This window comes from Thalassotalea atypica, assembly GCF_030295975.1.
GTDB lineage: Bacteria > Pseudomonadota > Gammaproteobacteria > Enterobacterales > Alteromonadaceae > Thalassotalea_F > Thalassotalea_F atypica.
Genome location: NZ_AP027364.1, coordinates 3114259 through 3229601, shown reverse-complemented (window position 1 = coordinate 3229601; position 115343 = coordinate 3114259). Strand labels below are relative to the sequence as shown.

Below are 115343 nucleotides of genomic sequence, written 5' to 3'. Positions count from 1 at the left end.
TAACTCAGTTGATAACGACTTTTGTAAACAAGTCTCTCGTGATACTAATGGCGATGTGCTTCACGTTCGTCCAGGCAGTGTAAATGCTGATGAGTCACGCCGTCGAGGCTTAGATATTGAGGCCGATTATGCCATTGATAACTTTACCTTTAAACTTGTCGCTACTCGCATGTACGAGTCTTCATTAACACAGTTTGACTTTGTTGATGCCGTATCTGTAACTGACAATGATGTTGGTGAATTAGGTATTCCAGAGTGGAAAAGTAATTTCACCACAACATATTCACAAGGTGATTTCAGTGCAAGCTGGGTATTTAAATTCAGAGAAACGGGGCGTCTAAATGGTGATGTATCGAAAGAGTTTCGTGACTCAGATACGCCAGGCAACTCAATCATGCATGATATTCGTGTTAGTTATGACTTGACCGAAAATGCCAACCTTTATGCCGGTATCAATAATGTTACCGATCATACAGGTCTAGATCACTGGACCACAAGTTATGGAACCAGAAATGGCTGGGGCATTTTAGGCCGTAGCTATTACGCGGGCTTCATTTATAACTTTTAAGTAAGTTTAATTGTCAGTGCCAAAGGGAAGGTAATGAATAATTACCTTCCCTTATTTATGAGTGAAAGATTATTGTGTAAGCGTTTTTCGATATTCACCTGGAGTCATTTGAGTGAGTTTATTGAACCAACGGTAAAAGGAACGCGGCTCCTTAAATCCTAATGCATCACTGACATGGTTAAGGGGCAATACCTGATTGGCCAAATATTGCTTCACTACTTTCAGCCGTGTTTCATCTAATATTGATTGAAAATTTAACCCTTGTGCGGCCAATCGCCGTTGCAAAGTTTTTGTACTTATTCCTAAACTATTGGCGATATCCTGTTGATGAAACTGGCCCATTTTTAATGACTGCTCAATCATTGCACTGAGTTGTTCCGGAAAACTTGTCTCACGGTTTAAATTCAAAATAAGACTTTGTGCGTGGTCTTCTAAAGTAGACAGTAGCTGTTGATCGCCTTTGTTTAGCGGTAAAGATAACAGGGTTTTATCAAAGATAATGGCATTTTCGTCTTGGCCGTATTCGATAGGACAATTAAATAGTGCTTGGTACTCGTTTTGCTGGCTTAAGCTAGGTCGTTTCCGCATTAACCGTAAAGCGCTGGGATTACTGTCTTGACTGACTAAATAGCGAGCAAAAGTTAACCACGAGGCCAAACAGTTGTCTATCATGTGACGCTTTACTTGTGGTTCAGTAAATTGACAATGCCAGCTGATTTTAACCTGCTCTCCGAGTGTTTCAAATGAGGTTGTGCCCATATCGCCAACTAGTTTTTCAAATGGCTGTATCTTGGTGATGGCTTGCCCCAAACTTTCACAATTCATCGAAATATAGCCCAACACACTATACGACCCAGGTTGCACGTATTTTGCCGTGTGTAAGCCAAAAAGCTCATCATTTGATTGAGAAATAAGAGCTGAAATTAGTTGTTGAAATTGAAGCCCTGTAACATGATTGTTATTGTCAAGCAGAAGGGTTTCATCGAGCTTGATTTCATCAAGGATCTTCTTAATGTCTATGCCTTGCTCGGTGGCAAGTTGCAAATATTGACTGACTGCGGGGACGGATGCCTGACCAAGTTGTTCATCGATTTGTACGGCGTGTTGCGCTAGTAGTTTATCTGCCATATGTCTATTTATTACTCCATTACGTATTGAGCCAAGCAGTCCATAATTGTCTCAAAATGTCACATTGACTGTCTTTTTAGGACATTTCGCCTAGCTGAGCTCCGTTTTATCATAACTGATATTGAAATCATAGCTGGGGTATAAAATGAGACGTTGGAATGGTTGGGGTGATGAAAGTAAAACCATGGAATTGCCGCATTCTGCAGGACAATTTTTATCACAGACTATTGGTACGGGCCAATGCTTGCAGGATGCTTCTTTAACAGACGTTATAAGTCAGGTGCCATCGTCACGATTGCCTGAACATCCATTGGTTTCAACGGATCCTCAAACTCGAGTACGGCACGCCAAAGGACAATCATTACCCGACTATTTAGCCATGCGTAGTGGCGAAATCTCCTGTTTCCCTGATGGCGTGTGTTTTCCAGAAAACCGTCAAGACGTTGAAGATATTCTTGCTTATGCCAAAACACATAACGTTGAACTCATTCCCTATGGTGGAGGCACAAGTGTGGCGGGTCATATAAACCCTAACATGTCCTCCAGAGCGGTATTAACGGTAGACATGAGTCACATGAATCAATTGCTTCATCTTGACGAAAATAGCCAAATAGCAACGTTTGGGGCGGGCACACCCGGTACAATGGTTGAAGCACAATTGCTTGCACGTGGCTACACTTTGGGACATTTTCCACAATCCTTCGAGTTATCCACTATTGGTGGTTGGGTGGCAAGTCGTTCAAGTGGTCAGCAATCATTACGCTATGGGCGTATTGAGCAATTATTTGCCGGGGGAAACCTTGAAACCTTCGATGGTTCACTAACCGTTCCCACGTTTCCTGCCTCTTCGGCGGGTCCTGATCTACGTGAAATACTTTTAGGATCTGAAGGACGCTTTGGCATTCTAACCGATGTTAAAGTACGGGTTAGTCGCGTAGCTGAAAAAGAGCAGTTTGGCGTGATCTTTTTTCCAAGTTGGCAACTAGCAAGTCAGTTTTGTAAAGAGGTTGTACAGCACCGTATTGCGTTATCCATGTTAAGAGTAAGTAACCGTGTTGAAACCCAAACTCAGCTGAAACTTGCTGGACATGAAACGTCAATCAAATGGTTAGAGCGCTATTTGTCTCTGCGAGGCTGTAAGGACAATAAATGTATGTTGACCTTTGGCTTAACTGGCAGTCATAGCCAAATTTCTGCGACTAAACGCCAGTTAAAAAGTGTGGTTAAACAATACAAAGGTGTGAATACGGGGACGTTATTAGGCAAAAAGTGGCAAGCTAATCGCTTTCGCTCGCCTTATCTTCGTGATGCGTTATGGCAGCTTGGCTATGTTGTGGACACTTTTGAAACCGCGACAGATTGGGGAAATGTTGACGAGCTTATGGCCAAAGTTGAAGATGAAATTCGCCATGGCCTGACCGATAAAAATGAGCAAATCCATGTTTTTACTCATCTTTCTCATGTGTACGCGCAAGGTTGTAGCCTATATACAACTTATATTTATCGAAATGGTTCTTCATACGAGGAAACGTTAGCACGCTGGAAGAAGTTAAAGCACCTTGCCAGTGAAACCATTATTAATAATGCGGGTACTATTAGCCATCAACATGGCGTGGGTAAAGATCATGCGCCATACCTTAGTGTTGAAAAAGGAGTATTGGGCATGAAGTTGCTTGCTAACCTTTCCGAACATTTCGATGAGCAACAGCAATTGAATCCAGGTACTTTGCTTGAGTAAGCCAGCAGAAAAACTGAGGTTTTTATGATACATCCTTCTCACAATGACGATCAGTCGATACATGTTAATGGCAAACAAACTCTCTGTCATAGCAGTGAGGCTCGGATGAGTCAGGTAAAGAACCTACAGCTGTCCCGAGAGCAACGAATTGTCAACATGAGTAAAACGCCAATGTGGGACTTGGTTGTGGTCGGTGGAGGAATTACTGGTGCTGGGATTTTAAAACTAGCCTCACAAGCGGGCTTAAAAGTGCTATTACTTGAGCAAAAAGACTATGCGTGGGGCAGTTCGAGTCGTTCGTCAAAAATGGTTCACGGTGGTTTGCGCTATATGGCTCAAGGGCAAATTGGCTTGACGAAAGAATCTGTCATAGAAAGACAGCGCTTATTGGCACAGGGCTATCCGTTAGTGACAAAGCAAAGCTTTGTGATGAGCCATTATCAGCACGCTTTCCCTGGCGTTTGGGTGTTTAATCGTTTGTTGTCGTGTTATGACTTTATTGCGGGAGTAAAACAGCATAAGTTTTGGCCTCAAATACCTTATCTAGCGCTTGCCCCCAATGTTGATGAAAAAAAGCTCCTTGGTGGCACTCAATTTTATGACGCAATAACTGACGATGCTCGCTTAGTGCAAAGATTGATTCAAGAATCGTTATGCTTAGGTGGCGATGCCTTAAATTACGCCAAGGTTGTTGATGTCGCTGCGCATGAGACCCATCAAGTACTCAAGATGGAGTTAGCAGAACAAGTCTTGGCAATTAAGACCAAAGTTGTTGTTAATGCCTGTGGGGCATGGTCAAAGCTGGGTCAAGATAGTGTGAAAAAAGCGAGCAATCGTCGAACACGAAATGACAAGACTATGCACTTGCGTCCGTTGCGAGGCAGTCATTTACTAATACCGAGTTGGCGATTACCTGTTGGAAGTGTTTTTAGTATTCGTCATGCACAAGATAAACGGCCAGTGCAAGTTTATCCATGGCAAAACGTCACCCTGGTAGGGACAACCGATGTTGAGCATTCACAAGATATGGAGAAGGAAGCTCACATTACTCAAGATGAGTTTGACTATTTACTAGCTGCAATAGCACAGCAATTCCCGAATGCCAAAATTACCCCCAACGATGTGATTTCAACGTTCTCTGGTGTTAGACCTGTGATCACTTCTGGTGAATCAACGGCTCCCTCAAAAGAAAAACGTGAACATTTTATTGAGCAAAAAGCCGGCGTTATTTGGATTGCTGGTGGTAAATTGACGACTTTTAGATTGATTGCTAAGCAGGTGCTGACATTGGTATGTCAGCACCTAACATCAGAGCAGAAACATGCAGTAGGATATCATCAAAAAGAAAAAGCAGATTACCTTAATGCGCTCGAGTTAGCCTGTAAGTTACCTGTTTTGTCTGCATCTTCGGGGCTATTTGGCAGGGATTTAGGCGAATCGACTTATCTGCAAATTAGCGCTTGTTATGGCGAGCTAAGTGAGCTGTTTGTCGAACAAAGTGATCCTCAACATTGCTTTCCAATAAGGTACAGCAGGCATTTATGGGCAGAATTAATCTGGGCTGTAAAATTCGAGCAAGTACAGCACTTGGATGATCTCTTACTACGTAGAACTCGCATCGGCAATGTACTGCCAATGGGAGCTCAAGAATTACTCCCTAAAATTAAGCAATTATGTGCTCCATATTTGTCGTGGAGCGAAGAACGCTGGCAACAAGAAGTCGATCGATATTGCGCTATTTGGCATCTCGCCTATAGCTTGCCAAACCATCAAGATAAACCAAAGAAATTAAAAATATGACAGCGGTTAATTCCTCAATGTGCAATGAATCCAGTAATGCTGAGCCGTCAGCTATTGCCGACGATTTAATTTTAACTATTGATAATGGTACCCAAAGTGTGAGGGCACTATTGTTCAATTTACGAGGGGAGCTTGTAGCTATAAGCCGAATAGAGCTTGAAGCCTATTTCTCAGAGAACCCAGGTTGGGCCGAGCAGCATGCGGAATATTTCTGGACAATGCTAACAAAGTGTTGTCAGCAGCTTTGGCAACAAGAAGAGGTGATTGCAAACGCTTATCAGCAAAGAGTCAGAGCGGTTACCGTAACGACTCAGCGTGGTACAGTGATCAATTTAGATAAGCAGGGGCAACCCTTGCGTCCAGCGATTTTATGGCTAGATCAACGCTTATGTCAGCATAACAAAGCGATGCCCTGGTATTGGCGATTGGCATTTTCCGCTATTGGGCAAACCAAAGTTGTGGACTATTTTCGTCGAAAATCACAGGCTAATTGGTTGCAGCAAAATGAGCCCGCAATATGGAATAAGACCGAAAAATTTCTCTTACTTTCCGGATTCCTAACACATAAGTTGACCGGAGAATATAAAGATTCGATTGGTAGTATTGTTGGTTACCTTCCCTTCGATTACAAAAAGCAAAGCTGGGCGAGTCGGTGGGATTGGAAGTGGCATGCATTGCCAATTAAACGTTCAATGTTGCCTAATTTGGTTAAACCGGGTGAGGTACTTGGCGTAATCACTGAGCTGGCGGCAAAAGCGACAGGAATAAAAGAGGGGACTAAGGTATTAGCGTCCGCTTCAGACAAAGCATGTGAAGTGCTCGGCTCTGGTTGTATTAGTGCAGATACCGCCAGCTTAAGTTACGGTACCACCGCAACCATTAACACTAATAATACTCGTTATGTTGAGCCACAAGCGTTTATTCCACCATACCCTTCTGCAATTCCAGATAATTTTAATAGTGAAGTGATGATCTATCGCGGTTTTTGGATGGTCAATTGGTTCAAACAAGAATTTGGACAAAATGAAATTGAAAAAGCACAAGAGTTAGGGGTTAGTGCTGAAAGCTTATTTGACCAATTGGTGGCGCAGGTTCCGCCCGGATCTATGGGACTGATGTTACAGCCCTATTGGTCACCTGGATTAAAAAATCTAGAAGCTAAAGGAGCCATTATCGGCTTTGGCGATGTTCATACGCGTGCTCATCTTTATCGTTCGATTCTTGAAGGGCTAGCCTATGCATTACGCGAGGGCAAAGAAACACTGGAGAAGCGCCAGAAGCAAAAAATAACACGGCTGATTGTTTCTGGGGGCGGCTCACAATCTGATGCCGCGCTACAATTGACGGCGGATATCTTTAATTTACCCGCTCATCGTACGCATACCTTTGAAACTTCTGGGTTAGGTGCCGCTATCAATGCCGCAGTCGGGATGGGGTATTTTGAGAGTTATCAAAATGCCGTAAATGCCATGACCCGAATTGAGCAGTCATTTATACCCAATCCAAATCATGTTCGCTTATATGACAAATTATATCAGCAGGTGTATCGAAAAATGTACCGACAGCTAAAGCCGATTTATCAAGACATAAAGAAAATTACAGGATACCCCGAATAGCAACAGTTGCGTATTCACAATAGATTGAATTACCCGGTTTGGCGGAATGTTGAACCGAATAAAATAATAATTAAATAGTGTGTAGGAAGGAGCGAAATATGAGTTATACCCGTCGTAAATTTATAAAAACCCTCGCTGTAAGTGCTGGCGTTGTAGCAACGTCAAGTATTTTAGGGTGTGGAAGTTCTAGCAATAAAAGTGAGGTGATTGATTCAACATCGCCTGCACCTAGTCTATTGGACGGCAGCCAGTTCTTTCCACAGTCAGTAGTCTCGGGTGATCCTAAAGCAGATTCGGTTATATTATGGACGCGAGTGGATGATCAAAGTGGCGCAGATACGCCCTTGATGTTACAGGTCGCAACGGATGAAGATTTTACTAATCTAGTTGTTGAAAGCTCGTTTGATGCGCTAGCTGTGTCAGATCATTGCCTTAAAATTCGCGTAACGGAGCTAAACGCAGGACAACATTATTATTACCGATTTATTTATCAAAGTGGCGGCAATAATTATACGAGTCGAATTGGCCGAACAAAAACTGCTGCGGCTGCTGATAGTGATACAAAAGTGAAGTTTGCCTATGTCTCGTGTCAAGATTATATCGGGCGTTACTTTAATAATTATCTGTCCTTGCTTGATAACGATGATTTAGACTTTGTCGTGCATTTAGGAGACTATATTTACGAAACCACTGGGGATGCGACCTTTCAATCGGTAGGTGGAGCTCGAAGCATTGAATTTAGCGATCAAGAAGGTGTGCTGACTTTAGGCGTTGGTGAAAACCAAACTCAAGCAGCGAACAGTCTAGACAACTATCGCCAACTCTATAAAACTTACCGAGGCGACGAGTTATTGCAACGTGTCCATGAACGCTTTCCGATGATTGCTATTTGGGATGATCATGAGTTTTCTGACGATAGCTGGGCCGATACTGCAACCTATCTTGATGGCGCAGGTGATGAGCAGCAAACTCAACGTAAGAAAAATTCAGAGATGGCATATTTCGAATACATGCCGATTGATCATCAGCTGCCCCACACAACAGTCGATTTGCCTGCGGGCTCTATCACCATAAATGACGAGCACCTATTTCCCAATACACGTATTTATCGCGACTTTCAGTTTGGCAAGCACCTTCATCTAGCCATGACAGATTTTCGCACCAACCGCCCGGATCATATTTTGCCTGAAGATGCATTCCCCGCTACCGTGGCGATAGACCAGCCTACATTGACAGGTTTTCTATTGGCCACTGGCCTAATGCAGGAGCAAGCCGATGGAATTGTTGCCCAAATGTCACCTTATGTGAACATTGATGATGCAGCCTACTCATCTTATAAAACGGCATTTATGGAGGTATTTACTGGCCTATATATGCAAGAGCTAATGGCTCGTAAAACCTTAAGCCAAAGCGAGGCTCTTGCACAAGCACAGCAACGTGCCGTGACGGTAATTCAGGGTAATTTGGCGACAAGTTACTTAAACCAAGTACTAGCCAGTGCTAAAGCAAGTTTAGCATCTGATCATCCTATACAATTGTTGCCTGCCTTGCCTGAGGAAAATGTTGCTCAAGGCTTAGCATTTTATACCATGGGGAAAACGACATTATTTAATTACATAGGCAGTCGATATTTTGTTATTAAAGATACCTATGACATTTATGCGGGCTATCGTGAATACGTCGCTAACTTACAGGGAACTAGTGCACAAAAAGCCTTTGACGATATGCAAACAGCTTGGCTAGCACACACCTTTTCGACATCAAACAGTACATGGAAAATGCTGGGAAGTTCAGTGTCTTTTTCACCATTGATATTTGATTTGTCATCGAGCCGTGTTCATAGTGGCCTGAACACACTGGAAGGGGTGCTGGATTCAACAGCTATTCCACATGCGTTAAAGCAACGCTTTTATTTGGAAGCGGATCAGTGGGATGGCTTTCCACAGTTTAAGTCAAACTTTGTTGACAGTGTAATGAGCCAATTTGGGGTCATTAGTTTAGGTGGTGATGTACACAGTAGTTACGTGACTGAGCATAAAGCGAATGACGCAACCGGGAAAAAATCGTTTAACTTTACCACTTCGTCTGTTTCATCTGGTACTTTTGGCTCATTCCTCCAAGGGGGCATGAACCAAATATTTGCTCAGTTAGGCGATATGCCTGATGTACTAACTGACTTCCCTTATTTTTTCGACTTGCTAGTACAAACGGCAACCAAACGTGATGATATCAGCGATAATATGGTGTTCTCACGAATGTGGGAGCATGGTGTCGCAATCGTTGAAGTCGATGCTGACCAAGTGTTAGTAAACTTCCATAACATCGGCAGTGAGTTTCATCAATTGGATACCGTTACACGCAGTTATTATGATAATGCTGAAGAATTCTTGTCACAGGTACGTTTGTATCAATTTAAAGTCGCAGATGGTGTTTTAACACCACTTCAATAGCATAACTTTAAACAGGATATCTCTGTTCAAAAAGTGGCAGCTGTGTAGTCGGGATTAGGTGAGGTGGTAGGTCAACGACCTCGCTCTAATTTTGTATTATTACTTCTCGGCCTGTGATTGGAGAGTTTCTTAGTAGAAATGCGATGGGATTTTACTCGTAATCACTTTAGAACAATTCGTTAATAAAAAATGATATCTGACCTCCAAAAGTTCAGTTGAGGAGGCCAAGATATCAGCTAGGTATTATACCCCTGCCAATGACTTAGGATCTGCAGCGAGTATCTGCTCACATTCTCTTGCATGCACTTCATCTTCTTTCGCATCTATGCGGTGATCAGAGGCAAACCAATAATAGAGTATTGGCAATACAACTAAGGTAAAGAAAGTGCCAATTAACATGCCTGCAACAAGAATAATACCAATACTGTTGCGCGCTTCTGCGCCCGCTCCTGTCACTAAGACCAAAGGGAAATGGCCAAGTACAGTTGCGCCTGTTGTCATCAAAATAGGACGTAATCGTGTTGACGCTGCTGATTTAACCGCTTCAATTTTACTGGCACCTTGAAGTTGCACATGATTGGCAAATTCAACAATTAGTATCCCGTTCTTAGTGATCAGTCCTATAAGCGTGATCAAACCTATTTGCGAGTAAATATTAACGGAAGTGAAGCCGAGAAACGCAATACTCAACGCGCCAGATAGCGCAAGAGGAGCACAGCCTAGTAGCACCACTAACGGATCTCTGAAACTGTTAAATTGAATGGTCAACACGAAATAAACAATCACCAAAGAAATCAGCAATACATTGACCATAGTATTACCGTCTTTCCTCAACTGTCGTGATTCTCCCGCATAATCAAGAGAGTATGATTTTGGCAGTATGTTAGCGGCAATATCTTCTATCGCTGCAAGTGATTGTTCTTTCGTGACATGAGGCAAAATACCGCCGTAAATCCTAAATGATTTTTGCTGGTTAAATGAGCCCAGCAAACGTGGCCCTGTAATGGACTTAATTTCGGCAAAGCTTGATACGCGAATCAACTCACCCGTAGGCGTGCTGATTTGCATATTTAAAACGTTTTCTGGGTTGTATTTTTCAGCGTCATCAACAACCGGAATCACGCGATAAGCCTTACCATTGTCATCAAATAGATTGACGAAATTATTCGACATCAACACGCTCAATTGGTTATTGACGTCAGCCAGAGTTAAACCTAGATCTGCGACTAATGTGCGATCAATAATGAGCTCACTTTGTGGCAAGTCTATCTTCAAATCGGTATCGACAAACATGAAATTACCTGACTGATACGCCTGAGCAATAATTTGCTCGGCATATCCGCGCATGTTCTCATAACTGTCGTTAGTACGTACGACCATTTCAACATCAAATTGCCCAGCAGTAGGGAGCGCCGCCGATAAAATAGGTAATAGGTTTAATTCACTGATGCCACCAAGCTTCCCGTACAGTTCGGGTAAGCTTTCATGAACGCTTTTGTCACGCTCTGAAAAGCTCTTAAGTTCAACGCCACCAAAACCTGCATTGGTGTTAACTATTTGCCAAACAAACTTAGCACCATCAGTGGTCATCAATGTGTCCACTACTTGGTTCATGTTGTTTGAGGTATAAGCCAAAGAGGCCTCAGGCGGCGCCTCAACTACTACGTTGATAGCATTTTGGTCTTCTACAGGGGCTAATTCTTTTTGAGATAGCATGTAAAAGGGCACCACCAATAAACTAAATACAATGGCGATTAAAATCACTTGGTTTTTCCAGTCGAAAATGGTCTCGAGCGATTTTAGATATAACTGTTGTAAGGTATCGAAGCCCTGATTAATTTTTTTGGTCAGCTTACCTTCATGGCCACCTTCAGGTGATACAAAGGCACTCATGACTGGAGATAATGTCACGGCAACTACGCCAGAAATCAGCACCGCAACCGCTAGGGTAAAAGCGAACTCTCTAAACAAATAGCCAGTTAAGCCTGATAAAAAACCGATCGGAGCATATACAGCGGCTAGTGTTAAGGTCATCGCGATGACCGGCACCAACAACTGCCTTGAACTGATCAATGCTGCTTTGAATCGACTTTTTCCTTCGCGCATATGTCTGGCAACGTTTTCAACTACAACGATGGCGTCATCGACCACTAATCCGACGGATAGTACCACAGCCAAAATGGTTAATAGGTTTAATGAAAAGCCCATTAACTTCATTACCGCAATTGCGCCTAAAATCGAAATAGGGATAGTGATCAACGGCACAAGTGCGGTTCTAAATGAGCCCATCATCGCAAGGACCACAATACCAACAAGCAACACTGTTTCAATCAAGGTGGTAAAGATTTCTTTTATTGCATCACGCATGTATAACGTGCCATCGTACCCGATACCAATTTCAATACCGTTAGGCATTGCGGCGTTTACAGTATCAAGCTTTTTATATAATTCATCACCAATGGCTATTTCATTCGCGCCAGGTAAAGCCCAAACCGCTAAGAAAATGGTTTGTTCATGGTCTAAACGAGCATTTGCTGAGCCTTCTTCTTCGCCGCGCTCAATCGTTGCCACATCGGACAATAACACTTGGGCTCCGTCTAGGTTTGCGACAATTAACTGCTCAAAATCTTCAACATTTTTTAATGTAGTGTTTGCCATTAAATCGACCCGTTGGCGGTTATTTTCACTATAACCTAGCGTGGCGATGGTATTGTTCTGTTGTAGCGCATTGAATACTTGGTCTGCACTGATGTTGTAAACCGCTAGTTTGTCTGAATCTATCCATACACGCATGGCAGGATTTCGCCCACCTTCTATCGTTACCTGCTGAACGCCATCAATGTCGCTTAACACTGGGACGATGTTTCGGGTTAAATAGTCAGTAACTTCACTGCGAGGTAAGTCATCGGAAAACAAGTTGAGGTAAAAAATAGCGTATGCGCCATCGGCTCGTTTAACAGAAACCGATGGATCTTCCGCGCCCTCAGGGAGCTCAAACTTTATTTGACTCAAACGTGTGGTCAGCTCTGCTAGTGCAGAGGTAGTGTCATGATTAAGTTTTAACCAAGCTGTCACTTTACTGCTACCCGATGTGGTAGTGGAGTCTACGTAGTCGACACCAGGAACGGTTGATGCAACACGTTCGATAGGCTCAGTAACAAACCCTTTTACAACTTCCGCTGACGCGCCAGTGTAGGTTGTACTAATTTCAAGAGAAGCACTTTCTATTTGCGGGAATTGCTGTACAGAAATTTTATTCGCGGAGTAAAGGCCCGCTAATACAATTAGTATTGAGAGCACTACGGCTAATACCGGCCGCTCTACAAAAATATCCATGACAGATGCTTTCTTTTCATGCAAGGCACTCATTACTTCGCTTCCTCGCTAAGCAATTGGCTGCCAAGGCTATTTTTTGCCAAAGCCTTTGGATACACTAATATTCCTTCCCTAAGTTTAAAGGAGCCGTCGGTGGCGATTAGCATATTTGGCTGCAGCCCTGAATGAATCACCTGTAAATCACCGGTGCGCACACCTAATTCGACAGGGACTTTTTTTGCGCGATATTGCTGATCATCATCTTGCACTAACTCATAAACAAATGCGCCAAAATGGTTTCGATTGACTGCGGCTTTGGGCAGTAATACTGTTTGCTCTGTTTTGTTAAACACTCTTACTTGGACAATTTCATTGTGGTTTAACCATGACTGCCCGTCAGGTAATTCAGCGCGGAAGCTCAAATGACGTGACTGCGCTTTAATTTGACTGTTAATGGCAATAATCGTGGCACTCTTGAATTGTTGTTGCCCGTTAGTAATTGAGCGAACGGCTACCTTGTCACCAATGGATAAACGCTGTTTAGTTTGCGCCAACTGAAAGTCAATCCAGATTTCTGGCCCGTTACCAATCAGGGTGGAAATGGTGGTGTTTGCAGGCAAAAATTGACCCACTTGATAAGTTTCAAGGCTCACTTGTCCATCAAACGAGGCAAAGATTTGTTTCTTATTAATGGTAGATTCAAGGCTAGCTATTTCGGCACGTGCGATACTTAAGTCTGCTTCAGCAGCATCGTAATCTTGTTGACTGACTTTTTTCTCAGCCACCAATACACCCATGCGTTCAAAATTTATTTTAGCTAGCTTTTGTTTTGCTCTAGCGGCTACCAATTGTGCTTGTTCATCGAGGATGTTAAGTGACAATAAGTGTTGTCCCTTTTTAACTTGGTCACCTCCTTTGAAATTGACCGTATCAATGGTGCCGGCCAATTCATTTTGGATCTCAATGGCTTGTATTGATATGGCTTGGCCTGTCACTTGAAATGACGACTGATGCTCAGACACTTCGGTGGTTATCGTATTAACTGAAGCTGAAGGCTCAGGAAAAGCTGCGGCCATATCCATAGCGGCTTGAATTTGTTGGAATTTGAAAAATCCCAATCCAGAAATGGTTAAGGCTATAAAAAGTATAGCGATAATCCAGCGATGTATTTTCATATTTTCTCTCCGGTAATCTTGTTTAACAATGGCGTTTTGTGAATGCTGTTTATCTCAGTCCGCACTCAACCAGCATCGCGGCGGCTTTTTCTACCCCTGCGTGGTCAATAGGTGTTTGCCATTGATATGAATTGAGTAAGCGCATTAAGCTGTTGACTATGTGTGAGTCAGTTGCAACAGGCTCTTTTAATGAATCAGTACCTTCTGATATTTGCCTGATCTGTGTGACGCGATCAACATGGTGATAGCCTACAGTTAACGCCCAACAGCCTAAATTGATCTCTTCAATTGTTTGCTCTGCATTGTCATTTAGCGTTAACTCGCCTGAAACCGCAGCGTTGTTCATGCAGTCAAAAAACACTTGCTCACATCGTTCATTGGCGGCAAGCATTCGTTCGGTCCATAAAGGTGAAGCCTTGTTGATCACCAGTTCATTTGCAGCAAAAGACTCTAAATGAGAAGAAAAACTATATGGCTCAATTTTCTTAGGGTTAAGTAAGGTAATCGCCATTATTTTTTCAGGTGTAGTTAAATCTAACGCCAATACTTGCTCAAAAATATTGCTGTAATGGCTATACACACGATGAGCTAGGGCAAAAATAATATCTTCTTTGCATTGCACCAGCTTATAAATTGACCCCATAGAAAGCTCTGCTTCTTTGGCGATGGCAGACATCGTGAAATCAAGTAGTGATGTCTGTTCAACGCATTTGATCGCGGCATTCAAAATAATCTCTTCTTGCTCTCTCGGACTGAATTTAGGTGCTGGTGCCATAGTTTATTACTCATTTATCTGCTTTAACGGTTAGGATAACGCCATTCGAATGGTATTCGAATGGCGTTATTGTAGTCGGTTCTTCTTATTTGTCAATGCTAAATCTAAATGGATAGACTAAATAATGAGCACTTTGATGTACGAGTATAGGATACAACGTTGAATTTCTTGTTTATGCTAATGGACGCCAATAATCGAAATCTATTGACTGCCACCTTTACCTCATTTTCTATGTTAGTGATCGTTAACGTTTTGGTATTAACCCTCACCATCACAAACTATTATGAACATAGATATTTTTGATTTAGGCTTGTTCGCTGATGGCAAAAATCAATCGAACTGTGAACATGGTAAACCACGTCTTGTTATAACTTGAAAAGTTAGAAGGGAGACTTAAACGACGTTTTTAGAGACTCAATGAAGACTTTACAGGTCAACCTTGGCGTTGACAGACCGTATTTTTACCTTGATGCTTAAATACATACCAGTTTTACACTCTTCGTGCTGCTTGCTTTGTGTCTTCTATTGTATGCAGATGAGAAAACAAATTAACTAAACAGAATACTGAGAATAGTTTAATGAAAAAATATAGGGTAAATACATGCTGAAGTACAACAAGCACATCAATTTATTGTATCTGTTCATCGCCTTTATAGTGTTATTTTCGATTGAGGGTTTCGCTCACGGTGTTGATGACAGTACACGTAATTTTTTAAATAATAATACCGGTTTACAAATTATCCCGTTTATCTATATCGGTGCGAAACACATGGTCACCGGTTATGATCATCTGCTATTTTTAGTGGGGGTCCTGTTCTTCTTGCATCGCAGCCGAGATGTACTGTTGTACGTCAGTATGTTCACCATCGGTCACAGTTTGACCTTGATGACCGGCGTTTTGGCCAACATTCAAGTTAATGCTTATTTAATTGACGCGATCATCGGACTGTCAGTGGTTTATAAAGGTTTTGATAACCTAGGTGGTTTTAAACACTTCTTTGGTAAACAACCTTGCCCTAAAAAAGCGGTACTTATTTTTGGATTGTTTCATGGTTTCGGTCTTGCGACCAAAATTCAAGAATTTCAGTTACCATCAGAAGGACTAGCGGCCAACTTATTATCATTTAACCTTGGCGTTGAATTAGGGCAATTTCTTGCGCTGATGTTCATTTTATTGGCGATTAATTACTGGCGTCAATTCGACAGCTTTCAAAAATTCGCGACTACAACCAATACCGCATTGATGAGTGCTGGTTTTATGTTGGTCGGCATGCAACTCACTGGATATTTTATTAATTAAAATTATGAGAACACTATTTATGGAATCCAACAGACAAAATCGTTCACTGGTCAAAGCTACGCTTATCTCTTTAATCGTTGCCGCCATAGTGCTCGTGCTATTTATTTTACCGGCTGAGTACAACATTGATCCAACTGGCGTCGGCCAGTCACTAGGCTTGACCGTTTTTAATGAGGTAAGCGAAGACACTTCAGTTGTTACAAATGGAAAAGGTAACAGTGAAGAAGATGCTGTTGTAATAACTGTCCCCGCAGGTCGAGGTGTTGAGTATAAATTGGCGATGGAACAATTTAAGAAAGTAACTTATGAGTGGGTTACTGATGGAAGCGATTTATACGTGGATCTACACGGTGAACCTAAGGGCGACACCACTGGCTACTTTGAGTCTTATACCATAGCGACAGTACATGAAATGAACGGCAGTTTTACCGCGCCATATACTGGCTCACATGGCTGGTATTGGAAAAACAAATCAGACCAAGACGTTAAAATTACGTTAAGTTTTAGTGGTGACTATGTAATTGAAGGGTTGAAATAAAAAAAGTTGTCGCTGAATGTAGAATAGAAAAGCGAGTAATGTGTATACATTACTCGCTTTTTTTGTCTCTTATACCAAGTGAATTAAATCGTGTTTGGATTATGTTGCTCAAACACTTGCTGCCAAAACTGACTTGATATTTTATTAATGACATTAGATTCTGCGTTAATCAGCATGGCAAAACCAATACCCAGCTCAGGGGAGTAACCAATATCCGCGCGAAACCCTGATACCCAACCTGAATGATAAATGATTGGGTTATCGTCAAACTGATAAATGCGCCAACCGTAGCCATAATGCGCATCGGTCAGGTGATGCTTCCAATATTTTCGACGCAAGTCTTTTTGAGTTTTTATGCGTGGCGTGGTGACTTCACTGAGTAGCGCAGGCGACAGTACGTCAGGATTATGGCCTAAATTGGCAATTAGCCATTTTGCCATATCATTAATACTAGCATTCACCCCAGCAGCTGGCGCTACTTTATAAAAATCAGGCTCAACTTTTACCGTTTGCCAAATATATTTTCTGATCTCTTTGCCATTTCTATCTTTTTTACCGGTTTTCTTTCTTTGCATCAGAATATGTGGCTTTGCAGTGTTTTTCTGCTGTTTAAACACGTCGATACCGACCGACGCATTGTGCATGTCCAATGGTGAAAACACTTTTTCTTGCAGCAACATCGCATAGTTTTTGCTCTGGCTAGCCTCAATGGCGGGCTCTAATAGTCCATAGGCAATGTTTTGATAGCCGTAACACTTGGCGGGCTCACATATAGGGGTAATACGATCAAAGCGGCCAAGGATCTTTTTCATGTTCCAATTTTCATGAAGCAAATTATCGTAGGCGTTTGGCATTAAACCAGTGGAGTGACTGAGCAAGTGCTTGAGCTGAATTTTCTCTGCCGCTCCTTTCTTCGCTAGGCTAAAATGTGGCACATATTTAGTGATCGGATCCGATAAGTTAAGCAAACGATCTTGGGCGAGCATGGTTGTTATCGTCGCGGCAAATGGTTTAGACACCGACGCCAAGCGAAACACAGTGTTTGAATTTACTTTTCGTGACTTGGCTTTATCGATATGACCAAAGGTTTTCAATGAAACTATCGCATCATTCTTAACAATAGCAAAAGCTGCCCCAGGAATGCTGTGTTTGTTCAATTCATGCTTTACCGTGCTAGCAAACTCCCGCTCTAACTTCTTGAGATTAGTCGCATGGGCAATTGAAAATACACATAAGGCTAGATAGGTAATACAGAACAAATTTAATCGAGACGTTATCACGGCGGTTATTAAAGCTCTATTTAAAAAAGTGGATCATTTTAGCGATACCAATGGTAAATATAAAGCAGAACCATTAAGGAATAATATCCGTTGAAAATAGTTAACAGGCAAATATATGCATCATAAATAGGCTGATAGTTAATTTAACGCTCTCGAATGATTCGTCATAATTAACAGTAAAGTTTATGAAAGGTTAGAGTTTTATGCTTTTATCATCTACATTTTCTTGAAGAGTAATTCTTAATTGAGCACTCAACCCAAACTTAAAACTGAGTGAAAAGGAATGATATTATTGTGCTTGTAAATGTTTTTTACTCAGTTATTCAAGTTATTGTTCAAACTTTATGTTTAGCTTTAGTTTTAGCCTTTTCTTTTCCCTCAAGTGCTTCGGCAGCGAAATTTGTATTGGACGAAGAGGAAGCTGAGTATATCAAAACCCATGGTTCGGTAACTCTATGTAGGATAAATGTATCTGAAGGCATAGATAGAGCGGTCAAAGTAGCAGATATAATCACTCGAGATACTGGACTCAATCTCAAATTAACCCGACGGCTGTCTTGGGATGAAGCCTTGCAATGGCTGTACGATGAAAAATGTGATTTGCTGACTAATATTTCTCCGTCTGCAGAGCGCATGAAAAAGCTCAACTTTACACCGCCTTATGCTCATTTTAAACAATCAATAGTTACTACAATTTTAACGGAAACTGTTGGTGATATGTCTGCTCACCTAATGGAAAGTTTCGCCATACTTAAAAATGACTATTTAATTACGATGCTAAGAAATGAATACCCTAACATCAAGTTAATCGAAGTTGACTATCCCATTGATGGGGTCCGACTGGTTGAACAAGGCCTAGCATATGGTTACATAGGCTCTCAATATATTCAGCAATACATGTTAGAAAATCATAGCTTAAACAACCTCATGGTTAACAACAGTTTAGGGATGAGGTTTGATGATATCCATGCAATTGCGACGAGAAAAGAAGATAAAATATTAAACCAAATATTGTCAAAAGCAGTCGACTTTTCCGATCGAAATGAAATTGACAATGTTATATACCTCGCGAAAAACCCTGAATCAAAAAAGGCTTTTTTGACTGCCGAAGAAAAATTAATGTTCGACTCCAGGACAATCATTATTTGTTATTCCGATAGTGCGGTGAATTGGAATACCGTATTTATGAATTTTGCAGGTGAATTTAATGTAAAAGTGGAAAACAGCAAATTGATGAGTTTGGACGAAGCATTTGAAGGGTTAATTGAAGGCCTTTGTGACGTACTTCCGCAAGCGACAGAAACGAAAGAGAGAAGGGAGACCATGAGTTTCACCCCTTCTTTTCATCAAGAAGAAAGGGTCATTGTGACTATTGATCAAAGATTTATTACAAACATTGAGGATCATTTAGATGAGGTCTTTGTGATTCGTAAAGGTGACTTATTGCAAAGTCAATTAATGTTGGAATACCCGGAAATACAGCTAAAGTTCTCCGATAAAATTATTGATGGGCTAAAGTCAGTGCAGGCTGAAGAGGTGTTTGGTTATGTTGGTAACATTACAGACGTCGGCAATACTATCAATCGATATTCACTAAAAAATGTAAAAATTGCAGGAACCCTACCCGATAGATTCAATGACAACTGGGCAATTGCTACAAGAGTAGATGACTTATTATTGAATAGCGCATTAACTAAGTATCTAGAAACGGCGGATAAAAGAGAGCTTAGAAAGTTATTTACTAATAAATTTTATGTCAAATCTGAAAGTGGCTTTGATTATAGATTGTTCTGGCAATTAACAATTGTTTCCTTAGTCATTATAATTGCGGTAATCGTCTGGAATCGTCGTTTAGCTAAATTAAACCTTCAACTTGAAGCTGCTAAAAAAATGAGGGAAGAAGCACAAAATACCATTATTGTTCAAGAAAAAATGGCTGGCTTAGGTACCCTCACCGCCGGTGTCGCTCATGAAATCAATAATCCAACCAATTTTACCCATGTTGCTGTATTTATGATGCAAGAAGAAATCATCATTATTAAGGCTTTTTTAATTGAGCTAGCGGGGGGAGAAAATGCTGATCCAAATGTGATTGAAGCTGTTAACGCTAAATTTGAGAAGTTGATTGAACTGACCGAAACAGCCAAAGAAGGCACGCAAAGGATTAAAACTATTGTTAGTGATTTACGGACTTTTTCGCGCTCTGGCGATACTGAAAAACAAAAAGTAGTGATTACCGACTTGATTACATCAACCGTGCACTTAGTTAAAACGCAATATCATGACATTAATATAAATGTACAAAATCAATCAACACAGCCTCCTATTGTTCAAGGCTTTGCTGCAAAAATTGGCCAAGTCTTTATGAATACGATTGTTAATGCTTGTCAGGCAATAGAGCAAAAGCGAGCTTACGTATCTACATTAGCAGGTGAAGTAACGATAATCATTTTGAGCAAAAATAATATGGTTGAAATAAGCATTAGTGATAATGGTTGCGGTATGAGTGAATCCACACAGGTTAAAATATTTGATCCGTTTTTTACCACTAAAGAAGTTGGCTTTGGTACTGGTTTAGGCATGGCTATTACTTTCGGTATTATTCAAGAACATGACGGCGATATTGATATTGAATCAACTGTTGAAGATGGTACTACAGTAAAAATTTCGTTGCCGACTATACTATAACTCTAAAATAAGCCGTTTGCAGTCTAATGGAATACAAAGTCAGTATTAAGGAGAAGGTTGTGAGTGCGTTTAATATTAATAACTTACCGCAGAATGAGCCCAACAAAATTGAAAAGCCATTGGTGATGTTAGTTGATGATGAAATTGAAAACATAAATGTACTACGTCAGTTATTAGAGTCACATTTCAAAATTATTACTGGTTTAAACGGTCGAGAAGCGTTAAATCTCATCGACAATATGGTTGATCCAAAACAAATTCAATTGATCATTACAGATCAAAGAATGCCCGAGCTCACGGGCGTAGAGTTTCTTGAAAGAGTCGTCGAAAAAATGCCGGATACCATTCGGATATTGCTCACTGGCTATTCAGACACTCAGGTGATTATTGATTCAATCAACAAAGTCAACTTATATAAATTCATTACAAAACCCTTCGACCCTGTAGAACTGACCATGACGGTACAAAGAGGTATTGAAGCATTTCAAATGCGTAAAGAGCTAGCGGAATACACAGAAAACCTTGAGCAACTTGTTGTCGAACGTACAGAAGAGCTAAAGCAAAAAAATTTAGAACTAACACAAGCTCTTGAAAATTTAGAATTGTTTAGCCTTACAGACCAATTGACCAGCGCTTATAATCGCCACTTTCTCAATAAATTTATGCCGGGTGAACTGGCAAAAGCCAAACGTGAGATAAAAGATAATCAACCGAGTGATATCGGTATGTTGCTTATCGATATTGATCACTTTAAATATATTAATGATACATACGGTCATGACGCAGGTGATAAGGTGCTAATGCAGTTTACTCACATGCTCAATGACACTTGTAGGCAATCAGATTGGATAGTGAGGTGGGGCGGCGAAGAGTTCGTGATTATTACTCGCGGTTTAAGCATTGATAATCTTCAGGATCTTGCAGAGCGTATACGCCAGAAAACCCAAGCGTATGAATTTGATTTAGGATGTCAGCGATCGGTTTGTCGAACCTGTTCAATAGGCATAACGTCCTTTCCGTTCATTAAAGGAGATGTAGAAAGCCTTACGTGGCAACAAACGCTTAAATTAGCTGATCTAGCACTGTATGCCGCCAAAAATAGTGCAAGGAACACTTGGGTGATGTTATATGCCGATAAAATATCTGCTCAAGAAAATTTTTATGAACATGCAATACTCAACCTGCAATCCTCTATTGAACGAGGCGTTATCGGTTTTAATTCTCAGCTACGTAAAGAGCAAGTGGTATTTTAAAGCCTTTGAGTTATCACCTGTTTCTTTGCTGAATAGCTCACCTTTATATTGCTAAATCTTCCAGTGATTATATCAATTTCACTAATGTTGTAATTTTTTCGTGAGTTATCGCGTCTAATTAATAAGGTTTAATATATAGCGTCGAATGGCTTGGGCACATTGAGCGAAATTGATGAGGGAAGTTTGTTGAAGTATTCATTTGTATTGTTAGGTGTATTAACCACTAGCTTTGGCGTTAGCGGTAAAAATATCACGGTATCTATATTAGATGTTGAGCAAAAAAAACTACCTAATATGGTGGTTTATGCAACACCTATTGAATTAGATAAGCCCTTACCTGTTAACCCTAAGAAGTTGATAGTTGGCCAGAAAGACAAAAAATTTACTCCTTATGTTGCTGTCATTCAACTAGGACTAACCGTAGACTTTGAAAATAATGATGACATTACGCATCATATCTATTCAGTTTCAGGTGGTAACCATTTTGAATTCAAGATTAAATCTGGGGAAACAATAACGTCTAAGCAATTCAATCACGCCGAAGAAGTGGCGATGGGCTGTAATATTCATGATTGGATGAGTGGATTTGTTTTAGTTGTTGATACGCCGTATTACACTCAAACGAATGATAAGGGCGAAGCACATTTGGATCTGAAAACACCGGGAAAGTATCAAATATCAATTTGGCATCCACAACTAGATAAAAAAATGGAACAAGAAATTAATGTGTCATTTAACGACAATGAAAAACAGCACTGGAATATACAGCTACCAAGCGTTTTGCAAGATATACCCACTCAAGAAAACCAAGATGATTTTGACTTTTTAGACGAATACTAAATCATTATGAGATTTTTACGAGTTCGCAGCTTACAAAGTAAGATTCTGATCTTATTTGTGTTTCTATTGTTTGCCGTTCAGCTAGTGTCATTTTTTACGACATTTAAAGCTAATCAGCAGCTTGAAGCGGTGCAATTGAACAATACATTGGTACACGCCAAGGACGTTTTTAAAACTCAGTTTGAAAACCGTCGTTATTATCTATCTGCATTCGCTGAAACAGCAGCAAAAGACTATGGCCTTAAGTCCGTTTTACAAGAAGACACTAAGAGTTTTTTGGTCGCGCTAAATAACCATCGCAGCAGGATCAATGCTGATATCGCCCTTGCCATCAATCCTGACGGCATTATGTTTGCCCAATTAGTAACCTATCAAGCAAATAAGAACAGTAAGAAGAAAAAAGTCAAAGTAGGTGATGGGCAGGGGCAGCCTTTTCCTATTGACCAACAGTACATGAATAAACGAGATAATGAATTACTGCGTTTAAACGGGCTGCTTTATCAGCTCAGTTTCGCTCCGATTAAAAGTGGAGCACGAACCATAGGCTGGGTTGGTTTTGGGTATATGATTGATAATCAATTATCAGAAGAATTTGCCAACTTAACTGATGTAAATATTGGCTTTGTATTAGACGACAATTCGACCATTGAAGTTGTAGCAAACTCTTCGCTACCCAGTGGCATTTTATTTACTTCAAAATTTGCTCAGCAATTAATGATTGAAACCAGTGAGCAATACGTCACAACATCAATGCCGTTAGGACGAACTAATGAGCAAGAATTGCTCGTGATAATGTTCACTTCAAAGGCGGATTTATTAAAAAACATTAATGTTAATTGGCAGCAGTTTTTTGTGTTAATGCTGCTTACCTTGGCATTGTCTGTCTTGGGAGCGTTTGGCATTGCGAAAGGCATCACTCGGCCAATCAAGTTATTGATCAAACAAATTCACGCGTTTTCTCACGGTAACTATGGCGGCTATGCTGAAGTGAAGGGTAGTAAGGAGGTTGTCCAATTGGCGGATGAGTTTAATCATATGGCACAAGCTATTGTTTCTCGTGAAAAAACCATTAGCTTTCAGGCGTTTCATGATGGCTTAACTAAATTACCCAATAAAAATGCCTTGTTAAAAGAGCTTGAACTACGCACTGAACAAGCACAAGAATTCATGTTATTGCAATTGTCATTAATTGGCGCTGACGAAATCAACGACACTTTAGGTTATAAAATTGGCGATGAAATTCTGGTCGAAGTTGCACAGCGGGTGCAAATGGTCACATTGACGACAAAAAGTTATTACCTTGGTGGTGAAAGTTTTGTGTTATTGCTTGAATTTCAAGATCATAAATCGGCTGTGGAACAGCTAATACATGAAATCATGCTAGATTGTCACTTTGGTAATGTCAGTCTTCATTTACGTTATGCAATTGGTATTGCCGATTCAAAACAAAGCACCAATGGTGACATGGCGGAATTGCTGCAAAAAAGCAGCGTTGCTTTACAACAAGCGGTCAAAAATAAGTTGCAATATCAGTATTATGACAGCTCTTTTGATAAAGATGCGTTAGAACGCTTACATTTAACCAATAGCCTTAAAACTGCCATTGAAGAAAATCAACTGGTGTTATATTACCAGCCCAAACTGGCCTTAGATAATATGCGAGTAACGCATGTTGAGGCATTGGTACGCTGGGAACATCCAGAGAAAGGCCTAATTCCGCCGGACTCATTTATCAGTATTGCTGAGAAAACGGGGCAAATGGATGCGTTAACACGCTGGGTAACCAGAGAAGCGTTCAAGCAGTATTTATTATGGCAGCGCAAAGGCACGGCTCTACAAATAGCGATCAATATTTCAGCAGAAAACTTGTTGGATAAACAATACAGTGATTTTGTCATTGATTTGAAGCAGCAAAACAACATTCCAGATGACGTTATCACATTGGAAGTCACCGAAGATGCTGTCGTTGCAGATCCGATCACTGCGACAGAGCTTCTTATTTACCTGAAAGAGCACGGTTTTAAGCTATCTATCGATGATTATGGGACTGGCTATTCGTCTTTGGCTCAGTTGAAACAACTGCCGGTGCAAGAGTTAAAAGTCGATCGCTCATTCTTACAGCACTTGGCGACAGATCCTAGCGATCAAATTATTGTTAAGTCCAGTATCGAGCTAGCTCATAATTTAGGGCTTACGGTTGTTGCCGAAGGCATTGAAGATGAAGCAACCTTGCAATGGTTAAAAAGCAATGGCTGTGAACTTGCACAAGGGTATTATATAAGCCGCCCACAACCGGCACACGCGCTTGAATTGTGGATTGAAGATTCCCCCTATGAGGTTGAAACGGTTGATCGATAAATGAGAGCAATAGTGGGGATGTTAGTGTTTTTTTTGCTGCAACAGGCAATGGCAGGAGAACACTCTATTAAAGGATTGGTTGACATACGTGCACATGTCGTAGACAGCAATGCGAACGTTGATAGCTATCTCACCGGTGACTACGGTAAATTTCGCTTTAATGATGAGGCAGGCATAGCGTTGGGACAATTGGGACTGCAATACCATGGCAGTTTTGACCACAACCTTTCGGTCAAAGTGGTTGCCAACGCATTTGCTGATGAAGTCAGCACCGAGTTTGGCCTCACAGAAGCCTTCATTCAATACAAAAGCTTGCCATCGGCATCTGGTTGGCGCTTTAAAGGTAAACTTGGTATTTTCTACCCGTTAATTAGCCTAGAAAACAATGCTACCGCATGGTCTACAGTAAATACCATCACCAGCAGCACATTAAACAACTGGGTAGGGGAAGAATTTAGACACGCTGGCGTAGCCTTTTCATTTGAAAAGCTGGGCAAGTTTGTTAACTCTCCGCATAACTTATTACTTGATGTTTCGCTTTTTCAAAATAATGACACTGCTGGCGCTATGTTGACATGGCATGGTTGGGCTTTGGGTAGCAGACAAACATTGCTGCAAGAAAAACTCACGGTACAAAAATTTCCTGCCAGATACGATCTTTTATCAGCACAAGCGGCACACTCCGATCCTTTTGTAGAACTTGACGATCGTTGGGGCGGGCATATTGTCGGTCAATGGCAAGTTCAGAATAAATTCAAATTAAACCTTGGTTATTACAACAATAACGCCGAAAAAGGCTTAGTAAAACAAGGACAATACACGTGGACGACCGACTTTATCCATGGGGGACTGAAATACAAACTGGCAAAAGGTACTGAATTAATTGCTCAGTTCATGACCGGTAATACCTTGATGACCTCGCCACTCAATGAAAAAGTTGTCTATAACGATTTCGACAACGCGTTTGTATTACTGCGAAAACAATTTGCTCGTCATCAAATATCAACGAGAATAGAAGTATTTAGCGTTGATGATTTAGATGATACGGTGGGTGATAATAATAATGAAGACGGCCATGCCTTTACATTAAGTTATCGTTATCAACTCAATAGACAACAGTACTTGTTGGCTGAATACAATTGGCTCAGCAGTGAGCGTAAGTCTCGAGCCTATCAAAACCAAGCAGAAGGCTTAATCGAAGAGCAATATCAAATTGCCTATCGCTACTACTTTTAGTCATAACGGCAGTATTAATCGTCACAACTGAATCTTTTATATAGAAAGCAAGATGTTGTAATGCTATTTTTATGTAACAAACAATAATAAAAATATTTGGCATTATGGACAAATACCAAGACAAATACTCCTCGTTGATTCAAGAAAGTGAGTTTGAGTGGATTAAAACTCGCCGTGAAATGGCCAAACGGCCCGATGTAAACAACACTGATACCATAGGTATTGCTCTATCAGGTGGCGGTATTCGCTCTGCTACGTTCAATCTAGGCGTACTACAAGCGTTAGAAAATGCGCAAAAACTTAAGAATATTGACTATATGTCTACTGCCTCTGGCGGTGGGTATATTGGTAGTGCGTTAACTTGGTTCAAAAGTAAATGTCCAGACAAATTCCCATTTGGTACTAAACGTGCTGATCATAATCGATTCGGCGGCCAAGTAGTATCTTGGATACGTTCTCACAGTAGCTTTTTAACCCCCGGAAATGGCATTAATTTGATTTCATTGTTGTCAGCCATCGTCACGGGCACATTCATTAATCTGATGATCGTTGTGCCTGTTTTCATGTTGTTCCTTTATTCATTATGTCAGACGTGGCTGATCCCTGAATTAGGAGGACCTGAGCGTGTAAATGGCTTTGAATTGTTGCTTCATGCTGGCAATGTGTTTTTGGGGCTTACTATTTTCACTATGATACTAACCGCCCTAAGTACCAGTATTGCGACAGAAAGACGAGGGCGCTTAACGGAGCGGTTACGCAAGTGCGTCACGGCGCTGGTGACGCTATTTATGGGTTGTTACGCCATAGGGTTGATTCCTTTTTTTCATCAACAACTTAGCATGCTCACTAAATGGCTAGTGCACGCAAGTTTTAGCTTATCAGCCGTTGGTATGGCGATTTCGGTGATCAGTGCCTACAAAACTAAAAACCAAAACAGTGTCATCGCCCCTTTGATGGTAAGTCTTGGGTTAGTATTGACTTGTTTGGGCTTTATACTCGTGGCGTTTCATCAAGTGATGAATTGGCAACAGATCCCCGACTATTTCTACGTGTTTATTTTGCTGTCAGCATTATTGGCTATTGGCTGTAATATCAATCTAGTGTCAATGCACGGTTTCTATCGAAACCGTTTACGCGATGCTTTTATGCCTTATCAACTACCTCAAGACAGTGGTCATGTACCTTCTGAAATTTCCACGTGGCATGCATCGCAAATGTGCTATTTGAAAGATTTACCGATAACAGATGCGCCATTTCATATCATCAATTGTAATGTTGAGTTGACCGGTTCAACCCAATCAAAGTATCGAAACCGTACAGGTGATTGTTTTAGCTTTACGCCTTTATATTCTGGGGCAACCGCAACAGGGTATAGAGGAACCGACGTTTATTTAGATGGCAAAGTCGACCTTGCCAGCGTTTGCGCGATATCAGGTGCTGCCGTTGCCACCAATACTGCCGCAACACGCTCTAAGCCTGTGAATTTTTTAATGGCGATACTTAATTTGAGGTTGGGGTGTTGGCTAAAAAATCCAAAAGCTCTTCATCAAAGCCGATTCATTCGACCATTGTGGTATAGCGCGATGTTTAAAGACATGTTTGGCAGTCACTTGGATGAAAATGAAACTTTCATTCACTTATCGGATGGTGGTCATTTTGAAAACCTCGGCGTATACGAGTTAGTTAGACGAAAAACAAAATTGATTTTTGCTTTTGATTCTGGAGCAGATCCTGACTATCAATTTCAAGATTTAGGAAAACTTACAGAGCTAATCCGCGTTGATTTTGGGGCAAAATTGATTATTGATGTTAACGATATTCCCCCTAATCAACAGGGAGAGTCTAAAGCGTCGTGGGCGATTGGTGAAATTAAATATGCGGATGAGAATAAATCTTCAGCAATATTTGTATACGTTAAATCGAGTATTAGCGACAGTGGTAAATTAAGTGAGGACATTAATAGTTATAAGCGTCAGCACCCGCAGTTTCCACATCAAAGCACCGCGAATCAATTTTTTAATGAAGCACAATTTGAAGCCTACCGTGAACTTGGTTTTCAAATCACGCATCGAATGATCAAACATGATCCTAAAATTGCAGCCATGCTGTAAATGAAATAATAAGAACGAAAAGGAATAGTATGTCTAGTTTTCAGCGCTCAAATTTTGAATTTATTACCAAAGAACTTGGTTACCCAGAAGGGCCGGTTTATTTAAGTGATGGCAGTATTTTACTGGTAGAGATTAAAAATGAGCAACTCACTAAAGTTCATCCTGATGGCACTAAAGAAGTGATCGCTAAAGTCTCTGGTGGCCCCAATGGATTAGCCATTGGTCCTGATGGCCATGCCTATATTTGTAATTGTGGAGGCTTTGATTGGCATCCAATTCCAGCTGGAAAGCAAACCTTATGGATAGGTGGCGACCAACCTGAAAACTACAAGGGCGGCAGTATTGATCGAGTAAACCTCGAAACTGGCAAAGTGGAAACACTGTATACAGAAGCAGATACCGTGCGTCGATTAGACATGGCTACTATGCAATGGCAAGAAAGCAAGGTTTCACCTGCTGTGCCGTTAAAAGGGCCTGATGATTTAGTGTTTGATGAGACAGGTGGCATGTGGTTTACCGACTGGGGTAAAAGTCGTCCAACCGAGCGTGATATTACTGGTATTTACTATGCGAAACCTGATGGCAGCTCAATCAAGCAAATGGTTTTTCCGTTAAACGCCCCTAACGGTATCGCATTATCGCCAGACGGCAAAAGATTGTACACGGTTGAAACCTACACCAGACGCGTCCTGTATTGGGAGTTGTCTGCCCCTGGAGTGATAGAGCCTAACCCCAAAAGTATTGATGGTACCTATTTGTTGATTGGATTTGCTGGCCAAGAAATTTTTGATTCTATGGCGGTTGATGTAGAAGGAAACCTCTACCTAATGAGCATGTTGCCGGAAGGAAATAATCCATTTTCTAATGGTGGTATTCAAATTGTTTCGCCTGAGGGCAAGTTGCTAGAGAGTATCAGCATTAATATGCCCAACTTTTTCGACCCATTACCTTCAAATATTTGCTTTGGTGGCCCTGATAATAAAACCGCTTTTATTACACTAGGGGCAAGTGGCGCGCTGATAAAAGCGCAAATGAATGTGGCAGGTTTGCCGCTGATTTATAACGCCTAACGCTGGATACACTCATGATCAAAAACATACTCGCATGGCTTTACAAAGTGTTCATTGGTTATCCGCTAAAAGCGATCAAATATATATTCACTGGTCGCTTTATTATCGACTTTTATCATTGGCTTAAACACTTAACCGTTGTGGAGTTGGTTAAAAAAGTAATCTTGGGTGTGATTGGATTATTCGTTCTCGGCGCATTTTTGTTATTTGCTGTAGTGCATTATCCCGCCACACAAATACCAGCGTACGAGCCTATTGCTGAGCACGTGTATTTAGATCAAGGGTGGGGTGTTGATGGCGACTCACCTCAGAGACAGCTGTATTATTACACTGGTCAAGGAACGAGCTTAAAGGAGCTAGAATACGATTGGTTTGTTCATTTAGAAATGCCATGGGGACGGGATAAATTCTCTGATCCACAGCACTTAAAAGCCTATGGTTTTATTGTTCAAGAACAGCCGTCCGCTGCAAACCCTGATTTACTCCCGATAGGTTTTGCTAAACACTTCAGTGAACGTTTAAACACCGAGCTTCTCGATATAACCTGTGCGGCGTGTCACAACGGCCAACTAAACATCACCAAAGACAATAAGCGTATTGGTATTCAAATTGATGGTGGACAAGCCATGCACGCTTTTACAACCATGAAAGTTGGCCATTTCGTTCCGACCATGCTTGCTGCAATGGCAAGTACCTATATCAACCCGTTCAAATTTACCCGCTTTGCTAAAAAGGTATTGGGCGAGCATTACAATAGTGAGACCAAATCAGCGTTAAAACAACGTTTTGGTCAAGTATTATGGCGCTTTGTCAAACAAGGTTATAACGACTCAAGTAAACACCTATATCCACTGGAAGAAGGCTTTGGCCGTACCGACGCACTAGCCAGAATTGGCAATACTGTGTTTGGTGATAACCTTGATGATAAAAATTACCATGTCGCTACAGGGCCTGTGAGTTATCCGCCAGTGTGGAATATTTGGAAATTTGACTGGGTACAGTACGGCGCGTCCGTTAAACAACCAATGGCACGTAATATGGGCGAGGCATTAGGTGTAGGCGCTCACATCGATTTTACCGATGCTTATGGCCAGCCTTTAGGCAAAGGGCAGCGATTTAGCTCGTCAGTGTTACCTGAAAACATTCATAACATTGAAACAACGCTACAAACACTAACGCCGCCACAATGGCATGAGCCATTAATGGGAAAAGTTGACCAAGGCAAAGCCGCACAAGGTGAAGCTCTGTTTAAACAGCACTGTATTGGTTGTCATGGGCCGTTTGATGCGAATGAATGGACCAAAAAAATTGATACACCGCTAAAAGATGTTAATCAGCCATTATGGATAGTGAAAACGCTGCCAATTACCGATATTGGTACAGATCCTAATACCGCGTTTAATTTTGTCACCAACCGTTTTGACTTAACAAAAACCGGACTTAGCAACCACGATATCGTTGAAACTGTACGTCCATTATGGGTGAAGCAATTATCACGTGTTGTTGAAACCACGCTTGATGCTAACAATTTGGTTGAGTTCTTAGCGCAAGCACATCCTAAAGTCAGTGAACTTTCGTTAACAACCAACTGGGTCGCTGAACATCCAGCAGAATTTAACAAGGTATGGTCGCTATTCACATCCTGGACTTATGGCAGTTACCAAAGTAACCAATTACCGACGGTAATTGATATGTACGCTGAAGGCGATAGTGCAGTAGAAAACGACATTAATACTGCACTTGTGATTAAACAGCTATCAGGTATTGATGCAACAATTGGAAATTTAAGCGTAGATGCGTTAACCGTAGGTGAGGCGCTTAACATTACCGGTATTATTATTCGCGAAAAGTATTATCGCGATAATCATTTCTCAGCGGAGAAACAAGCCTGTCTGGATGGCTTTGGTGCGCTTGATTTACCACAGCAGCCACTCGCCTATAAAGCGAGACCACTGGAAGGCATGTGGGCCACTCCTCCATTTTTACATAATGGCTCTGTGCCAAATATCTATCAGTTATTGTCGCCTGTAGTAGAACGTTCAACAGGTTTTTATGTAGGGGAGCGCAATTATGATACTGAGCATTTAGGCTATGAGCTGATCACTGATAAAGACAAAAAGTATGCGGGCACTTGGTTTGATACCCAACTCTCTGGCAACTTTAATATTGGTCATGAGTTCAGGGCAGGATATGTGCCGTGGAAAAAGGGTAATGAACCGCAATTTGGCGTTATTGGTCCAGAGTTATCTCATGAGCAACGTATGCAATTAATCGAATATTTAAAAATTCATCAAGACGCGCCAAACGAGCCTATGGCTACGCCGAGTCAGTGTGATAATTTATAACAAAGGAATTAAAAGCTCATGAACAAGAAGCTTATAGCGGCAGCCGTTGCTGTTGCTCTGCCGCTGACACTTTATAGCGTATTTAGCGGCGCCAACAAACCATATCAAAATGGCATTTATCAACCGGCAAAAGAGCAAACCTATATTGCCGATATTATCAGCTCAGCCGTGGCCATGGTCACCCACAGTCAAGCGGCAACTAAGCCATCGCCTTACCGACGAGATGTTCATGCTAAAGCCCACGGCTGTGTGCAAGCAACATTCTCTGTGCCAGAACTTGCTGATGACAGATTAAAGCACGGTGTATTTAGCCAATCTCACGATTACAAAGCGTGGATCCGCTTTTCTAGCGGCGATACTATGCCACAGCCTGATAGTGTTCACGATGCCAGAGGCATGGCAATTAAAGTGATGGGCGTCGACGGTAAGAAGCTGATCAAATCGGAAGAAAACGCCAAAACGCAAGACTTTGTCATGATCAACAACGATGTATTCTTTATCCCAACGGTAGAAGAATATGCTCAGTTTATGCAATATCAGGCACAGGGCAGTAAATTTGGCTACTTTTTTAATGACTTCAATTGGAATGTATTCACGTGGCATTTTAGGGATCTTTATTTAGGTGCTAAAACCCTAAAAAAAGCCCCAAACAGTTTGTTGAAAGAACAATACCACAGTCTTTCGGCCTACCGACTAGGCCCAGACCATTTCATGAAATATAGCGCAAAAGCTTGTGATAACAACATCGTGATGCCAGTTGATAGAGGCCTGCCAAATTTTTTACGTACAGAGCTTGAGGAAAATTTAGCGGGCAACAAAGCTTGTTTTGATTTCTTAGTGCAATTGCAAAATCCAAATAAAAATATGCCGATTGAAGACACCACCGTGCGCTGGGAAACGAAAGACTCGCCGTTCATCAAAGTGGCAAGGGTCACCATTGAACCGCAAGCGTTTAATAGCGAAGTACAGAATCAATTTTGTGAAAACTTGTCGTTTACGCCTTGGCATGCAACGAAAGAGATTGAGCCTGTTGGTGGTATCAATCGACTGCGTAAAGCCGTATACAACGAAATTTCACGATTCCGTCATGGCAAAAATGGCGCGCTGCGCAAAGAACCTACTAGTTGGTGCTTGGAAGAAAACCAAGAATTATGCACAGCTGACTAATACAGTCTCGTAATTAAAAAGAAAGAGCAATAAGGTGAATAAACCCTAACTCGGACTGTCAGACTTGGTTGAAAGGATTCAATTAAATCTGACAGTCGTATAAATGCCAATTGCTAAAGCCCATGTTTAGTGCACAGATATCTCTCTCTTGGCCATGTTATAAGTGAACTTGCCCCTTAAAAATAATAACAACCGATCGTTTTGAGTGAAAATTGTACGCTTGTAGTATAAAAAACAACATGTTATAACTACGAAGGTTGACGTATTTTGTGCGCTAACAAGGATAGTTCGATGAAATTTAGCGCTGTACTAATTATCGTTTCGTTTTTCTTAAGCGCAATACTCAAATTTTGAAGGAGTAATTAATGGCTTTCTATCAGATGAATATGTCGATCAAAAATAAACTGGCCTTAATGATCGTTATAGCATTAGCGGTCGTTCTATCCTTTACTCATTTTGATGAAAAATTGGATTCTCTTCCATTTAGATTAGACCATGCACAGCATAATAAATATGAGTTATCACAATCCACTGATGAGAAAATTGATAGGGTGAATAAAGACGTTCCTAAAATAACGTTTTCAAGTATTGGCAAAAGTTCTCCATGTGACTCTGCAGCAAATGTGTTACCTGTCAGACTAACTATATCAAGAGACAATAAAATAAAATCTTTTGGTAGCTATATTACTGAAGATTACTTATTTAAGACTTTAGAAAAACGTTCATATGATTGTGAGAGTGTTAAATTGTATTTCACATTAGAAGAGGGGGTTACTAGTGATTATTCCAATCAATTAATTGCCAAGCTAGATAAATTAAAAATCACACAAGTATACAGCCCAACGATTATTTATGCTCCACCTCTTCCACTTATCCTCTAATTCATACTGCTTTTTATAAAGCTAACTGGCTGATTTTTATAGTGTCTTAAGAAAAATTTCGTATTTTACGTGAATCTCTAAAATGTACAGAACGTGCCATTTTCCGATTGATTTAATAAAGTTGAGACAAACCTGTAGAAGCTCTGTCTCTCGCCCATAGCCATCTATCAGATGAAACCTAAACCTAATCGCTAAAATCTTAAGATCAGGTAAGAGCTACCACAAGTAAGGTTGATCTAATTACCTTTTTTGTTTACAGCAACGTTATATCGCGTTTAATGAGTCTTGTTCAAACAACAGTACTTGATTGCGGCCATTGTTTTTTGCTTGATAAAGCGCGTAATCGGCTTGATTTATTAACGCTGGAAAGTCATTCGCATTAGGTTCAAAAGCTGTTACACCAAAACTTGCGGTACAGTGAATTTCGGCTTGAGAGGGGAGTTCAATACGCGCTTTTTCTATCACACCTCTCAGTTGCTCAGCAATATCTTTAGCTTTAAATAGGGATGTTTCTGGCAGCAATACAACAAACTCTTCACCACCATAACGTGCAACTACATCACTTGCTCTTGTGTTTGATTGTAACGCTTGTGACACCGCTTTTAGCACTTCATCACCAACTAAGTGTCCGTATTTATCGTTCACTTGTTTAAATAAATCGACATCGAGCAACAACACACTAAATTGCTTCTCGTAGCGCTTAGCGTGCTCAAAAAATTCTTCACCTAAGGTCATCAACGTGCGGCGATTGCTTAACCCTGTTAGGGGATCAATAGTTGCCAGTTTATTCAGTTCAAGCTGATGGCGCGAAATCGACCTACTAAACAATGACATAACAAAGTAAATTTCAAGAATAATAACCGTGATCGCCGAGATAAAAATGCTTTGCTCAACCTGAGGTGATAATTGTATTAACGGCTCTTGATTAACAAAAACATGGCAGTAAAAAAATAGCGCGGTGCCAGAGATGATCACAAACAACTTTTCAACTTGGTCTTCATCATCAAACAGTAAAAAGATCCCGCAAGGTAATAATAAATAATAAAAGTGAAACGATGCAGATGCCGTGAAAACATAGGTTGTTAGGATAAAAACATGAATCATCAACACCACAAACAACCACAATTTAGCGAATACATATTGCTTAAAGTAGGTAAATACAATGGATGAAGCGTACGCTATAACAAAGCCAAAATTCATCGCGGCGAGCATAGGTTGCTCAAGTGACACTAAGAAAAAAGCTGCATACATTGTCGCGACGAGACAAGTTATTAGCGTCACGATATTAGCGATTCTTACTTTCGATGCTTTGGGATCAACAAGTGAGCCAGCGCCAATGTTGTATAGACTTGATAATTCCATGTCCATTAATCCAGTCAGTTATTTTTGTTTTTGTGGCGATATTATAACCTGTTACAGTATTGTTTCTCTAAGTTTTTATTGAAGAGCTAAAAGAAAAAAGTATCACTTGTCCAACCTCAATCATATCCAATCTGTTGATAGCTGGAATAGGTGGTGGTTGACACTTCATCAATCTCAGTAAAAAACGCAAAGCTACCTTTCATTTGCATATTAATTTGTTGTGGTAACACCACTTCATTGAGTTTGATGAAATTAAAAATCAATGCAAAATCTGAAATAGAAGCGCTAAACAAAGGAGAAAATTTCGCGTTATTCACTATGGTAATTTCTTCAATAAAATTGTTTTGTTTATTAAATGACAGCGTACCATCTAACTTTCCTTCAGCGTCATCTCCTAAGTCCTCCATAAGAACATTGAAGCCGACTAGAGTATAGCTGTCGTTATTATTTAGCAGATGAAGACTGTCTTGCTTGATTAGTGATTTAAAATCAATGCTGTAGCTATTACCCTTTGCTTTCTTTGCTGCTTGTTCTTGTTTCTGTTTGGCAAACTTTTTTAATTGTTTATCAGTAGGCGTTTTGTCGTTAATACGAATCAGCGACCATTGTTTAGCCGCTTCTTGGTTTGGGGTGTAACGTTCAATACTGCTAGTAATGTCGCCTTCTTCGTTTTCGTAATGAGATATTTCTACCGCCCATTCTTTACGCGGAGCATCAGCAAGGTCGGTAATAGCTTGAATAATTTGCTGGCGTAACACGGCTGACATTTGAGTTTGCGGTGCAATGGTTGAGGCAGAGTTTTGTGCCGCCTGCGCGTGGTTAATCAGCCCAAAATTAATTAAAACGATACCGGCTAAAAGCCAGCCATACTTTTGATTCATCACAGTTCCTTTCTCTAATCTAATAAGAAAAGGAAGTGTAGTGGTTATGATGTGAAATCGATGTGAAATTGGCCATGTATTAAGACGAATATTTTTTGAATTAAGGATGCACTAGATAAGTTTGAAACAGTTGGCTCACAGTACTCATTAAATGAGCAAGTGAGCCTAAGGGAAAGTGAAATGTTTAACTGCTTAGTTAAGCAGCTTTGCTCTCTGTGGTTTTGCTTTCAGCAAGCTTGTTTTCTGTAGTACTATCGACTTGTCGAATCAAATAGTCAAAAGCCCCTAAACTTGCTGTAGCACCTGCGCCCATGGCGATGATAATTTGCTTATAGGCTGAATCGGTCACATCGCCTGCTGCAAATACACCTGACATCGACGTTTCACCTTGACGATTAGTGATAATTTCACCGCGCTCCGTTAACTCAATATCACCTTGTAACCATTCGCTATTTGGCATTAAGCCAATTTGAACGAAGATACCTGCTAATTCGACTTGCTCTGATTCACCTGTCACTCGGTCAGTGTAAGTTAAGCCTGTGACTTTCTTGCCATCGCCTAATACTTCAGTGGTGAGCGCATTTTTGATAATCGTAATATTGCCCATTGAGTTTGCTTTATCTTGCAATACTTGATCAGCACGTAATTTGCTATCAAACTCCAACACCGTCACGTGTTCAACAATGCCGGCTAAATCAATCGCCGCTTCAATGCCTGAGTTACCACCGCCAATAACAGCAACACGTTTACCTTTAAACAATGGCCCATCACAATGTGGGCAGTAAGCAACGCCTGCGCCGCTGTATTGCTCTTCACCGGGTACGTTCATTTTTCTCCAACGTGCGCCGGTGGCTAGAATGACGCTTTTGCTTGATAAGGTCGCGCCGTTATCTAAGGTGATCGCGACATTGCCTTCTTTAGCCACTTTTACTGCTTTAGCACCTGTCATCACATCAACATTGTAATCTTTTACGTGTTCTTCAAGGCTAGCCACTAATTTTGGCCCTTCGGTTTTCTTCACTGAAATGAAGTTTTCAATACCGACGGTTTCAAGTACTTGGCCGCCAAATCGGTCGGCAACGATACCTGTTTTTATGCCTTTACGGGCGGCGTATATTGCAGCCGATGCACCTGCTGGGCCACCGCCAACAATCAGTACGTCAAACTCTTCTTTTTCGTTTAACTTTTCAGCTTGTTTAGCTTCGGCGTTAACGTCTACTTTTTTCAATATGTCAGTCAGTGAGACACGTCCTTGTGAAAAGCTCTGACCATTTAAGAATACGCTAGGCACCGCCATGATATTGCGCGACTTAACTTCTGCTTCAAATAAGCCACCGTCAATCATAGTATGAGTAACATCGGGATTTATCGCGGCAATCATGTTCAACGCTTGAACCACGTCAGGGCAGTTTTGACAACTTAGTGAAATGTAGGTTTCAAATTCAAACTTGCCTTTTAATGACTTAATTTGCTCTATTTCATCGGTGCTGATTTTTATCGGATGTCCACCACTGTGCAGCAAAGCCAGTACCAATGAAGTAAATTCATGACCAAGGGGAATACCCGCAAATTTAAGCGCTGTACCTTTGTCGTTGGTTACCGTCATTTGAGGCGCACGTGCGCCAGCGCTGTTTGAAATTTCCATCGAAATTAATGGCGATAACGCTTCAATTTGCTTGGCTAATTGGTGTAATTCTTCAGATTTTTTGCTGTCGTTTAAATCTAAAATAAGTGTTACGCGTGATTTAAGGTTAGCCAAGTAGCTTTTTAGTTGTGTCTGTAATTGTTCGTTTAACATTATAAACTCCGTAGGCCACACGCTAATAACATCAACTTGTAGCAAAAAAATAAAATAGCTTGGCGCAAACGCGAGAAAAAATGATATGTACGCCAAGCCAAAGGAAACTATTGTATCTGTCTAAATAATGGGTATTGCAGCTAAGCGCCAATGTTTTAGAGGGAAGCCCTTAGCTGCAATGTGTTTAATCGTTGCTATTGGTAACGATTAAATTTTACCTACTAGGTCTAAAGAAGGTGCTAGCGTTTCTTCACCTGGTGTCCAAGCTGCAGGACATACTTCACCGTCATGCTCTGCTACGTATTGAGCTGCTTGAATTTTACGTACTAATTCTTTAGCAGAGCGACCAATACCTAAGTCATGTACTTCAGCGACTTTGATCTCACCTTCAGGGTTGATTACAAAGGTACCGCGAAGTGCTAAACCGTCTTCTTCAATCATCACACCGAAGTTGCGAGAAATACGGCCTGTTGGGTCACCAATCATTGGGTATTGAATTTTGTTAATTGTGTCTGAACTGTCGTGCCATGCTTTATGCGTAAAGTGTGTGTCAGTTGATACTGAGTACACTTCAACGCCCATTGCTTGTAATTGCTCGTAGTGGTCAGCCATATCGCCTAGCTCAGTAGGACAAACGAACGTGAAGTCAGCAGGGTAGAAAAACACAACCGACCATTTGCCTAAAAGGTCTTGCTCGCTTACGTCAACGAAATCACCGTTGTGAAAAGCCGTTGCGTTAAATGGTAGTAATGTTGTGTTGATAATTGATTGATGCATGTATGTCTCCAAATATTTTTAAAATGTGTTTTGTTGTCTACGGAAGCTATATTAAGAGAATGCCTCTGATTGTTAAAATTGAATGAATAGATTGTCATGATTGATAAAAGCGATTAAGCGGTGAGCATAACTTGATGTATCGCAACTGTTGCAGTTGTGTGACAGTTAACTGCTTGAATTGTTGTTATTTTCTGATAGTTTAGAGCGTAACCAGTAGACGGAGCTTACTGTGGCGTCTACATAATTAGCTGGTAAGTATACTCAATCTACTATGGAGTAGTATTAGAAAATGGAATTGAATGTATTACTTGTATCACTGCTTCCTATGGATGAAGAGTTGTTTATAGAGAAAGGGCAGGTTAGGGATATAACATTATTTGAAAAAGCACTTGATAGAGCGAAAGAGAGAGATGATGAATACTCGATCAAAGTTTATATAAACGATCATTTAAACGGTTATATGGCTGGAGTTATCTCTAAAAAATCTAGCGTAAAACTTCATGATCGAAACTTTGAAATACATAATGAAGAAGATTTTCCTCCCGTAGTTTGGCTTTGGGATAGAAGTGAACAAGTAATACTTGTAGAAAACAAGACCTCTGTATTTAGCAGCGCTAATGTTGCAGCCAAAACCTTTTCAAATATATCTAACAACATAATTTTAGCGGAACATGGTTTTCGTGCTCATATTCACCCCAAAACAGTTGATAGTGCTTTTTGGGAAACGTTTGAATCTTTCGAGTACGTTAGTGAAGTTAAATTTAACCTTGCAGCACCAAACCTATTTGGTAGTACCAAAAAAGAAATAGGCGACTTTCTTCATGAAGTGGTTGATGAAACAAACGCATCAGAATTTTCTCCTGTATTCAAAAACCCTGACGGAAACCTAAACCTCAAACCATCGAGTTGGCTTAATGCTATGGTTGATTGGGTGAAGGATGGAGCTGGCACTTGGAACATTCGAGGTAAAAGAACACATAAAGATAAATATAAAACTATCGGTAGTAAAACTCGTGCAAAATTACTTGTTATCGATGGTAATATTACTGAACTAGAGCTAGAGAATTATAAGCCGCAAGACATTGCTGAAATAGTTGAAATGATTAGACATCGGTATACATTCAAAAAATGAAATTATTAATCTATTTAGCTGCATTAGCCTTAATTTCTATCCTTTTCTCAAGCGTGGAACAAAGTTCATATCGTATACTTGAACGCACTTTACCTCCTGTTTTGGGAGCTTGCTTAGGTGGCGTACTTGCTTGTACATCAATTGTTGTAAGCGTTTTATCTGCATCCTCAAGAGACACCAAACAGAAAGCAAAAACGAGTGAAAAATTCTCAAGGTTTATTAATAGTCTCGAAAGAGACGTGAAAATACTTGTGGTTTGCTTGTGCCTTATTGTCGCTTTGCCATATTTAAGGACATTAGAATATCCAATAACGTTAAGCTTATTTGAATTATCACCTGAATATTTAAAACAAAAGTTATTTTCAACTTCAGAAATCTTTGTAGCGAGCATCGCATTTTTAGTTATTTATGAATTGGTTACGGTTTTAATAGCAATACTTAAGAACATGATGGTAATTCATGAGACGGATACTTAATAAATTGCTCAAAAGGGTGCAAAAATGCTTGGCTTGCACTCCTTCGTCGCTAATTTTAGCCAAGCATTTATGCGTCCAAAAGTAAGGCGTTGACTTTCTAAGGAGATTAGGTGCCAAGTCCAAAAGTATTCGTATCATCAACCTGTTATGACCTGTCTATGGCCAGAGAGCAATTAAGGTCTTTTCTATTACGACTGGGTTATGATCCTATTCTAAGTGAATACTCTGACGTCCTATACGACCCTAGGGCTCATACACATTCAAGTTGCATTCAAGAAGTCCCAAACGCTGATATGGTGGTACTCCTTATCGGTCCTCGATTTGGTGGTAAAGTTATTCCTGAAGCCTTGAATAATGTTGATATGGAAAGTTTAATTAGTTCTAGTTTCGATGTGACTGTACTGCAAGAGCCAGAAAAACTGTCTATCACGCAACTTGAAGTCTTAAAGGCAATAGATTCCGGTGTACCTGTTTTTGCATTTGTCGAAGGAAAGGTCATGCATGACCATTTCGTCTATCAAAAAAATAAAGAGCTCGTAAATCAAATAAAATTTCCGTCTTTAGATAAACCTGAGTCTGCAAAATATATTTTTGAATTTATTAACTTTTTAACCCATAGAAATAGGGGTAATAGCGTTATAACTTTTAACAAAGTTGAAGATATTGAAAACCACCTTAAAAAGCAGTGGGGCTCATTGTTCCAGAAACTTTTAAGAGAAGAAAGAGATCAAAGTGTAGAGTCTAGAAAGATATTTACTATTACAGAACAAATTGAAGACCTTAAAGCTGCAATGATATCTACTATTGGTAGTTCTCAAAATCGTGATGTTGCTCGTGGAGTAATAAGGTATCGTCGTTTAGCTGACTTTTTAGCAGGTCTAAACCTCCCTGATTTTAGTGTTGTCACTAATGACGGCTGTTCTTTTGAATATTTGTTAGAGCTAGCTGAAATCGTTGAAATAGTCGATTTACCAAATAGGAATACATTTGGTAGAACAGCACTAATTAAATCGGATAGAACATATTATGAGTTGAGATTTAGACAAGACTTTATCAATAAAATATCTATTGATTGGCAAAGTTATGTAACACTGACTCCTGACGTAAGGCAGGTAATTTTTGATGCGATATCTGACATGGGAAATATGGGGCCAGGAATGTTACGTTATCGAGACCAAAGTTTTGATGACGAATTTCAAGATTACTTTGAAAAAGAAAATAATGTTCTCGTAGGCTTAGAAGCCTTCATGACAAAAGAGGTAGATGAAAGCGAAAGTTAACAAACTGCCCAAACGGGCAATCTTGTTACCCTGTTTTAGCGAATGCCTTATCAAAAAAACAGGCACTTTCCCTCAAAAGTGCCTGCTCATCTCAGACCTATTATTTCAAACTATCTAAAAACGATAATCTAAACCAATGCGGTAACCTTGGCCGTCACCTGGGTATTGGTAAACTAGCTGATAGTCTTCATCCGTTACGTTGGTGATTTTAGCGTGCAGGTTAAGGGCAGCGCTGACTTCGTAGTTTGCATTTAAGTTGATTAGCGTAAAGCTGTCTAAGTCAATGCCACTGCTGTCTAATCGGCTGCCTTGATAGTTCACGTTTACTGACACATCAAACGCTTGTGCTTGGTAACCCAGGCTATAGTTGGCGCTAAAGTAAGGGCGAGAGAACAGCTGTGTGTCTGTGGTCTCGTTCTTAGCGTCAATATGGCTAAGGCTGGCTTGGTGGTAGATGTTTTCATAACTAATCTTACCGGTAGCGTCTAACCCTTTAATTTTCGCTTCAGCGACGTTGGTAGGTTGCCATGCGCTGAACGGATCGGTGGCATCTAGAGGGGCCCACTCAATTAAGTCGTCAATTTCGGTTTGATACGCACTAATTTCAAACTCAACATTGTTTTCATGGTAACGCGCTAACAATTCAGTGTTGCGTGAGGTTTCTGAAACAAGATCTGGATTACCTGCGCTACCAAACGCTTCAGGCCAGTATAAGTCGTTAAAGCTTGGCGCTTTAAACGCTGTGCCGTGTGATAAGGCCACTAACCAATGTGGTGTTAATTGATAACCGACACTTAATTGAAAGGTGGTTTCGCTGTCAGTATCGCCAACACTGTCATAACGTACGGCTTGTTCAAACTTCCATTGGTTGTGCTCTTGGCGAGCAGTAGCAAAGAATGCTGACGCTTCACGTTTTGTATCAGAGTATAGTGTCGCGCTGGTAATTTCTTCGTCGTACCATTCAATACCTACGGTGAGCTCTTGCGTGTCTGAAACTTGTGTTTGCGCGATACCTGTTACTTGGTTGCGTTTGGTTTCAAATAAGCTGTTTACTGCGCCTTCGAATAAGTCGCTGTTGTTGTCTTCGTTATTATCAACCGATTGGGCGTAGCTTAGTTGAACGTTTGTGCTTTCGGTATTCCAGTGGCCACGTAAAAGGAAGTGATAGTTGTCGTGGTCAAACTCATCACCGCCAAAAGAGGCGTCGATTTCAGAGTTACCTTTATCCAGTTGCGCGTTTACTTCAAGAGTAAATAAGTCACTGAATTGGCTTGAACCAACGAGTGATACTGATTGGCGGTCGTAACCGTCTTCGTCAGGTTGGTCGATGGCGAATATGTTTGCTGGATCAGGCTCAATAACGTCGTAACCGTCCGTGCTTTCGGTAAAGGCGCTTAACGTGTAGTTGTGTTTTTCGTTGCCAAAACCAATGGCGCCGTAGCCTTGCCAGTATCCGTCGTGACCGATTGATGCGCCTACTTGGCCTTCACCATTACCGAGTTGACGAGTAAAAATTTGAATTACGCCGCCTAATGCGTCAGAGCCCCAAAGGGCTGCTCGCGGTCCTTTAACCACTTCAATACGCTCAACAAGCGCAACAGGAATAGTGGCAAACTCTTTACTGCCTAAGGTGGCAGATCCCACTCTTACACCGTTGAGTAATACCAATACGTGGTCGCTGTTAGTACCACGCACAAACAGCGAGGTTTGATGACCTGCGCCACCTTGTGTACTTGAGGTAATGCCGGCGATACGTGTTAATAACTCTGCAATTGAGTCAGGTTGTAATTGCTCAATCTGGGCTCGGTCAATAATGTCAACTGACGCGAGTGCGTCAAATTTGTCTTGTGCTGAGCGAGAAGCGGTAACAATGATGTTTTCAGTTTCGTTTGTTTGAGCGAAACTGGCGGTAGAACTTAATGCGCTTGTGATGAATAAAGCGACGATTGATTTTTTCATATTTTCCTCATTCAAGCACCCACCGTGCTTAATGTTGAACTTAGCTAATGGCCGGTCTCCGGACTTATTACGCTGATACCGATTAAGGTATTGGGTAAACGCAAATTACCGTTGCGGGGGCAGTGTAGGAATTAAACCTACTTCCCAGTTTCACGCTGCTTTTTTGAATTAAAAACAGGCACCATCAGTTTTAAGGTTAATCGGATGTGTAGTAGAACGATCTTACTTGATCGAGACTGGCACACAAACGGGCGACTTCATCCAAGCTGCGCATTGTCATACGATGCAAAGCGTCGGCATTAGGATGAATAAATAGGTTATTTTCAACGGCCTCTAAGTTTTTATACATCGACCAGTTAAAGAATTCTCGTTGGCTTTTGTTCGGCGCTTTTGGCTGAACAATGGCGTGAATGTTTTTGCCAATTAATGCTTCAGTGCTCACTTGTGGATAATCCAGCGGCGCGTTAGCAAAAGGGTTGTTGGCATTGCATATGTTGAGGTGATGTTGTGGCCACGCATTTTTGGCAATGGTGGTTAGCGGCTGATGCCACACTTCATAAAAAACATTCACGGATTGTTTGTTACTGTATTGGCGTTCCAAGGCTTCGAGTTTTGTTAGCAACACTTTGGATAACAGTTTTCCTTGGCGTGCGTGTCCGGTGATTTTGCCAAAGGTTTCTATTTCTTGGGCGAGCTCTCTGAATGTGTCTGGCTGAGAATAAATCACCTTAAAGCCAAGCTTTTTGAGTTTGGCTAAGTCTTGGCTTGGGTTGCCACTTTGCCAAGCAATAATTAAATCAGGCTGCATGGCGACGATTTTTTCTAGCTTCAAATTCATCGCATTACCGACGCGCTCAATATCAAGAGCCTGAGCTGGGTAGTCGGCAAAATCTGTGGTGCCAATAATTTGCTCGCCCGCACCCAGTTCAAACAATAACTCGACAATATGTGGTGACAGGGCAATTATTTTTGGTGGCTCGGTCAGCTTAGTGTCAATTAATGGATAGCTAAAAAATGCTGCACTTTGTGCGGTAAATAATAGCCCTATGAGTAATAGCAGTGTGTTAAGCATTTTTAGCATTACCAGTCCAGCCCTTGTTGTGCTTTTATGCCGGAATCAAAGGCATGTTTGATTGATTGCACTTCACTGACGGTATCAGCTAGCTCGATCAGCGAACGATGACAAGCACGCCCCGTGATCACTACATGTTGGTGGGCTGGGCGCTTGTTGATGGTGTTAATAATTTCGTCTAAATCGAGGTACTTAAATGAAACCATGTAGGTGAGTTCATCGAGTAATACCATGTCGATGCTGGGATCGGCTAAGCGTTTTTTAGCTTGCTCCCAGACGAGGGTGGCGGCTGCAATATCAGCAGTTTTATCTTGAGTGTCCCATGTAAAACCCGTCGCCATCACGTCAAAAGTTACGCCGTGAGGTTCAAGCAGGTTTTTCTCGCCGCTGGCCCATGTGCCTTTAATAAACTGGACAACGGCGGCTTTTAATCCATGACCGACGGTTCTGGCGACGGTGCCAAAACCTGAGGTTGTTTTACCTTTGCCGTTGCCGGTGATCACTACAACAAGACCTTTTTCTTCTTGTGCTTGCTCGATTCTAGCGTCAACTTTGTCTTTGAGTTTTTGCATCCGCTGTTGATGCTTATCTGAATTTTTATCACTCATCTTATTATTTCAACTCGTTATTTATGTACATAGCTATTTGATTCTTTTGCTCATGATCAGAATAAAAAATACACTGCCCAATGCCGAAGTGATAATGCCAATAGGAATTTCAACTTCGTTCATTGCTGATCGCGCAATAACATCAACCCAGACTAAAAATATGCCGCCCACTAAGGTGCTACCAACTAGCAAGGGCACTAAGGTGACACCTATAATCTTTCTGACTATGTGCGGCACCATCAAACCAACAAAACCAATACCGCCGCAATAGGCCACAATGGTGGCAGTAATTGCTGCACATAAACCAAACATCAGCAGTCGAATATTATTGGTATTAACGCCTAGGCTTTGCGCGCTGCTTTCACCCAGCAGTAGCGCATCAATTTGACGGTGCAGCGCTAACATAATGGTTATACATAGCGAAACTACGATAAAAATTAGGTAAAAGTCTGGCATGGACACGTTGGCTAAACTGCCCATCAGCCAAAACATAATGCGGTTTGTGGCAAAGGGCTCTGACATATACAGTAAAAATTGGGTGGCAGCGGAAAACATAAATGAAATGGCGATACCCGTCAGCAATACTTGGTCGATTCGTTTAAGTGATTTAGCGACTAAAACCACGATGATGATCGAAATTAGCGCCCCGATAAATGCGCCTAAGGGCAGGGCGATACTGATGTAGTTAGCAAGTAAAACATGGGCGATTGTTGCGCCCAATCCCGCACCTGCAACAATACCGAAAATATAAGGATCGGCGAGGTTATTTCGTGTGGTATTTTGCAGCATAGCACCGGCGCAAGAAAGCCCAGCGCCTGCGACAAATCCCACTAGCAGCCTTGGTACTCGTAGTTCCCAAATAACAACTTGGTTTACGGTGTTCTCGCATTGTCCTATCAGACAACTTGTGATTTCGCCCAGCGATAATGGGACTGAGCCGAAGGTTAGTGAGGCAACTAATGACAGTGCGCTTAAAATTAGCAGTAAAGGCAGTGCAACGGTTAGCTTAGTCATGCTTAACCTTCAATATAGGTTGGACAGATGCTTGTTGTTTGTCTTGATGGATTGAGCTAACGCGACTTTGAGTATTATTGTCGGGGTAGAAACTTATTTGCGGCACTTGGTGTATTGGGTGTGTCGTTTTAATGCAGCTTAGACCAAACACGTCGGATAGCATTTGCTCATTGAGCACTTCGTCAATATTACCGTCACAGCGTATTTGACCATGTTCGAGCAGAATTAAACGCTGACAATACTGTGCGGCAAGGTTTAAATCATGCACTGTCATTAATACTGTGATCCCAAGTGATTTTACTAAAGACAAAATTTGGTGTTGATAGTAAACATCTAGATGATTGGTTGGCTCGTCAAGCACCAGTACTTTGGATTTTTGCACTAACGCACGCGCAATTAATGCCCGTTGCTGTTCGCCACCCGATAATTGGTTGAACAGGTGCTCACTTGCGTGGGTTAAACCTACTTTAGATAGTGCTTGTTCAATATTGGCGTAATCCTCAGGAGTGTCGCGTTCAAATAGGTTTTTATGAGGCATTAGTCCCATTCTTACTACATCAAAAACTGACAGGTCGAATATGCTGCTGGGTTGCTGTGAAACTAAGGCGAAATAATGCGCTAATTGCTTGAGTGAAAGCGTTTTTGTCGACTGGCCTTCAAGGGTAATCTGCCCTGTGTAGGCGTCAATTTGCCTTAAAATACAGTGCAATAAACTGGTTTTTCCTGCGCCATTTGGGCCAATAATGCCGACGACTTCGCCTTCTTCAACATCAAACGAGATGTTGCGCAGAATTTTAACGCTTTCTGATTGCCAACTGAGTTGTGTAACCGACAGTAATACCGACACTCGACCATCCAATAATAAGTTTTAAAGGCGGCAAGTAAGAAGTAACAAACCAACAGGGCCTATTACTGCTCACGTGTATTCCCGCACGTAAACGACTAATCACAGCTATGGTAGGTAATCTGACTCTTGGCAAATTTATCGGCCAATTACAGTTGCGGGTACAGTTGTGGATTTTCACCACATTCCCTATTAGCGTTGAATTTAAATTCATTCTTGCGCCATAACGTGAGAGCGCTCAGTCTAACGGTAATTGTAGTTTAATACAAGTAGATGTTTAGATGGCTAAATGAGGTTATTGATAATAAAAAAGGGAGCAATAGCTCCCTTCATTAAGTTTTAACTTCGATTACCAGATTTTTACGCGTTTTTCCGGAGCAACGTACATGGCATCGCCTTCTTTTACGTCGAATGCTTTGTAGAACTCATCCACATGGGCAAGGATACCGATAACGCGGTATTCACCCGGAGAGTGTGGGTCAGTTGCTACGCGGTTACGTAAGGTTTTTTCGTTCATCTTTAAACGCCAAATTTGAGCATAACCCATGAAGAAACGTTGATCGCCCGTTAACCCGTCAATCACGGGTGCTTCTTCGCCGTTTAGAGAAGCTTTATACGCCTTGTAGGCAATAGTAACACCGGATAAATCGCCTATGTTTTCACCTAAGGTTAGCTCGCCGTTGACGTTAAGATCGTCAAATGGTTTAAAGGCGTTGTATTGCTCAACCAGTTGGTTAGTACGAGATTTAAATTCTGCTAAATCTTTGTCTGTCCACCAGTTTCTTAAGTTACCTTCGGCGTCATATTTACTGCCTTGGTCGTCAAAGCCGTGGCCCATTTCATGGCCGATTACCGCGCCGATACCGCCGTAGTTCACTGCGTCATCTGCTTCCATATTGAAAAATGGAGGTTGCAAAATAGCTGCTGGGAAAACAATTTCGTTAACGGTTGGATTGTAGTAAGCGTTTACGGTTTGAGGTGTCATGCCCCATTCCCATTTACGAATTGGACCACCTAGTTTTTCCACTTCTTTTTTGTGTGACAGCTTGCCAGAGTTGATGATGTTACCGACAACGTCGTCACCTTTGATGGTTAATGCCGAGTAATCTTCCCATTTGTCTGGGTAGCCAATTTTCGGTGTGAATGCTGCTAGTTTGACGTGGGCTGCGGTTTTAGTGTCGTCAGACATCCAAGCTAAGTCAGTGATTGACTTGCCGTATGCGCTACGTAAATTTTCAACCAATGTGCTCATGCGCGCTTTGGCTTCAGGCTTGAAGTGACGGCCAACATAGACCTTACCAATAACTTCACCTAAATTGTTGTTAACAACTGAGACGCCACGTTTCCATTGTGGACGTTGTTCTTTTCGACCATTAAGTTCTTTTGAGAAAAATTCAAAGTTTTCGTTGTCTAGATCAGTAGAAAGGTAATTTGAGAAGCTGCTTAAAGTGTGGAATTTTAAGTAGGTTTTCCAGTCGTCCATTGACGTCTCTGCGATAATTTTACCTAAGCCTTGCACGTAATCAGGTTGGTTAACGATCAAATCGTCTTGACCTGCAATGTTACCTGCGGTTAAGTAAGCATTCCAATCAATGTCAGACGTTAACTCGTTTAGCTTTGATTTTTCGAACTTGTTGTAACGCTTTTCGCTGTCGCGAGTTTCAACTCGTGTCCAGTGGCTGTCTGCAAGTTTGGTCTCTAAATCCATAATAGTTTTAGCTGCTTCACTGCCGTTTTCAAAGCCAGCAAGATTAAACATTTTTTCAATGTGGGCTAAGTAGCCAGCACGTAACTTAACGAAGCGTTCTTCTTCATTGAAGTAGTAATCTTTGTCAGGTAAACCTAAACCGCTTTGCCAAACATGCGTGGCGTAGCGGCTAGAGTCTTTTGCGTCAACGCTAATGTACATATACAGCGGGCTGCTAACACCGATACGTTGGTGCTCGCCAAAAAATGCCATCAATGCTGATTTAGAGTCAAGCGCGTCAACTTTTGATAATATCGGCTGGATAGGTGCGATACCTTTAGCATCACGCTGTTCTTGATCCATAAATGAGCGGAATAAGTCAGCCACTTTTTGCTCGTCACTGCCGGCGACTAAGTTAGGTGTTGCGGCTAGTTCTTCGATGATGGCTTTAACGTTTTCGTCTGCTTCATCTCTTAACCCGTAAAAAGAACCTATCGCTGTTTTATCGTCAGGGATTGCGTTGGCTTTTATCCAGCCACCATTGATATGACGGTAAAAGTTATCTTGTGCACGAACAGAGGTGTCCATGTTGGCCTTGCTGATACCAGAGGCTAGTACTGTTTTTTGTGCTTTGACTTCAGTAATTTGTTCGCTTTTTGAGCTTTCTGTGCCATTGCAACCAGAAAGAAGCAAAAGAGAAGAACATACTGCGCTTGTTAAAATTGTTTTCATTGTTGTTTCTCAATTTTCTTAGAATTAGTTGGGCCATCTTTTAGGCCTAATGTAGCATCGTAGTTTTTAAGCACTTAAATTACCAGTGAGTTGTTAATTAAATGTTAACGGTTACGATGGGTATTATGTATCAAAATATATACGCTGATTAGCACTTTATGGCTAAACTTTTGATTGCATGAATAAATTCACTGCACACTCGCACATTTCTTCTATGCTGCTGGCGTCTGCGTAGATGCCATCAATGATCAATCTGGCCATGCCATGCATGGTGCTCCATGTTACTTGGGCTAGTCGGAGGGTGGCTTCACCTTGCGGTAAAATACCTTTTTCCTGCCAAGCTTTGGTCATGTCAACTTGGTATTGAAAGCAGGGGTAAGCAATGTCACGTAATGCTTGATTTGCTTGGTTATGTTTCCAAAGGGTATTACCAAACATTAGGTCATAAATAGCAGGGTTTTGTGAAGCAAACTCGATATAGCTAAACACGAATTTTCGGTATCTTTCATGCACAGTTAACGAGGTATCATTAAAGATCTCTTCTTCAATGGTGTGCCATTTGGCAAACCCTTGAGCGGCGACAGCACATAGTAGGTCGTGCTTGTCTTTGAAATGATGGTAAGTAGCGGTACGAGAGACGCCTACCTGCTCAGCAAGCTTTCTAAGTGACAGGGCTTCAACGCCTCCTTCGTTAATCATGCTTGTAGCTGCATTAAGTAATGAAGGACGTAAGTCGCCGTGGTGGTACTTGGATTTTGTTTTCGACATAGAATCTTTTTTGTTAAAGCGTTTTTCGTGACCTGACTGCCACATTAGCAAATATTAAGCCGGCAACCAAAGACATAAATATCAAAAATGTTTGTGAGCCAATATCAGTGGTGTTGAGTATTGACTGGCCTGATACGGCGGTGTTTAAGCCTATATACACTTTACTGCCGGGCACAAGCACGACAAGCCCAAGTAACATCACAATACTTGAGGGTAAGTTCATGACACGGGCGAAGATATTACTGTAAATACCTAAAGCAAAAGCACCGGCAAAGGCGCCTAAAGCAAATCCTAAGTAGGGGCTAGCAAGCAAGGTTGTTCCGTAAGCGACATAACCGGCGATGATGCCCCATGGCGCATCTTTTACACGAACTTTGAATAAGATCACAAGGCTAATTGATAATGTGGTAACAGCTGCCCATGATGTCCACTTCGGCGGTGGTGTGGCTGAGATTAAATCTGCTGTTCCCCAAAATAAATCACCTAAAGCCATGCCCAGTACGGCGCCAAAATAGAGTTTAAATAACACCATTAGTGCATCCATAATGCGCGCTGTTCCTGAAACTAAATGGCGTGCGGCTAGCTCAGATAAGCCAAGTGTTAAAGCAAGACCAGGAATAAAGGCAATGATAGCTGAGAGGATCACGAGCGGCATATTGATCTGAGAGTCAATGTTGGTGATCAGTGAAGCCAACATGGCGACAACTAATGCTGACATGGGCTCTAGCATTTCGGTGACGCGTTTAGAACGTTCTGACCAAAAGATAAAAATACAGACGACAAAACCCAGCAAGGTTGCCCAGAATACATCATTCCAACTGGTATGCATTAACATGGCAAATGCGCCGCTTGAAGCGCCAAATGCAAAGAAAGAAAGCACCTTTCCGTATGGCTCAGACTTATTACTGATATCTTCTAAGCGCTGCGTTGCCTCTTCAAGGCTGCGTTGACCCGAGCTTAGCTCGTCCACCAATTCATCAGTTCGTGCAAGTGAGCCTAAGTCTAAATCGCCTGGTTTTACACGAACAATGTAATTGTGTTCGTTGAATTCTTCGTCAATCAATATAAACGTCAACGAGATAGGGGTGATGATAAAAGAGGCCTTCATGCCTAAAAACAGCGCAACGCTCTGTAAATGTGCTTCAGAGCGAAAAGAGTTTGTTCCAAATTGGTGTAACGCCTTACCTAAGCTAATAATAAAACGTCTTTTTTGTTTAAACTCTTCACTTTGCATCATTTAGCAACAGTTCCTTTCGGGCAAATACTTGAGGTTAAGTAAAACTTACTGATATCTTAGGATATGTTAATAGAATAGTAGAGATTTTAAAGCTAAATATATCAAAACTAGTTAGAGTGAAGATATATTGAGCGACTAGGTGAATATAATGGCATTATTGGTTATTTTAGCGTGTGTGTTTGGTGGCGTGGCGCTTATGGTTATTCTAGGCGAACGTTTTGGTAAACCCCTTGATGCCAAAGAGCAAGGGAAGTACAGCAAAATTATCATGGTATTAGTGTTTGTTTTACTGATTGTTGGTATTTTTAAAGGCATGGGTTGAGGCAGAAACTGCAAAGTGGTTGGTATTGAACACTTGGCCTAATGCGTTGTACTCCTGCTGGTAAATGCTTACGTCACCTTGATTATTCATTAATAAAACACAAGTAGAGCGTGTTCCATATTCAGGTGAAACGATGAAGATAGAACTGAGTCGTTGTTCCCAATCTAATGGTACGCCAGTATTAGGCAACAAATGACCCGGCGCTTGGGTAGTGTTTTGCATCAATGACATTAAATAATCAACGTTTAGCGCTTTTTCCTGAGTAACATATTGCTTTAACTTATTTTGTCCCGCGGCCATTTTCGGCCAAATATCATCAAGTGCACCATTACAAATGCTGTGAAAACCATCATGTAATTGCGTTTCTTTCTTTTTAACGCTATCGAAGCAATACAGCGCAGTAGATTCCGGGCAAAGTTGACCATAGATTAAGTTAAATCCTTGGTAATCATTTGCGTGCATACTCAAATAAGCCAGTAATTGAGCAGGTTTTTGACGCAGTGCTTTGGTTACTAGCTCTCCTCGTGAGCTGAAATTGTCGGTGTCGGTTTGTGCTTTACCTAGTCGGTAGTTGGTTAATGCACTAAATGAAATTCGTTCAGCAGCATCCACCATAGGTGAAGCATTAATGCCAAGCCAAGTTCCGCCAGCTTGTAAATCCTTTCCTGCGATGATGTGTTCATCATCGGTTTTACTTTTCCATAAATGCATGGTTTTGGTAGGACGTTGATGAAATTCATCTCGATTGGCGCAAATGATCACCGGGTAGTTTGGGTGTTGATTAATCGCTGTAAATAAAATGCACACGTATTGCTATACCCACCGTTAAAAATTATTGCTATAACTTAGCCGATTCAAGACTTTATATAAATGGCTGAGTCGGCTAAAGTTGCCCTATAAATTACTTTTATCCTTTGATGAGTATTGTGATGTTTGAAATTCCAATCCCTGATTTAAAAAACAAAGTGTCAGACATTGAGTGGCAAACCCGTGTTGATTTAGCTGCTTGTTATCGTTTGGTGCAAATGCATGGCTGGGATGATCTTATCTACACCCATATTTCAGCACGTATTCCAGATACAGACGAATTTCTTATTAATGCCTTTGGATTGGCCTTTGATGAAGTTACTGCTTCAAATTTGGTTAAGATAGACCTTGAGGGCAATATTTTAGATCAAGATTGTCCATTTGAAATTAACCCAGCAGGCTTCACCATCCATAGCGCTGTACATGAGGTTAGGCATGATGCAATGTGTGTTTTGCACCTTCATAACAATGACACGATAGCGATAGCGACATTGGAAGAGGGATTACAGCCGTTAAGTCAGTATTCAGCTTTTGCCTTGGCGTCAATGAGTTATCATGAATATGAAGGCTTGGCGGTTAATGCACAAGAGAAAGCAAGACTGCAACAAGACTTAGGCCATGCTAATTTTATGCTGTTAAGAAACCATGGCGGTATGACGCTAGGTGCAACTATTGGTGATGCTTTTATGCATATGTATGATCTTGTTCGCGCGTGTCAGGTGCAATTACAAATTCAAGCCACCGGCAAGCCACCCGTATTCATTGACCAAAGCATTGTTGATGGCATTAAAGCGCAAGCCAATATAGTACATACAGGGTTAACAGGCGGGCAAAAATCTTGGCCAGCGATGTTACGCCGTGTGTACAAATCAGACCCGACGTTTGCTTCATAGCAAATCAATAACCAAGTATTATTAATGATCCTAGCTATAGGCTTAGGGTTAAAACAAAAGAGTTAACTGCCATGAAAGTTACCCACGTAGAAATTTTTGATATTCACTGCCCAGAACGCCCACCTTGGAATCCGGTTTTTATTCGTATTCATACTGACGAAGGTATTACTGGCGTTGGTGAAGCGGGCCTTGCGTATGACTGGGGTCATAGTGCGGCAGCAGCGATGATAAAAGAAATCGCAGAAGCGATATTAATAGGTTTTAATCCATTTCAAACTGAATTGTTATGGTCGCGGATGTTGCGTGAAAGTTTTTGGGGTTTAGGCGGCGGGCCTGTGCTGTATTCAGCAATGAGCGCTATTGATACTGCACTTTGGGATATTAAGGGCAAGGCGCTAGGCGTTCCTGTTTATCAACTGCTCGGCGGAAAAGTGAATGGCAAGCTTCGTACTTATGCCAGTCAATTACAGTTCGATTGGGATAAAGAATGTAAAAAGCTACTAGAACCACAAGAATATGCAGAAGCTGCGCTTAAAGCGGTAGCCGAAGGATATGACGCTGTGAAGGTGGATCCTATTGTTTATGATAAAGATGGTACATCTTCTTTTGATCGCACGAAATTATTTACCAAGCCACAAATGCGTTTATTTGGTGATCGCCTGCGCGCGATAAGAAGTGCTGTGGGTGAAGATGTGGATATAATTTTTGAGTCTCACTCATTAATGGGCGCGGCCTCCGCTATACAAATGGGCGAAGTGATCGAAGAAGTGGGTTGTATGATGTATGAAGAGCCGGTGAATTATTTAAATTCAGCAGTGCATAAGAAAGTCTCTGATCGTGTAAACGTTCCTATTGCTGGCGGAGAACGTTTGTACCATCGTTGGGATGTACGTCCTTATTTTGAGGCGCAAAGCATTGATGTACTGCAACCTGATGTCGGATTATGTGGTGGCTTTACTGAAGCCAAGAAAGTCTGTGATTACGCCGATGTTTATGATATTCGCATTCAGGCGCACGTGTGTGGTGGGCCAGTAGCGACCGCTGCGTCACTGCATTTGGAAACAGCGATCCCTAATTTCTTAATTCACGAACATCATACCTATGCGATTAAGTCGTGGAATAGGGAGTTGTGTATTCAAGATCCGCAGCCGGTTGATGGTTTCTTTGAAGTCTCAGAATTACCTGGCATTGGTATTGAACTTAATGATGATGTTGTAAAACATTCACCTCATGTCACTGTTAAGTAGGTAGGCAATGACCCTTATTAATGAAAACGAATACGGCGCGGTATCACTTGTAACGGTAACTGGCGAAGTAGGCGCATTAGATATAACGCATAAAGCTTGTAAAGCCCAAGTCAGTCTCTATGGGGGCCAAGTGTTGAGCTGGCAACCTACGGGACATGAAGATGTATTTTGGCTAAGTAAAGACTCCGCTTTTGGCAACGGTACGGCCATACGAGGAGGTATTCCCCTATGCTGGCCTTGGTTTGGAGGTTATCAAAACGGCGGTAACCATGGGTTTGCTCGTACGCAAACTTGGCTATTAGACAAGGTGAATATTATTGCTACGGGTATTGAAATTACGTTGAGTTGGCAAGGTAAAGATATACATGATTTATGGCCTAATGAAGCCAGGTTGACGCAAAAACTATTTTTTGGTGATGTATTCAAACAAGAACTTATCATGGAGAATTTATCTAACCAAGAGGCACAATATACTGGGGCATTGCATAGTTATTTTACTGTTAGCAACCCCTCCAAAGTGAAAATTGAATGTCTTAACGATGTACTTTTTGACTGTAAGTTATCAGGTGATAAAAAGATCAGCGATCAAAAAGCCAATATGGTTGGCCCAATGGATAGAATCTATTACAGCAGTAATGACATGGATATTGTTGATGAGGGTTTACAGCGAAAAATCACGGTTTCTTCTACCAACTGTGATCAATGGGTGTTATGGAATCCTGGTGCCGACACTGCGAGTAAGATGAAAGATCTTCACCTACATAGTGAAAATGAATTTGTTTGTTTAGAACCCGCAAATACTGATTGGCAATGTTTTCCTGCCGGAAGACAGGTTTCAATGGCTCAGAAAATTAGCGTAAGCCATTTATAGACATTTATAGCCGTTTAGACGCGTACGCTTATATTCTCGTGTGCGCTTTTATTTAAAAATTACGGCTCTATTTCTACCTGCAGATTTTGCTTGATAAAGTGCTTTGTCGGCTTTAGTAATTAACTGCTCCAATGACTCTCTTTGGATGTCACCGTCAGTGAGACCGAAACTGACCGTCGTATTAACGAACATATTAGGCAACTCTGCTTCAATACGCATTTGCTCAATTGAGCTTCTTAGACGTTCAATGACTTCATTGGCTCTTTCGGCTTTAATATCGGGCAACAACATAATAAATTCTTCGCCACCCCAGCGTCCTACAATGTCAATATTACGCATATTTTGGTGAATATGTTCTGCAATTGCTTTGATGACGTTGTCACCAGTTAAGTGGCCGTACTGGTCATTGATGTTTTTAAAGTTGTCAATGTCTGCTATGACCAAAGCGACGTCTTGGTGTTCTGACTGCAATTGCTCATAATGCCAATGGATAAACCCACGTGTTGGCAGATTAGTTAAAAAGTCTGTTTCTGTGTCTTTCGCCAAGTCTTTTCTAAATGTGTTTAAAGTAAATTTACATAGAAGAACCAGCGTAATAGCAACAGAAAATACAATTAAAAATTTTTGAATAAATATTTTCCAATACTCACTTTGTGAGCTTGCTGGCGGCATGATGATATAGACTTGCCAGTCGATTTCTGGAATAGGTAAAACAGAAACGATTAAATTCATCTCTGGCAAGATAACATCGTTAGTATCGGTTTTTTGTTCAGTATAGGTTTTATACCACTGAAGACTATTGACGTTAATTTGTTCGTCTTTGCGATGATGCTCTTCGGTTTTCATCAGGTGGTTTGATGTTAAGGTTATAACGCCTTCTTTATCAACAAAAACCAGCTCAATACCAAAGCGCTGCTGAAACTCTCGAAAGGCATTAGCAAAATAATCTAAATCCACGGCAACGCCAGCAAAACCAAGAAACTCTTTTTCTTCATTGAATATCTTAATATCAAAATACAAATGTGGGTTTTCAGCATTGCCAAAATCAATAAATTGATTGGCAGGTAAGGCTTTTAATCTTGGATACCATTCCGCTTTTTCTGCATCTAAACTGAATGTCTTTTTCTTGGAGTCCATTGAAATATTGTGCTTTTCAAAAGCAACAAATGAGAGCATCTCATAGTGGTGTGATAGGTGGTCCAAATAACCATGTATATAATCGATATCGATGGTGTCACCATCAGCAACATCAAGCAAGAATTTGTCACGAGCCATAAAAGACGCAACAGTAAGCGGTCTGATTATTTCATTGGTGATCAAACTATAGAGCGGCACCGAGGCTTGCTGCTGCACGCGCACATGACTATGAACGATTTGATTAAAGGAGTAGTACGATGTTAACGCGGTAATTACAATAGTCATTATAAATAAAACGCTAATATATCGATTAAACTTTTTTATAAGTTTCAATTTAAACCTGCATAGCTAGTACATTAATTATAATTACATCACCTTAACGTCTGGGTAATGATTTAATTAAGAGTATACGCTGGCGCTTGATTTGTATATTTAGATAATCAGATTTTTTGTAATCAACATCTGCGTGAAAGGAATTTTTAAATAAAAGCCACGCGGTAAGGTTTGAAATGGTTTACCATTTTTGTCAAATGCGGCGGTTTTTACTTTGCTGTTTGCAGCTTTAGGCCGTAATTGTAGCACTTGTCCGTGCTTACCATGTATTTTTTCCACTTCACCTAGCACAATCATGTCAGTGAGTTCTTGCCAATCGTCCGCCAAAAGTCGTTCTTCTTCTATAGATGGAGACCATAAAAACGGTGTGCAAATAGTACGATCTTTCACCGGAATATGGCGCTCGGCAATAACGGGCACCCAAAGCACGCGTGAGAGTTTGTGTTTAACGTGAGAGTTTTCCCAACGCGCACCGATCAATCCCGTCAAAGGGGCGACAGAAACAAAAGTTGTTTCTAGCGGCTTGCCTTGTTTGTTGATAGGCAGAGTTTTAAGTTCAATGCCTAATCCAGGGAAATCGGGAATAGGTTTCGAGCCGGCGCTTGCCCCTAAAACGAGTTCTAATAGCAACCCAGTCCAGCCTTTATCTCGAAGCAAGTTTTGAGGAACTTCAATATTTTGTTGTTGTGCGATTTCACCTAATGTTAAGCCTGAAAGAGCATGCGCACGTGCAGTGAGTTCTGCTTCTGATTGTGGAATGTTTATAGAAGTCAATTGTATGAGTAATGGTCTGTTTTAATCGCCATTGTAACTTAATCTTTGATATTTGAAAAAATAATCGAAGGATCTGTTTGCTAGGGCGCTAAGATTATGGAAGAATCAAAGTATATAAAAATTAATTTGTCAGGAGTTCCTGTGATAGATGCCGAAGGCTATCGAGCCAATGTCGGCATAGTAATAATCAATGACAGGGGACAAGTATTTTGGGCAAGACGTTTTGGGCAACATTCATGGCAATATCCGCAAGGCGGTATTGATGATGGTGAGTCGGCAGAAGAAACACTTTATCGCGAGTTGTACGAAGAAGTGGGCTTGAAACCGGAACATGTAAAAATAGTTGCAACAACAAAACATTGGCTAAGGTACAAATTACCGAAGAGATTTATACGACACGACAGCAAACCGGTTTGTATCGGGCAAAAACAAAAATGGTTCTTACTTAAATTGACAGCGCCAGAGTCTGCGGTTGATTTATTGCATTCATCTCATCCTGAATTTGATGATTGGCGTTGGGTAAGTTACTGGTACCCGGTTCGACAGGTTGTTTCATTTAAGCGTGATGTTTATCGTAAAGTGATGAAAGAGTTTGCCTCAGTGGCAATGCCATTTCATCGTCCGGATCGAAGACGACGTAGAAACTGATTATTATTATGTATGGAAATTGCTGACCTGATCTAGTCATTATTGGGTCTAGCGATATCTTTTAATTTTGTTTTCCTTTTAGGAGTCATTTTCTAGGGTCATTGAAACCTTCATTGGCCATCTCAAGGAGCTTAAACCGAATTTTATCGGTCTTATTCATTAAGGATTTTCATGTTAACCACATTGCGCCGTATTGTTTTAGAGTTCAGCCAAGAACCTGAATTAGATGTCGCTTTGGTACGCATGGTCTCACAGGTGAAAAAGGCGATGGATACGGATTGTTGCTCTGTTTACTTGTCTGATTACCATAAACAGCATTTTTTACTCGTTGCTTCCGACGGCTTATCGAAAGAGTCGTTAGGCCAAACAACACTCAATTTTAATGAAGGCTTGATTGGGTTAGTGGGACAAAGAGAAGAGCCCATTAACATCGCAAATGCGAAAGCACATCCCCACTATAAACATACGCCTGAAGTTAAAGAAGATGATCTTTATGCCTTCCTTGGTACGCCGATCATTCATCAACGTAAAGTCATCGGCATTTTATCTATTCAGCAAAAGCAAGCTCGCAACTTTAGTGAGAATGAAGAAGCGTTTTTAGTGACATTGTCCGCACAAATTGCAGTAACAGTGGCAAGCGCCAGTGGCATTCAATATTTTTCCAATGACAATGTATCTTCCAAACAACTTAAAGGCATCGCAGGATCTCCTGGCGTCGCTCTGGCACAAATGGTGGTTATTCAGCCTAAGGCCGACTTGCTTAATTTACGCTTACAAAAAGTGTACGCGAGCCGAGAGCAAAATATTCGTTATCAAGACGCGGTATTGAAAACACGAGCTGACTTTAACTCGATGAGTCAAAAGTTAAGTGCGGTGGTGTCTGATGACAGCTTGGATATTTTTGAAGTCTATAAACAGCTTCTTGATAGCGCCAATATTGGTAACGAAGTTGAAGAGAAAATAAAAGCCGGTTGGAGCGCGGAAAGTGCGTTGAAATTGGTGATTGATCATTACGCTGTCCAGTTTGAAGCATTAGAAGAGCAATATTTACGTGAGCGGGCGAGTGATATTCGTGATTTAGGTAACCGGATCTTGTTCAATTTGCAGGAGCAAAGTCAGCGTGATGAGCAATTACCGGAAGAGTTTATTTTAGTTGCGAATGATGTCACGGCGTCAATGTTAGCGGAATATCAACACCATGGTTTGCAAGCGATTGTCTCCTTGTCAGGTTCAAATAACTCTCACGCCGCTATTCTAGCAAGAGCTATGTGTGTGCCCGCGATCATGGGCGTAGAATCTTTGCCGTTGAGCCAGTTGAATTTTCAAGATGCGATTGTTGATGGTTACAGTGGTGATTTATTTATTACACCTAGTGAGTCGTTGAAACGTGAATATCGCCATTTAATTCAAGAAGAAACCGCTTTGACCAATATGGTTAAAAAGGTTGCCGATTTGCCTAGTGTGACCAAAGACGGGAGAGCCATTGAATTATTATTAAATGCCGGTTTAAGCGCTGGAGTTGAACATACTCAATCTTCAGGTGCTGTAGGTATTGGCTTATATCGTACGGAAATTCCGTTCATGAACCGCAGTTGTTTTCCATCTGAACATGAGCAAACTCTTTGGTATCAAGAAGTGTTGGCAACGTTTCCATCTCATGCAGTGACGATGCGAACACTTGATATTGGCGGCGATAAAGCACTGCCATATTTCCCTATTGCGGAAGAAAACCCATTTCTAGGCTGGCGTGGGATCAGAGTTACCTTAGATCACCCAGAGATATTTTTGCTGCAAGTGAGGGCAATGATGCGGGCAAATCAACATTATAATAATTTGGAAATCATGTTGCCCATGATTTCAAATATTACTGAAGTTGACGACGCCATAAGGTTAATTAACCAAGCCTATTACGAACTCAACGACGAGTTGTTTGAAAACAGCGATAAAAGATTACCTCGCCCTCGAATAGGCATCATGATTGAAGTGCCAGCAGTTATTTATCAGCTAAAAGAGTTAGCTCATCGGGTAGACTTCTTTTCTGTTGGTAGTAATGATTTAACTCAGTATTTACTTGCAGTTGATCGTAACAACTCAAGAGTATCAGCACTGTATAATTTCTATCATCCGTCAGTACTGCGCGCGCTAAATTTTATTGCACAAGAATCTCAAAAATACTTAGTCCCATTAAGTTTATGTGGTGAAATGGCGAGTGAACCTGCGGGAGCTTTGCTATTATTAGCAATGGGCTATGATAAATTAAGTATGAATGCGCAAAACGTAGCTCGGGTAAAATGGGTCATTCGTCATGTAGAGTTGCAGCGAGCGAAAATAATTTTGTCCCATGCGCTTACTCTCAGCACTGCTAAGCAAGTGCATAATTATTTAAACGAACAGCTAGAACAACTTGACTTAGGCGGATTTGTTCGTGCTGGGATGTAGTTTTGGTAGATAAAATAATATGTTGTTAGGCTTCTTTATCGCTTGTTTGGTATTAGGTGCTCTCGTTGGTTTTCTAGCGGGCTTGCTTGGTATTGGAGGTGGCTTAATTATTGTACCAGCATTGGTCTATTTACTGCCACAAGTAGGGGTACCTGTCGACATCCTCATGCCTGTTGCACTTGGTACGTCTTTAGCGACAATCGTCGTAACTTCTGCTTCTGCAGTCAGAGCTCATCATAAAAATCGTAATATTCCGTGGTCAATTACCCGTCAAATTATGGCTGTGATTGCGTTGGGAGCGTTGATAGGGGCGTTTATTGCGGATAAGTTATCTAGTGATACGCTGACCTTTATTTTTGCTACAGCGGTCATCCTGTTAGCAAGTTACATGTTGGCGTCCATTCGAAAACCTAAGATAAGAGAAATGCCATCAATTGGCGTCTTGCAGTCAATAGCCTTATTTACAGGCATCATGGCAAGTTTGATGGGGATAGCTGGTGGTGCCATTCTTGTACCTGCGTTAAGCTATTTTGGGATGCAATTAAGACAAACTATAGGCGTGGCAACGGCTTGTGGTTTAGTTGTCGCACTGTTTGGCTCGATAGGTTATGTGATAACTGGGCTTGATCAAGTATTACTGCCTAATTGGAGTCTTGGTTATATCTATTTGCCCGCATTAGCTGGCATCAGTTTAACGTCTTCATTATTTGCCCGTGTGGGGGTAAAGATGGCGGCTAATGTGCCTGTTAGAACATTGAAAAAAGGCTTTGCAGTTTTTTTAATTTTGGTAGCGATTAAAATGTTGTGGTCGTAGCTATTTGACACTCAATTAGGCATAATTTACCTCTTAATTCACTCTTCTATTATATAAGAATAATTATCACTTCTTGGAATGTTAATGACTGAATCATTTATTCAATTTCCTCAGATCGACCCTATCATTTTTAGTGTCGGCCCTGTGGCAGTTCGCTGGTATGGCTTGATGTACCTTATTGGTTTTGTTGCAGCGCTCTATATCGCAAACAGAGCTGCTGATAAAAGCAAAGGTATTTGGACAAGGGAGCAAGTAAGCGATCTTTTGTTTTATGGATTTTTAGGCGTTATTTTAGGTGGAAGAGTCGGCTATGTATTATTTTATCAATTCGATTATTTTATTGCCGACCCGTTATATTTATTAAAGATATGGCAAGGTGGAATGTCATTCCATGGTGGCCTATTAGGGGTTATTGCCGCCGTTTATCTTTTTGCGCGAAAGACTGATAAAGCGTTTTTAAGTGTAGGCGACTTTGTTGCGCCGCTTGTACCTATTGGTTTAGGGATGGGACGTATTGGTAACTTTATCAATGCTGAATTATGGGGGCGTCAAACTGATGTTCCGTGGGGTGTTGTATTTCCCAATGACCCATTGTTAGTGCCTAGGCATCCTTCTCAATTATACGAATTTATGCTTGAAGGCGTTGTACTTTTCGCCATTTTATTCATATTGATGCGCAAACCAAGAACACTTGGCTTGGCCTCTGGTGTGTTCTTGATTGGTTATGGTGTGTTTAGAACTATAGTCGAGCTTTTCCGAGAACCAGATGCACATTTAGGTTTTATTTTTGCCAACATTTCAATGGGACAGATTCTAAGTCTACCCATGGTGATTGTCGGCATTGTTATTATTATTTGGGGCGCAAACATTCAAGCCAAAGCTGCAATAAAGGGAAATTCTAAATGAAGCAATATTTAGCACTATGCCAGCGCATTGTTGATGAAGGTGTTTGGATAGAAAATAACAGAACAGGTAAGCGCTGCTTAACTGTGGTTGACGCTGACTTAACGTATGATGTAGCTAATAATGAATTCCCGATGATCACCACTAGAAAGAGTTATTGGAAATCTGCAATTGCCGAAATAATTGGTTATTTACGTGGCTATGACAATGCAGCTGATTTTAGAGCCTTAGGGACTAAAACTTGGGATGCTAATGCTAATGAAAATGATTGGTGGCTTAATAACGAACATCGTAAAGGCCAAGATGATATGGGCAGAGTTTATGGTGTTCAAGGGAGAAGTTGGCAAAAGCCTGACGGTGGTCATGTTGATCAATTTAGAAAGTTAATCGACAACTTGTCTAATGGAATTGATGATCGTGGTGAAATATTGTCATTTTACAATCCTGGTGAGTTTCACATGGGGTGTTTGAGGCCTTGTATGCATACTCACAACTTTTCGTTGTTAGGTGATACGTTACACTTAACCAGCTATCAACGATCGTGCGATGTGCCGCTGGGTTTGAATTTCAATCAAATTCAAGTTTTTGTATTGCTCGCATTGGTGGCTCAGATCACTGGCCATAAACCCGGTAAGGCGTATCATAAAATAGTTAATGCACACATTTACGAAGATCAGCTTGAGCTGATGAAAAACGTTCAGTTGAAACGTGAGCCATACGCATCGCCTAAACTACTTATTAATCCGAAAATAAAGTCACTTGAAGATTTAGAAACTTGGGTCACTATGGACGACTTTTCAATTGAAGGGTATGAACATCACGAAGCAATCAAATACCCGTTTTCTGTATAAAACGGGTGACGTGATTTTCCTCAAAGTAATCGAAATTCTTTGAGCAATTTAACCGTAAAGTAATTCAAACTTCTTGAGTAAACTCTGCTCATCTTCGGGGTGAGCAGGATCTGGGATAATGCAATTAATCGGGCATACTTTAACGCACGTTGGTTCGTCATAATGCCCTAAACACTCGGTACATTTATCGGGATCTATTTCGTAAATTTCTTCACCAAAATAAATCGCCTTATTCGGACACTCTGGCTCACACATGTCACAGTTGATGCAATCATGTTCAATCAACAATGCCATTATTTAGCTCTGATTTTGGGCGAATGGATGTCTTGTATTTTCGTCGGCGTTTAGTTTTCTCATTAACACGCCGTAAGCCAAGTCTTTACTTGTTTCTAATGAAATAGCGACTTTATGACCTGATCCTTTAGCGTCTTTGATTAATTCGCCTTTTGAGGACTCCATATAGGTCAAGACAAAAGATTGATTGCCAGATGGAGTCATTAGTTCTAGCTCATCACCAACCATGAATTTATTTTTCACATCGATTTCAATCAAGCCATTTTCTTCATTACGGCCCAATACTTCACCAACAAATTGCTGGCTGTCACTTTTTGAATAACCGTAATCGTAGTTTTGAAGATCGCCCTGTTTGTGACGTTGTAAAAAACCAGCTGTATAACCACGGTGAGCAAGATGCTCTAATTCATGATTTAGTGCTGGATTAAATGGTTTGTTTGCCATAGCGTCTAATATGGCTTCATTGTATACGCGGGCAGTGCGAGCACAGTAGTAAAATGATTTTGTACGACCCTCGATCTTCAGCGAGTGGATACCCATTTTTACAAGTCGGTCAACTTGCTCAACCGCACGTAAATCTTTTGAGTTCATGATATAAGTGCCGTGCTCATCTTCAAATGCCGGCATGTATTCATCAGGTTTATGCTCTTCTTGCAATAAAACCACATCATCGAAGCTATTACCCTCTTGTGGGTTAAATTCTTCAACCGATTTTACTGGAATGACATCACCAGATTCATTTTCGGTGGCAGAGTGAACATTGTAGTTCCAGCGGCAAGCGTTGGTACATGTGCCTTGATTAGGATCTCGCTTGTTCATATAGCCGGAAAGTAAACAACGGCCAGAATAAGCCATGCATAAAGCGCCATGAACAAAGACTTCGATTTCAATGTCTGGGCATTGTTGTCTAATTTCTTCTATTTCATCTAATGACAATTCACGAGATAAAATGACACGTTCAATACCTTGTTGCTCCCAGAATTTAACCGTTGCCCAATTAACCGCATTTGCTTGTACAGAGAGATGCAGAGGCATGTCTGGAAAGGCGTCTTTTGCCATCATGATTAAGCCTGGATCTGACATAATCATCGCGTCTGGTTTCATGTCAATAATAGGCTTTAAGTCACGAATAAAGGTTTTCAGTTTGCTGTTATGCGGTGCAATATTATTAACGACGTAGAACTTCTTACCGAGCTCATGCGCTTCATTTATGCCTTGATGTAAGTTGTCATGACTAAACTCATTGTTGCGTACTCGTAGAGAGTATCTGGGTTGGCCAGCGTAAACTGCATCAGCACCATATGCGAACGCATAACGCATGTTCTTAAGGCTACCAGCAGGAGAGAGCAACTCAGGTTTAATCATAAATTATTACTACTTACTAAAAATTCAAAAAGGGGGTCATTTTAGTGTTTTATTTGAACAGTACAATCAATAGTGCAAAGTAATTAACTTGTACTTGATTTGCATCAAAATTGACGGTAAAGCTCGGGCTAATAAGATATGAGTTGAGTGTTGATGTTGACTTGTGACTTGGTTGTATATCAAAACATAAGCCGCTTATACCGGCGTATGTTTGTTTGCTATCACATTAATTTTCTATGGTATTTCTGGTTTTGTGCTACGTTTATAAGTAGAAGTACCAAATATTAATAATAAGGGTTCTATATGTCAGCTGAGAATGCGCTGTACACCATTTTGGTAGAAAAAATTAAACAAGAAGCTTTAGTCTTACCCACCTTGCCAGAGATTGCATTAAAAGTGCGGGATGCTGCTGATGACCCTGAGATTAATCTTAATGCTATGAGTGATATTATAAACCAAGATCCAGCACTATCTTTGGGAATGTTGAAAGTAGCAAATAGTGCAATATTAGGTCGCTCCGTGAAAGTAGAGACCTTAGGTCAAGCGGTGACTCGAATCGGTTTAAGGCAAATAAAGAGCATTGCAACAGCCATGGCTGTAGAACAAGTATTTATTTCGGAAAATGATGTTATTTCGATGTATTTGAAAAAGTCTTGGCAAAAAACGGTAGACGTTTCTTCAGTTGCAATAGCTTTAATGACTTGCTATTTACAAAAAAATAAACACTCTCCGTTAGCATTAGATACGTTAACATTGGCTGCCTTGGTCCACAATATCGGTATTTTGCCTATATTAACAGAGGCAGAGCAACACCCAGATGTGTTTGCCAATCCTTCCTTTCTTCAACAAGCAATCATTAAGTTAGCAAATCAAATAGGCGCTGAAGTGACAATTGCTTGGGGGCTTTCCAACGAATTTACTGAAATAGTAAGGCAGTGGAGTGATTTAACGGTATTGCCAAGCGAGGCACATTACTTGGATTTCATTCGAGCTGGTGCTATTTATCACGGAGTCTTCAAAAATCCTGCAACGCAAGAAGCCTTGTTAAGAAGTTTTGTTTCTAAAGGGGTGATTGAAAGTGAAAGTTTTATGGATTCAGATGAATTCAAGAGCATTTATGAGAGTGCAAGAACGATGTTTAGTTAATTAGCTCTTATTAACTAATCTAAATAACGTAGTCCTGAAGTAAATCGACACTTACTTCAGGACAAACAACGATACTAAAAATTAATTTTCGTAAGGTGTATTAAAATTCTCTGACAGCTCAAAATCACCTTCGGCTGACACCAATAAGTTATCTTTAAATCGAACAACAAAATCCTTACGTGCATTAAATTTTTCATTACGTCCCGACTTAAACTGATACACATAGTGCCATATGTTGTTTTCAAAAGAGTCGATAACGACAGGGCTACCTAGTACATACTTTACTTGCTCCTTGGTCATCCCTACTTGCAATTTTTCAATATCTTTTTGTTCAAGATAGTTGCCTTGGGGTATGTCGATGCGATAAACCCAGCTTGAACACGCTGAAACACTTAACGCTAAAGCGAGTATTAAACTTCTATGTAACATTTAAAATTAATCTTCCTACAACATGTGAACAGGGATAATAACCAAGCCGAGCGTGAGATACAAAAAAAAGTGCAATTTAATTTATATCTAATTATTAGTGCCTCAGCTTGCCAATAATTCTTGCGCATTAGCTAAGCTGTTTTCAGTGATTTTATCGCCAGCAAGCAGACGTGCAATTTCTTTGATGCGCGCGCCTTCACTTAGTTCCGTAACACTTGTTTCGGTGTGTTCGCCATCGGTTAACTTAGCAACAAACATTTGTTGATGACCTTTACACGCTACTTGAGGCAGGTGGGTGACACAAATAACTTGAGTGTTTTTTGCTAGCATTTGTAGTTTTGCACCCACCATTGAGGCAGTTGGTCCGCTAATGCCTACATCGACTTCATCAAATATCAAAGTTGGAGAAACTATTTTATCGGCCAATATTACTTGCATGGCAAGGCTAATCCTAGACAATTCACCGCCTGAAGCCACTTTATGCATTGCTTCGAGTGCTTGGCCAGGATTGATACTCACGTTAAAACATACGGTGTCTGCGCCGTTGAGTGAGAGTGTTTTTGCTGAATCTTCTTCGACAGCAACATCGAATTGGCCATGAGGCATATTTAGTTCTTGCATACTGAGGGTGATTCTTTTGCTGATATCGCTTGCGGCATTTCGTCTCGATTGAGTTAACAATTTACATGCGTCATTATATGATGCTTTGCTTTGTTCAATATTCTCCGTTAGCAATGATAAGCGTGATTCATCGCCGGAAATACCTTCTAATTCTTTGCAAAGCCTCATATGAAAATCAACAAGATGTTCAGGCGCCACTTGATGCTTCTTCGCAAGTTGCACCGCTATGGAGTAGCGTTCTTCGAGATGAGCAAATGCTTCAGGATCAAGTTCTAACTTTTCGTGATAGTGCCTTAAATCGAGACTGGCTTCTTCAAGCTGAATAAGTGATTCATTTAATAAAGTAGCAATGTTGTTTAATTCTGGATCGAATTCTGCCAGTGAATTAATGCTCTCATGGCTCCGCTGTAATTGGTCTACCAAATTAAATTGATCGTTTTCTGACAGAGTTTGCACAGTAGAAAGCGTTTCAGACAAAATGTGTTGGGCATGGCTTTGTCGTTTGTATTCTGTTTCTATTGATTCAAATTCATCGGGTTGCAATGAAAACTCGTTAAGCTCGTTTACTTGGTACTGAAGTAACTGTTTTTTTGCTTCTCGTTGTTGTTTGCTTTTTTCTAAGGTCTCGAGTTCTGACACTTGTATACGCCATTGATGAAAATAATGTTTAACATCTTCTAATAACTGTGGGTGATTAGCGTAGGCATCTAATATTTTACGCTGTTCGTTAGCCTTAACGATTAACTGGTGATCATGTTGGCCATGTATGTTAATGAGTAACTGGCCTATTTCTTTGAGCTGAGCTAAAGGTACTTGAGAACCATTAATATAGGCTTTTGAACGGCCTTCAGAAGAAATGACTCGTCGTAAAATACATTCATCCTCAGCATCTAATTCGTGAGCTTTTAGCCATGTGGAGGCGAGTTGATTGTTGGTGACATCAAATGTTGCTGCTAAGTTGGCTTTGCTAGTATTTGGTCTAACCACGTTAGTGGTTGCACGATCACCAAGGCATAAGCCCAACGCGTCTATCGCTATTGATTTTCCTGCCCCAGTTTCCCCGGTAATAGTTGTCATGCCTTGCTGCCAATCGATATCTAGCGCACGCACAATAGCAAAGTTCTGAATGGTTAACTGTAGAAGCATAAGATCACTCACTGCAAAATAATTACTGTATAGATTAACAGTAATTATTTTGTTCGCAAGTGGTTTTTTTATACAACGTTGGGCATTACGTTCTAGTAAAGCTTGTTGCCCCAGCTAAGTTTTGAACGCAAAACGTTGAAATAATCATGGTCTAACGGATGTATTAGTCTTAACGTGGTAGGGCTTTTCTTGATAATAACTTCATCACCGGGCATTACAGCTAAAATTACATGGCCATCACAACTGACTTGTAAATTTTCGTAGTTCTCATTGGCGAGAATAAGTTTAATTTCACTGTCACCGTCGACCACGATAGGGCGAGACGTTAGTGTATGTGGGAACATTGGTACTAAAGACAAGGCATTTAGGTTGGGGGTCAATATAGGACCACCTGCCGACATTGAATATGCGGTTGAGCCAGTTGGTGTAGATACTATTAAACCGTCAGAGCGCTGACTAAACATGAATGAACCATCAATATATACTTCGAACTCAATCATGTTAGCGACTTTACCCGCATGCAATACGGCTTCATTAACGGCACTGTTTGAACTTTTGAGTTTACCATGACGGTAGACTTCTGCTTCGATGATAAATCGCTGCTCAGATCTTGATTTACCATCGAGAATTTCTTCAAGTGGAGGAATAACTTCATTGGGTGACAAATCAGTCAAAAAGCCTAAATTGCCTCTATTAACGCCTATAACTCCAATGTTATAGCCTGATAGCACTCGTGCTGCGCCAAGCATATAACCGTCACCGCCAACAACGATTGCAAGATCGGCTTTTACACCAATATCTGTTAGTGCTTCAATCTCAATAGCGTCAATGTCGATAAATTTAGCGACTGAGCGTTCCACAAGAACTTTATGGCCGCGTTCAATTAAATAGTTATGTACCGCCGTTATGGTCGCTGTAGCGCCTACGTGGTTTGGTTTACCGATTAACCCGATCGTTTTATAGAGTTGAGTCATAGAGCTGAAAATTCATTACCTATCATCAATATATCGGCAGTTTCCCTCTATTTGTTAGAGATGTAAAGATGACTTTTTCTTAATTCTTATCAATTCATGCTTGAAACCCGAAAGGGAATCCCCATAATTACCCCAATTAGGATTTATCTTGGAGTTTTAGATGACAACTGAGTCTAACGAAAATAAGTCTGCAGAAGAGATTGCAGCAGAAGAAATTATTGCACAAGCTGAAGAGCAAGTTGAAGAGCAGCATGAACATGCACATGAAGCGATCAGCGAAGATCAAGAAAAAATCAATGAGCTAGAACTAGCGTTGGCAGCAGCACAATCGACAGTCGCAGATCAAAAAGACTCCGTTATTCGTGCGAAAGCAGAAGTTGATAACATTCGTCGACGCAGTGCCCAAGACGTTGAAAAAGCGCGTAAATTCGCTTTGGAAAAATTTGCAGGTGAAATGTTAACAACCGTTGATAACCTTGAACGTGCTTTGCAAAATATTGATAAAGAAGATGAAAAAAATAAAGGTATTATTGAAGGAATAGAGCTTACCTACCAAGGTTTGCTGGCTTCTTTAGAAAAATTCGCGATTAAAGCAGTTGATCCTCAAGATCAACCTTTCAATCCTGAGTTACATCAGGCGATGTCAATGCAAGAAGTAGACGGTGTCGCACCGAATACAGTTATTGCAGTTATGCAAAAAGGTTATGAGTTAAATGGCCGTTTAATTCGTCCTGCGATGGTGATGGTTTCAAAGGCAGCACCAGCAGTTGATACTTCTGCATAAAGCAACTCCCGAAATTGAAATTAAAAGCCAGACATCGTTCTGGCTTTTTTAATGTTACTTCGTCTAAGTAAAATAGCCATTGGTATAAATACAAAGGGACAAACAAATACCAAAATTAGAGCGCGCATAAAATTAGGCATATATGGCTAATTCCAAGTAAGACCTTATTATAACCATGTCGACTTACTATTCGCTCGTCGTTTTTTCGATTGCATTGTGGACTTCGGTTTAGCTCTTGTGCAATGACGAGAAACCTAGTTGAACTCATCATAATATGTCTTTGTGAATGGATAATGTGTAATTATCGCTAGTTTTGGTGAAAATTTTGCAAATATGTGATTTTTTTTGTGCTGATCTATTGAAAACGTTTTTTACTGACCCCACTAATCATTTCAACTAAGAAAATTGTATTTTAAAGAATTCGGAGATCCTAAGATGGGCAAAATTATTGGTATTGACCTAGGAACAACTAACTCATGTGTAGCTGTACTAGATGGTGATAGCGTTCGTGTTATCGAAAACGCCGAGGGTGATCGTACAACCCCTTCAATCATTGCATACACTGAAGAAGGTGAAACGTTAGTTGGTCAACCTGCTAAGCGTCAGTCTGTAACAAACCCTACTAACACTTTATTCGCGATTAAGCGCTTAATTGGTCGTCGTTTTGAAGACAAAGAAGTGCAACGTGATATTAGCATTATGCCATTTGGTATTAAAAAAGCTGATAACGGCGATGCATGGGTAGAAGCTAAAGGCGAGAAAATGGCGCCACCACAAGTTTCTGCTGAAGTATTAGCAAAAATGAAAAAAACCGCTGAAGACTTCTTAGGTGAAGAAGTAACAGAAGCTGTTATTACCGTTCCTGCTTACTTTAACGATTCACAACGTCAAGCAACTAAAGATGCTGGTCGTATCGCTGGTCTTGATGTTAAACGTATTATCAATGAGCCTACTGCTGCTGCATTAGCATATGGTATGGACAAAGCTCAAGGCGACAAAGTTGTTGCTGTATATGACTTAGGTGGTGGTACATTCGATATTTCAATTATTGAAATTGACGAAATGGATGGCGAGCACACATTTGAAGTATTAGCGACTAACGGTGACACTCACTTAGGTGGTGAAGATTTCGATAACCGCTTAATCAACTACCTCGTAGATGAATTTAAGAAAGACTCAGGCATGGACTTAACAAAAGATCCATTGGCTATGCAGCGTCTTAAAGAAGCAGCAGAAAAAGCAAAATGTGAGCTTTCTTCAGCGCAACAAACAGATGTTAACTTACCTTACATCACCGCTGATGCATCAGGTCCTAAGCACATGAACATTAAAGTGACGCGTGCGAAGTTAGAGTCTCTAGTTGAAGATATGGTTAAAGCAACATTAGAGCCATTAAAAACAGCATTAGCAGATGCTGGCTTATCTACAAGTGACGTGAATGACGTCATCTTAGTAGGTGGTCAAACTCGTATGCCATTAGTGCAAAAAACTGTAACTGACTTCTTCGGTAAAGAGCCACGTAAAGACGTTAACCCTGATGAAGCTGTAGCTTCTGGCGCAGCGGTACAAGCAGGTGTTCTTTCTGGCGATGTTACTGACGTATTACTTCTTGATGTAACGCCATTATCTCTAGGTATCGAGACAATGGGCGGTGTGATGACGAAAGTTATCGACAAAAACACGACGATTCCGACGAAGCAATCACAAACGTTCTCTACTGCAGAAGATAACCAAGCGGCAGTGACTGTTCATGTAATCCAAGGTGAGCGTAAACAAGCGTCTGCTAACAAATCTTTAGGTCAATTCAACCTAGAAGGTATTGATGCTGCTCCTCGTGGTACACCACAAATCGAAGTAACTTTTGATATCGATGCTGATGGTATTTTACATGTGTCGGCAAAAGACAAGAACACTGGCAAAGAGCAGAAGATAACAATCAAAGCTTCTTCAGGCTTATCTGATGATGAAGTAGAGCAAATGGTACGTGATGCTGAAGCAAATGCTGACGCAGATGCTAAGTTCGAAGAATTAGTAACAGCACGTAACCAAGCTGACGGCATGGTTCACGCTACTCGCACTCAAATTACTGAAGCAGGTGATGACTTACCTGCTGAAGATAAAGAGAAAATCGAAGCGGCATTAACTGAGCTTGAAACAGCGATTAAAGGTGATAGCAAAGAAGAAATCGATGCTAAATCACAAGCGGTTATCGAAGCGTCTTCTAAGTTAATGGAAATTGCTCAAGCGAAAGCACAAGCTCAAGGCGCTCCAGAAGGCGCAGCTCCTGAAGCTGACGCAGCTCCAGCTGGCGGCGATGACGTAGTTGACGCTGAGTTCGAAGAAGTTAAAGACGATAAGTAATTTACTGGTTTGTTTGAGTGCTTTCACTCGATGTCGTTGTTGAAAGTGCTCACATACATTTGTATGCTGCGCGCTTTCGCCTAGACCTCAAACGAAATCATCTCCAACAAACGACGTAAATGTCGTTGAGTAAATCATTAAAGCGTCGTTAATCGGCGCTTTGTTATAAGTAAAATATCAGTATTAATTTGTTTGGTTGCTCGTTTATTTATAGAGCGAATAAACACATTGGTATCAATAGTTCTAAAGTTGAAGTAAGAAATATATGTCTAAACGCGATTATTATGAAGTGCTTGGTGTATCGAAAGATGCAGGTGAGCGAGAAGTTAAAAAAGCCTACAAGCGCTTAGCAATGAAGTATCACCCGGATCGTACTCAAGGTGATAAAGCTAAAGAAGAGCAGTTTAAAGAAATCAAAGAAGCGTATGAGATCTTAAATGATGATCAAAAACGTGCGGCTTATGATCAATACGGACATGCAGCATTTGAACAAGGCGGCATGGGCGGTGGCGGTTTTGGCGGTGGTCAAGATTTCGGCGATGCGTTTGGTGATATATTTGGCGATATCTTTGGTGGTGGTCGCGGTGGACGTGGTGGCCAATCAAGAGCACGTCGTGGCTCAGATTTACGCTACAACTTAGAGTTAAGCTTAGAAGATGCGGTTAAAGGTAAAACCTTAGAAATTAAAGTACCAACTTACGTTAGTTGTGAGCCTTGTGATGGCTCAGGTGCTAAAAAGGGCACACAACCTAAAACATGTTCTACCTGTCACGGCCACGGTCAAGTACAAATGCGTCAAGGCTTGTTTGCTGTTCAGCAAACCTGTCCAACCTGTAAAGGCCAAGGTAAAGTTATTTCAGACCCTTGTAACTCTTGTCACGGTCAAGGCCGTGTTCAAAAGACAAAGACCTTATCTGTTAAAATTCCAGCAGGTGTTGATACGGGCGATAGAATTCGTTTATCAGGTGAAGGTGAAGCCGGTGAACATGGCGCGCCAGCAGGTGATTTATACGTTCAAGCGAATGTTAAAGAACATCCTATTTTTGAACGTGATGAAAATCACCTTTATTGTGAAGTGCCAATTAGCTTTACAACAGCGGCGTTAGGCGGTGATATTGAAGTACCAACGCTTGAAGGTAAAGTGAAGCTGAAAATTCCTAAAGAAACACAAACGGGTAAAATGTTCCGTTTGCGCGGCAAAGGTGTTAAATCAGTTCGTAGTCACAGTGTAGGTGATTTGATGTGTAAAGTAGTGATTGAAACGCCAGTGAGTTTATCGGGCGATCAAGCAGACTTACTACGTCAGTTAGAAGAAAAAATGGGTAAAAATCAAACTAAACATCGTCCTAAAGAAACAGGTTTTTTCGATGGTGTGAAGAAATTTTTTGATGATTTAAAATCTTAATATTTAACGATTTTCATAAAGAATAATAATCCCGCTTCGGCGGGATTTTTTTGGATTATATATTAGGAGACTACCATTTGCTCATGCAGTTAATGGCTACGAAATCTTTGTTGTACGTGTTGGTAACAAATCTAAATATTTGGTTTATAATAACGGCAGTTCTTGTTTTCGTTAATAGTGAAGTTAAATGTTCAAATCTGTAGTTTTAGCGATAACCGTCGCGTTTATTTCTTTAAATATTCATGCAGAAGAAGAAAAGTTGCCACCCTTAGACCCAGCTTACATGGGCGTACATGGTATGGTCTTAATGAGCAAGTCATCAACGGTGTTTGCTTCTCATTTGCCGCTTTATAATAAACCGCACAATGTTCAGTTGATTTATAAGCTAGAAGTTAAGGATTTCAACCTAGTGCAAGTCGTTCGTGACAATGACCTTGTGACGATAAAGCCAGAGGCGTTTAATTTACAGCGCTTGATGCGTGGTGAAAAAATGACGATCAATGCTGAGCTTTATATAGGTCATTTTGAGCGTGATGGCATGAAAGTGTATGACAATGTTAGTCTGGTGTTTGACAAACAACTGTATATGAGAGAGTTGACGGATATTGCCCCTTCAAGCAATGAGCAAGAATATGACGTGGTTTCTTATAACTCTAAGGCCGATAGGTTATATATTCATCGTCTTCAAAAAGCGCCCAGTTTCGACCATATCATTCATATCGATCGAACAGCGGGATGTTTGAACAAGTTTAAAACGTCATCTGCAGTGCCTAAACGAAATGAGTTGCAATTTAAATTTATGAACTGTGGAACAATGAAACCTATGTATTTTGAAACGCAGGATTTCAATCAATAATCTTTTGACACATACAAAATGGAATAAGTTGTAACTTGGTTGCAACTTAAATCTGCCCTAAAAAGGGCTTTATTAAATTACTCTTCTGCGAAGTTAGGCAACACACCACTGCGGCTATATTCAAACACTAAAGAAGTTTCTACAGTGGTTACTTCATCTCTAGACGTCACTGCATCAAATACAAATTTACGTAAGTGTTCGCTGTCTTTTACAGACATATGAATAAAATAATCATAGCTGCCCCCCATATGATAAAGGCTCACTATTTCGGGGAGTAGCAACAAGTCGTCGCGTAAGTTATTAACAATTTCTTCCGAGTAAGGTTGCAATCTGATTGCAGCAATTGCTTCAATATTGCCGCCAATGGTCTTAAAGTTAATATCAACATATGAATTTTTGATCACGCCTGCTTGTTTCAAACGCTTAACGCGCTCTAAACAGGTGGATGGCGCAATATTAATCTTTGCTGCTAATTCCTTATTAGTGATATCTGCATCGTTAAATAAGATGGTTAATATCTTTAAATCAATAGCATCTAACTTTTTCAACAGGCTAACCCTTAAATTTACTCGTATTTATCCGGCTTATACTACTATTAACTTGTTTGCTAGCTCTAGTAAAAAGTCGTAATAATTGAATAAAAGACGAGCTAGCTCAAATTTTGCCGAATAAATCACGTTAATGAAGGAATAAATAACCTTTTTGAAAAGAATATTTGGTAAAACAGACCTGTGTGACATATTATGTCTCACTTATTTGAAGTAAGGAACAAAATGCCAGCAAAAACCATACATGACTTTTTAAAGCTTGAAGCGGCAAGCGGCATCATCTTGATGTTTGCAGCACTTACCGCAATTATTGCCGCTAATTCACCTCTTTCCATTTATTATGATTTATTACTCGATGTACCGGTCAAAGTTGCGATAGGTAGTTTCGAAATTGCAAAACCACTGTTGCTTTGGATTAACGATGGTTTAATGGCGATGTTTTTCTTTTTGGTTGGCCTAGAGCTCAAACGAGAGTTTCTAGAAGGTGATTTATCAGAGCCAGGTCAAATAGCACTGCCAGCAATTGGCGCTATCGGTGGTATGTTAATACCAGCACTTTGTTATGTCGCATTAAATTATGATGATCCCGCTGCCATTAGTGGCTGGGCAATACCTACCGCAACCGATATAGCGTTTGCCCTAGGTATTTTGGCGTTAATTGGCAGCAAAGTACCGTTGCAGCTGAAAATATTCTTAACCTCGTTAGCCATTTTTGACGACTTGGGTGCCATTATTGTTATCGCGATTTTTTACACTGAGCAATTATCAATCACATCACTGATTGTTGGAGCAACTATGCTTGCTATCTTATGGGCACTAAATCGTAGGCACGTCACGGATACCGCGCCTTATATCTTTTTTGGTGTAGTTCTGTGGATTGCTGTACTAAAATCTGGCGTCCATGCGACGTTGGCGGGTGTATTGTTAGCGCTGTTTATTCCTATTAAGGGAAAAGCGGGTGAGCCATCGCCACTCAAATCTTTAGAACATAACTTGCATTCAATGGTCGCATTTATCATTTTGCCGATATTTGCATTTGCCAATGCCGGTGTTAGCTTATCTGGTTTAGGTGTTGATGATGTAGTTTCTCCTGTACCATTAGGGATTATTCTTGGCTTATTTATTGGTAAACAAATCGGTGTTTTTGGCTTTTGTTTTATTGCCATAAAACTTGGATTTGCTAAGTTACCCGCTCAAATTAATTGGAAGTTGTTATATGGTGCAGCACTTCTATGTGGTGTAGGGTTTACCATGAGCCTATTTATCGGCTCTTTAGCGTTTGAGCAAACTGGTGAAAACCTTATATTCCAGGACAGAATCGGTATTATCATTGGCTCAGTTATTTCTGGTTTGCTAGGTTATTTTGTGATTAAACATGGGGTAAAGCACTTACCTGACCAACATTAGAGATCATGACCTGATTAGGAAGTTTAACGCGGTTAAATTACTTAATCTTTTGTATGAACGGCGATGCATCCATCGCCGTTTTTAGTTAAAATAATGGAAAATAGCTCATCAAAGTGGTGCTCTTCAATGAACACTAGACTTTTGTTGAAAACATTTATATTTGTGAACCATTTTTTGTAGGTTGGAATGTCACACAACATCGAAGACATCATCACGATTTTTAATCGAACGTTTTTTAAAGACTACAACACAAAACTGATACGAGGTGATGATGAGCCAATTTATCTACCGTCTTCTAACGATTGCAACTATCATCAAATTATTTTTGCGCACGGCTATTATGCAAGTGCGTTACACGAAATTGCACATTGGTGTGTCGCAGGTAAAGAGCGACGTTTATTAGAAGATTTTGGTTATTGGTATGAGCCCGACGGTCGAAGTGCCGAGCAACAAAAAGCGTTTGAACAAGTTGAAATTAAGCCACAAGCGATAGAGTGGGCATTGTGCGCTGCCGCCAACAAAAAATTTGATGTTTCAGTGGATAATTTAAATGGCGTGGGAAGCGATCGCCTTGCATTTAAGGCTGCTGTTTATAGGCAATTACAGATATATTTAGCGCAAGGCTTTCCCGCTAGGGTTGTCCAATTGATGTCTGCGCTTAGTGATTTCTATCAAACTAAGTTTCCGAATACATCGCAAGATTTTCTTAATGTTAGCCCTTGTTAAATAAAGCCACTGGAAGTGAGTATTGAAATTGTGAGCCAAGCAAAATTTAAATTAGGATTTATTATCAACCCCATTGCGGGCATTGGTGGTAGCGTAGCGTTAAAAGGCAGCGACGGTGAAGGTGTTGCTAAACGGGCTATAGCACTGGGAGCTGAAGCTAAAGCGAACGAGCGTGCTCGGGTAGCGTTAGAAATATTACTGCCATACCAAAAAGATATAACCGTGATGACGATTAATGGGGATATGGGGCAAAACTGTGCTGATTCTTTAGGTTTTGACTATCAAATTGTTTATCAAACGGCCAATGATGAAACTACCGCTCAAGACACTGAAAATGCAGTTGATGCACTGGTCAAATGTGGAGTTGACATCATCTTATTTGCAGGAGGTGATGGCACGGCTCGAAATATTTCTCATCAAGTGATGGATCGATGTCCGGTACTGGGCATTCCAGCTGGATGTAAAATTCACTCTGGTGTCTACGCCGTTACTCCCAAAGCTGCTGGGCGAGTCATTGAGCTGATGGTGACCAATCAACTGGTGACACTAACCGAAGCTGACGTTATGGACATTGATGAAAACTTGTTTAGAGATGGCATTGTAAAAGCTAAACGTTATGGCGAAATGAAAATACCTAGTGAGCTTCGTTATGTCCAAGCGGTAAAATCGGGTGGCAAGGAATCAGATGAATTGGTGCTGCAAGACATTGCAGCCCAAGTGATAAATGAAATTGAAGACAGCCTATGTATTATTGGCTCTGGCTCAACTACGGCATTTTTAATGGACGAGTTAGGTTTAGACAATACATTACTCGGTGTTGATTTAATTGAGCAGCAAAGTTTAATGGCAAATGATTTAACTGAGCCTGAGCTATGGCAATATATTCAACGTTATCAACTTGAGCAAAACCCTGCGCCGATCAAATTAGTGATCACGCTAATTGGCGGCCAAGGTCATATTTTTGGTCGAGGTAACCAGCAACTTAGCCCAAGAGTGATCAAGGCGATAGGTAGAGAAAATATCATTATTATCGCTACCAAAACCAAGCTTTCTGAATTAGCGTCTCGACCGTTGATTGCAGACACATCTGATCCTGAACTGGATCAAGTGCTTTCCGGCTACATGCCAATAATTACAGGCTATAACGATCATGTTTTGTATCCAGTAGCTAGTCCAAATTAGAGAAAACCCTTTTAAGAGTAAATTTATGAAAAATTGCACATTGGCTGAACTTTATCAACACCTTGATCAGCTTGTTGATAACAATCAAGATGAAAACTCTGATTCTGGTAATATCGCAGATATATTGTTTGCCAGTAGCTATATTCGAGGCTTTATCGCATTAGAAGCGGCAAATTTTGGTGATGAGCAGCAAATGCTTTCTGTCAATTTAGCTAATACGGTCACCGAGCAATTAGAAAAGTCTCGCTCAGAATTAACGCCACAAGATCAACAGATCGTCAGTAATTATTGGCATCAACTAAAGCAGCAATTTACGGGTTAGGCGCAACTCTATAATTACATTCCTACTTTTCTCTTGATAAGATCCCTGATCACGAAACGATTCGGCGATAAATTAAAGAGTTGCTCATCATCAACCGGATAAGGTGTGCTGCATATATCTGCAGTTAAAATATCGGCAAGCAGTGGGGCAGAGACTAGCCCACGAGCACCTAATCCAGTAAAAACATAGAGGTTGTCTATTACCGGCGCAACCTCGCTGTATTTCCAATTCTTATCCTTGGTCAAGTGCCCGTACATTTCAATATGCTTTTGTATATTTGGCATCGCGCCAACCATAGGCAAATGGTCGGGTGTCATGCATCGAAGACGCGCTTTACTGGCTCTGACATCGTCAAGGCTCCATGAAGTGAGCTTAGGTAAACAGCGATGGAGCATATTGAGGTTAAACTCATCATCTTCTTTGCTTGCTAGTGTATCGTTGCTGTTTTTGGTAAATGTAGCGCCGATACAATGAATTCCTTTATTTTCAGGTGTTAAATAGCCTTTATGGCAAATCACAGTCGCCAACCCTTTTGTTGCTGCTGACGTATTAACATTACTGACCTGACCTCTAACAGAGCTTAACGGCAAAGTGTCGATAGTATTAAGTTTAATTCCTTCAGCGCCGCCACAAAATATAACGATTGATTCATTAAACTCTTCATCGTCAGCAATGAGTCGCCATTTGTTATTGTCTTGTTGAACGAGCTCTTTAATATGAGTACGGTTTTGTATTCTTAAACGTCCGGTCGTTTTTGCAGCGTCGAATGTCGCTTTGACCAAGGTTGGTGGTGAAATCCAACCGGCTTCAGGCATAAATAAACCACCCATGTTTAGTGGAATATTGGCTATTTTGTTTGCTGTTTTCGCGTCGACACTATGGATTAGAGATTTTGGCCAAGTAGAGAGTTGTTCAAATTGTTGCTGACGCTTACTTAGCGTGTCTTTGTATGAGACTTCTAATAATCCGCACCATTGGTGCTCAAAATCGAATCCTTTATCAAGCAGTTCATCATAGTGGGCTCTGGCATGCCAAAATGCGCGTTGGTAAAACAAACTAATTTCATCGGCTTGTTGGTGCAATAGAGGGTAAAGCGCGCCAATAGCGTTACTTGAGGCGCCTTGAGCAACTTTTTCATCTTTGCAGTATAAGGTTACTTTTACGCCTTTTTGAGTAAGGGAATAGGCTGCACAAGCCGCAGCAATACCCCCACCGATGATGGCTACATGCTGAGGCTTACTTATCGCAGGGCGAACCTTATAGCCATGACGGTGCAGTTGATGCTGCTGCAAAAAGCCTGTGAGTACTTCTTGTTTCTGGGTATCTGCGTCTTGCTTTTCCAATCTAAACCCTACATTTTTTAATCCTCGGCGTACTTTTCCTGCCACAGTAAAGGTACTTAAAGTTGCTTGTGGTTTACTGAGCCTTGCAATTTGTTGATATAGCGCGTCATGCCACATATCTGGATTTTTAGCGGGCGAGAAGCCGTCTAAATACCATGCATCGACTAAACCTTGCTGAGTTGAAATTTGTTCAAAACAGGTAGTGGCATCGCCGATAAATAATTGCAATGTGACTTTGCCGTCAAGAAATGTGCAGCGAATAGGTTGAGTTTGAACAGAGTCAATATCCTTAGGATATTGTGCTAACAGCTGTTCCGTCAACTCGCCTAATTCAGGAAGAATAACCAAGGACTGTTTAAGCTGCTCTAAGCTTAATGGGTATTTCTCGGTACTGATAAAATCAAGTGTCGGTAGTACATCAATTGAAACTTGATTTATGGCGGCTTGGTAGGTTTTTAAGGTCAATAATAGGTTTAACCCTGTGCCAAAACCAGTTTCTGCAATGGTGAACGTGCGGCTTTTTGGACGAGAGGTTTTTATTGCGTCCTTATATTGGAGTAGACGCGTTAGTATTTTGTTCCCTTGAATAAACACTGTATCGCTTTGTTGGTAGCCTGAATCTGTATCAAAATAAATGTCATCAAATAGTGATGAATATGGCGAACCATCGGCTCTAAAAGTAACGTCTGTCTTGTTATTCAATGGATTACAATGCTTAAACTGTCTATGATAGCTATATTTTAACGCGGGTAAATGGCTGTTGTCATTGATAAAAGGGAAGTGAACGTTGAAAACAGCGTACAAGTGTACGCTGGACAGACCACTATTTTCTATAAAAGCCGTTATTATATGCCCGATTTTTTAATACAAAGTATGGTCTTTTAAATGAAACGTGTAGTGATCACTGGTTTAGGTATTGTTTCAAGTATCGGAAATAATGCAGAAGAAGTTTTAGCATCCTTAAAAGCGGGTCGTTCAGGTATTTCTCGTTCAGAAAGTTTCGAGGAAGTGGGTTTACGTAGCCAAGTTTGGGGTAAACCTGACATTGAAGTAAAAGATCATATTGATCGTAAAGCTATGCGTTTTATGGGTGAAGCATCGGCTTATGCTTATATTGCAATGGACCAAGCGATTGAAGACTCAAAACTAACACCTGAGCAAGTATCAAATATTCGAACTGGTATCGTAGCTGGCTCTGGCGGCGCATCGTCAGCAAACGTTGTTTCTTCTGCTGATACACTGCGCAATAAAGGTGTTAAGCGTGTTGGCCCTTATGCGGTACCAAAAACGATGTCATCTACTGTTTCTGCATGTTTAGCAACGCCTTTTAAAATCCTTGGTGTGAATTATTCAATTAGCTCAGCATGTGCAACGAGCGCGCATTGTATTGGTCACGCAATGGAGCTTATTCAATTAGGTAAGCAAGATGTCGTCTTTGCCGGTGGCGGTGAAGAAGTTGATTGGTCATTAGCGATGATGTTTGATGGCATGGGTGCATTATCAAGCAAGTACAACGACACGCCAGAAAAAGCATCTCGTACATATGATGCAGATCGAGACGGTTTTGTAATTTCTGGCGGCGGCGGTATGGTTGTTGTTGAAGAGTTAGAACATGCGCTTGCACGTGGTGCGCACATTTATGCTGAAATTGTTGGTTACGGCGCAACATCTGACGGTTTTGATATGGTTGCTCCAAGCGGAGAAGGTGCGATTCGTTGTATGCAAATGGCAATGAGTGGCGTTGAAGGTAAAGTTGATTACTTAAACACACACGGTACATCTACACCTGTTGGTGATGTGAAAGAGCTTGGCGCAATCCAAGAAGTTTTCGGTCATGACTCGCCGGCAATCAGTGCAACAAAGGCGATGACAGGTCACGCTTTAGGTGCAGCAGGTGTTCATGAAGCTATTTACTCAATGTTAATGATGGAAAACAACTTTGTTGCTCCATCAATCAATGTTGAAACGTTAGATGAAAAGGCCCAAGGCCTAGATATTGTCACTGAAGCGCGTGACGCTAATTTAGAGTTAGTGATGTCAAACAGCTTTGGTTTTGGCGGCACAAACGCCACGCTTGTGATGAAAAAATACGCATAATATTGAATTTTAAATATTTTGAAGCCGAGTTTGGGTAACCAAGCTCGGCTTTTTTATTTTTGAGCCCTGAGTGAAAAATAGTGCATAAACACTACAAATAAGCTCTGGGTCATATACAATAGCAATATTCTACAAACTTTAAGTTACGCAACTAAAATGAAGATATTGTTTGATGAAAACATGCCGTTTGCTGCTGAGTTTTTTAGTGGCATTGCGGGAAAAGACACCACGTTACATCCATTTGATGGACGAAAGCTGACGGCAGAAGAAACACAAAATGCGGATGTTTTGTTAGTTCGTTCGATTACGCAAGTTAACCAGTCTTTGCTTCATTTGAACAAGCGCTTGCAGTTTGTTGGCACCGCGACAATAGGTGTTGATCATATCGATCAAAACTACCTTGCCGCTCGAAATATCCCTTTTCATTCTTCGCCTGGCTGTAATGCAGTGTCAGTAGCTGAGTATGTTTTAAGTGCGTTAATCATACTTGCTGAACGTTATCAGTTTGCCTTGAACGACAAAACCGTGGGTATCGTTGGCGCAGGTAACACCGGTTCAAGATTAAGTGAAAAGTTGACGGCACTTGGCATTAAGCATTTATTATATGATCCGTTGCTAGAAAGCAATGATGATACCCGCGTGTTTAGTTCTCTTAGTGAAGTACTTGCGTGTGACATTATCTCCTTACATGTTCCGTTAACCACCGATGGAGAATACCCTACTTTTCACTTATTGGATCAAGTGAGAATTAAAGAATTAAATACTGATCAAATATTGATTAATGCGTGCCGTGGTGAAGTGGTTGATAACCAGGCGTTATTATCACAAAAGAATGTAGGATTAGGGCCCAAACTGGTATTAGATGTCTGGGAGAGAGAACCTAACATCCTTACTCCTTTAATTGAGCACACTGAAATTGCTAGCGCGCATATTGCTGGTTATAGCTTAGAAGGAAAAGCTCGTGGCACCGAAATGTTGTATCGGGCACTATGTCATCAGCTTGATATCCCCTGTGAATTTAACCTGAGCCAATTTCTGCCATCGGCAGTGATAAGTGAAGTCGAAATAAATCAACATTTTGATGAAAATTTGCTAAACGCACTCACCAAAATGGTATACGATGTTAGGCGTGACGATGCGATATTTCGTCAGCAAATAAACGAACATGGCTTTGATCATATTAGAAAAACCTACCCGGCTCGCAGGGAGTTTTCCTCGGTCATTGTTTCTTGTTCAAAAGGTGCTAATAGCAATGGGTGCTATGGTGTCGGATTCAGTCAGCCGCAGAGATAAAAAGAGAGAGGAGCATGACGCAAAAATTTGATGTTTGTGTATTAGGCGCAACAGGCTTAGTAGGCAAAACTATTATCGAAATCCTAGAACAAAGAGATTTTCCTGTAAATAAAATTTATCCATTAGCGAGTGCTCGCTCAGCTGGTGAATTTATCGAGTTTAATGGAGAGTCAGTTGAAGTACTTGATGCAGACAATTTTGATTGGAGCTTAGCGCAAATAGGCTTTTTCTCAGCTGGTGGCGCAACGTCAGCTAAGTATGCCCCAATGGCTGGTGATGCAGGTTGTATTGTTATTGATAATACCTCTGAGTATCGTTATGAAGCTGACATTCCACTCGTGGTTCCTGAAGTAAATCCTCAGGCATTAGCGGAATATCGTAATCGTAATATTATCGCCAATCCTAATTGCTCAACCATTCAAATGATGGTGGCATTAAAACCTATTTATGATGCAGTTGGTATTGATCGCATAAATGTTAGTACCTATCAATCGGTATCTGGTGCGGGTAAAGAGGCGATGGATGAATTGGCTAAACAATGCGCTGATTTATTAAGTGGTAAACCGGTTGACCCGAAAGCATTTTCTCGTCAAATTGCCTTCAATGTGATCCCACAAATTGATGTGTTTCTTGACAATGGTTACACCAAAGAAGAAATGAAAATGGTTTGGGAAACGAAGAAAATCTTAGGAGATGAAACAGTAATGGTTAATCCAACAGCTGTTCGTGTTCCAGTATTCTTTGGCCATGGTGAAGCGTTACATATCGAAACCAGAACGCAAACGTCAGCAGAAGAAGTTAAAGCCCTCCTTCAACAAGCCGAAGGGATCGTTGTTTGTGAAAATGACGAAGACTTCCCTACTCAAATTGGTGATGCTAGCGGTAAAGATGAGACATTTGTTGGTCGAATTCGTGAAGACATCAGTCACCCTAATGGCATCAACATGTGGATTGTTGCAGATAATGTTCGTAAAGGCGCGGCTACTAATAGCATTCAAATTGCGGAATTATTGATTAAAGATTATTTATCGTAATCACTAAATATCCCTACTAAAGATAATCAGAAGATTGCCGAAAAAACAATAACGAGTTAACGTTATCGTTGTGGCAACTTCTGATTTTTTTATGGCAAAAGTTTACCGCCAACGTAAGAAATTGAACACAGTTGAGCACTGCCGGTTTATAGAAAGGTGAATGCTGTTAATTTATTTGAGCCATTGATGGCTTGGAACATGGTGTTTTAATTACAGTTGGAATAAACTTTGCATTTATAGCTGTTGGAAAAGTATCGCCAAAATTTTGGCATTTGTAGTAATCACTAGGGATCAATTGATGCATCGACTGTTCAACCTGTGCCTGTGGCAGGTTTTATTTGCAGGAGTTCTGCTTACAAACGCGCCGACAATTTCAGCTCAAGATGCTGGAGTGAGTATTCGTGGACCGAAAAGTACAGACGCATATCCATATCGACGATATGGACCTATCAATTCCAATGACACTTTATGGAAAATAGCGACAAAAGTCCGCCCTAGTGAGAAAGTCTCTATTTATCAAGTCATGCAAGCATTGTATGAATTAAACCCACAGGCATTTGCAAATAACAATATTAATCATCTGATTGACGGTAAGCATCTGGTCATTCCTACGTTGGCTGACGTTAGAGTAGTTGATGAAAATCAAGCACGGAAAAAATCTCAAGACGATGCGAAAGCTTGGCAAAGTGTAGACAAAACCAGTACTGAAGAGCCAAAGAAAATCGTTGAAAAATCTGCTTCACAAAAAGACTTAGAAGAAGCAAAAGTAGAAATTAATGAGCAATTACAAACCATTGATAATGAGCAGAAAGGGCGTCTTGAAACCATTCAGCGAGATGTGCTTGATTCAATTGATGGCTTGCAAGCAATCTTAAGAGAAAATGAAGCACTTAAAAAACGCTTAGGTGATTTCAATGAGCAACTTGGCACAATGCAAAGTGAAGTCGCAAAAGGGCAAGAAGTCAAACGTGATATGGACGATATGCTTGCGCTGCAACGAGAATTGCTGGCAAAGGTAGAAGAGCGAGAGCGACAATTACTATTAGAAAAAGAACGCGCATTCACCTCTAGCATTTGGTTTAAAATATTATTAGGTACTATACCTACTCTGTTAATTCTAAGCGTAGTGATGTTCATCTTACGTAAGAAAAAGCAACCCGAAACCGTCACAAACAATGAGATTGCTGAAGTAGCAACACCAGAAGCCGCAAAAACTGAAGTTAAAGACATTGACGAGCCATTGACGTTGGACGATGAGCTTTCGCTCGATGGCGAATTATCATTAGATGATGAACTGGCGCTAGACCTTGGTGAAGATGAGGGTAGTAGTGGACTGTTTGCTGATGATTTGGATGATGAGCTTGATGATGAACTTAGTGATGATGATGTTATTCATTTAGATGATGCGTTAGACGATTTGGATGACTTGGATGACCTTGAAGATATTTCTTTAGATGAAAATATTGGTGATGATTTAGACAGCTTGGATGAGCTAGACGATGTTGTATCTTCGGATGATCTGGGCGATGTACTTCTTGATGAACAAGACAGTGATGAAGGGGAGCCGCTCGAAGGCGGGGAGCTTGATCAAAATGCCTTAGATGATTTATTGTCAGGCGTCGCAGATGATGAGGAAGAATCTGAGCCACTAGAAGGTGGTGAATTAGGACAAAGTGACCTAGATGATTTGCTCAGTGGTCTAGACACTGCTGCGCCAGACGATAGTGAGACAGATAGTGATGATGAGATAAATGTTGATGACTTCCTTGATGATCCAATCGACAGTGAGGATGAACTTACTGAAATAGCCGATGATGCAGACGTTACCGATCCTGATGACATTGATGCGTTATTGGCGAGTGCGGCATCACCAGAAGTGTCAAATAAGGCTGATGAGATTGCCGATGGTGCAGACGTTACCGATCCTGATGACATTGATGCGTTATTGGCGAGTGCGGCATCACCAGAAGTGTCAAATAAGGCTGATGAGATTGCCGATGATGCAGACGTTACCGATCCTGATGACATTGATGCGTTATTGGCGAGTGCGGCATCACCAGAAGTGTCAAATAAGGCTGATGAGATTGCCGATGGTGCAGACGTTACCGATCCTGATGACATTGATGCGTTATTAGCGAGCGCGGCATCACCAGAAGTGCCAAATAGAGCTGATGAGATTGCCGATGGTGCAGATGTTACTGACCCTGATGACATTGATGCGTTATTAGCGAGCGCGGCATCACCAGAAGTGCGAAATAAAGCTGATGAGATTGCCGATGGTGCAGATGTTACTGACCCTGATGATATTGATGCGTTATTGGCGAGCGCGGCATCACCAGAAGTGCCAAATAAAGCTGATGAAATTGCCGATGGTGCAGACGTTACTGACCCTGATGACATTGATGCGTTATTAGCGAGCGCGGCATCACCAGAAGTGCCAAATAAAGCTGATGAGATTGCCGATGGTGCAGATGTTACTGACCCTGATGATATTGATGCGTTATTAGCGAGCGCGGCATCACCAGAATTGCCAAATAAAGCTGATGAGATTGCCGATGGTGCAGACGTTACTGACCCTGATGACATTGATGCATTATTGGCGAGTGCAGGCGTAGGGTCTGAGCCGGAATCAGCTTCAAAAGCACAGAAAATAATAACAGAACCTGAAGATATTGACGCCATAATTGATAGCTTAAATAGTGAAGTAAATGAAGAGCCGCAGCAGCATGAGATCACCGATCCAAAGGAAATTGATGCGTTATTAGAGCAAGAGCCTATTGATGATTTAAATGGTGTTATCGAGGTTGAAACAGATTCAACCGAAGAAGAGAGTGAGCACAAATCTCTTATTGAAGGATTTAGTGAAGAGTATGTTGCTCCGTTTTTACAAGTCGACTTTAGTGATATTACGTCTGAAACAGAAGAAAACGAAGTCACAGGCTCTACGGAAGAGGTAGTTGCAGTAGACCCTGCAATCGATAAATTCCTTAATATTGATGATCAAGGTGATGCACAGGAAGATAATATTCTTGCGGATGATATCGACATAGATGCGTTGATTTCACAAGAGCAGGCGAGCGATGATGTGATTATTGATGTAGGTGATGACATCCTCGGCAGTATTAGTGACTCACAAGAAGATAATGCTATCGACGATGAAACATTGTCAGCGATGGAAGGTGACTTTGATGAATCTACTTTGTCAGAGCTACTTAAAGAGGAAAAAGATCCAGTTCCTCCAGTCGAATTAACACCGGACTTCACTGACAGTAATGTATTAGCTGATTTACTTGCGGAAGAAAAAGTTGAAACTGATGACGTTTCTGAAGCTAATGTTATTGAAGATATCCAAGAATTAGACAGCTTAGACTTTGATGAATTATTGGCAAATATTGAGGAGTCTTCGTCTGGAGGTGATGATTCATTTGATCTAACTGATAATTTAGATATTGATGATGAGATTGATCTAGGTGATGACTTAGATGTCGATATTGATGCCGACAGTGAGAGCATTGAAGATGATTTTGTTTCAGTTGATTCCTTATTGTCTGAATCACTTGATAAGCAAAAAGATGATGAACCATACAACAAAACTAATATTGATGTCGGCTTAGGTGATTTTCCTGAATTCACTAATGACATTAATGACGTTAATGTCGATGACGATGATAATGGCATTGCAGCAAAATTAGATTTAGCCAAGGTCTATATAGAAATCGGTGATAAGGAAAATGCTGAAATTATTTTGCAAGATGTGGTCAAGCTCGGTGATGCACAACAACAATTCGATGCGCAGCAGTTATTAGATAACCTCTAATTTCATCGTCGATACAGCTGAACCAAATAAAACGCCGCTGTTATAGCGGCGTTTTTGTATTCTACAAAAAATGCTCAGATTTGAACTTGGTGTTCGAGTAAAAATCGTGGATAATGCGCGGCTAGAATTTGAGGACAGCACATGCGTTACGCTTTAGGTATTGAATACGACGGTAAAAATTATTGCGGGTGGCAACGCCAAAACCATTCTCCTAGTGTACAAGAAAACCTAGAGAACGCTTTGTCAAAAATTGCTGCTGAGCCTATCAGTGTTGTATGTTCTGGGAGAACTGATACTGGTGTCAGTGCAACGAACCAAGTGGTTCACTTTGATACCGACAAAACTCGAAAAGACGTTGCATGGACATTGGGCGTCAATACCAACCTGCCTAAAGATATTGCCGTACGTTGGGTAAAACAAGTAGATGACGAGTTTCATGCTCGCTTTAGCGCAACGGCACGCCGTTATCGATATATCATTCATAATACGCGCCTACGTCCAGCAATCTTATCGAGTGGCGTTACATTTTGTCAGCACCCTTTAGATGAAAAACTAATGAATCAGGCTGCACAAGCGCTCGTTGGAAAACATGACTTTACTTCGTTTCGAACCGTCCATTGTCAGTCTCATTCACCCGTAAGGACATTGCATCATTGCAACGTGACGCGAATGGGTGATTATTTAATCCTTGATGTAAGAGGTAATGCTTTTTTGCATCATATGGTACGCAACATTGCAGGCAGTCTAATGCGTGTCGGACAAGCGCTGGAAACCGTTGATTGGGTAGCAGAAGTATTAGCGGCCAAAAACCGTTGTCTGGCTGGAATGACAGCACCAGCGAACGGCTTATATTTCGTCGATGTTGACTTTCCTGAGCAGTTTTCCATACCTAAACCTAAATTAGGCCCGTTATTTCTTCCTGATTAAGGTAGAATATCTCACACAACAGACCAGTTTTTTATATAAAACATGGGGCAATCTATGTTTTAATTCGTCGTTATATTTCTCTTTCAATGCATTTTTGTTTAAATAGTAACCCAAATGCAAAATGATTTTCGTTGCAATAGGCAAAAAATAGATTATGAGCTGGATAGAAAAAATTCTCCCAAAAGCAAAAGCTACCCAAAAACGCAATATTCCAGAAGGTGTTTGGGCAAAATGTTCTTCATGTAATGCAGTACTCTATAAAGTTGAATTGGATCGCCAATTATCTGTGTGTCCAAAATGTGATCACCATATGCGTATCACGGCACGCAAACGTATTGAGTGTTTCCTTGATGCAGGTGAACGTATTGAGTTAGGTGAAGAATTTGAAGCACAAGACATTCTGAAGTTTAAAGACTCAAAACGTTACAAAGACAGAATCAGTGCAGCTCAAAAAAGCACGGGTGAAAAAGATGCCTTAGTCGTGATGAAAGGCGAACTAAACGGCATGCCTATTGTTGTTGCTGCATTCGAATTTTCTTTCTTAGGCGGCTCTATGGCATCGGTTGTAGGTGCTAGATTCGTCAAAGGTGTCGAATATTGTTTAGAGCATAACTTACCGTTTGTATGTTTTTCTGCCAGTGGCGGTGCTCGAATGCAAGAAGCTCTATTTTCTTTAATGCAAATGGCAAAAACTAGTGCGGCATTAGCGAAAATGAGTGAAAAAGGCTTGCCTTACGTGTCAGTGTTAACTGACCCTACTATGGGCGGCGTTTCTGCGAGTTTGGCAATGTTAGGTGATATCAATGTAGCTGAGCCAAAAGCCTTGATTGGTTTTGCGGGACCTCGCGTTATTGAACAAACAGTACGTGAGAAGTTACCAGAAGGATTCCAACGTAGTGAATTTTTACTTGAAAAAGGTGCAATTGATCTAATAGTTGATCGCCGTGAAATGCGAGCGACAATAGGTCGAATGCTTGCTAAGTTCATGGGACAGCCTAATCGCGACTAATTCCTTTATGTCTGAATCTAATAAAAGCCACTTTGCTGAATATGATTTAGCTCAGTGGCTTTCTTATATCGAATCTATCCACGCCACAGAAATTGACATGGGCTTAGCTCGGGTCGCTCAGGTATTAGCGCGCCTGAATATTGATTTAAGCTTTGCCGAAGTTATTACCGTAGCTGGTACCAATGGTAAAGGCACAACATGTGCTTTTATGGAAACCGCATTAATTGGAGAACATAAAAGCGTTGCTGTATATTCGTCGCCTCATATTGAACGTTTTAATGAACGTTTACGAGTGAATAAAACGGACATAGCGGATCAATTATTTATAGAGGCGTTTGCTCAAGTTGAACAGGCAAGAGCCGAAATATCGCTAAGTTACTATGAGTTTACGACGCTAGCAGCTTTTGTCGTTTTAATGCAAACCAAACCTGAAGTCATTATTTTAGAAGTGGGCTTAGGTGGGCGTCTCGATGCGACCAATGTTATTGACGCAAACATTGCAGTTATCACCACTATTGATTTAGACCATCAAGCATTTTTGGGTAATACTCGAGAGCTAATCGGTTTTGAAAAAGCTGGCATTATGCGAGCAAATCGAATAGCCGTTATTGGTGATAAAGTACCTCCTAAATCGCTAATTGATTTTGCTGAACAAATAAATGCCGTAACTCAATATAGAGATAAGGCGTTCTCTATAGTTGAACAGCAGTCTTCGTGGTCATGGCAGAGTGAGAGTATGAGGTTGACTGATTTACCGCTGCCGAATATTCCAAAAGATAACGTTGCTACGGCATTAATGACACTATTATCATTAAATGTTGAGCTTACCAGCGCTAAAGTCAGTGAATGGATAAGTAATACACATGTAGCTGGACGGACAGAAATATTTAAAGGTAATGAAGATAGTGCGGATGTTATGCTTGATGTGGGCCATAATCCGCTAGCGGCGCGTTATCTTAAGCAACATATTTCCACCTTAAAGTATGACAACGTCTATGCTGTACTTGGCATGCTCAAAGATAAAGATATTGAAGAAACGGTTGCGACACTAAAGCCAATAATAAATCATTGGTGTATCGGCAGTTTAACAGCCATGCGTGGTGCTAGTGCCGACGAGATTCTTGAGCTAGTCAAATTTGACAACAAAAAATGCAATTCTTTTGACAATGTCAGTGATGCCTTTAAAATGGCTCGAGCATGTGCGAAAGCAAACGACCTTATATTAGTTTGCGGTTCATTTTTTACAGTTGCTGAAGTAAGACGCTTATTAGTTACTGATTAATATACAAAATCTATAGAGGAAGGTTAAGTTGTCAACACCGTTTCAAAACCGCTTAGTGGGTTCTATTATTGTTGCAGCTGCTGTGATCATATTTCTTCCTGATATCTTAGATGGTGAAAAGAAAAGCTACCAAGCTGATTTTGATGCCATTCCTGAAGCTCCGGCCTTCAAAAGTAAACACAATAAAGCACAAGAATTTCCCAATGAAAAACTAGCAAATATCCCTCAAGATACTGTGACGGACGATATTGCAATAGACGGAATAGATATCAGTGCAGAGAATATTACTCCTACGGTGGAAAATAGTGATGCAGTGAAAGTCAATGTGATCGCTAAACCAGAAAAAATTGCCTCTAAACAAACATCGAATACTAAACAAAGTACTCTAGGCAAGGCATTGCCAGAAAAATCGATTATGGGTGAAGCTTGGGTGATTCATTTAGGTAGTTTTAAGCACAAAAAGAATGTTAGTGAACTAGTCAAAAAACTTAAAGACAATGGCTATACCGCGTATACTCAACCAATAAAAACAAAAAACGGTCCTTTAACAAAAGTGATTGTCGGTCCTGAATTAATTAAGTCGGAACTGAGTAAAAAAATCCCAGCCCTTAAAGCGTTAACTAAGGTGGAAGGTAAAATAGCCAAATTCAAACCAACAAAATAATAAAAATGTTGGTCAACAATGGCGCGTTTCTGTTAGAATGCGCGCCCTAATTCAATGAGAATACTCACTATATGGTTTGGATAGATTTTGCCATCTTAACGGTAATTGGCATATCAACCTTAATTAGTCTGGTACGAGGGTTTGTTAAAGAAGCTGTTTCTTTAGTGATCTGGATCGGTGCCTTTTTTATTGCTAGTACCTTCTATCCAAACTTAGCCAGCCTACTCACGAATATCTCAGATCAACTGTTACGCAATGCTGCAGCGATCGCCATACTCTTTATTGTTACTTTAATCTTGGGTGCTCTGGTCAATTATGTAATTGGTCAGCTAGTACAGAAAACAGGGTTATCAGGAACTGATCGAGTACTTGGCTTAGCTTTTGGTGCGCTGCGCGGTGTACTGATCACTAGTGCTTTGTTGTTCTTTATGGATGCATTTACCTCCGCAGGCTCTACAGCTTGGTGGCAAAGTTCAAAGATGATTCCAGAGTTTACTTTCGTCATAGAGTGGTTTTTCGAGTATCTCAAACAAACTTCAAGTTTCTTAACTTAACTAATCGAACGTTCGGCGGAGAGCAAGTTCATGTGTGGTATTGTAGGTATAGTTGGTCAAACCCCTGTAGGACAATCACTTTATGATGGTTTAACGGTGCTTCAGCATCGAGGACAGGATGCAGCGGGTATCGTGACTATTCACGACGGCATGTTTAGGCTTCGTAAAGCTAATGGCTTAGTAAAGGATGTGTTTCATACGCGTCACATGCTTAGATTGGAAGGTAATATGGGTATTGGTCATATTCGATACCCAACTGCGGGCACATCAAGCTCATCAGAGGCGCAACCTTTTTATGCAAATTCGCCATTTGGTATATCGTTAGCCCATAACGGTAACTTGACCAATGCTGAAGAGCTAAAAACTTGGTTGTTTGAAAAAGCAAGGCGCCATGTAAATACAACATCTGATTCAGAGATATTACTCAACATTTTGGGGCATGAGCTTCAACAGGTTGATAGCATTGATCTAAAACCTGACGATATTTTTACGGCAATTTCAAATGTTCACAACCGTGTTCGCGGTGGTTATGCGACAGTTGCTGTGATCATTGGCCATGGTATGGTGGCGTTTCGAGATCCAAACGGTATTCGCCCACTTGTTTTCGGTAAACGTGAAACAGAAAAGGGATTTGAGTATATGGTTGCATCAGAGTCAGTGGCATTAGATGCGTGTGACTTTGAGTTTGTACGAGATGTTGCACCTGGCGAAGCTATCTTCTTTAGCGACAAAGGCACCATGCATAGTCAACAGTGTGCTCAAAACCCAAGCTTTAGTCCGTGTATTTTTGAATTCGTTTACTTTGCTCGTCCAGATTCAACCATCGACAAAATTTCAGTTTATGCTTCCCGTGTTGAAATGGGCAAAAAGTTAGGAGCTAAGATAGCAAAAGATTGGGAAGATATTGATATTGACGTAGTCATACCAATTCCTGAAACTTCTTGTGATATAGCCTTAGAAATTGCACGACAGTTAGACCTACCATATCGTCAAGGGTTTGTTAAAAACCGTTATATTGGCCGTACGTTTATCATGCCAGGGCAAGAGCAACGTAAGAAGTCAGTTCGTCGAAAACTTAATGCAATCGGTGCTGAGTTCGTCGGTAAAAATGTGCTTTTAGTTGATGACTCAGTTGTTCGAGGAACAACATCTGAACAAATTATTGATATGGCACGAGCGGCCGGCGCAAAGAAAGTGTACTTTGCTTCAGCAGCGCCTGAAGTTCGTTTCCCTAATGTTTATGGTATTGATATGCCTAGTGCGAATGAGTTAATTGCTCATGGCCGTGAACTTGATGATATTTGTCAGCTTATCGGCGCAGATAAATTAATATATCAATCTATTGAAGACTTGGTTGAAGCTGTAGGTGCGGGTAATTCAGATATTAAATTGTTTGAAACGTCAGTCTTCGACGGTAACTACATTACTAATGATATCAATCAATCATATTTGGAAAAATTAGACGCCATGCGTAACAATGAAACGAAAGAGAAGTCAGACAAAGATGCTGATTCTATCATTGATATGCATAATGAAGGTGCTGAGTAATAAATAACTCAACCAACATATGAAATAAAAATGGCACCTTAAGGTGCCATTTTTTTCACTAAATTAAGGAAAACTTAAGCTAAATATTCAGGCCCTAACCCTAAACTCCACAAAATAGCAGAGGCTGCCATAATAGAAACAAGCAACACAAGCCCGCAGGTGACCACGGAACTTGCATAAATGAAGCCTTTTTCTTCTGGGATATTCATCATGATTGGTACGCCAGAATAGAGCAAGTATACGGAATAGCAAACCGCAACCATACCAGCGACGACAACAAACCATAACACTGGAAATAGTGCCGTTACGCCTACCATCAATAGTGGTGTGGCTGTATAAGCAGCCAATTCTAATGATTGAGTGTAATTAGGCGTAGAATCAAATGTTTTTGCCATCCAGTGAATTAAATAAGCTAAGGCGAATACGCCAAGGATTAATGAAATGTACATTCCTACCGACATGACCATTGCACTTGTTTCGGTCAGCTTTATTGGCTCTCCTACACCGATTGTCCAGCCTATATGAGCGGCAGCGTAATAACCACAAATAGCGGGAATTAACGCGATGGTCAAAATATGAGCCAAACTGTACATTAGGCTCTCATGACGTTTCTCAATGGTTTCCCATTCTTCTTTTGGGTGGGCGTATAAACCCCAGATATGATTTAAGATCATAATACTATCCTCTCGCTGTCCCCGACATCGTTTCGACTGTAGTTTTTATTTTGTCGAAATACCTATCAACTAGTTTTGTTTTTATTGTTGATACTTTATTTATGTAGTAAGGCTAAGCATTCGTCAAGAATAGTTTAAAAAATAATCGTAAAAACATGAGTTAAATCTATTTTCTGTATACTAATTAGGCGATTTTGATTCTGACGATATTCATTACGTCGATTTCGAAGCCTGCGACAGTCTCGATATCTGGATAATATGTTAGGTTTACGCGTTGCCCAACGAGCGTTTTGTAACGCTTTTTGCGTTTGTATTTAAACGGAGCACTAACATTTTCTAACATGAGAGTATTTATCATCCAATCGTCCTGCTCTCGTTGCACATGAGAAACAACCTTAATTGCCTCTGTGTGAACAAGCTTTTGGTGTTGTTCTAGCAATTTATTCACTTTCTTATTCATATAACGTACTTTTTAATGAAGATTAATGTTTTAATTCAATTGATACCGACTTGAATCGAATGAGTTGTGTCAGTGCACCGACAATCAATAGGCAAAACCGATGGTCCAATAAGAGCTCTTGTTTTAATTCTACCATTTTTAAAGTGTAAACGGCGGGTGCTTACTCAAGAAGTTAATTTCATCTAAGGTATTGATTAATGATCGCTAACTTTCGAGACTGAAATCTGAGCTTTAAATGATGAGGCTAGTGCGATGGCCGCGCGTACAATGCTGCTTTTTGAAAAAGCACTTATTGTGTGATTCTTAAATAATGTACGCATAAGGCTAATATTTTTGAAGTATGACAAGTCGATAGAACTCTTCCATGCCAAGTGCTATTTAAAATCTATGTCTTACTATGAATTTTAATTTCGTTACGCGAAGACATAGTTAGTAATTGAGTTGACCATAGAAAACAGGTAGGGAAGTAAGTAGAGCAAAACAAAAGTTAATTCATGCATTCCAATAGTCTAGTTTAGATTTAATATCGATGTTAAATCTTGCTATTTCTGAGCGTTAAGCCAAGTTATAGCGTCTATTTCATTGTTGAAAAATTTTGCTTGTGCATTTATAAACGTCTTATGCAATTGCTCAAAAAAATATCTTTGAACATTATTTGTAATTACAACAGCTTCAAACTTTTTATTATTGACCTCAGACCAAATGTTAAGAGCGATGATTTCTGTCCACATTTCTGGTGGCCCTAGTTCCCAATCTGATAGTTCAATTATACAAGACCAGCTTTGATTTTTTATTTGTTCGACTGTAGCTTTGAATGCTTTGCAACATGAGTTTACTGTTTCAATATTCCATGCACCAGTGGCTCTCAAAGTTACAACTTGGTTTTCACTTGATAAACTGTAACCTCCGTGTTCATCCATTAAGTTTTAATCTCATTATTAATTATTCCTATTGAATAAATTAACGTTCCTTGATGAATACAATTAGTTTCAGAAAGGAACCTTATAAAAAGTTAAGCTATTATGTTGCATATTAGGTTTTTGTAATGTTCTTCAAAGAACACTAAAAGGGTAATTTGATGATGAGTTCGTCATTCGATCTTAGAAATATACCAGAGAGTATTTACAAATACTTTGAGGACTCAAGTTTTAAGACATGTAGTTTGAAAAGTTCAGGGTTAGAGAGTGGTTTTTTCACATTCTCAGGTCTTGTGTATATAAAAAGTGGTCGCTTCTCTATGTCAATGCCGCAAAATAACATGGAAACTATTTACAGCTTTGTTATTGAGCCTCAACGCTGGCTTGGCAGTGTATCGCTGTTGGGGTTACCCAGCCCTGTTGTATTGATTAATGAAATTGAAAAAACGGAACTATTGTATATACCGACAAAAGAGCTTATTCAAATCGCAGATAATAACCCGATGGTCTACAAATGGTTACTTAATATAGCGACTGATAATTTCCCTAAATGGTTTCAGGCGCATTTAATAGCATTTTCAACGAGAGAGACACGTGTTCTTTATTGTTTGACGACACTATTACCGCTAGAGGTGAGTAACAATAATCAGACAGAAATAAATATAAGTCAGCAGAAAATTAGCGATATCTGTGGGTTATCTCGACCTAGAGTTAATGAAGTTTTAAAATTGCTAGAGCAGCAAGAAGTCCTTCTGCTTTCACACAAAAAAATACAAATAACAAATATCAATAAGTTTTTCAAAAAGCTTGATGATGCAAACTTATCTATCTATGACCCTAGAACCCAAAGAATATAATGCTTAACAATTTACATATTATGTTTTTTCTAGTGACAACTTGTCGCTTAGTTATTTCGAATAAATAAAACAGGATATTATTGAAATTAAAACTGAGGTTCACACTTTTGTATGTCACTGTTCTTTTGGTTGAAATGAACTTGCTTTAATATTACGACCGGACATAGCTCCACTTTACTTTACAAAATAAATCTTCCCTTGGTAGCTTGCGTTCCGTTGTGAACTTTCATGTTTATTATGTATACAAATTGCTTTAGATATTATCTAAGCCTATTTAATTCCACATTCCTCAAAATATTTTTTATTTGAAAATCAAGTCGCTAAAACGCTTTAATTCAACTCATCTTTAGTTTTTCTATAACTTGTTCTGTTCGGAACATCTACCGATAACATTTTGATACACAATGCGCCACGAATTGCTAAGTTTGTTGGATTTTGTAAAAGGTTGGTAGCCACTAAATCCATTAAACAATTCAACGAAGGCATTGAATCTGTCAAGGACGTTGAGAGGGTGTCAATAGAATTTAAAAACAAATGTTTTGTTTTTATTAATTAATAGAGAAGTATATGAACAAATCTAAACTGGCGATCGTCATAGGTGCATTAATTTTTTCAAATGCGACATTGGCCTCAGAAATCAATTTCAGTGGCTACGGCTCAATTCGAGGCGGTCTCGTACTAGACGACGACCATTACCCACGTAACTTCAACTATGACGATAAAGTTGATTTTAAAAACCAGTCTGTTTTTGCATTGCAAGCACAAGCGCAAATTAATGACGACTGGAACGCGACGGTTGTACTTCAGGCGAGTGGGCATGAAGACTTTGAAGTTGAAGCGCGTTGGGCATATTTAAATTATCAACTGACCCCAGAAACTATATTTACATTCGGTCGTTTCGCATTGCCATATTTTAGACATTCCGATACACAAGATGTAGGTTTTAGTCATGACTATTCAGCGATGCCACGTTCTATTTACAGAGGTCAAGACTTTGATGTGATTGAAGGTATTCGAGTGATGCATTCAACATTTATTGGTGACGGCGATATTACTTTTAAAGGTTCGTACGGTTCGTTTTCAGGACAAACGGCCACGGCAAATGGTGATGTTGATACTGAACTAAATAATATTGTGCAGTTGTCAGCTGAATATACCTATGAGTGGTTCTCAATGTATGTAGGGGCAGTGAGTGCTAAAACCAATGTCGATATTGACGATCAACTTGATTACCACCTTATGAGCTCTTTGTCTGGGTATACAATTGACAATGGCGTTGCATATAACCCAAATAATATACCTGTCTATAACATGTCAGAATTATATGTTGATGAAGATGATGCCTTATACCTCTCTACAGGCGTCACTTTTGATTTTGACCAATGGGTGTTCAATGCAGAATATGCCACATACCAAGTTGAAGATTCATTTAGCGAAGCTTCTACCTCAGTATACGCTTCACTAGGCTATAGGTTTGACAAAACAACGGTTTCTTTTGTGGTTGAAGACCAAAACTTTGGCGAAGATTATGACAGCGCCAAATCAAGCGACCCTATAGTAAATTCATATCTAAAAGCGGTAAATGACTCATTTGCACGGCCAAGTGAATACGACTCTCAAGGTATTCATGTACGTTACGATGCATTTGCAGGTGTTGCTTACAAATTTGAATACACCTATGCAACCGACGATCTAGAAGATAAAGGTGCAAGCGTTGTTACTTTTGGCTTAGATTTCATATTTTAAGGTATAAATAAATGAAAAACATATTAAAAATAATTGCGCCATTAGCACTTGTAATGAATTTTTCTTCTTTTGCAGCAGTCTCTGTAATTGTTAATGACGCCAATACAGACAACCTCGATGCGACTACTATTAAGCGCATTTACTTAGGAAAAATTAAGTCTTTTCCTAGTGGTGGAAAAGTAACGGTATTAACACTCAACGATGATGCTAAGGGAACGGAAGAGTTTCGAAAGACAGCGCTTAAAAAATCTAACAGCCAATACAAATCATACTGGTCCAAGTTAGCATTTACCGGAAAAGGTACTCCGCCTAAAGAGTTTGCTAATGCTAATGACGTCATTATGGCTGTTAAAGCTGATGTAAATGCTATCGGCTTTGTTGATAGTTCTGAGGTAACAGGCGATGTAAAAGTCGTTGCAACTTTTGAATAACCGAAAAATATAGTTCATAGGTCGCATCAAATAGAGGTGCGGCTTTTTTCATTTTACTAGTGAGTAAAATGAGATAATTTAACACTTTATATAAAGAGATTGCTTTTGAATTTTTTCAAAAAACTAAATATATTTACCAAAATACTGGCTATTTTGGCTATTGCTTTATTGAGTTTTATCGTTAATTTGGCGATTAATATTACAGCGATTTCAGAAAATCAAATATTATTAAAATCAGTCAAAGACAAAGCTATTCATTTGGTTAATGTAACAAGTGAAAATGTAACCTTATGGAATAGAGTTGACGAAATTTACACCCAAAGCGTGACCTTTAACGATGAAGATTTAATCGCTGATGCAAACGAAGTATTTCAAAAGTTCATTACTAATTTAAAAAAAATTGAAACCTTAGATGGTGAGTTTAGTGATACGGAAAAAGCGATAACAGCTTCTACTTACTATAATAAATTGGCAAGTGAAATATCTGTTGGACTTATAAATGAAACGCTTGATTTTACTTCTGCGCAAGGAAACATAACCGATAAAGCTGAGATATTTACAGGGATAGAAGAACAGCTAATTGCTGATAAAGAAAACGCGATAACACTGTTTAATAACCTAGTGGAATCAACGATTGAAAATTCACGAGAATCTAAAAACTTGAGCATTATTGTAGGTATATTTTTACTTAGTTTAATGTCAATTCTTAGCGTAGTCATTGCCTCCGCTATCAGTAAATCAGTTACCTCTATTGAGACGTCGTTAAAAGAATTATCGCAAGGAGGAGGTGATTTAACCAACATAATTGCGGTTAGTAGTCAGGATGAATTAGGTCGAGTGGTCAAGCACTTCAATTCATTTACGCAATTGCTGCGCGGTATCGTTAAAGAGGTGGTAAATGTCGTCAGCCCTTTAACAATGAGTGCAGATGAATTGGCTGAAAAAGTAAGACAAGTCGATGCTAATGTAAAAAAACAAACAGAAACAGCTGAAGTCACCAAGCAATCCATGATTGAAATGCAACAAAGCGTCAACGATATTACTAAATCTGCGGGCGAAGCTGCTACAGCCGCATCTTCTGCAGAATTGGAAGTCAATCAAGGCGCTGACAATGTTCAACGTTCATTAACTATTTCTGGTGAGCTTACTAAAGAAATTACAGTAGCCTCAGGTGTGATCAATCAACTTGCTCAAGATTCGCAAAATATGAATACTATTCTAGATGTTATTAATGGTATCGCAGACCAAACCAATTTATTGGCCTTAAATGCAGCGATTGAAGCAGCAAGAGCAGGTGAACAAGGGCGAGGCTTTGCTGTTGTAGCGGACGAAGTACGTAATTTAGCTTCAAGAACATCGTTATCTACAACTGAAATTAGAGAGTTACTTGATAAGCTAATCAGCGCGGCTGATCTATCGGTCAACTCAATGAATAGCGCTAAAGATAAAGCTGACAGTAATGAATCTATTTCTATGGACGTTAATCAGTCATTAAGTAATATTAAAGAGCAAATTGGTCATATTAGTTCTATGAATAGCCAAATAGCTACAGCAACAGAAGAACAATCTTTTGTTGTTCAAACTGTGGTAGAAAATATAGGAGAAATGTATGAAAGTTTTGCATCGACTAAAGTTGCAGTTGAAAGCATTGGGTGTGTAGCACAACAATTAGATGATAATGCTACTCATCTAAAAGAAACCTCTTCTAAATTTATTATCTAAATTTTCGGTCTTAGACCAAACCTACGGGCTTTACTAATTGAAATAGATTAAATGTGACTTATTTCAATTAGTTTAGTTTGAATATTCCAATGGTAATGTTTAAAAAAGGTCTTTGCCATTTCGGCATATCCCTAAAAATAGGAATGGCATACGACCAATAAATTCCCTTTCATTAATAAATAAACCTTCGTTTTCATGCTAGCTAAACCAAATGAATTAAGAGTTTCGCTTAAAGTACAAAATCGCCTTATACTAGGTGAACTGAGTTAAGTTGACCTAATTATTTTGCACCAAAAAACAAATTTGCTAATTATTAACATCAATATGTACCAAGGAGCATATCAAATGTATGTTCTTAGCTCATAAAAAAACAGTTTACATGCATTTGAAACAACGGTTCTAATCGGAATTTTTCTTACAAAAACGCAGACTTGAACAGCGGTAAATTTTTAACAGGAACTCACATACTGCTTGTTTGGTTAATCTAGGTAAAAACCACATAATTTTTGATATGAATATGATAAAATCTATTCAATACCTAGCCATTGTTACCTGTAAGTTTTATTCATGCCCATTGAAAATTTATTAACTCCTATTAAGTCATTTCTAAAATGTGAAACCCCACAAGCCTGGATAGATAAAGCAGCTAAAAAAGAAAATTTAGATATCGTATTAATTGATCACTTGATTTGCGAGTTAAAAGCGGCGCAATCTGCGATGTTTCTAATACGTAAATATGCGGTAGATAAGGAAAGTGGTGATGCTCTGTTAGAGTGGCTCAAGCCATTTGAAACACTTATTTATAAAAGAGAAGGCGACTGGCGAACATTACTAGAAAAAAATAAGTTAACTAAATCGGTAATCCCTAAATCAGATTCACCTTACGGACAAGATCTTATCGACAAGATGGTACTGTTAATCAAAGAAGAGTTGCACCATTTTTATCAAGTACTAGAAATCATGGACGAGTATGATGTCGAATACAGAAGCATTACACCTTGCCGTTATGCAAAAGGCATGTTACGCCATGTAAAGACATTCGAACCTGATGCACTAATCGATAAGTTGATTGTAGGCGCTTATATAGAGGCACGCTCGTGTGAACGTTTCGCCAAACTAGCGCCACACGTCGATAAACGATTAGGTGATTTCTATATTTCTTTGCTTCGTTCTGAGGCTCGACATTATCAAGATTATTTAACTCTCGCAGAAGAAATCTCGGGCACAGATATTTCTGAGCGTATAAAGTTTTTTGGCGAAATTGAAGCCGAGTTAATATCTTCCAATGATGAAGACTTTAAATTTCACAGCGGCGCACCTTGCTAATTTAACAACTGAATTTCTTTAAGCCCCTGAAACTACGTAGGTTTACGTACTTTCTTATTGTGGTTTTGTGGTTGTATTTAGAGAAGCGTTAAGGTTATATTTGCCTTAATACTCTGTTTACTTTCTTGTTAAAATAATAAAAAGGATCGAATATGCGTCACTTGATTACGGCTATTTGTGCTATTGGAGCGCTAAGTGCATGTCAACCAGATCAATCTAATACTCAACAGACTACAGCGCAAGAGCTCTCGCCTGTGGCAGCGTCTGTCAAACAAGGATTGTCGGAAAGTGAACGATTGAATCAATGGTTTGCGTCAAAATATGAAGAGCAACTATTGACAAACCCAATGATGTTGACGTTTTTGGGACGTAAAGAAAAGTACGATGAATTCAATGCGATGAGCCGAGAAGAAGCAATCAAGCAATTGGAATGGCAAAAAGCTTCATCGCTAGAACTGAAAAACAACTTCGATTACTCGAAGCTCGATCCCGAAGCTAAAATTTCTTTCGATATTTGGCAATACCAAACCAAGCAAGCATTAGAAGCTGACGAATATCACAAACACACATATGTGTTTACGCAAATGAGTGGTATGCAAGCATTCTTAACTCAGTTTTTGATCAACTATCATAAAGTTGAACTAGAAAGTGATATGTTGGCCTACAATAAGCGTATTGGCGGAGTTGCAACGGCGTTAACCAATTTGCTTGAGCAGGCAAAAGTAAATGCTGAATTTGGTGTCAGAGCGCCAAAGTTTGCTTATCAAGGCGTTATTGAGCAATCGCAAAACGTTATAACTGGGCAGCCATTTGATGACAGTGATGTTGACTCACCACTGTGGGCTGATGCAAAAGCAAAAGTTGCCGCATTAGTTGAGAAAGAGAGTATTTCACAAGCACAAGCAGATACATTGCTTGCTTCTACTAAAGCTCAGCTCTTATCCGTTTATCATAATGCTTATCAATCGCTTATCTCCTGGTTTGAGACAGATATTAAAAATACCGATGAAGTGGCTACAGGGGTAGGAAAACTGCCTAATGGGAAAGCATTTTATGATACACAGCTAAATCATAATACCACGACGAATAAAACGGCCGAAGAAGTACATCAAATTGGCCTTGCAGAAGTGGCTCGCATCACTCAAGAAATGAAGCAAGTTAAAGACAAAGTCGGCTTTGAAGGTGATTTACAAGAATTCTTTGTCTTTATTAAACAAGATGACCAGTTCTACTATCCTAATGATGATACCGGTCGACAAGGCTATATCGATGATACGGAAACCTACCTAGATTTTATCAAAGAGCAATTACCAAAATATTTTGGCATTTTACCAAAAGCCGATTTAGTGGTTAAACGTGTCGAGCCATTTAGAGAGCAAGATGGTGCAGCACAGCATTATTTCCCAGGCACACCAGATGGTTCAAGACCAGGTGTGTACTATGCACATTTGTCAGATATGCGCGCAATGCCTAAAAACGAAATGGAAGCGATTGCATATCATGAAGGTAACCCAGGTCACCATATGCAAATTTCGATAGCACAAGAATTAACTTCAGTGCCGGAATTTAGAACTCAAGCGTTTTTTACTTCCTATACTGAGGGCTGGGCGCTGTACTCTGAACTGCTATCTAAAGAGATGGGTGCATATGAAAACGATTTTTCTGATTTTGGACGTTTGATCACTGAAATGTGGCGTGCGGTCAGGCTAGTGGTTGATACGGGCCTTCATTCAAAGGGCTGGACAGAACAGGAAGCAATTGATTATTTCAAAGCGAATACACCTGTTGCAGAAGAAGCAATTATATCTGAAGTAAGACGCTACATTGTTTGGCCAGGTCAAGCGACAGCATATAAAATAGGGATGTTAGAAATTTTGAAACTAAGAGCTTATGCGATGGCTGAGCTGGGCGATAATTTTGATATCAAAGCGTTTCATGACACGGTATTAGGCGGCGGTTCACTTCCATTATCTATTTTAGAACGTCGAGTTAATGATTGGGTTGCCAGTGTAAAAGAAAACACGGCAAACGCTACTTAGTGAGCTCACGAAATCAGGCTACCTTATTTAGCGAGTGAAAAAAAAGCCAGCATCTTAAAGATTCTGGCTTTTTATTGTCTATCGATATTATTTAGTGCAGTAAATGGACCTAAAGGCTCAATACATTTTGCAGTGAATTTAACACTAACGGCCAAAGGGTTCGTCTAAGAGTTCAAATCCGCTAGAAGATAGCTTTAGCCAAGCACCATGTTCATACCAATCACCCAACACAATGCGCTTCACTGTTTGATTGTTTATCTTTACATCGTGAATTGCGGGGCGATGAGTGTGGCCGTGGATCATAAAAGGTACTTGATATGATTCAAATGTTCTAATGACCTCAGCCTGGGAAACATCCATAATCTCCTGTGATTTCGCCGCATTTGCATGAGCACTTTTCTTTCGGTAATCATCGGCAATTTTCTTTCGTAACCAGAGCGGTAGGCTTTTCATGATGCCTTGCCACCACCAAGAGCGAGACTTTTTGCGAAACGCTTGGTAATCAACATCGTCTATGCATAAGGTGTCGCCATGTAAAATGACATATTCAGTGCCATACAGCGATATTTTCTCTACATCGTTTAGCAAAGTCATTCCACAAGTCTGTGCGTATTTATGACCTAACAGAAAATCGCGATTCCCTTGGATGAAAAAAAGTTGGGTACCTGTTAAAGAAAGTGCTTTAAGGGCACTGGCAATAAGCGTCACAAAACCACTGTCATCGTCGTCTCCTACCCAATATTCGAACAAATCGCCTAGAATATAGAGGTTCTCGGCTTTAACCGCTTCATTTGATAGAAAGGAAAGAAAACACTCTGTGATGTCTTTCCTTGATTCCGTTAAATGCAAGTCAGCAATAAAATAGCTGACTTGCTCTTTTACACTAATCGTCATCGTTTAGTAAATTACTCAACAATGGTGGCTTCGATAATAATATCTTCTTTAGGCACGTCGTCGTGAAAGCCATAACGACCAGTTTCCACTAAAGCCATTTTGTCGACAACTTCCATACCTTCAACGACTTCGCCGAAAACACAGTAACCCCAGCCTTGCTCGTTTTCGGCTTGGAAATTCAAAAAGCCATTGTCGACTAAGTTAATGAAAAACTGTGAAGACGCAGAATGAGGATCGTTAGTACGAGCCATTGCCAATGTACCACGGCTATTACTTAAGCCATTATTTGCTTCATTTTTGATTGAAGCACGTGATGTTTTTTCTTCCATGCCCGAAACCATGCCACCACCTTGAGCCATAAAACCTGGCATCACACGGTGAAAGATTGTGCCTGTATAAAAGTCATCTTCAGCATATTGTTGGAAGTTTTTCGCCGTAACTGGAGCGTTGTCAAAATCGAGTTTAATTTTGATATCGCCTAAGTTTGTTTTAAAGGTAATCATATTTACTATCTCATTGATTAATTATCGTTGAATTGTAACTTAATTATTTTTAATTTTCTCTATGCTAATGTGCTTAGTTTGGGTGATCGAATTGAATTGATGCGCTACAATTGCGCATTCTGTGTTACGCACAGCCAAATTTACTATTATCGAAGGAAACAAAAAACCTCATGTTGCAAATATACAATACCCTCAGTCGCCAAAAGGAAGTGTTTAAGCCTATTCATGCTGGAAAGGTTGGCTTGTATGTTTGTGGTGTAACGGTTTACGACTTATGTCATATCGGTCATGCGCGTACCTACATCGGTTTTGATAATATCGTTCGCTATTTAAGATTTTCAGGTTACGACGTCACTTATGTGCGAAATATCACAGATGTTGAAGACAAAATCATTAAAAGGGCGAATGAAAACAAGGAATCATCCACTGAGTTAGTTGAACGAAATGTAGCCGAAATGTACCGCGATTTTGATGCACTAAATTTAATGCGTCCCGATATAGAGCCGCGTGTAACGACTCATATGCAAGAAATTATCGACATGATTGTTACCTTGGTTGAGAAAAAACACGCCTATGTTGCGAAAAGCGGTGATGTGCTTTTTGATGTGGGTAGCTTTAAAGAATACGGAAAGCTTAGTGGGCAAAATTTAGAACAGTTGCAAGCTGGCTCAAGAGTCGAAGTTGATGACACTAAACAAAACCCATTAGATTTTGTGCTGTGGAAAATGGCAAAACCTGAAGAGCCCAGCTGGGAGTCACCTTGGGGCGCAGGTCGTCCTGGATGGCACATTGAATGTTCAGCGATGAATGCGAAAGAGTTAGGCGAACATTTTGATATCCATGGCGGTGGCTCAGACTTGTCTTTCCCGCATCATGAAAATGAAGTGGCGCAAAGCTGCTGTGCACTTGATACGCCTTATGTGAATTATTGGATTCATACTGGAATGGTACAAGTTGACCAAGAAAAAATGTCTAAATCATTAGGAAATTTTTTCACCATTCGTGAAGTACTAGAAAAATACGATGCTGAAACGACGCGATACTTTTTAACGTCTGGTCAATATCGAAGCCAACTGAATTACTCGACGGATAATTTAGATCAAGCTAAAGCATCATTAGAGCGTATTTATACTGCCTTAAGGGATGTAGAGATTAGCGAGAGTATTAACCTGAATCGTGACAATGAATTTGTTCAAAAATTTATTGCTGCGATGGATGATGATTTTAATACGCCAGAAGCGTTGGCTGTGTTATTTGAATTAGCCAAGGAGCTTAATGTTGCTAAACAAAATAATGCAGATAATATCGAAGAGTTGGCTTTTACATTGAAGTCATTAGGTGGCTTGTTAGGCATTTTACAGATGTCACCCGAGCAGTTTTTACAAGGGCAGGGCGATGACGATGAAGTGGCAGAAATTGAAGCATTAATTGCGCAACGTAATCAAGCGCGCGCAGATAAAAATTGGGCATTGGCGGATGAAGCCCGTGACAAACTTGCTGCCATGAATGTTGTCTTAGAAGATAGCGCAGGTCGTACGACATGGCGTAAAGGGTAAGTCAGGTAACGAATTCAGATTTTCAGTGATCAAATAATATTGGGCAAACAACAAAAAAGGCATCAAATTCGATGCCTTTTTTATTAACTAAAATCTATTCAATATATCACTTACTAAATTGTTCACACGCAATGAATGTGTTTTCCATCAAACAAGCGACTGTCATGGGACCAACACCGCCAGGCACTGGCGTGATAAATGCAGCTTTTTCTTTCGCAATATCAAACTCAACGTCACCAACCAATTTTCCATTATCTAACCGGTTGATACCGACATCGATTACAATGGCGCCTTCTTTGATCCAATCACCAGGAATAAAACCTGGCTTACCAACAGCAACCACAAGCAGGTCTGCACGACGTACTTTAGCTTCTAACTCTTTAGTAAAACGGTGGGTCGTGGTAACGGTACAACCTGCTAACAATAGTTCCAATGTCATCGGTCGACCAACAATGTTCGATGCGCCAACCACTAATGCTTCAAGACCATAAGGTGAAACGCCAGTTGATTCGAAAAGCTTCATGATGCCCTTAGGAGTACAAGGGCGAAGTCCGGGCTGTCTTAAGGCGAGCTTACCAACGTTGGTTGGGTGAAAACCATCAACGTCCTTTTCAGGATTGATACGTTCGATCACTAAATTTGCATCCAGACCCTCAGGTAAAGGCAACTGAACCAGTATACCGTCGACATCATCATCGTGATTTAACTGCTCAACCAAAGCCAGCAGTTCTTGTTCACTGGTGTTTTCAGGCAAATCATATGAACGAGAAACAAACCCTACTTCTTCACAGGCTCTTCTTTTGCTGCCGACATATACCTCAGAAGCGGGATCACTACCGACAAGAATAACGGCCAATCCTGGCGCTCGCTTTCCTTCTTGTACACGAATAGCCACTTTTTCTTTGACCGAAGTGCGAAGTTGTTGTGCAATGGTTTTACCGTCAATTAATTTAAAAGTCATAATGCAATTTGAGTTGATTGAAAAACGGAGGCATTTTCGCACAAAAGCAAAAAAGGTTGTAGCGCTATATTACCAACAACCGACAAAGTTTATTCAGCTTACATATATAAGAAAACAAAGATGAAATTGAATTAAAAGGTAAAATAGTGAGCATTTTATGGTTTTTTTAAACAAGGTGGTTTAAAAGTGAGCGAACGTGAACTATTTTTACAAAAAGTGTTTGACGCGCCTGATGCAACTCGGTAATATCCGCACCCGTTGAGAGGTGAGAGCTTTTCAATAGAAAACATGTTCGGTGATTAGCGCAGCTTGGTAGCGCACTTGGTTTGGGTCCAAGGGGTCGCAAGTTCGAATCTTGCATCACCGACCACTTCTTTTTCTATCTAAAGATATTAAAAGAAATGCACTTTGTAGGTGCCTGTGCGCCCTTAGCTCAGCTGGATAGAGCAACGCCCTTCTAAGGCGTGGGTCAAAGGTTCGAATCCTTTAGGGCGTGCCATTATCTACAGGCGTGCCAGAGTATTGAAAATTATGGTGGCTATAGCTCAGTTGGTAGAGCCCCGGATTGTGATTCCGGTTGTCGTGGGTTCAAATCCCATTAGCCACCCCATTTTCTTGTATCGGTGATTAGCGCAGCTTGGTAGCGCACTTGGTTTGGGTCCAAGGGGTCGCAAGTTCGAATCTTGCATCACCGACCACTCCCTCTTATTTCTTAACTTTTCAATGGTTTATAATTAACATCCATTCTTTGTGTGTAAATTGTGCCCCAACTTCTAATAACTCCTTGAAATATAAAAAAATAACATTTTTTTTAGGGTTTAGCTCGACTCTTGCGTGTTCCACCGCTATAATTGCGCGTCATTATTTTTAATTGAACATCTTTTGTTCGGGTAAACCGGTCTCGAAGAGCTCTATTTTAAAGGGCTTACTGTAATTTAATCAGATTTACATTCGAGTCAAAGAGATGCGTTACTAGGAAGCGTTTAATAACGCTAATTTTGAGGTAAATAAATGCAAGTTTCTGTTGAGACTACACAAGGTTTGGAACGTCGTATTTCCATTTCTGTTCCTGCTGAAAAGGTAGATGTTGAAGTTAAAAATCGTCTTCGTCAAATCGCTAAGACACAACGTATCAATGGTTTCCGTCCAGGTAAAGTTCCACCATCAGTTATTCAAAAGCGTTACGGTAAAGCAGTTCGTGATGAAGTTGCTGGTGATATCATGCAGCGTAACTTTGTTGAAGCTATCATGGCTGAGAAAATCAACCCAGCTGGCCGTCCTACTTTTACTGCAAAAAGTAATGAAGATGGTAAAGCGTTAGAGTTTGACGCAACTTTTGAAGTTTACCCTGAAGTTGAACTAAAAGATTTAGAAAAAATCGCTGTTGAACGTCCAGCGGTTGAAGTAACAGACAAAGACATAGATGAAATGTTTGTTACACTTCAAAACCAACACAAAACGTGGAAAGAAAACAAGCGCAAAACTAAGAAAGGCGATAAGTTAACTATCGATTTCTTAGGTCGTGTTGACGGTGAAGAGTTTGAAGGCGGCAAAGCTGAAGCGTTTGAACTTGAACTTGGTTCAGGTCGTATGATCCCAGGTTTCGAAAAAGAAATCACAGGCATGAAAGTTGATGAAGAGAAAACAATCACTGTAACTTTCCCTGACGATTACCACGCTGAAAACCTAAAAGGTAAAGATGCGGAATTCGACATCAAAGTACACAAAACTGAAGGTCCAGTACTTCCAGAAATTGATGAAGAATTTGCGAAATTATTCGGTATCGAAGAAGGTGGCATTGAAGCATTGCGTGATGAAGTAAGCAAAAACATGGCGCGTGAATTAACTCAAGCGGTTAAAGCTAAAGTTAAAGAGCAAGTGATTGAAGGTCTATTAGAATCTCACGAATTAGATTTACCATCTGCGTTAGTTGCACAAGAAGTTGATGTATTACGTCAACAAGCACTACAGCGTTTTGGTGGTCAGATGGATCCTAAAAACCTTCCTGAGTTACCTGCTGACATGTTCGAAGAGCAAGCTAAGCGTCGCGTAAAAGTTGGTTTATTGTTAGGCGAAGTCATCAAAGTTAACGAATTAAAAGTTGATGAAGCTAAAGTGACTGAGTTGATCGAATCTGCAGCATCTGCATATGAAGATCCTGCTGAAGTGATTGAGTACTACAAGTCTAACCAAGAAATGAATCAACAAATGCAAAACGTTGCTCTAGAAGAGCAAGCTGTTGACGTATTAGTTGCTTCTGCGAAAGTTAAAGACAAAAAAGCTAGCTTTAAAGATGTGATGAATCCTGAAGCAAAATAAGCTTTTAGATTGACAACACGCTAAGCAATAGCTTAAATGGCTTGTATGGATTCATATGAGCCATTTTTTTTATAATAAGGAAAGAACTGTTGTTTACTTCTCATAAAAATTCCCCTGATATAACTAACGTCACAGAATCAGCTTTAGTCCCAATGGTTGTTGAACAAACGCCTAAAGGTGAACGCTCTTATGACATATACTCACGACTACTTAAAGAGCGAGTGATCTTTCTTTGTGGTCAAGTAGAAGACCATATGGCGAATCTTATCGTTGCTCAAATGCTATTCTTAGAGTCAGAAAGCCCAGATAAAGATATTTATCTTTATATCAATTCTCCTGGTGGCTCTGTCACTGCGGGTATGGCAATTTATGACACCATGAAATTTATTAAGCCGAACATTAGCACTGTATGTATTGGGCAAGCGGCAAGCATGGGCGCATTCTTACTCTCTGGTGGTGAAAAAGGTAAGCGCTATTGTTTGCCAAATGCACGTGTCATGATTCACCAACCATTAGGTGGATTCCAAGGTCAAGCATCTGATTTTGAGATACACGCCAAGGAAATACTGTACATCAAAGAAAAGCTAAATCGTTTAATGGCTGACCATACTGGCCAACCGTTGGAAAAAGTAGCTGAAGATACCGACCGTGATAATTTCTTAAGTGCAGAAAGTGCGGTTGAATATGGTTTGGTTGATGCCATATTAGAACAAAGAGACGATAAATAATAAGCTTTATTGTTATCTGCGTATTTTATGAAATACTTAACAGTATTGAAGTTTAATTATTTTAAAAGATTTAGAGGTACCGTATGACCGATATTAAAAAAGGTGACGGTGACAATGGAAAGTTGTTGTACTGTTCTTTTTGTGGCAAAAGCCAACATGAAGTTCGTAAGTTAATTGCTGGGCCGTCTGTTTTTATTTGTGATGAATGTGTTGAGCTGTGTAATGACATTATTCGTGAAGAAATAAAAGAAATTGCCCCTAAGCAAGACAAAGAGTCTTTACCGTCACCTGTTGAAATTCGTGAAAGTCTTGACGATTATGTTATCGGCCAAGACCACGCTAAGAAAGTGTTGTCAGTAGCGGTATATAATCACTATAAGCGTTTACGAAATGGTGACTCACACAATGGTGTCGAGCTAAGTAAAAGTAATATTTTGCTTATAGGCCCTACAGGTAGTGGTAAAACTTTGCTTGCGGAAACGCTAGCAAGGTTATTAGATGTGCCATTTACCATGGCAGACGCGACGACACTAACTGAAGCAGGTTATGTTGGCGAAGACGTTGAAAACATCATACAAAAGTTGTTGCAAAAGTGTGACTATGATGTCGACAAGGCACAGCGAGGTATTGTTTATATCGATGAAATCGACAAGATTTCCCGTAAATCAGACAATCCGTCGATCACGCGAGATGTCTCAGGTGAAGGTGTTCAACAAGCATTACTTAAACTGATTGAAGGTACTATTGCTTCAGTACCGCCTCAAGGTGGTCGCAAGCATCCACAACAAGAGTTTTTGCAAGTAGATACGTCAAAAATCTTGTTTATTTGTGGTGGTGCATTTGCAGGTTTAGATAAAGTTATTGAGCAGCGTTGTGATGTAGGCACTGGTATTGGCTTTGGTGCGGACGTGCGCAGTAAAGATCAAGAAAAAACCCTAACTGAGCGTTTTCAAGAAGTAGAGCCCGAAGATTTAGTTAAATACGGGTTAATTCCTGAATTTATCGGTCGTCTGCCGGTTGTTGCTACCTTGACTGAGCTTGATGAAGACGCATTAGTGCAAATTCTTCAAGAGCCAAAAAATGCCTTAACTAAGCAGTTTGTTGCCTTATTCGACATGGAAGACGTTGAATTAGAGTTTAGAAAAGACGCATTACTTGCCATTGCTAATAAAGCGATGGTGAGAAAAACAGGTGCTCGTGGTCTACGTTCGATAGTTGAAGGGGTTTTACTCGATACGATGTACGAATTACCGTCTATGGAAAATGCGGCCAAGGTGGTTGTTGATGAAACAGTTATTACTGGTGAGTCAAAACCGATAATTATTTACGAGACTCAGCAAGACCAAGCTGCATCTGATAGTTAAACCTAAAACTCAAATAGAATTAAAAGGCACATATCGATGTGCCTTTTTTAATTCTGGCTCTCTAAATTCCCTTTTCCCAGCCATACATCACTCTTTTTAGTTTTCTTTTGTTGAAAGTGCATGAGATAACCCCATATACTTTTTAACAATAAAATTTTAATGGGTGTAGCTGTCAACTGTTAGCTGCACATATTTCTCCTAATTTCCAAGAGAGTACCTATGACCAAAGAATTATCTGGCGTAGTTGAGATCCCAGTATTAGCACTGCGCGATGTCGTTGTTTATCCACAGATGGTGATCCCATTGTTTGTTGGGCGTGAAAAATCTATTCGTAGTTTAGATTTGGCGATGGAAAGTGATAAACAAGTGTTTCTGGTAGCTCAAAAAGATGCGGCAGTGGATGATCCTATGTCCAGCGACGTTTATGAGACAGGTACTGTTGCATCAATTCTTCAAATGCTAAAACTGCCTGATGGTACGGTAAAAGTATTGGTAGAAGGCGTTAAGCGAGCTAAAATCAGCAAGTTTATCCACACAGAAGAATATTTTACTGCTGATATTGAGTATATTAATGCGGAAGCCGTAGAAGATGACACCAGCGAAGTGCTGGTGCGCTCGGCCATTTCTCAATTCGAAGGTTACGTTAAGCTAAATAAAAAAATCCCACCAGAAGTACTGACATCATTATCAGGTATTGAAGAGCCAGAGCAGCTTGCTGACACCATGGCTGCACATATGCCGTTAAAACTAGATGATAAACAGAAAGTTCTAGAAATTACTCATGTAGGTGAACGTTTAGAATATCTAATGGCGCTAATGGAAGGGGAAATTGACTTACTTCAGGTTGAGAAAAAAATTCGCACGCGGGTTAAAAAGCAAATGGAGAAAAGCCAGCGGGAGTACTATTTGAATGAGCAAATGAAAGCGATTCAAAAAGAACTCGGTGAAATGGATGATGTCCCTGATGAGCATGAACAAATGCAAAAGCGTATCGATGATGCGCAAATGCCGAAAGAAGCAAAAGATAAAACCTTAGCTGAATTTCAGAAACTCAAAATGATGTCAACCATGTCAGCTGAAGCGACAGTGGTTCGGAGTTATATTGACTGGATGTGTAATGTCCCGTGGAAAAAACGCAGCAAGCTAAAACGTAACTTAAAGCTAGCAGAAGAAGTGCTAGAGCAAGATCATTACGGCTTAGATAAAGTTAAAGAACGCATACTAGAGTATTTGGCCGTGCAACAACGTGTCACTCAACTTAAAGGACCTATTTTATGTTTAGTCGGACCTCCAGGGGTTGGTAAAACATCACTAGGGCAGTCAATTGCTAAATCTACTGGCCGTAAATATGTTCGAATGGCACTAGGTGGCGTAAGAGATGAGGCTGAAATTCGTGGTCATCGTCGCACTTACATTGGATCATTACCAGGTAAGTTAATCCAAAAAATCGCGAAAGTCGGTGTTAAAAATCCATTATTCTTGCTAGATGAAATCGACAAAATGGCTTCCGACATGCGAGGCGACCCAGCGTCTGCATTGCTTGAAGTGTTAGATCCTGAACAAAACAGTAGCTTCAACGATCATTATTTAGAGGTCGATTACGATTTGTCTGATGTGATGTTTGTTGCAACTTCTAACAGTATGGATATTCCTGGACCATTACTTGACCGTATGGAAGTCATCCGTTTATCAGGCTACACCGAAGACGAAAAGCTGAACATTGCACGTCGACACTTGGTTGAGAAACAAATTGAGCGTAATGGCTTAAAAGCGAAAGAAATTGAAATTGACGATAGCGCCATTATTGGGGTGATTCGTTTCTATACTCGCGAAGCCGGTGTACGTAACTTAGAGCGTGAAATTTCGAAATTATGTCGAAAAGCGGTTAAAGCGATATTACTTGATAAGTCACTGAAGAAAGTTGTTATCACCCAAGATAATTTGAGCGAGTTCCTAGGCGTTCAACGCTTTGACTACGGTAAGGCGGATGACAGTAATAGAGTTGGTTTGGTGACAGGTTTAGCATGGACGCAAGTGGGCGGAGAGCTTCTGACCATTGAAACCGCATCAGTACCAGGTAAAGGCAAGTTGACCTACACGGGCTCATTGGGCGATGTCATGAAAGAGTCCATTCAAGCGGCTATGACGGTTGTTAGAAGTCGTTCAGAGAAATTACGTATTAATGATGATTTCAATGAAAAACGTGATATTCATGTTCATGTTCCTGAAGGCGCAACGCCTAAAGATGGGCCAAGTGCGGGTATAGGTATGTGTACTGCACTTGTTTCAAGTTTGACTGGCAATCCAGTTAAGGCGGATGTGGCAATGACGGGTGAAATTACTCTACGTGGTGAAGTGCTAGCCATTGGTGGACTGAAAGAAAAGTTACTAGCAGCACATCGTGGAGGTATTAA

At 40.4% G+C, this 115343-nt stretch carries 92 protein-coding genes, 4 tRNA genes and 2 riboswitches (2 of these 98 only partly in view); of the genes, 63 read left to right on the top strand and 33 right to left on the bottom strand.

Annotated features, from left to right (window positions below):
- Positions 1 to 568 carry the 3' portion of a TonB-dependent receptor plug domain-containing protein gene (locus tag QUE03_RS14845; protein ID WP_286262723.1) on the top strand. It extends 2273 nt beyond the left edge of the window, so only the last 568 of its 2841 coding nucleotides appear in the window; its start codon lies off the left edge, out of view; the stop codon is at positions 566 to 568.
- Between the two features lie 69 nt (positions 569 to 637).
- Here QUE03_RS14845 and QUE03_RS14840 read toward each other — a convergent pair whose 3' ends face one another.
- The gene (locus tag QUE03_RS14840) at positions 638 to 1696 is read right to left on the bottom strand and encodes an AraC family transcriptional regulator (RefSeq protein ID WP_286262722.1); all 1059 of its coding nucleotides are present in this window, start codon (positions 1694 to 1696) and stop codon (positions 638 to 640) included.
- A gap of 145 nt (positions 1697 to 1841) precedes the next feature.
- On the opposite strand from QUE03_RS14840, the gene QUE03_RS14835 reads away from it, so the two are divergent.
- The 4 genes from QUE03_RS14835 (at position 1842) to QUE03_RS14820 (ending at position 9300) form a co-directional block, all read left to right on the top strand.
- On the top strand, positions 1842 to 3434 hold the full coding sequence (locus tag QUE03_RS14835; RefSeq protein ID WP_286262721.1) for an FAD-binding oxidoreductase: 1593 nt from the start codon (positions 1842 to 1844) through the stop codon (positions 3432 to 3434).
- Positions 3435 to 3458: 24 nt separating this feature from the next.
- Positions 3459 to 5234: a glycerol-3-phosphate dehydrogenase/oxidase gene (locus QUE03_RS14830; RefSeq protein ID WP_286262720.1), complete on the top strand. Its 1776-nt coding sequence runs from the start codon at positions 3459 to 3461 to the stop codon at positions 5232 to 5234.
- Positions 5231 to 6850: an FGGY-family carbohydrate kinase gene (locus tag QUE03_RS14825; protein ID WP_286262719.1), complete on the top strand. Its 1620-nt coding sequence runs from the start codon at positions 5231 to 5233 to the stop codon at positions 6848 to 6850. The genes QUE03_RS14830 and QUE03_RS14825 overlap by 4 nt, the downstream gene beginning before the upstream one ends.
- 98 nt (positions 6851 to 6948) lie before the next feature.
- A complete protein-coding gene (locus QUE03_RS14820; protein ID WP_286262718.1) occupies positions 6949 to 9300 on the top strand; it encodes an alkaline phosphatase D family protein in 2352 nt (783 codons plus the stop codon).
- Positions 9301 to 9543: 243 nt separating this feature from the next.
- On the opposite strand, the gene QUE03_RS14815 is transcribed toward QUE03_RS14820, so the two are convergent.
- From QUE03_RS14815 to QUE03_RS14805, 3 genes are read right to left on the bottom strand one after another with little or no spacing between them, the layout of a single operon-like run.
- A complete protein-coding gene (locus QUE03_RS14815) occupies positions 9544 to 12669 on the bottom strand; it encodes an efflux RND transporter permease subunit (RefSeq protein ID WP_286262717.1) in 3126 nt (1041 codons plus the stop codon).
- Positions 12669 to 13790 carry an efflux RND transporter periplasmic adaptor subunit gene (locus tag QUE03_RS14810; RefSeq protein ID WP_286262716.1) on the bottom strand — a complete coding sequence of 374 codons (1122 nt, stop codon included), beginning with the start codon at positions 13788 to 13790 and terminating at the stop codon, positions 12669 to 12671. Before QUE03_RS14810 ends, QUE03_RS14815 begins: the two co-directional genes overlap by 1 nt.
- A gap of 49 nt (positions 13791 to 13839) precedes the next feature.
- Complete coding sequence (locus tag QUE03_RS14805) at positions 13840 to 14565, bottom strand: TetR/AcrR family transcriptional regulator (RefSeq protein WP_286262715.1); 726 nt, start codon at positions 14563 to 14565, stop codon at positions 13840 to 13842.
- A 601-nt stretch (positions 14566 to 15166) separates the two neighbouring features.
- Between QUE03_RS14805 and QUE03_RS14800 the strand changes: the two genes are divergently transcribed.
- The gene (locus QUE03_RS14800; protein WP_286262714.1) at positions 15167 to 15865 is read left to right on the top strand and encodes a HupE/UreJ family protein; all 699 of its coding nucleotides are present in this window, start codon (positions 15167 to 15169) and stop codon (positions 15863 to 15865) included.
- Positions 15866 to 15884: 19 nt separating this feature from the next.
- Positions 15885 to 16403, top strand: coding sequence for a hypothetical protein (locus tag QUE03_RS14795; RefSeq protein WP_286262713.1), 519 nt, complete (start codon positions 15885 to 15887; stop codon positions 16401 to 16403).
- Between the two features lie 83 nt (positions 16404 to 16486).
- Here the strand turns inward: QUE03_RS14795 and QUE03_RS14790 are convergent, their stop codons facing one another.
- The gene (locus QUE03_RS14790; protein WP_286262712.1) at positions 16487 to 17683 is read right to left on the bottom strand and encodes a serine hydrolase domain-containing protein; all 1197 of its coding nucleotides are present in this window, start codon (positions 17681 to 17683) and stop codon (positions 16487 to 16489) included.
- A gap of 294 nt (positions 17684 to 17977) precedes the next feature.
- Here QUE03_RS14790 and QUE03_RS14785 point away from each other — a divergent pair, with 294 nt between their 5' ends.
- The 10 genes from QUE03_RS14785 (at position 17978) to QUE03_RS14740 (ending at position 33632) form a co-directional block, all read left to right on the top strand.
- The gene (locus QUE03_RS14785; protein ID WP_286262711.1) at positions 17978 to 20371 is read left to right on the top strand and encodes an ATP-binding protein; all 2394 of its coding nucleotides are present in this window, start codon (positions 17978 to 17980) and stop codon (positions 20369 to 20371) included.
- A 59-nt stretch (positions 20372 to 20430) separates the two neighbouring features.
- Positions 20431 to 21624 (top strand): GGDEF domain-containing response regulator, encoded by a 1194-nt coding sequence (locus QUE03_RS14780; protein WP_286262710.1) that lies wholly within the window; start codon positions 20431 to 20433, stop codon positions 21622 to 21624.
- A 186-nt stretch (positions 21625 to 21810) separates the two neighbouring features.
- Complete coding sequence (locus QUE03_RS14775) at positions 21811 to 22464, top strand: cupredoxin domain-containing protein (RefSeq protein WP_286262709.1); 654 nt, start codon at positions 21811 to 21813, stop codon at positions 22462 to 22464.
- A gap of 6 nt (positions 22465 to 22470) precedes the next feature.
- On the top strand, positions 22471 to 24822 hold the full coding sequence (locus QUE03_RS14770) for an EAL domain-containing protein (protein ID WP_286262708.1): 2352 nt from the start codon (positions 22471 to 22473) through the stop codon (positions 24820 to 24822).
- Entirely contained in the window at positions 24823 to 26058 is a 1236-nt protein-coding gene (locus QUE03_RS14765) for a hypothetical protein (protein WP_286262707.1), read from the top strand.
- Between the two features lie 104 nt (positions 26059 to 26162).
- Positions 26163 to 28169, top strand: a complete 2007-nt coding sequence (locus tag QUE03_RS14760; RefSeq protein WP_286262706.1) for a patatin-like phospholipase family protein — start codon at positions 26163 to 26165, stop codon at positions 28167 to 28169.
- A 29-nt stretch (positions 28170 to 28198) separates the two neighbouring features.
- The gene (locus QUE03_RS14755) at positions 28199 to 29239 is read left to right on the top strand and encodes an SMP-30/gluconolactonase/LRE family protein (RefSeq protein ID WP_286262705.1); all 1041 of its coding nucleotides are present in this window, start codon (positions 28199 to 28201) and stop codon (positions 29237 to 29239) included.
- Positions 29240 to 29253: 14 nt separating this feature from the next.
- On the top strand, positions 29254 to 31584 hold the full coding sequence (locus QUE03_RS14750; RefSeq protein WP_286262704.1) for a c-type cytochrome: 2331 nt from the start codon (positions 29254 to 29256) through the stop codon (positions 31582 to 31584).
- Positions 31585 to 31602: 18 nt separating this feature from the next.
- Positions 31603 to 32751 carry a catalase family protein gene (locus tag QUE03_RS14745; protein ID WP_286262703.1) on the top strand — a complete coding sequence of 383 codons (1149 nt, stop codon included), beginning with the start codon at positions 31603 to 31605 and terminating at the stop codon, positions 32749 to 32751.
- A 365-nt stretch (positions 32752 to 33116) separates the two neighbouring features.
- Positions 33117 to 33632 (top strand): hypothetical protein, encoded by a 516-nt coding sequence (locus tag QUE03_RS14740; protein ID WP_286262702.1) that lies wholly within the window; start codon positions 33117 to 33119, stop codon positions 33630 to 33632.
- Between the two features lie 264 nt (positions 33633 to 33896).
- On the opposite strand, the gene QUE03_RS14735 is transcribed toward QUE03_RS14740, so the two are convergent.
- The 4 genes from QUE03_RS14735 to ahpC form a co-directional block, all read right to left on the bottom strand.
- Positions 33897 to 34994: a GGDEF domain-containing protein gene (locus tag QUE03_RS14735; protein WP_286262701.1), complete on the bottom strand. Its 1098-nt coding sequence runs from the start codon at positions 34992 to 34994 to the stop codon at positions 33897 to 33899.
- A 116-nt stretch (positions 34995 to 35110) separates the two neighbouring features.
- A complete protein-coding gene (locus tag QUE03_RS14730; RefSeq protein WP_286262700.1) occupies positions 35111 to 35875 on the bottom strand; it encodes a hypothetical protein in 765 nt (254 codons plus the stop codon).
- A gap of 196 nt (positions 35876 to 36071) precedes the next feature.
- Positions 36072 to 37673, bottom strand: coding sequence for an alkyl hydroperoxide reductase subunit F (gene ahpF / locus QUE03_RS14725; RefSeq protein ID WP_286262699.1), 1602 nt, complete (start codon positions 37671 to 37673; stop codon positions 36072 to 36074).
- Positions 37674 to 37880: 207 nt separating this feature from the next.
- The gene (gene ahpC / locus QUE03_RS14720; protein ID WP_286262698.1) at positions 37881 to 38450 is read right to left on the bottom strand and encodes an alkyl hydroperoxide reductase subunit C; all 570 of its coding nucleotides are present in this window, start codon (positions 38448 to 38450) and stop codon (positions 37881 to 37883) included.
- 289 nt (positions 38451 to 38739) lie between these two features.
- Between ahpC and QUE03_RS14715 the strand changes: the two genes are divergently transcribed.
- The 3 genes from QUE03_RS14715 to QUE03_RS14705 all read left to right on the top strand — a co-directional run bounded on the left by QUE03_RS14715 (position 38740) and on the right by QUE03_RS14705 (position 41338).
- Positions 38740 to 39582, top strand: coding sequence for a hypothetical protein (locus QUE03_RS14715; RefSeq protein ID WP_286262697.1), 843 nt, complete (start codon positions 38740 to 38742; stop codon positions 39580 to 39582).
- Complete coding sequence (locus QUE03_RS14710) at positions 39579 to 40058, top strand: hypothetical protein (RefSeq protein ID WP_286262696.1); 480 nt, start codon at positions 39579 to 39581, stop codon at positions 40056 to 40058. The genes QUE03_RS14715 and QUE03_RS14710 overlap by 4 nt, the downstream gene beginning before the upstream one ends.
- A 110-nt stretch (positions 40059 to 40168) precedes the next feature.
- On the top strand, positions 40169 to 41338 hold the full coding sequence (locus QUE03_RS14705; protein ID WP_286262695.1) for a DUF4062 domain-containing protein: 1170 nt from the start codon (positions 40169 to 40171) through the stop codon (positions 41336 to 41338).
- Between the two features lie 114 nt (positions 41339 to 41452).
- Here the strand turns inward: QUE03_RS14705 and QUE03_RS14700 are convergent, their stop codons facing one another.
- The 8 genes from QUE03_RS14700 to QUE03_RS14665 form a co-directional block, all read right to left on the bottom strand.
- Positions 41453 to 43297, bottom strand: coding sequence for a TonB-dependent receptor domain-containing protein (locus tag QUE03_RS14700; RefSeq protein ID WP_286262694.1), 1845 nt, complete (start codon positions 43295 to 43297; stop codon positions 41453 to 41455).
- 32 nt (positions 43298 to 43329) lie between these two features.
- A riboswitch (cobalamin riboswitch) is annotated at positions 43330 to 43498 on the bottom strand.
- The gene (locus tag QUE03_RS14695) at positions 43494 to 44378 is read right to left on the bottom strand and encodes a cobalamin-binding protein (protein WP_286262693.1); all 885 of its coding nucleotides are present in this window, start codon (positions 44376 to 44378) and stop codon (positions 43494 to 43496) included. It overlaps the preceding riboswitch by 5 nt.
- Positions 44378 to 44977 (bottom strand): cob(I)yrinic acid a,c-diamide adenosyltransferase, encoded by a 600-nt coding sequence (cobO, locus tag QUE03_RS14690; protein WP_286262692.1) that lies wholly within the window; start codon positions 44975 to 44977, stop codon positions 44378 to 44380. The genes QUE03_RS14695 and cobO overlap by 1 nt, the downstream gene beginning before the upstream one ends.
- A 33-nt stretch (positions 44978 to 45010) precedes the next feature.
- On the bottom strand, positions 45011 to 45991 hold the full coding sequence (locus QUE03_RS14685) for a FecCD family ABC transporter permease (RefSeq protein ID WP_286262691.1): 981 nt from the start codon (positions 45989 to 45991) through the stop codon (positions 45011 to 45013).
- Entirely contained in the window at positions 45984 to 46838 is an 855-nt protein-coding gene (locus QUE03_RS14680) for an ABC transporter ATP-binding protein (RefSeq protein WP_286262690.1), read from the bottom strand. Before QUE03_RS14680 ends, QUE03_RS14685 begins: the two co-directional genes overlap by 8 nt.
- Before the next feature lie 92 nt (positions 46839 to 46930).
- A riboswitch (cobalamin riboswitch) is annotated at positions 46931 to 47075 on the bottom strand.
- Between the two features lie 109 nt (positions 47076 to 47184).
- Positions 47185 to 49254, bottom strand: coding sequence for a M13 family metallopeptidase (locus tag QUE03_RS14675; RefSeq protein WP_286262689.1), 2070 nt, complete (start codon positions 49252 to 49254; stop codon positions 47185 to 47187).
- A 162-nt stretch (positions 49255 to 49416) separates the two neighbouring features.
- On the bottom strand, positions 49417 to 50022 hold the full coding sequence (locus QUE03_RS14670; protein ID WP_286262688.1) for a TetR/AcrR family transcriptional regulator: 606 nt from the start codon (positions 50020 to 50022) through the stop codon (positions 49417 to 49419).
- 13 nt (positions 50023 to 50035) lie between these two features.
- Positions 50036 to 51256 carry a threonine/serine exporter family protein gene (locus QUE03_RS14665; RefSeq protein WP_286267873.1) on the bottom strand — a complete coding sequence of 407 codons (1221 nt, stop codon included), beginning with the start codon at positions 51254 to 51256 and terminating at the stop codon, positions 50036 to 50038.
- A 151-nt stretch (positions 51257 to 51407) separates the two neighbouring features.
- Here QUE03_RS14665 and QUE03_RS14660 point away from each other — a divergent pair, with 151 nt between their 5' ends.
- Entirely contained in the window at positions 51408 to 51581 is a 174-nt protein-coding gene (locus QUE03_RS14660) for a hypothetical protein (protein ID WP_286262687.1), read from the top strand.
- Here QUE03_RS14660 and QUE03_RS14655 read toward each other — a convergent pair.
- Positions 51546 to 52388 carry an NRDE family protein gene (locus tag QUE03_RS14655; RefSeq protein WP_286262686.1) on the bottom strand — a complete coding sequence of 281 codons (843 nt, stop codon included), beginning with the start codon at positions 52386 to 52388 and terminating at the stop codon, positions 51546 to 51548. The genes QUE03_RS14660 and QUE03_RS14655 overlap by 36 nt on opposite strands.
- Positions 52389 to 52510: 122 nt before the next feature.
- Between QUE03_RS14655 and QUE03_RS14650 the strand changes: the two genes are divergently transcribed.
- The 3 genes from QUE03_RS14650 (at position 52511) to QUE03_RS14640 (ending at position 55399) form a co-directional block, all read left to right on the top strand.
- A complete protein-coding gene (locus QUE03_RS14650) occupies positions 52511 to 53281 on the top strand; it encodes a class II aldolase/adducin family protein (protein ID WP_286262685.1) in 771 nt (256 codons plus the stop codon).
- Between the two features lie 71 nt (positions 53282 to 53352).
- Positions 53353 to 54528: a mandelate racemase/muconate lactonizing enzyme family protein gene (locus QUE03_RS14645; RefSeq protein WP_286262684.1), complete on the top strand. Its 1176-nt coding sequence runs from the start codon at positions 53353 to 53355 to the stop codon at positions 54526 to 54528.
- 7 nt (positions 54529 to 54535) lie between these two features.
- Positions 54536 to 55399, top strand: a complete 864-nt coding sequence (locus tag QUE03_RS14640; RefSeq protein ID WP_286262683.1) for a D-hexose-6-phosphate mutarotase — start codon at positions 54536 to 54538, stop codon at positions 55397 to 55399.
- A 48-nt stretch (positions 55400 to 55447) separates the two neighbouring features.
- Here QUE03_RS14640 and QUE03_RS14635 read toward each other — a convergent pair whose 3' ends face one another.
- Together QUE03_RS14635 and mutH are read right to left on the bottom strand one after the other, a co-directional pair.
- Positions 55448 to 56821, bottom strand: coding sequence for a sensor domain-containing diguanylate cyclase (locus tag QUE03_RS14635; protein WP_286262682.1), 1374 nt, complete (start codon positions 56819 to 56821; stop codon positions 55448 to 55450).
- A gap of 147 nt (positions 56822 to 56968) precedes the next feature.
- A complete protein-coding gene (gene mutH, locus QUE03_RS14630) occupies positions 56969 to 57643 on the bottom strand; it encodes a DNA mismatch repair endonuclease MutH (RefSeq protein ID WP_286262681.1) in 675 nt (224 codons plus the stop codon).
- Positions 57644 to 57784: 141 nt separating this feature from the next.
- Here mutH and rppH point away from each other — a divergent pair, with 141 nt between their 5' ends.
- The 5 genes from rppH (at position 57785) to QUE03_RS14605 (ending at position 63298) form a co-directional block, all read left to right on the top strand.
- Positions 57785 to 58291 (top strand): RNA pyrophosphohydrolase, encoded by a 507-nt coding sequence (gene rppH, locus QUE03_RS14625; protein WP_286267871.1) that lies wholly within the window; start codon positions 57785 to 57787, stop codon positions 58289 to 58291.
- 171 nt (positions 58292 to 58462) lie between these two features.
- On the top strand, positions 58463 to 60730 hold the full coding sequence (ptsP, locus tag QUE03_RS14620; RefSeq protein ID WP_286262680.1) for a phosphoenolpyruvate--protein phosphotransferase: 2268 nt from the start codon (positions 58463 to 58465) through the stop codon (positions 60728 to 60730).
- Between the two features lie 19 nt (positions 60731 to 60749).
- Positions 60750 to 61544, top strand: a complete 795-nt coding sequence (locus QUE03_RS14615) for a sulfite exporter TauE/SafE family protein (protein WP_286262679.1) — start codon at positions 60750 to 60752, stop codon at positions 61542 to 61544.
- Positions 61545 to 61628: 84 nt separating this feature from the next.
- Positions 61629 to 62450, top strand: a complete 822-nt coding sequence (lgt, locus tag QUE03_RS14610) for a prolipoprotein diacylglyceryl transferase (RefSeq protein ID WP_286262678.1) — start codon at positions 61629 to 61631, stop codon at positions 62448 to 62450.
- Positions 62447 to 63298: a thymidylate synthase gene (locus QUE03_RS14605; protein ID WP_286262677.1), complete on the top strand. Its 852-nt coding sequence runs from the start codon at positions 62447 to 62449 to the stop codon at positions 63296 to 63298. The genes lgt and QUE03_RS14605 overlap by 4 nt, the downstream gene beginning before the upstream one ends.
- A gap of 48 nt (positions 63299 to 63346) precedes the next feature.
- Here the strand turns inward: QUE03_RS14605 and QUE03_RS14600 are convergent, their stop codons facing one another.
- Both QUE03_RS14600 and trhP read right to left on the bottom strand, forming a co-directional pair.
- Positions 63347 to 63592: a YfhL family 4Fe-4S dicluster ferredoxin gene (locus QUE03_RS14600; protein ID WP_286262676.1), complete on the bottom strand. Its 246-nt coding sequence runs from the start codon at positions 63590 to 63592 to the stop codon at positions 63347 to 63349.
- A gap of 3 nt (positions 63593 to 63595) precedes the next feature.
- On the bottom strand, positions 63596 to 64957 hold the full coding sequence (gene trhP, locus QUE03_RS14595) for a prephenate-dependent tRNA uridine(34) hydroxylase TrhP (protein WP_286262675.1): 1362 nt from the start codon (positions 64955 to 64957) through the stop codon (positions 63596 to 63598).
- 303 nt (positions 64958 to 65260) lie between these two features.
- On the opposite strand from trhP, the gene QUE03_RS14590 reads away from it, so the two are divergent.
- Complete coding sequence (locus QUE03_RS14590) at positions 65261 to 66103, top strand: HDOD domain-containing protein (RefSeq protein ID WP_286262674.1); 843 nt, start codon at positions 65261 to 65263, stop codon at positions 66101 to 66103.
- A gap of 81 nt (positions 66104 to 66184) precedes the next feature.
- On the opposite strand, the gene QUE03_RS14585 is transcribed toward QUE03_RS14590, so the two are convergent.
- The 3 genes from QUE03_RS14585 to nadK form a co-directional block, all read right to left on the bottom strand.
- Entirely contained in the window at positions 66185 to 66532 is a 348-nt protein-coding gene (locus QUE03_RS14585) for an outer membrane protein assembly factor BamE (RefSeq protein ID WP_286262673.1), read from the bottom strand.
- A gap of 102 nt (positions 66533 to 66634) precedes the next feature.
- The gene (recN, locus tag QUE03_RS14580) at positions 66635 to 68299 is read right to left on the bottom strand and encodes a DNA repair protein RecN (RefSeq protein WP_286262672.1); all 1665 of its coding nucleotides are present in this window, start codon (positions 68297 to 68299) and stop codon (positions 66635 to 66637) included.
- A 92-nt stretch (positions 68300 to 68391) separates the two neighbouring features.
- On the bottom strand, positions 68392 to 69273 hold the full coding sequence (gene nadK / locus QUE03_RS14575) for an NAD(+) kinase (RefSeq protein WP_286262671.1): 882 nt from the start codon (positions 69271 to 69273) through the stop codon (positions 68392 to 68394).
- A 160-nt stretch (positions 69274 to 69433) separates the two neighbouring features.
- On the opposite strand from nadK, the gene grpE reads away from it, so the two are divergent.
- From grpE to QUE03_RS14555, 4 genes are all read left to right on the top strand, one after another.
- Positions 69434 to 70057: a nucleotide exchange factor GrpE gene (gene grpE / locus QUE03_RS14570; RefSeq protein ID WP_286262669.1), complete on the top strand. Its 624-nt coding sequence runs from the start codon at positions 69434 to 69436 to the stop codon at positions 70055 to 70057.
- A gap of 435 nt (positions 70058 to 70492) precedes the next feature.
- On the top strand, positions 70493 to 72418 hold the full coding sequence (gene dnaK, locus QUE03_RS14565; RefSeq protein ID WP_286262668.1) for a molecular chaperone DnaK: 1926 nt from the start codon (positions 70493 to 70495) through the stop codon (positions 72416 to 72418).
- Positions 72419 to 72683: 265 nt separating this feature from the next.
- Positions 72684 to 73823, top strand: coding sequence for a molecular chaperone DnaJ (gene dnaJ, locus QUE03_RS14560; RefSeq protein WP_286262667.1), 1140 nt, complete (start codon positions 72684 to 72686; stop codon positions 73821 to 73823).
- A 187-nt stretch (positions 73824 to 74010) separates the two neighbouring features.
- Entirely contained in the window at positions 74011 to 74679 is a 669-nt protein-coding gene (locus QUE03_RS14555) for a hypothetical protein (protein WP_286262666.1), read from the top strand.
- A 77-nt stretch (positions 74680 to 74756) separates the two neighbouring features.
- Here QUE03_RS14555 and QUE03_RS14550 read toward each other — a convergent pair whose 3' ends face one another.
- Positions 74757 to 75227 (bottom strand): Lrp/AsnC family transcriptional regulator, encoded by a 471-nt coding sequence (locus tag QUE03_RS14550; protein WP_286262665.1) that lies wholly within the window; start codon positions 75225 to 75227, stop codon positions 74757 to 74759.
- A 225-nt stretch (positions 75228 to 75452) separates the two neighbouring features.
- On the opposite strand from QUE03_RS14550, the gene nhaA reads away from it, so the two are divergent.
- The 4 genes from nhaA to QUE03_RS14530 all read left to right on the top strand — a co-directional run bounded on the left by nhaA (position 75453) and on the right by QUE03_RS14530 (position 78864).
- Positions 75453 to 76634 (top strand): Na+/H+ antiporter NhaA, encoded by a 1182-nt coding sequence (gene nhaA, locus QUE03_RS14545; protein WP_286262664.1) that lies wholly within the window; start codon positions 75453 to 75455, stop codon positions 76632 to 76634.
- A 186-nt stretch (positions 76635 to 76820) separates the two neighbouring features.
- Complete coding sequence (locus QUE03_RS14540) at positions 76821 to 77360, top strand: elongation factor P hydroxylase (RefSeq protein ID WP_286262663.1); 540 nt, start codon at positions 76821 to 76823, stop codon at positions 77358 to 77360.
- Between the two features lie 15 nt (positions 77361 to 77375).
- Positions 77376 to 78542, top strand: a complete 1167-nt coding sequence (locus tag QUE03_RS14535; RefSeq protein WP_286262662.1) for an ATP-NAD kinase family protein — start codon at positions 77376 to 77378, stop codon at positions 78540 to 78542.
- A gap of 25 nt (positions 78543 to 78567) precedes the next feature.
- The gene (locus QUE03_RS14530; RefSeq protein WP_286262661.1) at positions 78568 to 78864 is read left to right on the top strand and encodes a YfcL family protein; all 297 of its coding nucleotides are present in this window, start codon (positions 78568 to 78570) and stop codon (positions 78862 to 78864) included.
- 14 nt (positions 78865 to 78878) lie between these two features.
- Here the strand turns inward: QUE03_RS14530 and mnmC are convergent, their stop codons facing one another.
- Positions 78879 to 80909, bottom strand: a complete 2031-nt coding sequence (mnmC, locus tag QUE03_RS14525) for a bifunctional tRNA (5-methylaminomethyl-2-thiouridine)(34)-methyltransferase MnmC2/FAD-dependent 5-carboxymethylaminomethyl-2-thiouridine(34) oxidoreductase MnmC1 (RefSeq protein ID WP_286262660.1) — start codon at positions 80907 to 80909, stop codon at positions 78879 to 78881.
- 183 nt (positions 80910 to 81092) lie between these two features.
- On the opposite strand from mnmC, the gene fabB reads away from it, so the two are divergent.
- From fabB to purF, 10 genes are all read left to right on the top strand, one after another.
- Complete coding sequence (gene fabB, locus QUE03_RS14520; protein WP_286262659.1) at positions 81093 to 82304, top strand: beta-ketoacyl-ACP synthase I; 1212 nt, start codon at positions 81093 to 81095, stop codon at positions 82302 to 82304.
- Between the two features lie 156 nt (positions 82305 to 82460).
- Positions 82461 to 83597, top strand: coding sequence for a 4-phosphoerythronate dehydrogenase (locus QUE03_RS14515; RefSeq protein WP_286262658.1), 1137 nt, complete (start codon positions 82461 to 82463; stop codon positions 83595 to 83597).
- 14 nt (positions 83598 to 83611) lie between these two features.
- Positions 83612 to 84631, top strand: coding sequence for an aspartate-semialdehyde dehydrogenase (locus QUE03_RS14510; RefSeq protein ID WP_286262657.1), 1020 nt, complete (start codon positions 83612 to 83614; stop codon positions 84629 to 84631).
- 298 nt (positions 84632 to 84929) lie between these two features.
- On the top strand, positions 84930 to 88448 hold the full coding sequence (locus QUE03_RS14505) for a FimV/HubP family polar landmark protein (protein ID WP_286262656.1): 3519 nt from the start codon (positions 84930 to 84932) through the stop codon (positions 88446 to 88448).
- A gap of 141 nt (positions 88449 to 88589) precedes the next feature.
- A complete protein-coding gene (gene truA / locus QUE03_RS14500; RefSeq protein ID WP_286262655.1) occupies positions 88590 to 89375 on the top strand; it encodes a tRNA pseudouridine(38-40) synthase TruA in 786 nt (261 codons plus the stop codon).
- A 154-nt stretch (positions 89376 to 89529) separates the two neighbouring features.
- The gene (accD, locus tag QUE03_RS14495) at positions 89530 to 90384 is read left to right on the top strand and encodes an acetyl-CoA carboxylase, carboxyltransferase subunit beta (protein WP_286262654.1); all 855 of its coding nucleotides are present in this window, start codon (positions 89530 to 89532) and stop codon (positions 90382 to 90384) included.
- 7 nt (positions 90385 to 90391) lie between these two features.
- A complete protein-coding gene (gene folC, locus QUE03_RS14490) occupies positions 90392 to 91666 on the top strand; it encodes a bifunctional tetrahydrofolate synthase/dihydrofolate synthase (protein WP_286262653.1) in 1275 nt (424 codons plus the stop codon).
- A 28-nt stretch (positions 91667 to 91694) separates the two neighbouring features.
- Positions 91695 to 92330 (top strand): SPOR domain-containing protein, encoded by a 636-nt coding sequence (locus tag QUE03_RS14485; RefSeq protein ID WP_286262652.1) that lies wholly within the window; start codon positions 91695 to 91697, stop codon positions 92328 to 92330.
- A 71-nt stretch (positions 92331 to 92401) separates the two neighbouring features.
- Positions 92402 to 92884: a CvpA family protein gene (locus QUE03_RS14480; protein WP_286262651.1), complete on the top strand. Its 483-nt coding sequence runs from the start codon at positions 92402 to 92404 to the stop codon at positions 92882 to 92884.
- Between the two features lie 30 nt (positions 92885 to 92914).
- Positions 92915 to 94432, top strand: coding sequence for an amidophosphoribosyltransferase (gene purF, locus QUE03_RS14475; protein ID WP_286262650.1), 1518 nt, complete (start codon positions 92915 to 92917; stop codon positions 94430 to 94432).
- Positions 94433 to 94506: 74 nt separating this feature from the next.
- On the opposite strand, the gene QUE03_RS14470 is transcribed toward purF, so the two are convergent.
- The 3 genes from QUE03_RS14470 to QUE03_RS14460 all read right to left on the bottom strand — a co-directional run bounded on the left by QUE03_RS14470 (position 94507) and on the right by QUE03_RS14460 (position 96486).
- Positions 94507 to 95106, bottom strand: a complete 600-nt coding sequence (locus QUE03_RS14470; RefSeq protein WP_286262649.1) for a Yip1 family protein — start codon at positions 95104 to 95106, stop codon at positions 94507 to 94509.
- Between the two features lie 184 nt (positions 95107 to 95290).
- Positions 95291 to 95566, bottom strand: coding sequence for a hypothetical protein (locus QUE03_RS14465; RefSeq protein WP_286262648.1), 276 nt, complete (start codon positions 95564 to 95566; stop codon positions 95291 to 95293).
- A gap of 542 nt (positions 95567 to 96108) precedes the next feature.
- Positions 96109 to 96486 carry a hypothetical protein gene (locus QUE03_RS14460; protein WP_286262647.1) on the bottom strand — a complete coding sequence of 126 codons (378 nt, stop codon included), beginning with the start codon at positions 96484 to 96486 and terminating at the stop codon, positions 96109 to 96111.
- A 158-nt stretch (positions 96487 to 96644) separates the two neighbouring features.
- On the opposite strand from QUE03_RS14460, the gene QUE03_RS14455 reads away from it, so the two are divergent.
- The 6 genes from QUE03_RS14455 (at position 96645) to QUE03_RS14430 (ending at position 104604) form a co-directional block, all read left to right on the top strand.
- The gene (locus tag QUE03_RS14455; RefSeq protein ID WP_286262646.1) at positions 96645 to 97340 is read left to right on the top strand and encodes a Crp/Fnr family transcriptional regulator; all 696 of its coding nucleotides are present in this window, start codon (positions 96645 to 96647) and stop codon (positions 97338 to 97340) included.
- Positions 97341 to 97907: 567 nt separating this feature from the next.
- The gene (locus QUE03_RS14450) at positions 97908 to 99086 is read left to right on the top strand and encodes a porin family protein (RefSeq protein ID WP_286262645.1); all 1179 of its coding nucleotides are present in this window, start codon (positions 97908 to 97910) and stop codon (positions 99084 to 99086) included.
- Between the two features lie 11 nt (positions 99087 to 99097).
- Positions 99098 to 99517: a type 2 periplasmic-binding domain-containing protein gene (locus tag QUE03_RS14445; protein ID WP_286262644.1), complete on the top strand. Its 420-nt coding sequence runs from the start codon at positions 99098 to 99100 to the stop codon at positions 99515 to 99517.
- 105 nt (positions 99518 to 99622) lie between these two features.
- Positions 99623 to 101239 carry a methyl-accepting chemotaxis protein gene (locus QUE03_RS14440; protein WP_286262643.1) on the top strand — a complete coding sequence of 539 codons (1617 nt, stop codon included), beginning with the start codon at positions 99623 to 99625 and terminating at the stop codon, positions 101237 to 101239.
- 567 nt (positions 101240 to 101806) lie between these two features.
- Positions 101807 to 102565 carry a tRNA isopentenyl-2-thiomethyl-A-37 hydroxylase MiaE gene (gene miaE / locus QUE03_RS14435; protein WP_286262642.1) on the top strand — a complete coding sequence of 253 codons (759 nt, stop codon included), beginning with the start codon at positions 101807 to 101809 and terminating at the stop codon, positions 102563 to 102565.
- A 152-nt stretch (positions 102566 to 102717) separates the two neighbouring features.
- Positions 102718 to 104604, top strand: a complete 1887-nt coding sequence (locus tag QUE03_RS14430) for a DUF885 domain-containing protein (protein ID WP_286262641.1) — start codon at positions 102718 to 102720, stop codon at positions 104602 to 104604.
- 144 nt (positions 104605 to 104748) lie between these two features.
- Here QUE03_RS14430 and QUE03_RS14425 read toward each other — a convergent pair whose 3' ends face one another.
- Positions 104749 to 105498 (bottom strand): UDP-2,3-diacylglucosamine diphosphatase, encoded by a 750-nt coding sequence (locus QUE03_RS14425; RefSeq protein ID WP_286262640.1) that lies wholly within the window; start codon positions 105496 to 105498, stop codon positions 104749 to 104751.
- 11 nt (positions 105499 to 105509) lie between these two features.
- Positions 105510 to 106001: a peptidylprolyl isomerase gene (locus QUE03_RS14420; protein ID WP_286262639.1), complete on the bottom strand. Its 492-nt coding sequence runs from the start codon at positions 105999 to 106001 to the stop codon at positions 105510 to 105512.
- Positions 106002 to 106171: 170 nt separating this feature from the next.
- On the opposite strand from QUE03_RS14420, the gene cysS reads away from it, so the two are divergent.
- Positions 106172 to 107557 (top strand): cysteine--tRNA ligase, encoded by a 1386-nt coding sequence (cysS, locus tag QUE03_RS14415; protein ID WP_286262638.1) that lies wholly within the window; start codon positions 106172 to 106174, stop codon positions 107555 to 107557.
- 106 nt (positions 107558 to 107663) lie between these two features.
- Here the strand turns inward: cysS and folD are convergent, their stop codons facing one another.
- On the bottom strand, positions 107664 to 108518 hold the full coding sequence (folD, locus tag QUE03_RS14410; protein WP_286262637.1) for a bifunctional methylenetetrahydrofolate dehydrogenase/methenyltetrahydrofolate cyclohydrolase FolD: 855 nt from the start codon (positions 108516 to 108518) through the stop codon (positions 107664 to 107666).
- A gap of 293 nt (positions 108519 to 108811) precedes the next feature.
- On the opposite strand from folD, the gene QUE03_RS14405 reads away from it, so the two are divergent.
- From QUE03_RS14405 to lon, 8 genes are all read left to right on the top strand, one after another.
- A tRNA-Pro gene (locus tag QUE03_RS14405) sits at positions 108812 to 108888 on the top strand.
- A 52-nt stretch (positions 108889 to 108940) separates the two neighbouring features.
- Positions 108941 to 109017: transfer RNA gene (locus QUE03_RS14400), tRNA-Arg, on the top strand.
- Positions 109018 to 109052: 35 nt separating this feature from the next.
- A tRNA-His gene (locus QUE03_RS14395) sits at positions 109053 to 109128 on the top strand.
- Positions 109129 to 109139: 11 nt separating this feature from the next.
- Positions 109140 to 109216, top strand: a tRNA-Pro gene (locus QUE03_RS14390).
- 313 nt (positions 109217 to 109529) lie between these two features.
- Entirely contained in the window at positions 109530 to 110837 is a 1308-nt protein-coding gene (gene tig / locus QUE03_RS14385; protein WP_286262636.1) for a trigger factor, read from the top strand.
- Between the two features lie 89 nt (positions 110838 to 110926).
- Entirely contained in the window at positions 110927 to 111565 is a 639-nt protein-coding gene (gene clpP / locus QUE03_RS14380) for an ATP-dependent Clp endopeptidase proteolytic subunit ClpP (protein WP_286262635.1), read from the top strand.
- Between the two features lie 83 nt (positions 111566 to 111648).
- Positions 111649 to 112929: an ATP-dependent protease ATP-binding subunit ClpX gene (gene clpX / locus QUE03_RS14375; RefSeq protein WP_286262634.1), complete on the top strand. Its 1281-nt coding sequence runs from the start codon at positions 111649 to 111651 to the stop codon at positions 112927 to 112929.
- Between the two features lie 219 nt (positions 112930 to 113148).
- Positions 113149 to 115343: the 5' portion of an endopeptidase La gene (lon, locus tag QUE03_RS14370; RefSeq protein WP_286262633.1), read on the top strand. It continues 157 nt past the right edge of the window; 2195 of the gene's 2352 nt are visible here — the first part of the coding sequence; it begins with the start codon at positions 113149 to 113151; its stop codon lies beyond the right edge, outside the window.

Excerpts from the sequence above, each read along its gene's own strand:
- ptsP (WP_286262680.1), top strand. The coding sequence starts at position 58,463 with ATGTTAACCACATTGCGCCGTATTGTTTTAGAGTTCAGCCAAGAACCT.
- QUE03_RS14735 (WP_286262701.1), bottom strand. The coding sequence starts at position 34,994 with ATGGAATTATCAAGTCTATACAACATTGGCGCTGGCTCACTTGTTGAT.
- QUE03_RS14700 (WP_286262694.1), bottom strand. The coding sequence starts at position 43,297 with ATGAAAAAATCAATCGTCGCTTTATTCATCACAAGCGCATTAAGTTCT.
- QUE03_RS14710 (WP_286262696.1), top strand. The coding sequence starts at position 39,579 with ATGAAATTATTAATCTATTTAGCTGCATTAGCCTTAATTTCTATCCTT.
- QUE03_RS14825 (WP_286262719.1), top strand. The coding sequence starts at position 5,231 with ATGACAGCGGTTAATTCCTCAATGTGCAATGAATCCAGTAATGCTGAG.
- lgt (WP_286262678.1), top strand. The coding sequence starts at position 61,629 with ATGACTGAATCATTTATTCAATTTCCTCAGATCGACCCTATCATTTTT.
- QUE03_RS14425 (WP_286262640.1), bottom strand. The coding sequence starts at position 105,498 with ATGACGATTAGTGTAAAAGAGCAAGTCAGCTATTTTATTGCTGACTTG.
- truA (WP_286262655.1), top strand. The coding sequence starts at position 88,590 with ATGCGTTACGCTTTAGGTATTGAATACGACGGTAAAAATTATTGCGGG.
- QUE03_RS14480 (WP_286262651.1), top strand. The coding sequence starts at position 92,402 with ATGGTTTGGATAGATTTTGCCATCTTAACGGTAATTGGCATATCAACC.
- QUE03_RS14695 (WP_286262693.1), bottom strand. The coding sequence starts at position 44,378 with ATGCTAAAAATGCTTAACACACTGCTATTACTCATAGGGCTATTATTT.
- QUE03_RS14665 (WP_286267873.1), bottom strand. The coding sequence starts at position 51,256 with ATGCAAAGTGAAGAGTTTAAACAAAAAAGACGTTTTATTATTAGCTTA.
- QUE03_RS14820 (WP_286262718.1), top strand. The coding sequence starts at position 6,949 with ATGAGTTATACCCGTCGTAAATTTATAAAAACCCTCGCTGTAAGTGCT.
- ahpF (WP_286262699.1), bottom strand. The coding sequence starts at position 37,673 with ATGTTAAACGAACAATTACAGACACAACTAAAAAGCTACTTGGCTAAC.
- QUE03_RS14740 (WP_286262702.1), top strand. The coding sequence starts at position 33,117 with ATGGCTTTCTATCAGATGAATATGTCGATCAAAAATAAACTGGCCTTA.
- QUE03_RS14465 (WP_286262648.1), bottom strand. The coding sequence starts at position 95,566 with ATGAATAAGAAAGTGAATAAATTGCTAGAACAACACCAAAAGCTTGTT.
- QUE03_RS14765 (WP_286262707.1), top strand. The coding sequence starts at position 24,823 with ATGAGAGCAATAGTGGGGATGTTAGTGTTTTTTTTGCTGCAACAGGCA.
- QUE03_RS14675 (WP_286262689.1), bottom strand. The coding sequence starts at position 49,254 with ATGAAAACAATTTTAACAAGCGCAGTATGTTCTTCTCTTTTGCTTCTT.
- QUE03_RS14605 (WP_286262677.1), top strand. The coding sequence starts at position 62,447 with ATGAAGCAATATTTAGCACTATGCCAGCGCATTGTTGATGAAGGTGTT.
- QUE03_RS14530 (WP_286262661.1), top strand. The coding sequence starts at position 78,568 with ATGAAAAATTGCACATTGGCTGAACTTTATCAACACCTTGATCAGCTT.
- QUE03_RS14835 (WP_286262721.1), top strand. The coding sequence starts at position 1,842 with ATGAGACGTTGGAATGGTTGGGGTGATGAAAGTAAAACCATGGAATTG.
- QUE03_RS14810 (WP_286262716.1), bottom strand. The coding sequence starts at position 13,790 with ATGAAAATACATCGCTGGATTATCGCTATACTTTTTATAGCCTTAACC.
- QUE03_RS14805 (WP_286262715.1), bottom strand. The coding sequence starts at position 14,565 with ATGGCACCAGCACCTAAATTCAGTCCGAGAGAGCAAGAAGAGATTATT.
- purF (WP_286262650.1), top strand. The coding sequence starts at position 92,915 with ATGTGTGGTATTGTAGGTATAGTTGGTCAAACCCCTGTAGGACAATCA.
- QUE03_RS14730 (WP_286262700.1), bottom strand. The coding sequence starts at position 35,875 with ATGAATCAAAAGTATGGCTGGCTTTTAGCCGGTATCGTTTTAATTAAT.
- QUE03_RS14590 (WP_286262674.1), top strand. The coding sequence starts at position 65,261 with ATGTCAGCTGAGAATGCGCTGTACACCATTTTGGTAGAAAAAATTAAA.
- QUE03_RS14505 (WP_286262656.1), top strand. The coding sequence starts at position 84,930 with ATGCATCGACTGTTCAACCTGTGCCTGTGGCAGGTTTTATTTGCAGGA.
- QUE03_RS14650 (WP_286262685.1), top strand. The coding sequence starts at position 52,511 with ATGTTTGAAATTCCAATCCCTGATTTAAAAAACAAAGTGTCAGACATT.
- QUE03_RS14840 (WP_286262722.1), bottom strand. The coding sequence starts at position 1,696 with ATGGCAGATAAACTACTAGCGCAACACGCCGTACAAATCGATGAACAA.
- QUE03_RS14755 (WP_286262705.1), top strand. The coding sequence starts at position 28,199 with ATGTCTAGTTTTCAGCGCTCAAATTTTGAATTTATTACCAAAGAACTT.
- cysS (WP_286262638.1), top strand. The coding sequence starts at position 106,172 with ATGTTGCAAATATACAATACCCTCAGTCGCCAAAAGGAAGTGTTTAAG.
- QUE03_RS14540 (WP_286262663.1), top strand. The coding sequence starts at position 76,821 with ATGTCACACAACATCGAAGACATCATCACGATTTTTAATCGAACGTTT.
- trhP (WP_286262675.1), bottom strand. The coding sequence starts at position 64,957 with ATGATTAAACCTGAGTTGCTCTCTCCTGCTGGTAGCCTTAAGAACATG.
- QUE03_RS14795 (WP_286262713.1), top strand. The coding sequence starts at position 15,885 with ATGGAATCCAACAGACAAAATCGTTCACTGGTCAAAGCTACGCTTATC.
- QUE03_RS14830 (WP_286262720.1), top strand. The coding sequence starts at position 3,459 with ATGATACATCCTTCTCACAATGACGATCAGTCGATACATGTTAATGGC.
- nhaA (WP_286262664.1), top strand. The coding sequence starts at position 75,453 with ATGCCAGCAAAAACCATACATGACTTTTTAAAGCTTGAAGCGGCAAGC.
- QUE03_RS14555 (WP_286262666.1), top strand. The coding sequence starts at position 74,011 with ATGTTCAAATCTGTAGTTTTAGCGATAACCGTCGCGTTTATTTCTTTA.
- QUE03_RS14670 (WP_286262688.1), bottom strand. The coding sequence starts at position 50,022 with ATGTCGAAAACAAAATCCAAGTACCACCACGGCGACTTACGTCCTTCA.
- QUE03_RS14455 (WP_286262646.1), top strand. The coding sequence starts at position 96,645 with ATGATGAGTTCGTCATTCGATCTTAGAAATATACCAGAGAGTATTTAC.
- cobO (WP_286262692.1), bottom strand. The coding sequence starts at position 44,977 with ATGAGTGATAAAAATTCAGATAAGCATCAACAGCGGATGCAAAAACTC.
- folC (WP_286262653.1), top strand. The coding sequence starts at position 90,392 with ATGTCTGAATCTAATAAAAGCCACTTTGCTGAATATGATTTAGCTCAG.
- clpX (WP_286262634.1), top strand. The coding sequence starts at position 111,649 with ATGACCGATATTAAAAAAGGTGACGGTGACAATGGAAAGTTGTTGTAC.
- QUE03_RS14585 (WP_286262673.1), bottom strand. The coding sequence starts at position 66,532 with ATGTTACATAGAAGTTTAATACTCGCTTTAGCGTTAAGTGTTTCAGCG.
- ahpC (WP_286262698.1), bottom strand. The coding sequence starts at position 38,450 with ATGCATCAATCAATTATCAACACAACATTACTACCATTTAACGCAACG.
- dnaK (WP_286262668.1), top strand. The coding sequence starts at position 70,493 with ATGGGCAAAATTATTGGTATTGACCTAGGAACAACTAACTCATGTGTA.
- recN (WP_286262672.1), bottom strand. The coding sequence starts at position 68,299 with ATGCTTCTACAGTTAACCATTCAGAACTTTGCTATTGTGCGTGCGCTA.
- QUE03_RS14660 (WP_286262687.1), top strand. The coding sequence starts at position 51,408 with ATGGCATTATTGGTTATTTTAGCGTGTGTGTTTGGTGGCGTGGCGCTT.
- QUE03_RS14770 (WP_286262708.1), top strand. The coding sequence starts at position 22,471 with ATGAGATTTTTACGAGTTCGCAGCTTACAAAGTAAGATTCTGATCTTA.
- QUE03_RS14640 (WP_286262683.1), top strand. The coding sequence starts at position 54,536 with ATGACCCTTATTAATGAAAACGAATACGGCGCGGTATCACTTGTAACG.
- folD (WP_286262637.1), bottom strand. The coding sequence starts at position 108,518 with ATGACTTTTAAATTAATTGACGGTAAAACCATTGCACAACAACTTCGC.
- QUE03_RS14430 (WP_286262641.1), top strand. The coding sequence starts at position 102,718 with ATGCGTCACTTGATTACGGCTATTTGTGCTATTGGAGCGCTAAGTGCA.
- QUE03_RS14450 (WP_286262645.1), top strand. The coding sequence starts at position 97,908 with ATGAACAAATCTAAACTGGCGATCGTCATAGGTGCATTAATTTTTTCA.
- QUE03_RS14470 (WP_286262649.1), bottom strand. The coding sequence starts at position 95,106 with ATGATCTTAAATCATATCTGGGGTTTATACGCCCACCCAAAAGAAGAA.
- QUE03_RS14445 (WP_286262644.1), top strand. The coding sequence starts at position 99,098 with ATGAAAAACATATTAAAAATAATTGCGCCATTAGCACTTGTAATGAAT.
- QUE03_RS14815 (WP_286262717.1), bottom strand. The coding sequence starts at position 12,669 with ATGAGTGCCTTGCATGAAAAGAAAGCATCTGTCATGGATATTTTTGTA.
- QUE03_RS14420 (WP_286262639.1), bottom strand. The coding sequence starts at position 106,001 with ATGATTACCTTTAAAACAAACTTAGGCGATATCAAAATTAAACTCGAT.
- nadK (WP_286262671.1), bottom strand. The coding sequence starts at position 69,273 with ATGACTCAACTCTATAAAACGATCGGGTTAATCGGTAAACCAAACCAC.
- QUE03_RS14760 (WP_286262706.1), top strand. The coding sequence starts at position 26,163 with ATGGACAAATACCAAGACAAATACTCCTCGTTGATTCAAGAAAGTGAG.
- fabB (WP_286262659.1), top strand. The coding sequence starts at position 81,093 with ATGAAACGTGTAGTGATCACTGGTTTAGGTATTGTTTCAAGTATCGGA.
- QUE03_RS14510 (WP_286262657.1), top strand. The coding sequence starts at position 83,612 with ATGACGCAAAAATTTGATGTTTGTGTATTAGGCGCAACAGGCTTAGTA.
- QUE03_RS14615 (WP_286262679.1), top strand. The coding sequence starts at position 60,750 with ATGTTGTTAGGCTTCTTTATCGCTTGTTTGGTATTAGGTGCTCTCGTT.
- QUE03_RS14600 (WP_286262676.1), bottom strand. The coding sequence starts at position 63,592 with ATGGCATTGTTGATTGAACATGATTGCATCAACTGTGACATGTGTGAG.
- QUE03_RS14715 (WP_286262697.1), top strand. The coding sequence starts at position 38,740 with ATGGAATTGAATGTATTACTTGTATCACTGCTTCCTATGGATGAAGAG.
- QUE03_RS14800 (WP_286262714.1), top strand. The coding sequence starts at position 15,167 with ATGCTGAAGTACAACAAGCACATCAATTTATTGTATCTGTTCATCGCC.
- QUE03_RS14645 (WP_286262684.1), top strand. The coding sequence starts at position 53,353 with ATGAAAGTTACCCACGTAGAAATTTTTGATATTCACTGCCCAGAACGC.
- accD (WP_286262654.1), top strand. The coding sequence starts at position 89,530 with ATGAGCTGGATAGAAAAAATTCTCCCAAAAGCAAAAGCTACCCAAAAA.
- QUE03_RS14745 (WP_286262703.1), top strand. The coding sequence starts at position 31,603 with ATGAACAAGAAGCTTATAGCGGCAGCCGTTGCTGTTGCTCTGCCGCTG.
- QUE03_RS14460 (WP_286262647.1), bottom strand. The coding sequence starts at position 96,486 with ATGGATGAACACGGAGGTTACAGTTTATCAAGTGAAAACCAAGTTGTA.
- tig (WP_286262636.1), top strand. The coding sequence starts at position 109,530 with ATGCAAGTTTCTGTTGAGACTACACAAGGTTTGGAACGTCGTATTTCC.
- QUE03_RS14750 (WP_286262704.1), top strand. The coding sequence starts at position 29,254 with ATGATCAAAAACATACTCGCATGGCTTTACAAAGTGTTCATTGGTTAT.
- dnaJ (WP_286262667.1), top strand. The coding sequence starts at position 72,684 with ATGTCTAAACGCGATTATTATGAAGTGCTTGGTGTATCGAAAGATGCA.
- miaE (WP_286262642.1), top strand. The coding sequence starts at position 101,807 with ATGCCCATTGAAAATTTATTAACTCCTATTAAGTCATTTCTAAAATGT.
- QUE03_RS14515 (WP_286262658.1), top strand. The coding sequence starts at position 82,461 with ATGAAGATATTGTTTGATGAAAACATGCCGTTTGCTGCTGAGTTTTTT.
- grpE (WP_286262669.1), top strand. The coding sequence starts at position 69,434 with ATGACAACTGAGTCTAACGAAAATAAGTCTGCAGAAGAGATTGCAGCA.
- QUE03_RS14635 (WP_286262682.1), bottom strand. The coding sequence starts at position 56,821 with ATGACTATTGTAATTACCGCGTTAACATCGTACTACTCCTTTAATCAA.
- QUE03_RS14685 (WP_286262691.1), bottom strand. The coding sequence starts at position 45,991 with ATGACTAAGCTAACCGTTGCACTGCCTTTACTGCTAATTTTAAGCGCA.